Raw genomic sequence first — 114,311 nt, forward strand, 5'->3', positions numbered from 1 at the left:
AGGTAACATGTCATTCATCCATTTTGTCGTTAGTCACTATGCTGAGTGACGTCATCCCCACCATCACCTTCATTTGCGAATCAGCCTGCGCAGGGGACTTTTGCTCGGCGAGCGGCAACACGCCGCTGATTTGCTGAAACTCCGCCCCGACGACGACCCATCGCTCTTGCCCCGCCGGCACCTCGAAGCGATAACGCAACGTCTCCCTCGGTTGCAAAATGCTCTGGTGCCGGCTCAGCGCCCCTTCCGACGGCGCCGTCTCGCGGCAAGGGGCGCCGTCGCCAATTCCCTCAGGCATCCACCCCGAGCGATTGGTTTCTATCACGCACACCTTGACCGGCTGCGCCTCCCCGGCGGCATTCGGGTTCACGTTGTCGTTGGCGGTCACCTCGACGTCGATAAACCGCAACCGACGCCCCGCATCCGCAGCCTCATCGTGAGAAAACCAGCTGCATCCGCCGAGCATCCCCACCGCCAACAGTCCCCCTGTCGCAATCCCCCGGAGCGTTTTCACCATGCTGAACTCCTATGCATTAACGAAACATTTGGTCTGGCTCGGCGCGACCTGAGTGCAGACCATGTTGTTGTTGTTCGTCGTGCTGGAATCACCTAGCCGCGTGACCGGCATGCCGCCGGAGAAATACTTACCCGATCCCTGCACCGGCTGCGCCTGGGCCGAATGCGTCCCCGAGGCAGCGCCGATCACTCCGCCCGAATCGGCGGTGGCCACACGAGTGGTGCCGAGGTTTTGTTCATTGCCGCCGGAAATGAAAATGTTAGGCACGTTCGGTATGCCGGTGTTGTTGGGCGAGGTGTTCGGGCCCGGCGCCGGTATCATCGGGTCGCAGCCGGCAAAGCCGATCCCGCCCATGTTGGTATTGGCTGCAGTCATGGTGGTTTACCCCATATGTATCTGGCCACCGTCGATCTTCAGCACCGCCGAAGACTTCAGGGAACCAATTTCACTGTTGATGACGAGGGATTGCCGCGCATCCTGAATGATGTGCTTGGCCAGCACCTCGTCGGTTTCCTCCACCCGCCGGCTCGCGTGCTTGCTGCGCACAAACAGGCGTTGAGAGATTTGGTGCAGCGTTTCGGCAACCCAACGGCTGCTGCGCGTCAGCAGCGTGAAGTGCGGGCTGCGCAGCGTCAGCCGCTTGCCGCCCTGCAGCTCTATCTCGGGCGCCACGATGCGCAAGTTGGCGCAGCGGCTGTCCAGCGTCATGACGGCGTTCGCCTGTTGCCGCGACAGGATCTCGGTGATGACCAACTTGTCGCCGTCGGCGATGACGCAAACGCGATCGCCCGCCAGCGGCTGAACCAGGCAGCTGGTGGCGACCGCCAGACAATGCGCGCGCATGCCATCGACATACAGACCGCCGTTGGCGTCGGCCGCCAGCGTCACCACCTTGCGCCCCCCTTGTTCGGGAAGCGGAGCGCTGCGCACCAACTGCAAAGGCGTCACCCTGGCGTTGGCATAGACCTTCTGATGCTCTCTTCTGGATTTATACATATCTGCTTACTCCTGTTGGCCGTTGATACGACGGTTGCCGCGGCCCCGGTTGTTGATGCGCATACCAGGCGTCGATCGCGCTCAAGAACGGATCGGCGGTAAGCGGCACGTTTTCGGCGCGATGACGCTGCGCGCCATGCAGGCGAGCGCTCTGTTGCTGAGCGGCGGTCAACGGCTGTTCGATCAGGTTCGCTTCCCGCAGTTCGGCCTGCTCAAGATTGGCTAACGCCAGATCGCACGCCCTGAATTCCGCTTGCGGCAAGATGGCGCGCCCCCAGTTGGCGCCGCCCATCGCACATTCGCTGAACCGGGCCTTCTGCCCCTGCGCCAGGATCAGCGTCGCGCGCTCGAAATCGCAGCGCAGCGCCTGCGCTTCAGCGAAGATCGCCGAGGTCAGATCGCTGTCGGCGAACGAACACCCCTCCAGCTCGCTGCGGTGAAAACTGGCGCCCTGCAGCTGTAGCTGAGCCAAAGTGCAGCCCGACAGGCGGCAGGTGAACCAGATGCGCGCCTGCCCCGCGATCGTCTGCCAGCTGCACGTCTCCAGCCGGCAGCTCCCCATGATGTGGCGCTCGAGGGTCGACGCCTGCCACAGGCACTGCGTGAGCTGGCAGGCGTACCAGTTGGCGTCCTGTATCACGTCCTGGTGAAACATCAGGTTGGTCAGGGTGCTGGACTGCACGGCCAGATGCCCCAGGCTGCTGCGTTCAATTTCCGCGCCGTTGACCTCGCACCGGATCAAACCGCAGTCATCCAGCAGACAATCGCCGACGTAACACCCCTGCAGCGTGGTGTCGTTGCACGCCAAATTGCACAGCAGCCCCTGTTGCAGCGTCAGGTTCTCAAACCGGCATTCGTTGAACGACAGGCGCATCAGGCTGCCGCCGACCACGTTGACCTGCTGCAGGGTGCAGCCCTCAAAGCGCACCGCCCGCAAATCACAGCCTTCAAACGTGACGCGTTCGAAATGACAGTCGATGAAAAAGCAGTCGCTCAGCGTCAACCCTTTCAGCTCGCGATCGTGAAACCGGCGTTTCTTGAAGATCCGCGACATGGGCGGCGTCTGCGCCACCGCCTGGGCGACCTCCAGTTCGATCGCCTCTCGGTCAGGCAGCGCCTGTTGAATCACGCGGCTTTCAGTTTTCATGCGCATAGTCCCCATGAATGATTCTGCGCGGCACCCAACACGCGCGCTCCAGCAGACAACCGCTGAACCGCGTGCCGGCGTCCTGCCAGGTCATCGCCAGATGCGCCGCCGCCAGATTGCACTGGTCAAATTCCGCATCGCGCAGATCGGCGTTATAAAACAGGCCTTGCTGAGCGCTGCTGTTTTGCCAACGTGAGTGCGTCAACAGGCTGTCTTTAAACCGCACGCCGGCCAGATCGCAGCCGGCGATCGCGCAGGCCGTCAGATCGGCCTCGTCAAAGTTGCATTCAGTGAAAACGCTGTACAGCAGTTGGCACCTCTCCATGCGCGCCGCTTTCAATCCCACTTTGGTGAAACAGCTATCGCTGAACACGGCGTGGGAAAAGTTCGCCTGCATGCCCGCCGTCAGGCTCTCGACGCGGCAGCGTTCGAAGCGCACGCCGCGCCAGTTGCCGCCAAGGAACGAGTTTTTGGTGAGCGTCATCTCCAGCGCAACCGCCTCTTCGGCGAGGCAGCGGTTAAACACGCACGCGTCCAGCTCGCCTTGCAGAAACTGCGCGCGGATCAGCGTCGCGCCATTAAACATGCCGTTGCCGATCGCCGCGTGTTCAAAGCGGCTCGCGGTGAAATCGCCCCGCTCGAAAACGCAGTTATCCAGCTTCACGTGGTCGGCGCGCAGCCCTTGCCCCTGAGGCTCCGCCAGCGTCACCCGTTCGAAAACCGCCTCTTGCCACACGCTTTCCGCCAGCAACGGCTTTTGCAGCGTGCACGAGATCATGCGGATCTGGCGCAGCGCCGCCTGCGTCAAATTGACCGCATCAAAAACGCAGTTTTCGAAGGTGCAGCTGTCGAGGGAAGCCTGCGAGAAATCGCAGCGCTCAAAGCGGCACTGCAGAAAATGCCGGCCCGACAGCGCCTCGCAGCGCAAACCGGTGAAAGTCTTCCCTTCCACGGTCGCGCTATCGGGGAAAAACGCGTCATTGCCGTCTTCAGCGGGAAGATCCGGCAAGTCGGGCAACGTCACGGAAACAGGCTCCGCCGCCGCTTGTTGCTGGTGCAAGGCGATCGCCTCGCGGATACGTTGATAGAACACGGCGGAATCGCCCAGAGAGGTGGGCGACGGATCGTAACGCAAATCGCTGGGGTGATCCGACACCGCCTGGATGACGTTCAATCCCATCTCCGCCGGCATCAGATCCGGATCGAACAGAAACTCAAAGGGCGAGGCGTCATCGTCGCTGCGCTTGCGGAATACCTGTTGGAAATAGTCGAACGAGCGCGGCGCATCGCAGCGATCCAACGCCAGCATGACGGACTCGATGGACTCGTCCAGCAGATGCGTCAACGGCGCATTGCCGGTGAAGATAAGCAAAGCGATGTCGCTGTCGGGCAGGAACCACAGCGTTTTGCGCTGCAGCTCGATTTCCTCGAGGCTGTCGCTATCGTGACGGCGGATGAACGCCCGTCCGCGCACCGCCGGCAGCTCGCCGCGAATCGCCTCGCTTTGCGCGCCGACGCCCTGCAGCTCGAAGGGCACCCGATCCGGCCACGCCGCTTCCGGCAACCACTGCGCCGGCGGCGCCATCTGGAAATAACGCCGATCGATATTGGCCGGCAGCCCGGGGAATGCCGTCTCGAGATAGGCTTTGCCGGCGATCTGGCCCGCCACCTTATCGATGTGCGCCTTGCGCAGCGCAAACTCGTGCGGCACCGGCGCCGGCGCCGCCAGCGGAGAGCGCTCCTGCGCGGTCCCCTCGGCGGACAGCGTCATCAGCAGCGGCCGCAGCCCGTCATTGCAGCCGCGGCCAAACGGGTTCTCCTTGTTGTCTTTGCCGCCCCAGGCGGAGGTGTGATCCAGCGGCACGCTGAGGAAGGGTTCCACCTCCATCGCGCCGCGCCGTCCCTCGCCCTCGACCCGCCAACGGCGCTTCAGCCCGCCGATGTCGGCGCTGACATTCAGCGTTTTCACCGGCTGACCGATGCCGGCATGGCCGGCGATCAGGTATTCGGCGAACGGCTTCGGCTCGGCAACATCCAATATCGGCAGGCTGAGCGGCACGCGCTTCCACGCCTCCCAGATTTCGGCTTCGTTCACGAAGTGCTCAGGCCGGGACAGGTAGCATCCGGCCACGACGCTGATGCCGAGCCGGCTGTCTGTCCCGATCTGGTAACTTCCTTTAATCGCCACCAATTGCTGTGGCCGTATGATTCTCATTGCCGCGCCTCGTTAGTTTTTGCTTTGCATCCCGACTTTTTTCAAATCGACGCCGGTCTCGGACAGTGACGCGCCGGTATAGCTGATCGACACCCCTGTCGTGCTGGTGCTGCTGCCGGTATTGCTGACGCTGCTGCCGGTATTGCTGACGCTGCTGCCGGTGCTGCTGACGCTGCTGCCGGTGGTGCCGACGCTGCTGCCGGTGGTGCTCACGCTGCTGCCGGTGGTGCTGATACTGCAGCCGGTGGTGCTGGTCGACGATCCGGTGGTGCTGATGCTGCAGCCGGTGGTGCTGGTCGACGAGCCGGTGGTGCTGACGCTGACGCCGGTAAAGCTGGTGCTGCTGCCGGTCTGGCTGGTGCTGACCGTGGTGTAGCTGTTGCTTTCGCCGGTCATGCTGTTGCTGATGCTGGTGAAGGAGTTGCTTTCGCCGGTCATCGAGTTTGATACGCCGGTGCAGCTGGTGCTCTGCCCGGTGAACGAGGTGCTCAGCCCGGTGAACGAAGTGCTCACGCCGGTAAATGACGTGCTCACGCCGGTGAACGAGGTGCTGACGCCGGTAAACGAGGTGCTCACGCCGGTGGCGGTGAGGCTGACGCCGGTCATCGACGCGCTGACGCCTTTAATCGAGGCGTCAAACCCGGTAATGCTGAAGACGTAATCCTTGTAAGAGACGTGGTTGGTGAACCAGTCGGTAAAGGTGCGGCGGATGATGTCGAACTTGTCCATTCCCACCTCGGTGGCCTGGTTGCGCTCCACCGTGGTTTGCAGATCGCGTTCGGCATGCAGCATGACGCGTTCGTTGTTGCGGTTGTCATCGAAGGTCAACTGGCTGGCATGCTGCGGCTTGCCGAAGCGCAGCGAACGCGACACCATGCCCGAGTAGTTGATGTATTCAGGTAACTGATAAGGCGGCGGGTTGTCGCCGTTATACACAATCCCGGTCACCATCGGACGATCGAGATCGCCGTCGACATAGGTCACCAGCACTTCCTGACCGACGCGCGGCATGGCGATCACGCCCCAGCCTTTCCCGGCCCAGGCCTGCACCACGCGGATCCAGCAAGAGCTGTCTTCCTCGGTGGTTTTGTAGCGATCCCAGTGGAAATGCACGCGGATGCGCGCAAATTTGTCGGTATGCACTTCGGAGTTGGGCGCGCCGACCACGGTGGCGCTCTGGATGCCCGGCATCTGCGGCTTTGGCGTTTCGCGCAGCGGGCGGAACGGCACGTCGTCGTTCAACGCATTGAAACGGCAGGTGACGTTGCGGCCGTCGCTGCTGCTGTCCGGGCCGTCTTGCACGAACACATAGTCGCAGCGAGTCAGCTTGAAGCGGCGATTGCGGTTGGCGTCCGGGTGCAAAATCAAGGAGAAATCCTTGCCGGCCATCAACCCGACGGCGTTGCTCTCGCCAAACAGCAGATGGCCGTCGCTTTGCATTTCTTCAAGGCGCAGCCGCGCCAGGTTTTCACCGCGTTCGGTATCCACATAACCCGCCGCGTAGTCGTACCACTCCAACGGGGTGTTCTGCAGGCCGAGGCGGCTCTCTTCCACCTTGGTTTGCAGGTTTTTACGCGGGTTCTGGAAGTCGAAGTCGCGCAGCACGATTTCATTCGGGCGCACTTTGCGTGAACGCTGGATGCGCTGGATCCCTTCGCGGATGGCGCGGTTTTCTTCGCTGTCCGGCATGAACGGCAACACGGCGTAACCGAAATCCAGATCGTCGAAATTCTGCCGGTCGGTGATCACCAGCGTGTGTTTATCCTCGGCGTGATCGAAGTAATACCAGATGCCTTCGTCTTCAAGCAGGCGGCTGATAAACGCGAAATCCGTTTCGGAAAACTGCACGCAATATTCACGCGTCGGATAAGTGCCTTGAATATCCAGACGGTAGTCGGCAAAACCGTAGCGCGAAAAGATTTGCTCGATGATGTCGAGCACGTTCAAATCCTGGAAAATGCGGCTGTTGCGGTTCTGCATCAAAAACCACAGCCAGGTGCTCAGCTCCAGCTTATAAACGAACTTATCCTGATGCTGCCCCGAATCGGAGGCGCCGATCACGTAAGCGTAAAACGGCCGCGCGCCGAAATCCGGCCTTTCTATTTGAATGCTGATCCCTTGACCCAGCAGAGATTCATAATCAACGTCCGCCTGTTCACATTCGAATTCGAGCGTATATTGCGAGTTGCTCGACAACCCTTCTTTGGTGGTGAAGCTGAGTGGAAACGCATTTAATTCGGCTAACACCGGGTTATCAATTTCGATTAAAGGCATAACAACCTCTCTGATCCGATATCGAACCCCGCCCCGCGTTTGCGGGCCGGCGGCAAATTAAAAATCAGTCGAAATAAACACTTAAACTATCGTTCTCGACCATGAGTTGGATATTCTGCAGTTCCTGTCCCGTCCGTTTGCGCTGCAGCACTTCATTGCTGATGGGCGGCAAAATCACCTGCTGCAGCAGCGACTCGACCGCTCTGCCGCGCGAAGGATGGGCGCTGATGCGTTTGGCTATCCAGCCTGGAATGTCGCCTTCCAGCACCAGCGACACGCCCACTTCTTTGTGCAAACGCTGTTGTAAACGCGAAATCTGTTTGGTGGCGATATGGGTTATCGCTTCGGTAGAAAGCGGCACGTAGGGAATGACGTTCATGCGCGCCAACAGCGCCGCCGGGAAGAAGCGCGCCAGCACGTCGTGCAGCATCGGCCGCAGCGCTTCGGTTTTCAGATCCGGCGTTTCCGCCAGCGTCGCTTCTATTTCGCCGGCGCCGATATTGCTCGTCATTAAAATGAAACACTGGCGGAAGCTGATCATGCGGCCCTCACCGTCTTCCATCACGCCCTTGTCGAAGACTTGATAAAACGCCTCGTGGATATCGGGATGCGCCTTGTCGAATTCGTCGAGCAAGACGATGGAATAAGGTTTGCGGCGCACCGCCTCCGTCAACTTGCCGCCCTTGCCGTAGCCGACATAGCCCGGCGGCGCCCCTTTCAGGGTGGAAACGGTATGCGATTCCTGAAACTCGCTCATATTGAAGACGATCAGGTTATGCGCGCCGCCGTACATCGCCTCCGCCAGCGCAAACGCGGTCTCCGTTTTGCCGACGCCGCTCGGGCCGGACAGCATGAAAACGCCCAATGGCCGATCGTGCGCCTGAATGCCGGCGCGGGAGATGCGCACCGCCTGCGCGATTTCATCGATCGCCGTCTGCTGGCCGAATATCTGGCGGCTCAGCAGTTGGTTGAGATTGAGCGCATTGTCCAGATCGCTTTGCAGCATGCGGCCGGTGGGGATGCCGGTCCAATCCGACAACACCTCCGCCACAACGCGGTCGTCCACCCACGGATACACCAACGGCAGGCCGCCGTCTTGCAAGGCTCCCAGCTCGGAGGCCAACTGCGGCAAGCGCTCCGGCGACTGCCGCTCCGCGTCGAGCAAGGTGGTGACCGCCTGTTGCTCCTGCGCCTGCCGCTGACGCAGCGCATCCAGTTCACCTTCCATGTCGCTGAGGGTCTGCTGCAATTCAGTGATGCGGGTAAGCGCCAGATCGTCGAATTTGCTTTCCTCCTGCAGGCCGTTCATTTCGGTGCGCTTCACCGCCAACCCGGCCTCGAGTGACTCGATTTTTTCAGGCAGCGCATGCTGGCTCAGCGCCACCCGCGCGCAGGCGGTGTCCAGCAAGCTGATGGCTTTGTCCGGCAGTTGCCGCGACGGCAGATGGCGCAGCGACAAATGCACCGCCGCCTGCAGCGCCGACTCGCGGATCTTGACGCTGTGGTGCTGCGCAAAATGCGGGGCGATGGCGCGCATCATGTTCACCGCATTCTCTTCGTCGGGTTCAGAAACCAACACGTACTGGAAACGGCGCGTCAGCGCGGCATCCGGCTCGATGAACTGTTTGTATTCCGACCAGGTCGTCGCCGCCACCATGCGCAGCGCCCCCCTGGCCAACATCGGTTTCAACAGGTTGACGGCGTCGCCGGTGCCGGCCTGCCCGCCGGCGCCCACCAGCGTATGCGCCTCGTCGCAAAACAGGATCACCGGCACCGCCGAATGCGCGATGGCGTCGATCAGCGCTTTCAGGCGCGATTCGAATTCGCCCCTCATGCTCGCCCCGGCCTGCATGCGCCCCAGATCCAAAGACAGCAGCCGGGCGCCCTGCAGCAGCGGCGGCACCTGCCCCTGGGCTATCTTGCAGGCCAGCGCTTCTGCCACCGCCGTTTTGCCGACCCCGGCTTCGCCCACCAAAATCGGGTTGTTCTGCCGGCGACGCAGCAAGATGTCGATCACCTGGCGCAGCTCCGCTTCGCGGCCAATCACCGGGTCGATTTCACCGTCGCGCGCCTGGCGGGTCAGATCGGCGCACCATTTATCGAGAATATCGACCGTCTCGGACGCCTCCGGCGCATCGCCGTGGGCGCTGTAGACCTCTTCTTCCTCTTCCTCATGCTCGACGGACTCCGCCAGAATCGCCGGATAATCGTCGAACAGCTGCGGGATCGGCAGTTTTTTGAACTCGTCGCTCAGCCGGTACAGGCTGCGCTGCAACGTGGGATCCTGCAGAATGCCGACCAGGATATGAATGGTGCGCACCCCGCCGGACGGCGTTTCGGCGAGCTGGCTCATCAGCAGCCCTCTTTCCACCACCGTTTCCAGTTGCGTCGACAGATCCACCACCGCATTCGTCCGGTTAGGCAAGGTATGAAGAATGCGATCCAACGCATCGCTGATGCGCTGACTGTTGATGGCGTAGTGCGCCAGGATCATCGGCAAGTCGCCGCGTTCCTTGTCCACCAGGACTTTCAGCCAGTGTTCCAGCTCCACGTATTCGTGCCTGAAGGTTCGGCACAGCTTGGTCGCTTCGACGAACGACTGATAGGCAAAGTGGCCCAATCGCGAAAAAAGACGTTCTCGTTGATACACCTTAAATTTCCTTATATTAAGTTGTTGATTGATAAACCAGCTGCCTAAACGTCCCTGTCTTAGGTTTCAGCCAGCTGTCTTTACTCAGCGACTTGCCGCCCAGCTGCGCCGCCATGCCCGGCTCCGTGGCAATCAGCAGGCTGACATCCAGCATCAGCTGATGGCTCGTAAAGTCATGACAGATGCTCACCAGCGCCTGCAGCCGCCGGCTGCCGCGCTGATACTGCTGATACTGCGGGGCCCCCAGCGGGCCGATCTGAATATGCGCGCCGTACTGGGCATCGAAAAAGCGGCTGCCGATGCGCGTGCTGCCCAACTTGCCCAGCTTTTGGCTGCCGCTTTGCTTGCCGTCGTCGATCCACTTGGCGTAGCGCGGCGTAATCGTGATGGGAACGGCGAAATAGGCCGCCAACATCTTGTTGAGCTGCCGCAGCGAGCGGCGACCGGGCAGATAAGTGCCGGGGTACGCCTCGCGCAGGCGCTGGATATGCGGGTTCACCGTCAGCGCCGTATCGACGCCCACCGTCTGGCGCAAATGGCGCAAGAACGGGTTTTTATCATCGTCATGCTCATGGCCGATCATCGCCTTCAGCTGCGCCCAGGCCCGGTAGTGCAATACGGCGAAGCGCTGGCTGACGATGCCGACGAACTGCTGGAACGCCTGGTTGCGTCTGGCGATGACTTCGGTGCGCGCGTGCTCGGTCACATGGATCGGCAGCGGGCCGTAGGGGGCGAACATGCCGAAATGCCGCGCCTGAATCAGCACTTGCTTAGGGCGCTGCACGATAGAGGCGATTTCACGCGAAGCGAACGCCATATCCGCCGGCTGGGTAATGCAGAGCCTTTCGCGGCTGCGATCGTTGGAGACGCCGAGCCGCGGCGCATCCGGCTGCGCGCGTTCGATACGCCGCAGCAGCTCGAAAAAATCCTGTCGATTGGACAGCCCGCGTATTTCGGCCTGGCCCGCGCTTTCGCTTTGCGCCCCCGGCGTCGGCGCCGGCTCCAACGAGAGCGCCGTTTCACGCATCAACGACATATCAGCCATAGTAGAGCGCCCCCCAGTCGGCGTGGGTTTCCCCATCCAGCAACAGCTTCATGCTTAACGTTTGGTTCAGGTCGCCGTATTGGCTCAACGCGTGGTGCAATATTTTGCCGAACAGATAGGCGCCGTGGTCGGCATGATGGTTGGCGCTTAAGTTGACGGCGATCTCGGCTCCGCGGATCCAGGCCAGCGGCCCCGGCCCCTGATTGCGTTCGAAGTGGTGCTCCACCCAGGCGTTTTTGATGCTGGCGATGCGCTTGCGCTGGCTGGAGTCATCCTGATGGCAGAACAACGACAGCCAGTCGCGCAACAGCGCCGAACAATCCTGAACGTCGGGGCGCGCATGGCGCAAAGGATTGGAGGCCAGCATCTGGATCGCCTGCCACGCCTGGCTGATGTTCGGCACCGCGACCGGGTTGCTCGGGTAGCGGACGATCTCCACCTGGTGGATCGGCATCGCCGTTTCCAGCTGGAAATGCGGCTGCTGAAGGTGCGCCGGCACCAGATGCCGTTCGCATACCAGCGCCTCGACGCTGAGCGACGTGATGTCGTCGATGTCGATGCCGCTTTTGCCCGGCGAGATGGCGATGAAAGTATCTTCGTTGGGCAGGTGCGGATTGTTGTACTTGGAGGGCGACGGCTCCCGGCGACGGTGCAGCGTATAACCGGCCGGCTCCCGCTCGCAGTCGTACTGCACGTCGGCCTGCAGCGAAGAGAAAATCACCGGGTTGCCGTCGGGCAGCATGCCTTTCACTTGTTTTACGCTGTGTATCTCATACAGCGAGGTGTTCAAACGATCGACCACCAGTTGGTGCTCCGTGCGCTCATCCGTCAGCAACACCGGCGAGCAATGGCGGCGATACAGGTTGATGACCGGGGTCGCGAAAAGATGAAAATCCCTGGCGTTGACGCGACCGATCAGAGTGAGTGGGCGTTGCTCCAGCGCGAACAAGATCTCGAACTCGTGAACGCGTTCACATTGGCGCAGAAAATCCTGCACGCCATGCAGCTCCAGGCTGAAGAAGCGGCTTGGCGCGGCGAAGTATTCGCGCATCAGCCGGTTGCCGGGCAACTCTCCCACCACGGTGGGCAACAAGGCTTCTTCATCGCTGACGCCGCCCAGGCGCAAGCTGTCCGGCTGCAAGACTTTGACGATTGGCCGGTCGTCGCTTTTCGCCCATAACACGATGCGCAAGGTGCGATTAAGCAACGCGGCCAGCAGTTGATTGGCCCGCACCGTATCTTCCGCCAGCGTCAGGTGCAGCGGCTCGAGATCCAGCTCCGAGACGGGAAGCACGCCGTGCGTCGTCAGGCATATCCTGACGTAGGCCGAGCAATCCTGCATGTGTCTGGCGGCGCCGTCAGGCAAATGGTGCGGCGGCAAAATCTCGCATTCCGCCAGTGAAATCTCAACGGGCTGCACTTTAATATGCCGCGCCGTGGTGAACGTGGCGGGTTTGTTGTTCAGCGAGATATCGTTGAGGGTCATGCGGCTCCCGCGCGGCAGGTCAACCTGGCTGTGCCACTGGGGAAAAGAGAGATCGGGCTTAATCGCGACGGTGGCGATCGCGGGAACCGGCGTATACCACAGCGGCGCCAGGCGTGAGAGCATTTGCAGGGCAAATTCCGGCTGCTCATTGTTCAGCTTTTCCTGGATGCGGGTGCAAAGGAACGCGGAGCCCTCCAACAGACGCTCAACGAAAGGATCCAGCACGCCGTCGATATGCATGCCTAAATGCTGGGCGACCTGGGGATGAGAAGAGGCGAACTGACGACCGGCCTCGCGAAAATAACGCAGCTCATCATTATATAATTGGAGAAAGCGCTCACTGAACATAGTCACCCCTATTAATCAAATACGTGTACGGCGCCACAGGAATAATCAAGAGCGATGCGCAAATTAACCAGCATTTCGTCACCCGGTAATGAGCAGGTGCCATAAATATCGAATAAAATCGCCAGCACATACGATTGGCGTTCATTCACTACAGGCACCACACGAATCGTTTTCGGATCCAGACGCGGCTCAAACGAAGTAATGATTCTTTGTATATGTCTCGCCAGCGTTAACGGATCGGTATTAATCGGTATGCGTTGGCTCAGCGACGGCAGGCCATAATTCAATACCGAACTTTCGCTGTGCGCATAATCATGAAGTTTCAAATCAGCGCTGCGCGATGCGTCATTCAGTAAAAATTCGATATCACGCACCAAAACACGCCGCCAATTATCGGCGCTGGCGCTTTGATGTCTCACGCTGAGCTTATCGAATAGCATGGGCAATGACGCTTTCATTTAACACCTCGCGATAAGGCTTATGTCTGCCCGCAATCGCTGCGGGCAGACAGCCTGCAATTAGTGTTGTGACATCAATGATCAGATACGGGCATTAAGCTTGAGGTCATACCCCGTCTTAATTACCGCACCCATGGAGCCATCATTGTTTTGCTCTTTGTACTCAACTTCGATACGTGCGAAATTCAGCTTGATAACGTCGGTTGGCAGCACGGTATCGATTTCAGTACCGATGGTGGAATTCAGCGGCATATTACCCACGGTCTTGAATGAGGAAACCAGGCAGTTGCTGAAGGTCACGGCAATGAAGTCTTGCTGACCCTGGCCTGATTTACGGCAAACAAGTTTTGCCTGAGGAATATGCTCGCCGGTGGCGCACATCAGGAACAGTTTCGGCGAAGCCTTATTGCTCACCATGCGAAACTCAAAGTCTTTCATCTCGACTTTGCCTGAACCACCGCCGCTCCCGAACCCCCAACGGCCGGCGTTTTCTTCCGCCCATTGCCAGGCTTGCAGCTGAATCCAGCCAGGGTAGGTTTGGTCGGGTGATTCACCATCAACACCCTCAATTTTCAAAAAATAGTCTACTAAAGCTTTCGTGCTCATTTTTTGTCTCCTTGACTGATAGGTCTACTTCGTTAATTGAAAAGTCTATTCAGATAAGTCGTTATATTGCCTACGCGATCATTGAAATAGCGACAATGAGAACCCATTAGCCATTAATAAATAGCAATAGCGTAAAAAACAGCGCCACTAAATTTCAATGAAATATCAATTCCCACCAACGCCATTTAATAATTAACGTCGGCAATATCCAAACCAATGACCAGCCGTAACTTATCTGCTCCCATCTTTTTTGGCTGACGGAAGTTTTGATACAAGTCGCAAGGACACGGTCATGCCTTCCAACTGGTAATGCGGGCGCAAATAGAAATGTGCGCGGTAATAACCCGGATCGTCTTCCACATCCTCAACGCGCACCTCGGCGGCGGCTAATGGACGACGCGCCTTGGTCGCCTCGGTCGAGACGGAAGGATCGCCATCGACGTAGTTCATCAGCCAGTCATTCAGCCACAGCTGCATATCGTCCCTGGACCGAAAAGAACCGATTTTGTCGCGCACGATGCATTTCAAATAGTGCGCGAATCGGCACGTGGCGAAAATATAAGGCAAGCGCGAAGACAGCTTGGCGTTGGCCGTCGCGTCGGGATCCTCGTATTTCGCCGGCGCGTGCATGGTGCAAGAACCGATAAAAGCGGCGAAATCGGAATGCTTGCGATAGACCAGGGGCAAGAACCCGGCGTCGGAAAGCTCTTGCTCGCGCCGATCGGAAATGGCCACTTCCGTCGGGCACGTCAGTTCATATCCGCCCTCATCGGATGGAAACGCGTAGGCGGGCAGTTCTTCCACCGAGCCGCCGGATTCGATGCCGCGAATCTTCGAACACCAGCCGTACTCATGGAACGCGCGGTTGATGTTGACGCCCATCGCATACGCCGAGTTGGCCCAGGAAAAATCATCATCCACATCCGGCCTGACGGACTCCTCGAAAGCGAACTCTTCGATCGGGTTGGTTTTCGCCCCATAAGGCAAACGCGACAGGAAACGCGGCATCGTCAACACCAGGTAACGCGAGTCGTTGCTTTCGCGCAGGCGGCGCCAGGACGCATATTCCGGCGTGGTGAAAATCTTGCCGATATCCCGCGGGTTGCCCAGTTCGTTCCACTTGCTCATCTGCAGCAGCGACGGCGACGCGGCGGAAATGAACGGACAGTGCGACGCCGCGGAAATTTTCGCCAGCTCGGTCAGCAGCGTGACGCTCATCGGGCTGTGATCGAATTCAAAATCGCCGATGATGCAACCGAACGGCTCGCCGCCGAACTGACCATATTCCTGTTCGTAAATCTGTTTGAACACCGGGCTTTGATCCCAGGCGGAGCCCCGATAGCGGCGCAAATTGCGCGTCAGCTCATCCTGACTGATGTTCAACACCCGGATCTTGAGCGTTTCGCTGACGTTGGTGTTATCGACCAGATAACTCAGACCTTGCCAGGCGGACTCCAGCTTCTGGAACTCCTTGTGGTGCAAGATATTGTTCATCTGTTGCGAAAGCTGTTCGTCGATCTGGGCAATCAACGATTCAATGGTCAATACGACATCCTGGCTGACCTTGACCTTGCCTTTATTGGCATATTCGGACAGCGTGCCGATAGCCCGACGAACCGCTTCCGAAGCCTCGTTCGTTCTGGGCCGGAATGAACGCTTGAGCAAACCGTCAAGCTCATTTTCCGTTTCCTGCGTTTCAACTTCAGCGACTGCCGTAGCCTGCTGCTTAGCCGAATAGCGTCGTTGCCTCGCTCTCATTCCTCATCTCCTTTATTGCCGGAATCCTGCACATCCTGTTCCGCATCCGCGACCGTTTTACGCGCATCCGTCACCAAACGATGCAGAAAATCGGGTTTCTCCAGCAGATTCTTCACCACTTCTTCCGCGCTGGATTTACCATCCATATAGGTGATCAGCTCCGTGAGATGTTCCCGGGCTTCAAGCAGGCGTTGCATCTGCGGAACCCGTTTGGCGATGGCGCCAGGCGTGAAGTCATCCATCGATTCAAACTCCAATTCCACGTCCAGCAACGCATCGTCTTCGCTCAGGGTGTTCTCTACGTAAAATTGCAGACGAGGCTTGATGGCGCGCATACGATCGTTGAAGTTGTCCTGATCAAAGGTCAGGAATTTCCGCTCTTCGATCGGCAGCAAAGGCTTTTTCCGATGCCCAGAGAGATCGGACATGACCCCCGTAACAAAGGGCAACTCCACTTTCTTTTGTGAACCGTAAAGCTCTACGTCATATTCAATTTGCACGCGCGGCGCGTTATTTTTACCGATAAATTTCTGAGAGCTTGAGTCCTTAGCCATTGGAAAACTCCTTTGTGATAAAAATTACTTCCCGGACAATTGATTTAACGAGGCCAGAGATTCCGGCAAAAGCTCCTCAACAATCGTCGCGAAGTCCATACCGATCATTTTTTGTGAACGTCGAATAAGAATGGGGGCCGGATGGCTGGGCTCATAGTTTTGGAAATAGTCCAAAACCTGATCCAACAGCAAGATGACATCCTGCCGGGAACGGATATATTTGCCGGGCATGGCGACAGGCGCGTCAGCATCCGGCGAGTCAATCTCCGCGTCATCCCGTTCAGCCGGCAATTCCTGCTGTTCCAGTGAAGCCAGCTGGCGGTTGAACTGTTTCAAATAGTCGCGCACCTGCCGGCAGTCCAAACGATAATCTTCGGCCTGCAGATTGGCGTAATTCTCGACGCGCTCCAGCGCATCGATTTCCAGCGCCAATTGCTCTTTCAGCGAAGGCAGATTTCTGCCGGCAAAATAACTGTCGGCTTGCCCCAGCACCTTTACCACCTCCGAAAAATGCAGGCTTTTGCCTTCCTGCTCGTCAAGCCGCATATTCAGCAGCTCGTCGGTGGTTAACGGCGTGTCGGGAAAAATCTTGCTGTTCTTGATTTCGTGCAGACAGGACGATGTGGCGAGCCACCCTAATGCGGCCGCATGAAAGCTGTCCGATGAGGGTTCCATATCCGCCTGAGGGAAAATGGTGGCGCCCTCCTCGGCATATTTGGCGTCAATATCCTTAATGCCCTGGTAGAAGGCCGAAAAACCGTCGATATGAAGATTGGCGCGCATAAACCACAGCACGACATGTAAATCGAAGCACTGTTCCAGCAACGCGGCAGACTGCTCGCGAATGGCGTGCCAATTGATATCACGCGCATTGTCTACGGCATTAAGCGGATCGGTTTGGCTGTCATATTCTGAAAGCGTGAATTCAATTTCACTGTATCGTGGATCAAATTCGACGCCATTCACTTCCGTTGAGATGACTTCATTCATGGCCTGATATCCTTTTCAATCAGCACTAGAAACATAAAGCCTAATAAAGCGGGCTTTTACGTTCGCCAGTCTTTCCCAGAGTCCTTTTAGCGTAAGTTAGTCGTCACCAAGCTCGCAAATTGTTTAGATGTATTAATATTAACAACAATAATAGATTAAAACTATCAATAGAATCACAGTGATCGGTTTAAACTATTTTACATTTACATATTTATTTTTTCCTTTTAAAATCAATAAATTGCAAACAATAATTATGCAAGCTAAGAATAGGAAAAAAATCAAAAACTGCCCTAAAAACAACGTTTCATCCTTGGTAGGATAATTCCAGTAATACCACTGGATACAAATAATTTAATTAGCAAATGATAACCACAGTAAATAGTGAAATTTTTTCATAAAACCATGACAGCCAGTCGTTTCTTGCAAGCGGGTAGCACGCAATGATCAATAGAAGACGATGGCAGTGTGACTTTCATTTCCAGCACTCAGTACTTACACATGCGAAACCTGGTGTGAAAATAAACAATTTGGCGAGAGTTTTGATTATTAATTTTAAAGCTAAAGCACAGATTAACATTCCGCCGTGGTGCACCGAATACCTATTGATACACAAACAGCCTGGTGGATAAAGCATCGTTCTTTATATAGTTAACTCAGGGTAATGATCAGAATAATTTAAGATTCAATTCCCCTTCATGTGTGTTCTCATACGGCTTACCGCGGCAAAAGCACCACTGCGGTAAAGGGTCTCGCAGACTAAAGTGGCATTAGAGATATCATTTACTATAACCGCAAAATAACCACGTAAGCGCTGCAACGACAGTAACCGTGTTAAGACCAGCGATCTGTTCCATATACAAGAAATGTTTCCCTAACTGATAAGACCACTAATTTGATACTAGCAAAGGCAAACCCAATATCAAGAAAAAATATTATTTTTTTAATAAAAAAATAACAAATCAATATACATAAAACAAACAATTCAACAACTTAAAACAGCGCTGAATCGATTACTTTTACGCCAGGAAAAATAGTTCATGGAAATTTACACCCACTCATAACCCCCTCAGTCAATCTCACTCATTCTCTTCGGCATTGAATTGTCATCAAAAAATAAGAAAATCTATAAAAATAAAACCCGCCACTGGCCGTGCGTCCCACAGGATCAACTTTCGCAAGGCAAAATAAGCAAGATAATTCCCAATAAAAAGGCCGAAAAAAAGCGTTAATGATTTAGCGGTTCAAAATAAAAATAAAGGTAACTCTATTGGGTTATTAAAGCGAAAACGCGCACCTTTTCATTGCTGCAAAAAAACCTTATGAATCTTTACGTTGCCTGTCCTTTGACAATCATTGATGAAAAAGCAAATCAGGTAGCCAACACATACAGAAAAGAGATGGGCTACGCGATGGGCCAACCCTGCCGATGACTTTTCTCATCCCCGGTTCGGCCCGTGCGCACAGGTTATTCCGCCTAAAAATCAGGCCGCATCGCCGGCCTCGTCCGGCGATTTAACGCCGAGCCCGCCGTTTTCCTGATCCAGAACAGCTTTCGCATTCATCCGACTGATATATTGATTGAAAATCATTCCTATTCAGGAGAAAAAGCCATGGTTAAGTCACTCAATGCGGCATTCACTCGCTTTTTTGACCACCCGGACGCAGGCAAATTGGCGCTCAGGCTAACCTTCGGCGGGCTGATGCTGTTTCACGGCGTCGCGAAAGTTCAGCATGGCGTCGGCTGGATCGCCGATGCGTTACAACAACAAGGGCTGCCCGCCTTCATCGCCTATGGCGTATATATTGGGGAGATCCTGGCGCCGATACTGATCGTTTTGGGGCTGTTCACCCGCCCCGCCGCAGGGGTTTACGCCCTCACGCTGGTGGTGGCGTTTTTGATGGTGGGCACCGGCAAGGTCTTCACCGTCACCGACGTCGGCGCCTGGGGCATTGAAAACGAACTGGTGTTCTTTATGGGTGGGGTCGCCATACTGCTGCTGGGCAGCGGGAAGTATGCCATCGCGCGCAATGAAGCCTATCGATAAACCACGCTATCAACTATCAATAAGGAGGTTCCTGGTCTGAGCCTCCTCTTTATCTATAACGGCCATTAACGGTCGGCCAGCCGGTAAACCGGTACCTTGCGCGTCGTGCCGGTCAGGGTGTCGAAAATCTCCGTTTCCGCCGTCACGATCGTCATGCCGGTTTTTCTTAGCCTGCGCACTTCGGCGGCGATGCGCTGTATGCCGAACCAGAACAGTCCGTCCAGCGCCGTGACGCGCAGCCCCTGCTCCAGCGCCAGCTTAAGCCGCTCACGCGGCGCCTTGAGCGCCTTGGCAATTTCACGGTAGGGCAGCGCGTCCACGCCCGACGCCGAGGTTCGGTGAATGCGGGTCGACAGACCGTATTGGAAGGCCTCGGGCACGTCGCTTAAATCGCTCTTCAGGCTGTAAACGCAGCCAAAGCGCTTGCCGTTGAACACCACATTTTTTTGACTGATCGACAGCTCATCACGCAGGCCGGCAATCAGCTGCGGCGCCCGCACCAGCAATAAGCGAAACGGCAATTCGAAACTGCTCACATAGTCCACGTTGAGCAACGCAATGCGCAGGCGCTCTTCCGCGCCCGCCTGCGTCTGGCGACACTCGTTCAACACCTCGCTCCACTGGCGCGCAAGCCGCGGGGCTTCATCCAGCGGCGCGAAATGGTATTTCTCGATGTGGTAGTCGATTCTTTCGTTCATGTCCGTTGGCCCCCGCGTCAGTCATCATGCCCTCAGCAAATTACCTTACCCGCAGCCCACAATACAACACCGCATCGCGCCGCAAGATGCGGAAAAATCGGGCGCATACGCCCCCTGCGCGCTCGCTCAAGGTGAGTCGTGCAACAACAGCGATATCTCTTCGGCGGCCGAGCGCAACAAAGGCAGGTGGTGCTGGTGCAAACGCTCTGCGGAAACCTGACCGGCATGCACGCCGACGTTCAACGCCGCGGCGATGCGGCCGTCCGGCGTGGTGAGCGGCACCGCCAGTGAACGCAGGCCAATCTCCAGTTCCTGATCGTTGATGGCATATCCCTGCTGACGCACGCGCGCCAGCTCTTCCCGCAATGCGCTGACGCTCACCAGGGTATGGCTGGTGTAACGCAGTTGAGTCAATCGCGCCAAATAGTCATTCAACGTCTCACTGGCGAGCCCGCTGAGCAGCACCCGCCCCATCGACGTCGTGCTGGCGGGTAAGCGGCTGCCGACGTGCAAATCGATGGTCATGATCCGCGAAGTTGATGCGCGGGCGATATAAAGAATGTCATCGCCGTCCAATATGGCCATGGAACAGGACTCATTGAGCGTCTGGCTGAGTTGCCTCAACACCGGCTGCGCGGCGTTGGCCAACGGCGAAGCCCCCAGCCAGTTGTGACCCAGCGACAAGACGCGCGGGCGCAGCTCATAATTCTTGCCGTCTTCCGCGTACACAAAGCCCAGCTTACTCAGGGTGTAAAGGCAGCGGCGCACCGCCGCGCGCGGAATGCCGGTACGCTGGCTAATCTGCGACACCGACATCAGCCGCCGCTGCGGCGTAAAAGCCTGCAGGACCTCCAATCCTCGCGCCAAAGAGGCCATAAAGTCGGGATCCCCCTTCCAGGGATCGGTGCTGCTGCGCGTAATTTCCTGTTCTTTTTCCATTCTCGTTACCCCGCTGTCTGCCTGAAATATCGGTGTGCCGACGATCACAACCTGCGAATGCCTCTCAAAGAATAGCCGATAATCGCACACTTTTTCGATAATCGGTATTGTTTGCCTGAAAGGGACGATCTACTTTCCCATTGACGATAAACACTCCCCCGGCGGGCGCCGAATGAAAGGAACAAAAGATGATCGATAAAAGTGTGGCCACCCTGGAAGACGCCGTGTCCATCATTCCGGACGGCGCGAGCATCATGATTGGCGGCTTTGGCCCCGCGGGACAGCCGCTGGAACTGATCGATGCGCTGATTGAACGCGGTGCCCGCGAGCTGACGGTAATCAGCAATAACGCCGGCAACGGCGACAGCGGCCTCGCGGCGCTGCTCAAGACCGGCTGTGTGCGAAAGATGATTTGCTCCTTCCCGCGCCAGGCCGATTCGTGGGTCTTTGACGACCTCTATCGCCGCGGCGCGATCGAACTGGAACTGGTGCCTCAGGGCAACCTTGCCGCCCGCATGCAGGCCGCCGGCAGCGGGTTGGGCGGCATTTTCACCCCAACCGCCTTTGGCACGCCGCTGGCGCAAGGCAAAGAAACGCGTGAAATCGACGGACGGCATTACGTGTTTGAAACGCCCTTAAAGGCGGATTTCGCCTTGATAAAGGCCCATCGGGGTGACCGCTGGGGCAATCTGGTTTACCGCAAAGCGGCGCGTAATTTTGGCCCGGTGATGGCGATGGCCGCCGCCACGACGATAGCGCAGGTCGCTGAATTGGTGCCGCTTGGCGCACTGGATCCGGAAAACGTGATAACGCCGGGCATCTTCGTCCAGCGCCTGGTGGCGGTGGCGCACCCCGCGACCTTTTCCCTCTCTGCCTGAGGAGTCATAACATGCAAAAATTAACCCGCGACCAATTAGCCCAACGGGTAGCGCGCGATATTCCGGAAGGCGCCTACGTCAACCTCGGGATTGGGCTGCCGACCCGCATCGCTAACTACCTGCCCGCCGACAAAGAGGTGATTCTGCACAGCGAAAACGGCCTGCTCGGCATGGGGCCGTCACCCGCGCCGGGCGAAGAAGATCCGGAACTCATCAACGCCGGTAAAGAACGGGTGACCTTGCTGCCCGGCGGCAGTTATTTCCATCACGCCGACTCTTTTACCATGATGCGCGGCGGCCACCTCGATATCTGCGTGATGGGGGCGTATCAGGTCTCGGCTGCCGGCGATCTGGCCAACTGGAGCACCGGCGCCGAAGACGCGATCCCGGCGGTGGGCGGCGCCATGGATCTGGCCATCGGCGCGCGCAAAGTCTATGTGATGATGGACTATCTGACCAAGACCGGCGAATGCAAGCTGGTGGAACAGTGCAGCTACCCGCTGACCGGATTGGCCTGCGTCAGCCGCATTTATTCGGATATGGCAATCATTGATATCACCCCGGACGGCCCGCAGGTGCTGGAGCTGTGTCCGGGGCTCACCTTTGACGCGCTGCAAGCGTTAACCCCGATACGTTTACTGCAATCTGACTTGATCCCCGCTTGAGGAAATCGCCATGCAACAGGCTTTTATCTGCGATGCCGTTCGTACGCCATTCGGCCGTTACGGCGGCGCATTATCCGCGCTGCGCGCCGACGATTTGGCCGCTCTGCCCCTGAAGGCGCTGCTTGCCCGACTGCCGCAGTTGGATCCCCACGCCATTGATGACGTTATTCTGGGGTGCGCCAACCAGGCCGGTGAAGACAACCGCAACGTGGCGCGAATGGCGCTGCTGTTGGCCGGATTGCCCCACACCGTGCCGGGCACCACCCTCAATCGCCTGTGCGGTTCGGGATTGGACGCGGTAGGCATGGCGGCGCGCGCCATTAAATGCGGCGAAGCGGAGGTCATCATCGCGGGCGGCGTGGAAAGCATGTCGCGCGCGCCCTTTGTCACCGGCAAAGCGGACAGCGCCTTCAGCCGATCGCTGAAAATGGAAGATACGACGATGGGATGGCGCTTTATCAACCCGCAAATGCGCGCGCAGTTCGGTGTCGAAACCATGCCTGAAACCGCCGAAAATGTGGCTCGCGATTTCGCCGTCAGCCGCGCCGATCAAGACGCCTTTGCATTGCGCAGCCAACAGCGCACCGCCCGCGCTCAGGAGCTGGGCCTGTTTGATGAGGAACTGATCGCCGTCAGCATTCCGCAACGCAAAGGCGAGCCGCTCAGCCTGGTTCGCGACGAACATCCCCGCAGCACCTCTTTGGCCGCGCTGTCCGCCCTGAAAGGCGTCGTGCGCCCTGAGGGGAGCGTCACCGCCGGCAACGCCTCGGGCATCAACGACGGGGCCAGCGCCCTGCTCATTGCCAGCGAACGCGCGGCGGTGCAGTATGGACTCGCCCCGCTGGCGCGTGTGGTCGGCATGTCCGCCTGCGGCGTAGAGCCGCGCATCATGGGTTACGGGCCGGTTCCCGCAGTCCGCAAAGTGCTGGCGCAAACCGGTTTGAGCCTGGCGCAAATGGACGTCATCGAGTTGAATGAAGCCTTTGCCGCCCAGGCGCTGGCCGTGACGCGCGCCCTGGGACTGCCGGATGACGCGGAACAGGTCAACCCTAACGGCGGCGCTATCGCGCTGGGGCATCCCCTGGGGGCATCCGGCGGCAGGTTGGCCATGACCGCCGCTTATCAACTGCGGCGCACCGGCGGGCGTTTTGCCCTGTGCACCATGTGCGTCGGTGTCGGGCAAGGTGTCGCCTTGATTCTGGAACGGATATAACGAATGTCTCTCTATAGCGCAATGTTTATGGCTTCGCCATTAACGCCCTGCTTCAGCGACACGGCGCTGCTGCAGGGCATGCTTGATTTCGAAGCCGGTCTGGCGCAGGCCCTGGCGTCTGCAGGGATTATCGATGACGCGTCCGCGCGGATCATACGCAGCCACTGCCAGGCGGAAAAGCTCGACGCCGCCGCGCTGACGCAGTCCGCCGGATTGGCGGGCAATTTAGCCATTCCCCTCGTCAAACAATTGACGGCGTTGGTGGCGCAAACCTCACCGGAAGCGGCGCGTTTCGTTCACTGGGGGGCGACCAGTCAGGATGCGATTGACAGCGGGCTGATGCTGCAACTGCGCAGCGCGCTCGATAAAACCGACGCGCTGCTCAATCAGCTGATTGCGGCGCTGACGGCGCAATGCCGACGCCATAGCGCAACGTTAATGGTGGGCCGCACCTGGCTGCAACACGCTTTGCCAACGACGCTGGGGCTGAAGCTGGCCGGCACGCTGGACGCCTTGCTGCGCTATCGGGCTCGTCTGGCTGAAATGCGGCCACGCGTGCTCGCGTTGCAATTCGGCGGCGCGGCCGGCACGCTCGCCTCGCTCGGCGAACAGGGTGAGCGCGTTGAGCGGGCGCTGGCGCAAGCGCTGGCCCTGCCGCGCAGCGCCACGCCGTGGCATACCCAACGCGATCGGTTGTTGGAGCTGGCGAGTTGGTATGCCGGCCTGACGGGCTCGCTCGGCAAGCTGGCGCGCGACATGTCTTTGTTGATGCAGACCGAAGTCGCTGAAATCAGCGAGCCGTCGGCCCCCGGACGCGGCGGCTCTTCCACGATGCCGCATAAGCGCAATCCGGTACTCTGCGCCGCCATCCTCAGCGCGGCCAACCGTCTGCCTGCATTGATGTCGGGATTGTATGCTGGCCTGGTGCAGGAGCACGAACGCGCGCTGGGCGGCTGGCAGGCCGAGTGGCAAAGCCTGCCGCAGCTCCTGGTGCTGAGCGGGGCGGCATTGGCGCAAAGCCTGGATCTCATTAACGGTCTGGAGGTGCATGAAGCGGCGATGAGGCGCAATCTGGCGCTGACGCAGGGGCTGATCATGGCTGAATCGGTTACCCTGGCCTTAGCCCCCACCCTCGGCCGTCAACAGGCTCACCATCATATAGAACGGTGCTGCCGGCAAGCCCTGGCCACCCAGCAACCCCTGTTAACCCTTCTGTGCGCCGATGCGGAAGTCTCTTCCCGACTCAGCCGGGAAACCCTGGAAACCTTGCTCGATCCGGCCAATGCCACCGGCAGCACGCAGCGTTTCATTCAACAAGTCCTGGCGATGGCCGAGAGGGAGCAATCATGTTGAATTATGTCCTTGAGGGGCCTGAAAACGCCCCGGTTATTCTGTTTGGCAACTCGCTGGGCACCTCATTGGCAATGTGGCAGCCGCAGCGCGACGCGTTCATCGCCCACTATCGCATTCTGCGCTACGACGTTGCCGGCCACGGCGACTCTGCGCCCGATGAACAGCCCGGCTCGCTGGCGCGACTGGGCGAACAGGTGCTGTCCCTGCTGGACACTCTGGCGATTGATCGGGTGCATTTCTGCGGCATCTCCATGGGGGGGCTGACGGGGTTATGGCTGGCGCGCTTTCATGCCGATCGCTTGCTGACGCTGACGATCGCCAATAGCGCCGCGAAAATCGGGGTGACGGAGCATTGGCGAGAACGCGCCGCGCAGGTGCGCCAGTGCGGCATGTCCGCCGTCAGCGATGGCGCGGCAGCGCGCTGGTTCACCCCGGCATTTTGCCAATCCGCCCCCGTCAAGGTGCAAACCGTCGTGCAACAGCTCACCGCCTGCGATCCCGAGGGCTATGCCGCTTGCTGCGACGCGCTGGCGACCGCCGATTTACGCGCCGAGCTGGCAGGCATCCGCGTTCCGACGCTGGTTATCGCCGGACATGAGGATGCGGTAACGACCGTCGACGATGCAAAAGCCTTGGCGGCAGGTATTCCCGACGCGCAATGCGTCATCCTGCCCGCCGCCCACCTGTCCAGCATCGAAGCCTGGCGGGCATTTAACCGCGCGTTCCGGGCCTTTTTGGATGAGCAGCTCACGCAGCGGCAACGTTATCAGCAAGGTCTGACGGTGCGCAGAGCCGTGTTGGGCGATGAGCATGTCGATAATACCCTCGCGGCGCTTTCGCCGCTCAACGAGGAGTTTCAGCATTTCATCACTCGCTACGCCTGGGGGGAAATATGGACGCGTCCGGGCTTGTCGCGCCATACCCGCAGCCTGATCACCATCGCGATGCTGATCGCCTTGAATCGCGAAGCTGAGCTGAAAATGCATATCCGGGCCGCCTTCAATAACGGCGTCACGCGTGAAGAGATCAAAGAAGTTCTGATGCATGCGGCGCTTTACTGCGGCTTACCCGCCTCGAACGCCGCTTTTCATCTGGCGCAATCCGTCTTTGCCGAACACGACGCCGGGCGGCGATCGGACGACTAGAAGACGCGGTTATACCGGCACATCCAGCACCCTTTGGCGCAGCGCAGCAACCAGGCGCTGCTGCTCAGGGGACGAGAACGCCTCTTGCCGGGTAATGATGCCCAGCGGCTCGGCCATGCCCTGGGTAGGCAACGGCAGCGCACGCAGGTGATTGCTGAACAAGTCGTCACGCACCGCGCCGTAAGGCACCAGCCACACATAGCCATACTGTAGCGTCAGGCAGCGCGCCAGCGTGACCGACAACGTCTCGACGCACCCTTCCGGCACCGCCAGCCCGTGGCTGACAATGAGCGCCTCCGCATTCTGACGCGGCACCGTACCCCGCGGGGAGAGCACCAATGGCCAGCTCAACGCTTCCGCCAGCGAGACATCCGAATGCAACAGCGGATGATGAGGAGCAACCACCAGCCGGAGCGTTTCATGGTACAGCAGCTCGAAGTTGAGCCCCTCCATGCGGGAGGGGTCTGACATGCGCCCGATGCCTAACGTTAATTGTCCCGATCTCACCGCCATCATCAGCGCATCGTTGGCCAGCGTCGTAACCTGCATGCGCCAGCCGGGGGATTGCTGCTGCAACCCCACCACGACCGGCGCGACCAGACTCACCAGCGTGGTGGGCAGCGCGCCGATATGCAGCGGCGCCGGCAGCGCCTCGCTGTCCGAGGCAAGCGTGCGCCCCAACACATTCAGCGCATCCAAAACGCGGCTGGCATCCTGCAGGAAACGCGCCCCGGCGGCGGTCAGTTCCGCCCCTTGCCGATTGCGCGAAAAAAGGCGCTCGCCGGCCAGGCTTTCCAGTTCGTTGAGCGTTTTAGAGAGCGCGGGCTGCGTGATGCCCAATTGCTGTGCGGCGCGCACCAACGTCCCCTGTTGCGCGGTAGCGACAAAGGCGTGCAGATGACGAAGGCGGATGCGTTGGCTAAAGCGAGAAGTCATGTTCATGATTTATAGTATTAACTTGCCGCCGGCGCGGCAAGCTCATTGTCAGGGCGAACGGAGGATCAAATATCAAAAAAAACGGTTTCGTTCTCGCCCTGTAACCAGATGTCGAAATGGTACACCGTCTGATCCCCGCGCTGCCGCCTTTGCGCCAATAACGTGCTGCGCCGTTTTTCCCACTCGATGAGATTCAACACCGGATCTTCGGCATTGGCTGCCTGTTCGTCGGCAAAGTAGAGACGCGTGTTCAACCCGATGTTGATGCCGCGGGCCACTATCCACAGATTGAGATGGGGCGCCATCAACCGGCCGTCGCGCCCCGTCACGCGCCCCGGTTTAATCGTCTCGAATTGCCACAGGCCGCTGGTGAAATCCGAACAGGTTCGCCCCCAGCCGCGAAACGCCGGATCGTCGGGCTTATCCAACTGGCCGTCAGCGGGGTGCTGATATCGCCCGGCGGCATTGGCCTGCCAGACTTCGACCAGCGCGTCTCGAACCTGCGTGCCGGAGCCGTCATAGACATGCCCTTCCACCACGATGCGCTCCCCGCGCGTCTCCGGTTGCGTCAACACATGGGTGAAATTACGCTCGAAAATATCAAAGCCGGCGGCATGCGGCGCCAAACCGATGTGCACATAAGGCCCGGCGGTTTGCGAGGCCGTTTCAGACAAATACTTTTTCATCACGCGGCTCCCTGTGTACGGTTCTCAAACCACGTAGCTCGATGGCCCCGCAGCACCAGATCGAAGCGGTAAGCCAGGCTGTCCAGCGGCACGGCGGCGTGCATATCCAGCTCGGCAATCAGCGTGCGCATCGCATCGTCACTGCCTACCGACTGCAAGATGGGGCAGCGAACGAGCAACGGATCGCCTTCGAAATACATCTGCGTGATCAAGCGCTGCGCGAACGCCTCGCCGGAGAGCGAGAAGTGAATATGTGCCGGACGCCAGTCGCTGACCTGATTGCGCCAGGGATACGGACCCGGCTTGATCGTACGAAAACAATAATACCCGTTGTCGTCGGTCAGCATCCTGCCGCAGCCGCCAAAGTTGGGATCGATAGGCGCCAGATACTGATCTTTCTTGTGACGATAGCGCCCTCCCGCATTGGCCTGCCATACCTCGACCAGGGCGTTGCGCACCGGTGCCCCGAAGGCATCCCGCACAAATCCATGCACGATGATCCGCTCGCCGATCGGTAAGCCGTCTTTGGCGTAATTCAGAATCAGATCGTGATCCATCGGGCCGATATCCGTTGGCGTGAAGACGGGGGCGGTCAGTTCAGACAGCGAATTTTGCAATGAAATTAATGCATTGCGCGGCGACCGCAGCACGCTGGTTTTATACAGCGGCGCCAGCGCCGGCGGGTGATGACTGTAATCTCGATGCACCAGTTCTCGCGCCATCCAATCACTTTTCATCCCGGTATCCTTATTATTTGAGGGTACATGTCGTCAGAGTGTAGGAAGCGCAATATGTAAAAGTAAAGTGAGAAAACCGATCGCTTTATATAACCAAAAGTAATGGAATGTTCTGAATTGACGAAACATTTCATTTGGTCCATAACATGATTCAATTCCCGTCGGTGGTCCGCCTCGCTGCTGAATGGTCGCTTTCAGGTCATCCATGACCGCTTAACTGGAGGCAATGATGAAACGTTCTATCGCGACGGTCTCGGTATCGGGTTCGCTGCCGGAAAAACTGCGGGCTATCGCCGCCGCAGGCTTTGATGGCGTCGAAATTTTCGATAACGATCTGGTCTACTACCCCGGCTCACCGGCGGAAATCCGTGAGTTGTGCGCCGAACTGGGCCTGGAAATTTTACTGTTCCAACCGTTTCGGGACTTCGAAGGAGGCCCGCGCGAAACGCTGGCGCAGAACCTTTCCCGCGCGGCGCGCAAGTTCGAAGTCATGCAGCAACTGGGCTGTTCTCGCATGCTGCTCTGCAGCAATGTCTCGCCCGACAGCAGCGAAGACATGGCCACGCAAGTGAGCGATTTGCGCGCGTTGGCGGAGTTGGCCGCCGAGTATGATATTACTGTCGGTTATGAAGCGCTGGCCTGGGGACGTCACGTGAATATGTGGCGCGACGCCTGGGCGCGCGTGAAGGCCGTAGATCATCCGGCGTTGGGGATCATTCTCGATAGTTTTCATATCCTGTCGCGCGGCGATAACCTCGATGGCCTCGAGGAAGTGCCGCCCGAAAAAATCGTGTTTGTCCAACTGGCGGACGCCCCGCTGTTGAAGATGGATGTGCTCGCCTGGAGTCGCCATTTCCGCTGCTTCCCCGGCCAAGGGGAGCTGAATCTGACCCAGTTCATGACCCAACTTTCCGCGCATGGCTATCGCGGCGCCTGGTCGCTGGAGATATTTAACGATGGTTTCCGCGCCTCGCCGGTGCTCCCCACGGCCCAGGACGGTTTCCGATCGTTGTTGTGGCTGGAGGAGCAAACCTATGACTGGTTGGCCAAACAGCCTCTGCTGCCCAACGCCATGGCCTCGCTCATGGAACGTTCCTTATTTCATTCGCAGCCGCATCCGCCCTTGCTGGCGCTGGAGTTTATCGAATTTGCCGTCTCGCACAACGACGGGCTGGCGATGGGCCAATGGCTGACGCAGCTGGGATTGGTTCACGCCGGCGAGCACCGCTCCAAAAGCGTCTCCCTCTATCGCAACGGCAAAGTGAATGTCATTCTGAATGCCCAGCCGGAAAGCCAAGCGAGCGGCTATTATCACCTGCACGGCATTTCCCTGTGCGCCGTGGCGTGGCGGGTGCGCGGCGTAGCGCGTTTACTGCAACGGGCGCAAGACTACGGGTACGCCATCTGGCAAGGAGAAACCGGCCCCAACGAGCGGCAAATCCCCGCGCTGTGCGCACCGGACGGCAGCCTGATTTATCTGGTGGAAGCGGACGAAGATCCCAAGAACGATATTTATCACGCCGATTTTCATCTGACGCATCGCAGCGCGCCGCCGCCCGCGCTGCAGAGCATCGATCACCTGGCGATTGCGCTGGCGGATGAATCGAGCGGCAACTGGATCATGTTCCTGCGCAGCGTGCCGGGTTTTGTGCAGGACAACGAGTGGGAATTGCCCGATCCGCTGGGTTTGGTTCGCAGCCGCGTCCTGCGCAGCCCCAACGACGCCATCCGGCTGCCGCTGAATATGTCGGTGAGCCGGGAAACGCAAATCGCCCAGGCGCTAACCGCCTATCAGGGCGCAGGCTTGCAGCACGTCGCTTTTGGCTGCGAGGATCTGTTCAGCATGGTGAAAGCGGCGCAGGCGCGCGGATTAAAAACGCTGCGTATTCCCGATAACTACTATCACGATCTCAGAGCGCGTTTCGATCTGGACCCCGCTTTCCTCTCACAGCTGCAAGCGGGCAATGTGCTCTACGATCGAGACGATCAGGGCGGAGAATTGCTGCATGTCTACACCGTGCCCTATGAAAAAGGCCGCTTCTTCTTCGAACTTCTGGAGCGCCGAGGCGGCTACCGCGGCTTTGGGGCCGCCAACGCCCCGGTTCGGCTCACCGCCATGCGTTAATCGCGCGGGCCATCAAGGCCCGCCTGTTCTTCCATCTTACTGAAAAGGTTAATGATCGCGCTCACACTCTCAGTGGCCTCCGGCGCCGCCATTCTCACGGCAATCCCTTTTCATAACATAAAGTTAACACTGCCTCGTCATTCACCGCCGGCTCAATTGTCCGATAAACGCACATTTTTTCGATTATCGCCGTTTAACGTCCGCCCAGGGGCTGCTTATAGTGATGACACTCAACTACTGCACCGGGGGCACCTCCATGTCGGGAAACAACGCAATCAATGTTCGGGCGCTGATCGACGACCGCCCGTTAGGCAAATGGCAAAAGATGATCGTGCTGCTCGGCTTTTGCATCATTGCTCTGGATGGATTCGATATCGTTATCATGGGATTTATTGCGCCAGAGCTTAAGGCGGATTGGCAAATCACTAACCGCGAACTGGGGCTGGTGATCAGCGCGGCGCTGATTGGCCTGTCGCTGGGCGCGATGCTATCCGGGCCATTGTCAGACAGATTCGGCCGCAAAGTCGTCATCATCAACAGCGTGTTCTTTTTTGGCGTTTGGACGCTGGTGACGGCGTTTTCTCAAAATATGGAGCAGATGATGTTATTTCGCCTGCTCACCGGATTGGGGCTCGGCGCCGCCATGCCGAATGTCGGCACCCTGGTGGCGGAGTTCGCGCCCGCCCGACGCCGCGCTTTCTTGATTACCGTGGTTTTCTGCGGCTTCACCTTTGGCGCCGCCTTGGGCGGATTCGCCGCGTCCTGGCTGATGCCGCGCTTCGGCTGGCATGCCGTGCTGCTGCTCGGCGGGATCTTGCCCCTGCTGTTCGCGCCCGTGCTGATGGCGGCGTTACCCGAATCGGTGTGTTTCCTGGTGGCGAAACGGGCAGATCAGGGCGGCATTCAGCGCATTCTGGCGAAACTGGCGCCCGATCGCGATTTTCGACATTCTACCGTCGTTCTGCCCCCGCCGGGCCAGGTCTGCACTCATCCGGTTAAACTGGTGGTGAGCGCACGGTACCGCTTCGGCAGTTTAATGCTGTGGGGCGCGTATTTTAGCGCGCTGTTTCTGTACTACACCTTAGGCAGTTGGCTGCCGCTGCTGATTAAAGACAGCGGTTTCAACATCGCGCAAGCGGCGGTCATCACCGCGCTGTTTCAGGCGGGCGGGACATTAGGGTCGCTATTTTCCGGGTGGTTGATGGACAGATCCGAACCGCATCGCGCGTTGGCGTCGATTTATGGGTTGGGGGCGCTGTTCACTCTGCTGATGGGGATGGCGATGGGTTACCCCCTCCTGATGGGCGGCTGCGCGATGGCCATCGGGTTCTGCATCGGGGGCGCCAACACCGGCATGAACGCGTTGTCGGCCAGCTTTTACCCCACCGAAGCGCGAGCCACCGGCTCCAGCTGGATGCACGGCATCGGCCGTTTGGGCGCTATCTTAAGCGCGCTGGCCGGGGCTGAAATGCTGGCGCTCGGTTGGAGCTTCAGCACCATTTTCGCCGTCCTGGCGCTGCCCGCCCTGCTGACGGTGGCGATGATCGTCGCCAAGCGGCGTCATCAGGCGCGTCAAGCGACAGAGCATCAATATACCGCCTATCTGGATGCGCGTTCGAATGATGTTTGATTGCGTCGGGAAATAATCGAGAACAAAGGGGAAGGCGTGTCGGCCTGCAGGGCCGGGGCGCTTTAACTGTGATGGGGATCGTTGAAAGATTTTTTCGTAAGTGATTGAATAATGGCGGAGAGAGGGGGATTTGAACCCCCGGTAGAGTTGCCCCTACTCCAGTTTTCGAGACTGGTCCGTTCAGCCGCTCCGGCATCTCTCCTGACAACGCTTGCTATCATGCCCGCTTTTACGGCATTTTTACAGCATTAGCATACCGCTGAACGTTCAAGTGACGACTTTACGAGCAACCTGATGATTAAATGGCCGTGGAAAGCGACTCAACCTTCTCACCCCGAGGCGGACACCCAGGCACAGTGGCGGGACGCGCTGGCGATCCCGCTGCTCTCGCCGCTGAATGAGCAGGAGCAGCAGCGGCTGGTGGCCGTTGCCGGGCAGATCTTGCAGCAAAAGCGCATCGTGCCGCTGCAGGGGCTGCAGCTCACCTCGCAAATGCAGGCGCGCATCGCCCTGCTGTTCGCCTTACCGGTGCTGGAACTCGGCGCGGAGTGCCTCGACGGCTTCAACGAAATTCTGCTCTACCCCACCCCGTTCGTGGTGGAAGACGAATGGCAGGACGAAATTGGCCTGGTGCACTCGGGGCCGGTGGTGCAGTCCGGCCAAAGCTGGGAACAGGGGCCGATCGTGCTCAACTGGCAAGACGTGCAGGACTCTTTCGACCTTTCCGGTTTTAATCTGGTGATCCACGAAGCGGTACACAAGCTGGATATGCGCAACGGCGGCGTCGCCACCGGCGTGCCGCCGATCCCGCTGCGCGAGGTGGCCGCCTGGGAACATGATCTGCACGCCGCGATGGAAAGCCTGCAGGACGAGATCGACATGGTCGGCGAAGAGGCCGCCAGCATGGATGCCTACGCCGCCACCGATGCGGCCGAGTGCTTCGCCGTGCTGTCGGAGTACTTCTTCAGCGCCCCCGAGCTGCTGGCCGAACGCTTCCCGGCGCTGTATCAGCACTTTTGCCGCTTCTACCGCCAGGATCCGCTGGCGCGCCTGCTGCGCGCCCAGGCAGAAAACGACGCGCAATGGGCTGATTGACGGGCTTATTGCTCAGATACCGAGCAGTCGCACCGCCTGGGGCAATTTAGCGTTGACACACCTGGGGCCGCTGGATATCATGCGCCCCGTTCACACGATTCCTCTGTAGTTCAGTCGGTAGAACGGCGGACTGTTAATCCGTATGTCACTGGTTCGAGTCCAGTCAGAGGAGCCATATTTAGAGAAGCCCGCTTAAGGAAACTTAAGCGGGCTTTTTGCTATGGGGCGTTTACAGCCCGCGTTTTTCCATCAGCAGAGCCAGATCGACCAACCGATTGGAGAAGCCCCATTCGTTGTCATACCAGGCGAGCACTTTCACCAGGTTGCCGCCGATGACCAGCGTAGACAAACCGTCGATAATCGACGAACGCACATCGCCCCGGTAGTCGCTCGACACCAGCGGTTCATCGCTGTACCCCAGGACCCCTTTCAGCGGGCCGGACGCCGCCGCCGCGCGGAAAGCGGCGTTGATCTCTTCCACCGTCGCCGGGCGTTTCAGCGTCACCGTCAGATCGACAATGGAAACCACCGGCACCGGCACCCGCAGTGAATAACCGGTCAGGCGGCCGTCCAGTTCGGGGATCACCTTGCCGAGCGCCTTGGCCGCACCGCTGGAGTAAGGCACGATAGACTCCGCCGCCGCCCGCGCGCCACGCAGATCTTTTTCCGGCTGATCGTGCAGCGCCTGGCTGTTGGTATAGGCGTGAGTGGTGTTCATCAGCCCGTATTCGATGCCGAACGCCTGATGCAGCACCTGTGCGGCGGGCGCCAGCCCGTTGGTGGTGCAGCTGCCGTTGCTGACCACCTTATGCAGCGCCGGATCGTAGAGGTGATCGTTAACCCCCATCACCAGCGTGATGTCATCGTTCTTGGCCGGCGCCGAGATAATCACCCGCTTGGCGCCGCCGTGCGTGATGTGCACTTCCGCCTTGGCCTTGTCGGTAAAGAAGCCCGTCGCTTCGATCACCACTTCCACGCCCACGCTGTGCCAGGGGATCTCGGCGGGATCGCGCTGCGAAAACACCTGAATCGGCCGGCCGTCCAGCAGCAGCTGGTTGTCGCCGGCTTCGACCCTGGCCGCCAGGGTGCCGGAAAGCGTGTCGTATTTCAGCAGGTGCGCCAGCGTCTTGCTGTCGGTCAGATCGTTGATCGCCACCACTTCAAAATCGCTGCGCCCCAGCGCCGCGCGCAGCACGTTGCGTCCGATCCTGCCGAATCCATTAATGCCTACTCTCACCATGATGCACTCCTCGTTTTGGGCTTTGCCTCAACTCTAGCCCTGCCCCGAAGCGGCGTAAATGACGTTTACCGATCAATTTACGCCAAATTGCGCGCATGAAAGCGTTCGCGGTATTCACTCGGGGTCAGCTGCAGTTTTCGCTCAAACACCCGCCGCAGGTTAAGGCCGTTGCCAAAGCCGGTGGCCAGGGCGATCTGTTCGATGCCTTGCGCACTCTGCTCCAGGCGCTGTCTGGCGGTATGCAACCGCCCTTCTTCGACGAATTTGGCGGGAGAAATGCCCGTCTCGCGGGTGAACACGCGGGTAAAGTTGCGCGGGCTCATCGCCACGCGTTCGGCCAACCGTTCAACGCTGAGATCGTCGGCGAGATTCTCCAGGATCCAGGACTGCAGGTCGCGGATCGGGCCCGGCGATTTGGCCTGGTTGAGCGGGTAGCGGCTGAACTGCGCCTGCCCGCCGGGGCGGCGCAGAAACATCACCAGATCCTGCGCCACTTCACGCGCCTGCACGAAGCCGTAGTCGTCCTCCACCAGCGCCAGCGTCAGGTCGAAGCCGGAGCTGACGCCGCCGGAGGTCCAAATCGGCCCGTCCTGCACGTAGATCGGGCCGTTTTCGACCTGCACCTGCGGGAAACGCGCCTGCAGCGTTTCCGCCAGTCGCCAGTGGGTGGTCGCCCGCCGTCCGTCCAGCAACCCGGCTTCGGCCAGCAACAGTGCGCCGCCGCAAACGGAGGCGATACGGCGCGTCTGCGGCGCCGCGCGGCGCAGCCAATCCGCCACCAGGGCGCCCTCTTCTTCGCTCGCCCCTTTGCCGGCGACGATCACGGTATCGCGCGGCAGGCGCGGATCGAGATCCGCCAGGCGATGGTCGGCCAACAGGCTCAGCCCGGACAGGCCGTGCACCACCCGATGAGACTGCGTGGTGGCGACCGCGATCTGATACAGCGGCGTCTCGGCGGCACTCAGGCGATTAGCCTGCATCAGGATATCGGCGATGCCCGCCGCTTCGAACAGCATGCCCCCTTCAGGGACGATAATCAGGAATGTGTGCATGGCGATAATAGAGAGAACGGTCAAAACAGGTCAGGAAGCCACTGTATAAGAAAAGCGCCGTCGGTTCACCCTGCAGGCATAAAAAAGCCCGCCGGCAACCCGACGGGCCTGGAAGGAATAGCCATTTAAACCTGCGGCAAGCTCACCCCGCCGGCGCGCGCCAATTGCGCCAGCAGCGCCGTTTGAAACGCCTCGTCGTGTACCGCCGCGTGAGGCTCGAAGCGCTGCTGATGATGCCAATAGCCGCCGGAGGCCAGGGCCTGCGGTTCATCGCTGCTCACCAGCCATGCCTGCGTCACATGCCCCAGCGCCAGATCGTCGGGCGCGTCCGCGCCGCCCATTTTGGTCGGCACCCAGCCGGGATCGACCGCGCTGCTGATGACGTCGGGCCACAGGCACGCCACGGCGGCGGCCAGCGTGGTGACGAACAGCTTGCTGTCCGAATAAGAACCTGCGGCGCCGCCAAGCCAGTCTACGCCGTTCAGCTCCGCCACGCCGTCAAAGTGCATACTGCTGCTCAGGTAGACGATACGCGTGGGGCGTTCGATCAGGGCCGTCAGCAGGTAGGGCGCTATGACGTTCACCGGCATCACCTGCGGCCCGGTAAACATACCGGCATTGTGGATCACCGCGTCCGGACGGCCGAGGCGATTGACCTGCTCGGCAAGCTGCCGAGTCTGCTGCACATCGGACAAATCGCCGATCGCCGCCTGTGCACCGCGATCCAGCAGATCGCGCACCGCGTCCAGACGGCCGGGTGCGCGCGCATGCAGAATCACCTGATGCCCTTCGTCCAACAGCGTTTGCGCGGCGGCGCGGCCCAGCCCGTCCACCGAACCGGTAATGAAAATGCGTGACATGCCATCCTCCGTTTAGCGCCAGCCGAGCGCCGGCGCGACATGGGTTAAAATCGATTCGATCACGTGGGCGTTGTAATCCACGCCCAGCTGGTTAGGCACGGTCAGCAGCAGCGTATCCGCTTCGGCGATGGCCTCGTCCTGCGCCAGCTGCTCGATCAACACGTCCGGCTCGGCGGCATAGCTGCGGCCGAAGATCGCCCGGGTCTGCGCGTCGATATATCCGAGCTGATCGCCCTCCTTGCCACCGCCGCCGAAGTAGTTGCGATCCCGCTGATCCACCAGCGCGAAGATGCTGCGGCTCACGGAAACCCGCGGCTCATGCGCGTGGCCGGCCTCTTGCCAGGCGGCGCGGTAGGCGCGGATCTGCTTGGCCTGCTGGATGTGGAAGGGTTCGCCGGTCTCGTCGTTCTTGAGCGTCGAGCTTTGCAGGTTCATGCCCAGCTTCGCCGCCCAGACGGCGGTGGCGTTCGAACCGGCGCCCCACCAGATGCGGTCGCGCAGCCCGGCGGAAAACGGCTCCGGCCGCAGCAGCCCGGGCGGATTCGGGAACATCGGCTGCGGATTGGGTTCAGCGAACCCTTCGCCGCGCAGCGCTTCCAGGAACACTTCGGTATGGCGGCGGGCCATGTCCGCGTCGGTTTCGCCGTCGGCCGGGGCATAGCCGAAATAGCGCCAGCCGTCGATGACCTGCTCCGGCGAGCCGCGGCTGATGCCAAGCTGCAGCCGCCCGCCGGCGATCAGATCCGCCGCGCCGGCGTCTTCCACCATGTACAGCGGGTTTTCATAGCGCATGTCGATCACACCGGTGCCGATCTCGATGCGTTGGGTTTTGGCGCCGATGGCGGCCAGCAGCGGGAACGGCGATCCCAGCTGACGCGCGAAATGGTGCACGCGAAAATAGGCGCCGTCCGCGCCCAGATCTTCGGCGGCGACCGCCAGATCGATGGACTGCAGCAGTGCATCCGCCGCTGAACGGGTGCCGGACTGGGCGGAAGGCGTCCAGTGGCCAAACGAGAGAAAACCAATCTTTTTCATCGGGCATCATCCTCAAAGGCAAAACATGGGCCTACAGTGACAAAAATCGCGCGCCTTGCGCCAGCAAAATCGCCCCCGATCGCACTAAACGAACCGATTGCCGCCGCGCCGCCCGGCGATTGTAATCAAAAAACAAATGTCGTATAACAAGCAGCTCCGAGGGGTGTCCTGTTACGGGCTGAGATGGCGTAAGCCGAACCCTTTGAACCTGATCTGGGTCATGCCAGCGAAGGGACGGTTAGGCAACCGCGCGATCACCCGTTGCCTGTTCATACCTCAGCGTGCCCGGATCTCCACTGACTCAAGGAGGTCCCATGTCCATCACCACCCTGTTCGAAAGCGGCCTTTACGGCCGGCTGCGCCAACAGGCCGGCAGCCACTGGCAAAATTACGTCGATCACCCGTTTCTGCAGCAGTTGGCCGCCGGCACCTTGCCTGAACGCGCTTTTCGCCGTTACCTGACCCAAGACTACCTGTTCCTGTTGCACTTCGCCCGCGCCTACGCGCTGCTGGTCAGCAAGCTGCGCACCCTGCCGGAAATGCGCGCCGCCACCGCCTCGCTCAACGGCATCGTCGCCGAGCTGCCGCTGCACGTGGCCTACTGCGCCGAATGGGGGCTGAGCGAAGCGCAGATCGCCGCCCAGCCGGAGGCGGCGGAAACCATGAACTACACCCGCTACGTGCTGGACATCGGCCATGCCGGCGACGCCCTCGATCTGCTGGCCGGCCTGCTGCCCTGCGTGGCCGGCTATGCCGAAATCGGCCTGCGGCTGCTGCACGATCCCGCCACGCAAATGGAGGGCAATCCTTACGCCTCCTGGATCCGCAACTACGGCGACGAGGGCTATCTGGCCGGCGTGCGCGCCGCCATCGAACTGCTGGAAACCGTCGGCCACCAGCGCGGCGCACAAAGCCGCTTTACCGAGCTGGCGCAGATTTTCACCACCGCCACCCAGCTGGAAGCGGCATTTTGGCAAATGGGGCTGAACGCCTCATGACCTCCCCGCGCCTCCCGCCCGGCATCCAGGTGCGGGATCTCACTCTGCGCTTCGGTCAACAGACGATCTTTGAGCGGCTGAGCTTCGACATCGCCGGCGGCAGCTTCGTCTCCCTGCTCGGCGCCAGCGGCGCCGGCAAAACCAGCCTGCTGAAGATCATCGCCGGGCTGGCGCAGGCCAGCTCGGGCACGGTGAGCGGCAGCGACGGCCTGCCGATCGCCGGGCGCATCGCCTACATGGGGCAAAAAGACCTGCTCTACCCGTGGCTGACCGTCGAGGAGAACGTCGCCCTCGGCTCGCGGCTGCGCGGCGAAACGCCGGACCGGGCGTGGGTGGCGCACCTGCTGGAGCGCGTGGGCCTGGCCGCGCATGGCCGCAGCCTGCCCGCCGCGCTGTCCGGCGGCATGCGCCAGCGCGCCGCCATCGCCCGCACGCTCTACGAACGCCAGCCGATCGTGCTGATGGACGAACCCTTTTCCGCACTGGACGCCATTACCCGCGCCGAGATCCAGAGCCTGGCCGCCGAACTGCTGACGCAAAACACCGTGCTGCTGATCACCCACGATCCGATGGAGGCCTGCCGCCTGAGCCACCGGCTGCTGGTGCTGTCGCCCTGGCCGCTGGGCCTCGACGATAGCCACCGCATCAGCGGGCAGCCGCCGCGCGCACCGGATGACGCCGACCTGCTGAGAAGCCAGGCCGAACTGCTGCAGCAGCTGGTGAGGGCCGCGCAATGAATATTCCCAAAGAGCGTGGGCTTACCCGCCTGCGGCGTGGGCTGACGGTGTTTGCCGGCCTGCTGCTGCTGTGGTGGCTGGCAGCGCAAAGCGGCATTCCGGCCTTTCTGCTGCCCACGCCGGGCGCGGTGGCGCAGGCGCTGTGGGACGGGCGCGGCTATCTCGCCTGGCACACGCTGGTCACGGCTTCGGAGATCGTCAGCGGGCTGGTGCTGGGCGTGTTGCTCGGCGCGGCGCTGGCGCTGTGCATGATCTTCTCGCCGCGCCTGCAGCGCTGGCTGATGCCACTGGTGGTCACCAGCCAGGCGATACCGGTGTTCGCCCTGGCCCCATTGCTGGTGCTGTGGTTCGGCTTCGGCATGAGCGCCAAAGTGGCGATGGCGGTGCTGGTGATCTTCTTCCCGGTGGTGTCGGCCTTTTTCGACGGGCTGCGCCGGGTCAACAACGACTATCTCGATCTAGCGCGCACGATGCGCGCTTCGCGCTGGGCGCAGCTGCGGCACGTGCGGCTGATGGCGGCGCTGCCGGCCTTCGGCTCCGGCCTGCGCATGGCCGCCGCCGTCGCGCCGATCGGCGCCATCATCGGCGAATGGGTCGGCTCGGCCGAAGGGCTGGGCTACGTGATGCTGAACGCCAACGCGCGCATGCAGACCGACGTCTGCTTCGCCGCGCTGTTTATTTTGGTGCTGATGACCGTGCTGCTGTGGGCCGCGGTGGATGCGCTGCTGCGGCGCCTGATCGCCTGGGCGCCGGAAAACGACTGATGATTGCAACCATAACCAGGGATAAAGGAACGACCATGATCAAACAAACCCTCTGCGGGCTGCTGCTCGGCGCCGCCATCACCGGCCAGGCCGGCGCGGCCGAGAAGCTGACGCTGGTGCTCGACTGGTACATCAACCCCGATCACGCGCCGATTATGGTGGCCGAGCAGATCGGCGCCTTCAAGGCCGCAGGGCTGGACGTCAAGATCGTGCCGCCGTCCGATCCGGCGCTGCCGCCGCGGCTGGTGGCCGCCAAACAGGCCGACCTCGCCATCACCTATCAGCCGCAGCTGCATTTCTTCGCCGATCAGGGCCTGCCGCTGATGCGCGTCGGCACGCTGATTAACACGCCGCTGAATACGGTGATCGCGCTGGACAAAAACATCACGTCGCCGGCGGATCTCAAGGGCAAAACGGTGGGCTACTCGGTCAGCGGCATCGAACAAGCGACGCTGGCCACCATGGTCGAGCACGAGCACCTCAAGCCGCAGGACATCAAGCTCATCAACGTCAACTTCCAGCTGACCAGCGCCCTGCTGGCGGGCCAGGTCGATGCGGTGATCGGCGGCTATCGCAATATCGAAGCGCTGGAGCTGAAGCTGCAGGGCAAAAAGCCGGTGGTGTTCAACGTCGAAGATTACGGCGTGCCTGCCTACGACGAGCTGATCATCGTCGCCCACCGCGATGCGGTGAACGAGCCGAAAATTCGCAAGTTCCTCGCCGCGCTGAAGCAAGGCAGCGACTACCTGCATGCGCACCCGCAGGACACCTGGCTGGCGTTCGCCAAGGCGCACCCGGAGCTGAATACCGAGCTGAACAAACAGGCGTGGCAAGCCAGCCTGCCGCTGTTCGCACGCGATCCGGCCAAGTTGGATCGCGCACGCTACCAGGCTTACGAACAGTTCCTGTTCGACAACAAGCTGATCAAGAAAATCACCCCGGTGGAACAGTACGCGGTGGAGCTGGACTGATCACACCGAGGCGGCCGGCGGCGCCACCGTCACCTCGCCCTGGCCGCTGCGCTGCAAGGCCGCCTTCACCAGTCCGTTGGCCTTGCAGCGCTCGATAAACGCGTTCACGTAGGCGGCGCCCTGCGTTTTTTGCCTCGGCACCGCCATCGCCTGGCGGATAGCGGTGAAATGCCCCTCCAGCACCCGGTAGCCGGGCTGGGCGGCGGCGGCGGCCAGCAGCGGCTGACGCACGCCGGCCGCCGCCTCCAGCCCGCGTTCGAAAAACAGCGCGATCGCCTCGGCGGAAGTAGCCGCCCGCACCAGCTGCGCCTGCTGCAGCGTGCGCGACAAAAACAGATCGTACGCCGCCCCCTGGCCGACCGCGATGCGCACCTCCGGCCGATCGAGCTGCGCCGCCTCAAAGTAAGGCGCGTCGTTCGCCACCAGGTAAGTCCCCTCGATGATCACGTAGGGTTCGCTGAAAGCGATTTGCGCCGCACGCACCGGCTCGATAGCCATAAACGCCAGGTTCCAGGCGCCGCTGTCCAGGTCGGCGAACACCTTGCCCGCCGCGTCATAGGTGACCAGTTCGAGCGCCACGTCCAGTTCGCGAGCCAGCGCGGCGGCCAGCTCCACCGAAGCGCCTTGCGGTTTACCGCCGGGCCCGGCCTGCGCCAGCACCGGATTGCCGAGATTGATCGCCGCGCGCAACACGCCTTGCGGGGCCAGATCGTCGAGTACCGCGGCGGGAATCGTCTGCATACTTCCTCCTGAATGACTGATGGACGCGCCGTCGTGGCGCTCATTAAGCGTAGAGCGAAACCTCCGACCAGCAAGATTTCGCCGCCGCGGCCGCCGCCACGTGATTAACGTCACACTATTGTCATAAAAATGTACAATAGCCGCCGACCGTCGGCCGGAGCGGGACATCGCGCGTTGTTCCGCCGCCGACAATAGGCTATACCCTTCACTTTTCGCGCCGCGGCACGGTCGGCGGCGCAGACCAGGGCAGCAACGTTTTTTTCCAATCAGACAAGGTTTGGCGGATGGTTCTCGCAGTCGTTTCGTTTGTTCTTTTTTTGGCGTCGATCTTGATTTATCGCACCCGGGCCGCCGCCAACCGCTGGTGGTTCGCCATTCTGCTGACGCTGCTCGGCAGCTATCTGGTGCTGAACGTCATTCTGATCGCCAGCAACTACTTCACCGGCGACGGCATCACCGATGCGGTGATCTACACCGTCACCAGCAGCCTCAAAGGCGCGGGCATCAGCAAATACGTGCTGCCGTTCATCGGCCTGCTGGCGGCGCTGGGGCTTATCTTCGCGGTGCTGGCCCGCAGCCTGCTGCGCCGCAAGGCCAAAGGCAGCAGCGTGGCCTACAGCCTCGTCGCCGTGCTGCTGGCGCTGTTTTCGGTCGGCACCACCCCGGCGTTTCAGGACATCTCGCTGCTGGTCAAGAGCCAGATCGTCGGCGATACCGCCGATTTCACCACCTACTACAAGGCGCCGAAAAAGACCGTGCAGGGCAAACGGCCGAATCTGGTGTACATCTATGCCGAGAGCCTGGAGCGCACCTACTTCGATACCGAGCTGTTTCCCGGCCTGGCCGACGAGCTGAACGCCCTGCGCGCAGACAGCATCGATTTCAGCAACACCCAGCAATTGCCGGGCACCGGTTACACCATCGCCGGCATGGTCGCCTCACAGTGCGGCATTCCGCTGTTCGCGCCCTTCGACGGCAACGCCTCCAGCGCGGTCTCCACCTTCTACCCGGAGAACGTCTGCCTGGGCGACGTGCTGAAGGCCGCCGGCTACAGCAACTCTTTCTATCAGGGCGCCGAGTTGGCGTTCGCCGGCAAAGACACCTTCCTGAAATCCCACGGCTTCGACCACGTTTACGGTTTCAAAGAGCTGCGCGAACAGGTCGCCGATCCGAGCTACAAAAACGACTGGGGCTGGTACGACGACAGCGTGCTGGACGTGGTGTACGGCAAGTTCGTCGAGCTGTCCAAACAGCGCCAGCCGTTCTCGCTGTTTACCCTGACCGTCGATACCCATCACCCGGACGGTTTTATCTCCGCCGGCTGCAGCAAGAAAAGCTACGCCTGGCAGAACAAGGAAAACCGCTCGCTGAGCGCGGTGGCCTGCAGCCAGCAACACATCGCCGCGCTGATCGACAAAATCAAACGCTCGCCCTATTTCAGCAACACCGTGATCGTGGTGTCCTCCGATCATCTGGCGATGAACAACACCGCCTACGACATCCTGACCAAACAGAAGCGCCGCAACCTGTTCTTTATCATCGACGGCACCCGGCCGCAGGCGGAGCAGCGCAACGAGAAACGCAGCACGCTGGATAACGGCGCCACGGTGCTGGACGTGATGGGCGGTGACAACTATATCGGCCTCGGCCGCAGCAGCCTGTCGGCGCCGTCGCTGTCTACGGTGTTCCTGAATATCGAAGAGAAAATCAACGGCTGGAAACCGGCGGTGATCAATCAGTGGGGCCTGCCGAACCGCATCAGCGACTACAGCGTGGACACGCGCCAGCGCAGCTTCAGCTTCTCCGGCGTCACCTACAAGGTGCCGTTCATCCTGCGGGTGGGCGACAACCGCATCGAACCGATGTTCAACGTCTACCTCTCCACCCCGCTGCGCAAGCAGCTGGCCGGGCTGGGGGCGGGGGAGAAATTCGTCTGGGTCGATAAATGCTACGAGATCGGCCGGGTCTGGGCGCCGCAGCTGGCGCTGAGCACCGACATCTGCGTGGCCTCCGGCACCCTGGCCTCGCCGCCGCAGATCGTGCAGGCCAGCGGCGAGCGCTTCCGCGGCAAGGTGAACTTTACCGGCCCGGCGGCGGACAGCGTCGCCGATTACCAAAACGCCGTCGCCCGCCTGCAGGTGGACGACGCGGCGATGAAGTACCGGGCGGACGCCATCGAGTTCATGCTGCCCGGCATGCCGGAACAGGTGAAAGCCATTACCGGCGTCTCCGCCGTCGAGGAGTGGGGCCGCTGGTCCGACGCCAACCTGGCGCCGGCGGTCGACATCGATTATGTCGATCCGCTGCCGAAAACCTTCGATCTGGTGCTGCGCGCCCGCGCCTACGGCAACAACGTCGGCGAACCGATTTCGGTGCGCGTCGGCGACGAAGAGCGCTTCGTGTCGCTCGGCGAGCAGGACAGCACCGTCACCCTGCGTTTCGACAACCCGCGCGGCGCGCAGAAGATCAGCATTACCCCGCCGGCACCGACCGAGCCGAAAGAGAGCGCCAGCGGCGGCTTCACGCCGAAGAAGCTGGGCATCGGCCTGGTATCGCTGAAGGTCGAAGCGGCCGCTCCCGCCTCCTGATCCCCCCGCCTTCACGGGCGCGGTAATTTCTTTGCCGTGCCCGTCATTTCGACCAAGCTTTTACGCCCTGCTTCGGCTAACCTGTGACGGTGAAACGCCGCCAATCCCGCCCCAGAGCCGGGACATCGAAGGAGAAAGTATGAGCTATGCCCCACCTCGCAGCGGCCTCAGCGCCGATCAGGCACTCGATCAACTGGAAGCCCTGTATGACGCCGCGGTAGACACGCTGCGGCAGGCGGTCAGTGACTTTATCAGCCACGGCACCCTGCCGGACCCGCAGGCGCGCGCCGCCGGGCTGTTCGTGTATCCCGAGCTGCGCGTCAGCTGGGACGGGCAGCAGTCCGGCCCGAACAAAACCCGCGCCTTCGGCCGCTTTACCCATCCCGGCAGCTACAGCACCACCGTGACCCGGCCGCAGCTGTTCCGCCACTATCTGGCCGAACAGCTGGCGATGCTGGAACACGACTACGCCGCCCATATCGAAGTGGCGCCGTCGCAGCAGGAGATCCCGTTCCCTTATGTGATCGACGGCTCCAGCCTGGCGCTCGATCGCTCAATGAGCGCCGGTATCGCGCAGCATTTCCCCACCACCGAGCTGGCGCAGATCGGTGACGAGACCGCCGACGGCCTGTACCACACCACCGACAACCATTTCCCGCTGTCGCATTTCGATGCGCTGCGCGCGGATTTCTCGCTGGCGCGTCTGCGGCACTACACCGGCACCCCGGTGGAGCATTTCCAGCCGTTCGTGCTGTTCACCAACTACACCCGCTATGTGGACGAGTTCGTGCGCTGGGCCTGCGCGCAGATCGCCGATCCGGCCAGCCCGTACATCGCGCTCTCCAGCGCCGGCGGTACCTACATCACGCCGGAAACCAGCGCGCCCGAACAGGCGGTGTCCGATCTGGCGTGGAAAAACCACCAGATGCCGGCCTATCACCTGATCTCGCGCACCGGCCAGGGCATCACGCTGATCAACATCGGCGTCGGCCCGTCCAACGCCAAAACCATCTGCGATCACCTGGCGGTGCTGCGCCCGAGCGCCTGGCTGATGATCGGCCACTGCGGCGGCCTGCGCGAAAGCCAGAAGATCGGCGATTACGTGCTGGCCCACGCCTATCTGCGCGACGATCACGTGCTGGATGCGGTGCTGCCGCCGGATATCCCGATCCCGAGCATCGCCGAGGTGCAGCGCGCCCTGTACGACGCCACCAAGATGGTCAGCGGCATGCCCGGTGAAGAGGTCAAACAGCGTTTGCGCACCGGCACGGTGGTCACCACCGACGATCGCAACTGGGAGCTGCGTTACTCCGCTTCGGCGCGGCGCTTTAACCTCAGCCGCGCGGTGGCGGTCGACATGGAGAGCGCCACCATCGCCGCTCAGGGTTACCGCTTCCGGGTGCCGTACGGCACGCTGCTGTGCGTCTCCGACAAACCGCTGCACGGTGAAATAAAACTGCCGGGCCAGGCCAACCGCTTCTATGAAGGGGCAATCTCCGAACACCTGCAGATCGGCATCTGCGCCATCGATCTGCTGCGCGCCGAGGGCGATCGCCTGCACTCACGCAAGCTGCGCACCTTCAACGAACCGCCGTTCCGATAACGGTGCTCAGGCCCGCTGCGGCGGGCCGTTTTTTCCTCAACGCACCAGCGCCAGCGCGCGCTTCTCCTGGCTGCGGCCACCGGCGATCGACAGCAGCAGGTCTTTCACCAGCAGCGCCGGGGCGGACAGCGACTGTTGGCCCGACATGCACAGCGACAGCGGCACCGACATCGTCGGCGCATTGATGCGCGCCATCCAGGCCTTGGCCGGGCCGATCATCGCGCGCGCCACCGACTCCGGCAATACGGTCGCCCCCAACCCGCCGGCGATCGCGGCGCTCAGCGCACCCGAGGATTCAATCTCCCCCACCACGTTGACAGCCAGCTTGCGCAGCGCCATCGCCTCCTCCAGTTGGTTGCGCACCGCATCCCCCTCGCGCGGCAGGAACAGGTTCAGCCGCGCCACGTCCAGCAGCTCGACGCTGTTACCGGGATGCGGCACCGCGCGCGTCGCCACCAGATAGAGATCCTCCCGCATCAGCGCGACGGTGTGCAGACCGGCGGGCATTTTGGCGCCGTAGACCATCGCCATGTCCAGCGTCTGGTTGGCCACCTGTCCGGCCAGCGCCGCGCCGCTGTTTTCATGCAGGCTGAGCAAAATGCCCGGCTGCTGATCGCGCAGGGTTTGCAGCAGCGGCAGCGCCAGCTGCGCTGCGGTGCTCCCCGACGCCAACCCGAGAGACACCTGGCCGCTCATCGCCTGCCCGGCGCTGTTGACCGCGCTCTGCGCCTGCTCGCACTGGCGCAAAATGGTTTGCGCGTGGGCATACAGAATGTTGCCGGCCTCGGTCGGCTGCACTCCGCGCTTGGTGCGGATCAGCAGCTGTTGCTTCAGCTCCCCCTCCAGCGTCGCCAACTGCTGGCTGAGCGCCGGCTGGGCGATATGCAACACCTCCGCCGCCTGGGTCAGGCTGCCGACATCGACGATTTTCACGAAGTACTTCAGACGTCTGAGATTCATAGTGCCTCCAGCGAGCCGCTAAATTGAGAATGCCGAAATCCGGTCATGCAACCGCAGCAAGATCCAGGCCAGAGTCGTCAAAAGGCCAAAAACGGCGGCAAATGGCCGTTTATCGGGCGAGGCGCGCCACAACGCAGGGCACGCGTTGCACCACCGGCAGGCAACGGCGCCGCCTCAGCGGGCAATCCGGCGGCGCTGCGCGTGAGGTAAGCGATAAAAGCGAGAAAAAGCAGCAGGTTGGGTAATCTTGCAGCAAACGCGCGCGCCGGGCGTTTTCGCGCTTTACAAGCCGCAACCGCCCCGCTATTATTCGCCCCGTTCAAACGATTCCTCTGTAGTTCAGTCGGTAGAACGGCGGACTGTTAATCCGTATGTCACTGGTTCGAGTCCAGTCAGAGGAGCCAAATTTAGAGAAGCCCGCTCAGGGAAACCCGAGCGGGCTTTTTGCCTTTCAGCCGCCGTCAAAAGCTGCGTTTCGCCACCAGATAGGCGCCCGCCACCAGCAACAAGGCGCCGAACAGCGCCGGCAGATTCTCACGCAGCGCCGCCGGGCCGGCGCGGTAGACGTCCACCAGCAGCCCCATGCACAGCTGGCTGGCGACCAGGATCGAGATGGTGGCCGCCGCGCCCAGTTTTTGGTAGCCCAGGATACCGGCAAACACGAACAGCGATCCCAGCAGCCCCGGCAGCAGCATCCACCACCTGGCGGCACCGGTCACTTCCGCCACCGCGCCGAGGCCGTTTTTGGCCAGCAGCAGCCCCACCAGCAGCAGCAAACCGACGCTGGAGTTGATCACCAGCGTGATAAGGATGGTCGAGACGCTTTCGGTAATGCGCACCATCAGCAGATTCTGCACCACCAGCCCCATTCCCGCCGCGATCAGCAGCAATAGCATATTCATCGCCCTGTCTCCCGGGATCAGCGCGCGGGCGGCGTCGCCCGTTCGTCGAGCCTCAGTTGCAGGAACGTCAGATCCAGCCATTGGCCGAATTTGGCGCCCACCTGTTCCATGCGCCCCACGTCGCGGAATCCCAGCGCCAGATGCAGCTTAATCGAGGCCCGATTGCCGGATTCGATGCCGGCCACCATCACATGTTTGCCGATTTCCCGCGCCCGTACGATCAGCGCCAGCAGCAGCGCCTTGCCAATCCCTGCGCCGCGATGCGCCTGATGGACATACACCGAATGTTCCACGGTGTGGCGATAACCGTCCCAGGCGCGCCAGTCGCCGAACGACGCGTAGCCGATCGCCTCGTCCTCGGCGTTCACCGCCACCAGCACCGGGTAACCCGCCGCCTGCCGTTCGCCGATCCACGCCGCGCGGTTGGCCGCATCCACGGTTTGTTCATTCCAGATGGCGGTGCTGTTCAACACCGCGTCGTTATAGATAGCGGCAATCGCCGCGCTATCGTTGAACGTCGCATTTCGTATAATCATGGTTTACCCCGGCCAATTGTCCACTATAATACTACGATATGAATATTAAATTAGACAATCTAAATCAGCTGATCGGCGCACGCATTCGCATTGAACGCGAAGCGCGCCACTGGTCGCTGTCCGATTTGGCCGAACGGGCTGGCGTCTCACGGGCGATGGTTCATAAGATCGAACGCGGCGAGAGCAGCCCGACGGCGATGCTGTTGGGCAGACTGGCGGGCGCGTTCGGCCTCAGCATGTCCAAGCTGATCGCCCGAGCGGAAACGCAGGAAGGCCGGCTGCTGCGCCGGGAAGATCAGCCGGTCTGGGTCGATCCCGAGAGCGGTTACGTGCGGCGCCACGTGTCGCCCCGCACCGATTTGCCGCTCGATCTGGTGCGCATCGAACTGCCGGCCGGCGCGGCGATCCCGATGCCGGCTTCGGTGTACGCGTTCAAACGTCAGCTGATCTGGGTCTTATCCGGCGCACTGGTCTTTATCGAGGGTGACGCGCGCCATGAGATGGCCGAGGGAGACTGCCTGGAGCTCGGCCCGCCAGCGGACTGCCGATTTGAAAATCAGAGCGACCAACCGTGCGTGTATATGGTGGCAGTGCTGAGCGCCGCCTGACGGCCGTCTGCCCTAACCCTGCGCCGGGCGGTTATAGCCGGCGCGGAAAAACTTCTCCGCCAACCGGCTGTCGCCGCCGGAGAAGAACTCGCTCATCGGCTCGCTGCCAAGCCCATAGGCGCGGCTGAGCTGCCCGGCCTCGAACGCCGCCCGGTTCTCGTCGCCGCAGCGCTGCGCCAAATGGTGCGCATAGCCGAGCACGAAACCGCGCTTGTAGTCGGAGCAAAAGCGCGACAGCTCCGCCTCGGGTTTCAGGTTGTCCGCTTTTAATCCCGCCAACAGCCCTTTGCCAAAATGATCCCCCATCGGTTCCTCCTTATCACGCAATCGCTATATAACAAAATATACAGCGAATGAGCGAACGCGAACATACTCCCAAAGTTTTACTCGCCGCATAAAAAAGGCCCGCCAAGCGGGCCTCGGCGAGAACGCGCGGTCACAGCGTGAAATTCAGCCCTTCGCTGACGGTGTTGCCCAGCGGCAGGCGGCCCGACGGCGCCTCTTTTTCCTGCAGGAAATCCGGCAGGCGGGATTTGTCGCCCGGTTTGCCGATCGCCACCATGGCGTGCACCGCATAGTCGTCCGGCAGCTGCAGCGCCGCTTTGATCTTGTCGTGGTGAATGCCGCTCATGCAGTGGGTCAGCCAGCCTTTCAGGTGCGCCTGATGCGCCAGGTTGGCCCAGGCGGCGCCGGTGTCGAACGCGTGGGTCGGGTTGTCCACCAGCCGCTCGCCGTTCAGGCTGGTGGTTTTGGAGACGATCACCACCAGCGCCGAAGCGTGTTGCGCCCAGCCGCGGTTGAAGTCGATCAGGAACTCCAGGTAGTTCTCCCAGCTGTCGGAGCCGTGCTTGCTGTAGGCAAAGCGCCACGGCTGAATGTTGTAGGCCGAAGGCGACCAGCGCGCCGCTTCAAAGAAGCTCAGCAGCGTTTGATCGTCGATGGCGTCGTTGGTCATCGCGCGCGGCGACCAGCGCTCGATAAATTGCGCATCAATCGGGTAATCGGAGATTCTTGGCTGGCTCATGATAGGTTCTCGCAGTGAAGTAAAAACAAAAGTTCGCTGATATTCCCACAGCTTAGGACGGTAAAACTTTTATTTCGTGCCATTGTCCTGCGGCAATTCCTGCTGCAGCCAGGCCAGAAACGCCCTGACCGGCGGATGCCGCTCGCGCCCCGGCGCGCACAGCACGCTGTATGCGGCGCCCGGTACGCGCACCTCGGGCCGGTACGCCGCCAGCAGGCCGTTGTCCACCATCTCGGACACCATCACCGAACTGGCGAGCACCCACCCTTGCCCGGCCACCGCCGCCTGCAGGGCGTAATGCTCCTCGTGATAGCTGCGCATCGCCGCATGGCGCCGCCACCAATCGACCCCGGCGGCCCGGCACCAGTCATGCCAGCCGCTGTCGTACAGCGCCGAATCCCCCCACTTGACGGTGATCAGCACCGGATTTTCCGGCTCGGCGGCGGCCAGCCCCGGCGCGGCGTAGACGCCAAAGCTTTCCTCCAGCCGCGCCGCCTGATGCAGCGCGGGATAGTGCGCGCGGCTGTAGCGCACCGCCACGTCCACGCTGGCGTCTTGCTGCAGATCGATCACCTCGGCGCAGGCCTCCAGGCGCACCAGATAGTGCGGATACGCCTGATAGAAGCGCCCCAGGCGCGGCACCAGCCACAGCGCCGCGAACGAGTGCGTCACCGAAACGCACAGCGATCCTGCGCTGGGCTGCGGCCGCAGGCCTTCGAGCGTGGCGGCGACGTCCAGCAGCGCGCCGTGCACCCCGGCAAACAGCGTTTCCCCCTTCGGTGTCAGCCGCACGCCGCGCGGCACCCGCTCGAACAGCGCAAACCCCAACTGCTGCTCCAGCGCTTTGATCTGGTGTGATATCGCCGTCGGCGTCACCGCCAGTTCGGCCGCCGCCAGTTTGAAGCTGCGCAGGCGAGCGGCGGATTCGAAGGTGCGTAATGCGTTGACGGGCAGCGTAGCGAACATGGCGAAGCCTCTCCAGGTGAGTTGAATTCATCCTGGCAGAAAAGCCGTCATTTGTCGCCCGCCGGGGTTTGTTTCTAGAGTAAGGCTGAATTCATTTCACACAGAGGAATATGACATGAATGCAACTCATCAACCCAAGCGTTTGGCGGTGCTGGTCGGCAGCCCGCGCCGCGACGGCAACAGCGCCACGCTGGCACAGGCGATCATGGCGGGCGCCGCCGAAGCCGGCACCGTCGCCAGCCTGCATTTTCTCGACGATTACCTGAGCGGTTTTCTGAGCGATGAACGCCATACGCCGCCGCCGGCCGATCGCTACGCCGAGCTGTTCCTGGAGCACTTCCTGCCGGCCGACGGCGCGGTGTTTTGCACGCCGATTTACTGGTACGGCATGTCGGCGCAAACCAAGGCCTTTTTCGATCGCTCGTTCAGCTTCTATTCCAATGCCTACCCTCAGGCGGCGGACGTGCACCAACGCATGAGCGGCAAGCGCATCGGGCTGGCGGTGGCGTCGGAAGAGACCTACCCCGGCGCGGCGCTGGGCATCGTGCATCAGATCCAGGAGTTCAGCCGCTACACCCATTCCGCCTTCGTTGGGCTGGTGCACGGCGCCGGCAACCAACGCGGCGAGATCGCCCGCGATCCGCGCAACCCGCTGCGGGCCGCCCGCGAGTTGGGGCGCGAGTTCTTCACCCGCCCCTACTCGGATTATCAGATGGACAGCCCGCGCAGCACGCAGGTGTGGGCGGACTGACGCTTGAGTCTGCCGGTAAATCGCACTGTCACCCTCCGGCGGCGATCGCCGCCAGCAGATGACGCGCGACGCTTTCGGCGTGTTCCGCCACCTGCGGCAGCCCCATCAGTTCGCCGAAGCGGCCGCGCGCCGCCGGGCCGGCCACCAGCAGGCGCGGGTTGGCCAGGCCGTCGCCGCCGATCGCCTGGCTGTCAGCATTGACCCACAGCCCCAGCCCCAGCGGATCGGCGCGCAGCGCCCCCTGCTCCGCCAGTGAATGGAGCAAGGGGCTGGCGGCGATCAGCCCGGCATGGGCCGGGCCCGTGGTGATCAGCAGCCGCTGCGCCTGCAGCGCACGCTCTGCGCCTTGGCGCGGCAGAATCGTCAACCTTACGCCCTGCGGCGTTCGCTCCGCTCTACGCAAACGAGCGGCCAATACCTGCAGCGTGCCCGCCGCCTGTTGCTCCGCCAGCAGCGTGCTCACCTGCGGCGCAAGGCGATAGCGATGCACGTCCCAATAGGCGCGCAAATGCCGCAGAAAGCGCTGCTGTTCGGTCGGCGTCAACGCTTGCCACAGGCGCTGCCCCTGGGCGCGCACTGCGTCCAACACCGCCTGCCACGGCACCCGTTGCCGAGCGGCGCGCGCCACCTCAAGGCGCACCTGCCGCACCCCATCGCGCAGTCCGGCGGGCGGGGCAAACGACCATGTCGGATACTCCCCTTCGGCATTGGGGCGCGGCAGCAGGCCGTGACGAGAGAAGGCGGTAATCGGCCCGCGATGCCCGCGGCGGTGCAACGCCGCCACCGTATCGGCCATCGTTAACCCAGTGCCGACGATCGCCAACGCCTCACCGGGTTCAACTTCGTCCAGCGCCTCCGCCGCCCAGGGATTGGCGATCAGACGCGCATCGCGCGCCAGCTCCGGGGCGATCTGCCGCGGCAGCGCGGGCGGCGGATGGCTGGTCGCCAACACCACATAGTCGCCCCACAGCCGTTCGCCGCCCGCGGTGATGACGGTCGCGCCCTGCGCCTGTGGCTGCAGGTGCAGCGCCCGATCGCGCAGGTGCCGCAAGCGGGCCCGGCCCGACTGCGCCGCCTGATGGAAACGTTCCTCGACATAGCGGCCGAAGGCGCCGCGCTGCGGATAGGCTTTACCGTCGCGCCACAACGCCTGCGGATCGGCCACCAATCCGCCGCCCAGGCGATACCAGCGGTCAAAATCCCCCGCCGGCTCATCCGCCAGCTGCATCCGATCGGCCGGGACGTTGATGCGGTGGGTCGGTTCAGTGGTCGAGTAGGCCACGCCATAGCCCGGCGCCGCGCGCGGTTCGATCACCGTGACATCCACCGCTCCGCGCGCCAGCTGGATCGCCAGCGCCGCGCCGGTGAAACCGCCGCCGATAACGATAATATGGGCACGCTTCGCCATCAGCCCTCCCGCTGCGCCGGGCCGGGACGACGATCGCCGCCGATGGTTTCGCCGAACGGGCCGGTATTGATCGTGCGGGCCGTCTGATGGGCCGGCTGCGCCAGCGGCAACAGCGGCATCACCAGTTCGGCGAAGCGGTGGGCCTCTTCCAGATGCGGATAGCCGGAAAGGATGAAATTGTCGATGCCCAGCGCCTGATACTCGCGTATGCGCGCCGCCACCTGCTGCGGATTGCCCACCAACGCGGTGCCGGCGCCGCCGCGCACCAGGCCGACGCCGGCCCACAGGTTGGGGCCGATGCGCAGACTCTCGCGCGAGCCGCCATGCAGCTCGCTCATGCGGCGCTGGCCGGTGGAGTCCATGCGCGCAAAGATCTGCTGCGCCGCCGCGATGGTGTCGTCATCCAGATGCGCGATCAGGCGCTCAGCCGCCGCCCAGGCTTCGTCTTCGGTTTCGCGCACGATAACGTGCAGGCGAATGCCGTAGCTGAGTTTACGTCCCTGCCGCTCGGCGCGCTGGCGCACCGCCGCCAGCTTTTCCGCCACCTGAGCCAGCGGCTCGCCCCAGGTCAGGTAGGTGTCGATCTGCCCGGCGGCGATGTCGATCGCTTCCGGCGACGAGCCGCCGAAATAGAGCGGCGGGCCGTTTTCCTGCACCGGCGGGAACAGCAACTCGGCGCCTTCGACGCGAATATGCTTACCGCTGAAATCCACCTTCTCCCCTTGCAGCAGCCGTTGATACACCGTGAGAAATTCCTGTGTCACCTCGTAGCGTTCGGCATGGCTGAGGAAGATGCCATCCCCTTTGTTTTCCACCGGATCGCCGCCGGTCACCACGTTGATCAGCAGGCGCCCGTCCGACAACCGGTCCAGCGTCGCGGCCATGCGCGCCGCCAGGCTCGGCGGCTGCAGGCCGGGGCGCACCGCCACCAGATAGCGCAACCGACGGGTGATCGGTGCCAGCGCCGCCGCCACCAGCCAGGAATCCTCGCAGCTTTTACCGGTTGGGATCAGCACGCCGTAATAGCCAAGGTTATCGGCGGCCAGCGCCACTTGCTGCAAGTAAGGCAGGTCTACCGGGCGCCCGCCCTGCGCCGTGCCCAGATAGCGGCCATCACCGTGGGTCGGCAGAAACCAGAAAACGTTGATGCGTTCTTTCGCTGACTCAGTCATTTATGCTTTTCCTATATAACTATTCTCAATATTTATCGATAGAAAAATCTTGCTTGGTTATAAAACGAAAAGCAGGATGCATGCCACAGTGGCGGATTTTAAAAAGCAATGCATATCAATGTGTTGAAAAGACATCACCGCCCAAGCGCTGCTGCATTGGCAGCAGGCGGCGGCGAAAAGCTGTTGCCAATGCAGCACCGTGCGCCTTTTACCCTCTCGCGGCCGCTCATGGGCTGGGATAAGATTTTTTCCCCCTTCGCCGTCAGCCAGGAGACGCCCATGTACGATCCCCAACCGTTCGCCGCCGACAAACCGGTGCTGATCGATCCGGCGTCGCTCGCTCTGCAAAGCGTGCTCGATCGGCTGGCCCCCACCGATGCCACCGTACTGATCGTCGGCGAAACCGGCACAGGCAAAGAGGTGGTGGCGCGCTATCTGCACCACCACAGCGCGCGCCGCCATCGCCCTTTTTTGGCGGTCAACTGCGGCGCGCTGACGGAAAGCCTGGCGGAAGCCGAATTGTTCGGCCATGAGAAAGGCGCCTTCACCGGCGCCGTCGGCACCCATCAAGGCTGGTTCGAAGCAGCGGAAGGCGGCACCCTGCTGCTGGACGAGATCGGCGAACTCAACCTGTCGCTGCAGGTCAAGCTGCTGCGCGTGTTGCAGGAACGAGAAATCACCCGCGTCGGTTCGCGCAAACCGCTGAAGATCGATGTGCGGGTCATCGCCGCCACCCACGTCGATCTGGCCGGCGCAATCCGCCAACGACGCTTCCGCGAAGATCTCTATTACCGGCTGAACGTCGCGGCGGTGACCTTACCCCCGTTGCGCCAGCGGCCGGAGGACATTCCGGCGCTGACCAGACACTTTCTTGCGCTGTACGCCCGCCGGCTGGGACGGCCGCCGCTGCAGTTGACGGTGGAGGCGCAGCAGGCGCTGCTGGACTACCCCTGGCCCGGCAACGTGCGCGAGCTGGAGAACACGCTGCATAATGCGGTCTTGCTGAGCCAGGAGGGGCCGATCGCCCCGCAGCAACTGCGGCTCACGCAACGCCTGACGGATCACGGCGGCGGCGGTGACGACGCCATCGATCGCTTCGTGCAGCAGCAGTTGCAAGGCGACGGTACCCAGCTCTACCAACGGGTGCTGGATGCGCTGGTGCGCAACGCCTTCGAACGCAGCGGCGGCAACCAGCTGCAGGCGGCGGCCTTGCTCGGCGTCAGCCGCAATACCCTGCGCACCCATTTGGCGCATCTTGGCCTGATCAAACCGCGCCGCCGCAGCGCCCGCGCGCCCGCGCATTCGTCGGCCATCAGCGCAGCGCCGCTGCCCGAACGCGAACTGCGCATCGGCTATCAAAAATTTGGCAACCTCGGCGTGCTCAAGGCGCGGCAAAGCCTGGAACAGCACTTCGCCGCACAGCGCATCAGCGTACTGTGGAGCGAGTTTCCCGCCGGGCCGCAGCTGCTGCACGCGCTCGACGGCGATGAAATAGACTTCGGCACCACCGGCGAAGTGCCGCCAATCTTCGCGCAGGCGCAGGGCAATGCGCTGGTGTATGTCGGGTTTGAGCCGCCAGCCCCGCAAAGCGTGGCGATGGTGGTGCCGCAAGACAGCCCGATACGCAGCGCCGCCGATCTGCGCGGCAAACGCATCGCACTCAACAAAGGCTCCAACGTGCACTATTTATTGCTGCAGATGTTGGACGAACAGGGAATGACGTTGAACGATGTGCGCATCGTCTATGCGCCGCCGAAGTATCCGCTGTCGGCGACCGACCTGCAGGCGGTGGACGCCTGGATGATGTGGGATCCGCTGCTCAGCGACGCGCAGCGCAGCAGGGAACTGCGCGTGATCGCCGACGGCACCCAACGGGTGCTCAATCAGCAATTCTATCTGGCGCGCCGCGAGTTCGCCGAACGCTCGGGCGATCTGTTGCAGCCGCTGATGCAAGCATTGCAGCACACCGGCCGCTACATTGCCGCGCAGCCGAGAGAAGCCGCTCGTCACCTTTCCGACGAACTGGGGCTGGCGAGCGCCTCGCTGGAACTCGCGCTGTCGCGCCGCAGCCACGAGATCCGCGCCATGGATTTGCAGGTGATCCGCCAGCAGCAAAGCATCGCCGACCGCTTCTACGCCCTGGGGCTGTTGCCCAAAGCGATCGCCGTGCGCGAGGCGGTTTGGCCGCTGGGATCTTAGCCTGGCTTCGGAGGGCGCAGCATCGGCCGCCCTTTCTCCTCTGCGCACAAACTCATATCGCCGTCGGAGCCGGGCGGTAATGCCAATGCCGCAAAGACATTTTTAGGTAAAATATACCGCCGATGTCAGTGCTAGGATTAATTCGCTATCATTTTATGTGCACTTTCAATTAACGTTACCCTGTTATTTTCGCATTCGCCGGTCGTCACGACCGGCTTTTTTATTCCCCCACCTCCCCTGCCAAAAAATATCGCTTTTTGGTAAAAAAAAACGCGCCAGGTAGGATTACATAGCAACTGCATGGCCTTATTTCCCGTGTAGGGCCGTGCATCTCAGAGAGATTGTCGATGTTTCATTGGCCGGCGTTAATCGCCGGCTTTTTTTATCTTCATTTCATGACGCCTGCGCGTCGCAGGCCCCACGTCTTATTGCCAAAGAGGATGCGCGCATGCCGAGTCTATTGTTCCGTGGGATAACACTTTTCGGTAAAGACAAAACCTCAACGCGCGCTATTATTTAATTGTAGTGTTGTCATACCTATTGAATACCCCATGCTTACCGACCCTCGCGGTCGGTTTTTTTTCTCCCTCACCAACCGTTCCGTTGGCGGAAACAGGCTTATGGGGCGTTGACGGGAGGGCGCCATCAAAATATCGATGGCATAACCCAAGCTTTCCGTTGTGATCAGGCAACCTGCTGCCGCGCGCGATAAACAAAGCTCATTTTATCGGGATGAAATACCACATGCTGACGTTTTCCTTTTCACCTGGGCAGTGATCGTGAATTTTAAAGATTACGCTTTGCGTGATGAAGATATCCAGGGAAGCCAACACCCCCTCATAGAGCGATAGGATGAACTCATTTTCGCTCATCTTTTTTTCATTGCGTCTGATCGCAATGTACTTTGCCGATGCGTTGTACAGGCTACAGGTTATTGGATTCTTTACGTTTACCTTCATCTGCCCCCGGCTGATTACCGGCGAAAGCAGTTGCACGATCCTTTTATTCTCGTAATACTCATGCAAATTCAAGTACACGATGCTGCTGGGGAAAGGCTCTTTATCGAAGCCAATAATCGGTTGATAATTGAGAAAAGGCCAATCGCGCAGGGTTCTGAATGTTCTCGGCGGGCAACCGAATTGATTTGAAAACGCACGGCTAAATGATTGCTGAGAACTAAACCCGGAGAGCAACGCGATTTCATAGATCTTCATATCGGTACATTTCAGCAATAACGTCGCGCGGCTTAGTCTGCGCTTTCTGATATAGGTCCCTATCTTCATCCCTTCATACAAATAGAACATCCGCTGTAAATGCCCGATGGAATACCCTGACTTAATGGATAGCGCCCTTATTGATACATGGCTTTGTGTATCAATGGCTTTTTCAATGATAGCGATTATCTCATCTAAAATATTGCGTCTGAACTTGTTAGAACAATCCATAGTAAAGCCTGTCATCTTGCTATTTTTATTATTGAATGCATCTCTCTTCTTGCGGAACCAAAAGCTGTCCGGCTTGCTTTCTTTCGAAGAATGGCATTCCCATATCCGTTCAAATATATCCACGCATCACGTTGCACAAAAATCATTTCCAGGGCGAAAGATGCCGATTCACCTCTCGCACAAGATGAGATTCACAAAGAAGTCGTGTGGAAAAACGCTGATAAACCACGGACGCCAAGACAGAACAACGCTCAGCGTTTATTCTGCCTCAAAAAACGCAGGCCACAGCCAGAAGATAAATAGCAAACGCTATTTCTCGTGAAAATACCCCCCTCATACTCCTCCCTGAATGTCATTATCCTTGATACCCCCTTGGATTAACCATTATTTAATTGCGCAATCCCCTGCCTGGCCTATTTGCCGCTTAACCACCTACTCTTAAACATAGAATAGTTAATTATTTCGATTCGAAAAGATGTTACTGTCAATAAATTGACAGCCATATAGAGTTTTTATCTATCAATGAGCAAAAAATGTGCTCCAACCGCCTTGATTCATTCATACAAACTCATAAAAATCAATAAATTAATACACTTAAAATGTATCCCTGCACTTTCTCCTTCTTCGCCATACGCTGCTATTTGGTAAATGACACTTTTAAGTACATTTTTTTTAATTTACCGCGTTAATATTGCAAGCGTTCTATACTCAGGATATTTCCTAAAAGAACGGATAAATTGGGGGCTTATCGCTGAATACCGATAACGCGTTATTTTACCCAACGCAACCATTAGGCAGATAACTAAAAGGGAGCTCCTGCATGTTTATAACCAAAGTCATTGAGGAGCTGCTCGCCTGGGTGGAAGAAAGTGGGTTCAATGAGAAGCTCACCGTTGAGATGCTGTCAGAAAAAAGCGGATATTCACGCGGGCATATCCAAAAAGCGTTTAAAGATGAAACAGGGATGACTTTCGGGAGCTATGTGAGGGGCAGAAAACTCATTCGCGCCGCATTTATGTTGAAAGCGACGAATCTCTCTATTTCCGATATCGTTAAAGCGCTGAACTTTCAGTCATATCAATCCTTTGAACGGGCGTTTCGCAAGCAATTCAGAACCTCGCCGATGCAGTATCGCAAAAGTAAATCGTGGGACGTGTCCTCCGCCATCCCATTGCTGTTTCTCGACGGCATTCCCGAGCATCGCTATGTGCACCTGCCAAAATTTTTCGACGATTCAGGGGATGGCGTTGATGCAGAGATAGATCACTTCCATCCTGCGGTTTCCGCGCTGCGATTGGCGGCAATTGATAACATGAAAAAAACGGATAGCGGCGTGATTAACTTTTTCAATTTTGGCGCGAGCATCAAGAAAGAGAATTACGTCAGCATCTATTTGAAGACCCTCTATATTTCTGAAGAAGACTGTCTTGGCAGCGTGCTTGCCTCTCTGGCCGACGCCCAGGGAAAAAAAGACATGCAACTTTATGCAGAGTTCAGTTATGACGGCGCAAGCGATGAGGCGCAAAAATTCACGCAAAGTATCTACACCAAATCATTCCCGATAAATAAAGTTGGCATGATCGATCGCTTTCTCATTGAAATTATCACCCCCAAAGGCGGCGATAGAATAGAGATGAAGACCTATATCCCCATTGTCTTCCCTATCAAGCACAGAGAGAAAGAGGTAGCGCCAGGGCCAGCGCGGTAACCCTGTCACTATCGGCGTTGCCATTTATTAAAAAGAGTAATGATTTATATTAAACAATAAAGAGTTATGATGAATTTAGGCTCAAAACCACTCATTACCCACTCGCTGCAAAGCGCCAACTTTAAGACTTATCTAATTGGAAAACACGTCAATATCGCCATGAAGATCGCGCCAAGATGAGTTCTTCTCGCCCCCACAAGGAATTACCGCTTATCCGTTAAGCGTTGACTTCGATATGACTTACGTACCAAAACCTTAAATATCAATGTGTTACCCACATTTGCTTTTTGTGCGGCCGATTGGATAACTTATTGTTTTTATTATATTTGCACTAAATACCCCGCCTGAGCGCAACCGGCATTTTTCGCTTTATCCCGCCCGCACGCTTGTAGACATCCCCAGGTAGTGACGATATTTTATTTCTACGAGACTTATTTTTACGGGTGCTATCAATATGCCTTAAACAAGAATAAAGCGCATCAGGAAAATAGAATTATGAGTATTCAAGTATGGTCTAAAAACCTAAAAAAACACTATCCTAATGTTAATGTTGAAAAAGTCACCGTCGGCGAACGCGGGAAAGGTTATATTGTCTATGTCGATGGGGAAAGAATGGCATTAAATCATTTTTTTCGCCGTTTCTATCGACACCGGCTTGATAAAGAATGATGTTTCACCCTGAACTCAACGCAGGGTAAACCTCTACGCAACCTCGTGATTAAAAGCAATTTCGCATTCATCATCACTCTAAATAATTAGTCCAGAGAGGCTCTTTCATTCAATGCGCTTATCACTGCAATAAAATATCGGATTGCCCAGCGCACCCAAAACCGTATCTCTGCGAGACGGTTACAACCCGGTATTAAATAAAAATGTTGATGGTTATTTTTATCGCGCGCGTTCTGTCATCGCCCAATAAAAACCCCTTATCTTGGTCTGGCGACTGATCCAAGCCGCAATGGCCACTGTTGAAATGGATATCAAAACGACAACTCAATGCCCCTAAAGCGTTAAAGAATAAAAAGTCTCAAGGCGGGACATGCCTTGCCTTTCGCGCCGGCATTTTCAGGCGTTGGCAGCGATGGGATGGTGATCCAATGTGGATTTAAAAGTCAAAGGAAAACATATGATTAGAACATCGTTTGGTAAGAGAGCCGCAATAATCACGTTCTTTTGCTTGCTGGTTTTTTCTGGCGTCGCGTTAACCGTGGGGGGAATTTGGCTGATCGCCCTCGGCGGATCGTTCTACTATGCCATTACCGGGATAGGCTACATCGCCGCCGCAGTGCTGGTCCTCAAGCGCAGCAAATCGGCTTGTTACTTAACCGGCCTGCTGTTTTTGATGACGGTGCTGTGGGCGCTTTGGGAGTCGGGGCTTAACTACTGGGCATTGTTCCCTCGTCTGCTGGTGCCCGCCGGCCTCTCTATTATCGCCGCGTTTTTACTTCCCTCGTACCTGCACGGCGCCAAGAGTCGAAAGCAGGCTTACATCGCCGGTTCGGCATTATCCGTGGCCTTTGTCGCTTTCTTTATCGGCGCCTTCTTTCCCCATGGCGAAATTACCCCTGCTGGCGACGTGACGTTTATCGAGAGCAAAAGCGACAATGCGCCTGCCGATTGGAGCGCCTATGGCCGCACGACGGAAGGAACGCGCTACGCGCCGTTCAATCAGGTGAACCGTTTAACCGTCAAAGATCTGAAACTCGCCTGGGTTTATCGCACCGGCGATTTCCGGCCGGGCGTGGACCAAAATACCCCGCTCGCGATTGATGATGTGGTGTATAGCTGCACGCCCAACGGCCTTATCACCGCTATCGATGCCGATACGGGTAAAGCGCGCTGGAAATTTGACTCGCATTCCACCTCCCCCGTTTGGCAACGCTGCCGCGGGCTTGGCTACTACAAAAATGAGGAGGTTGCGCCAGGCGCTCTGTGCGAGAAAACGATCGTTCACACCACGATCGATGCCCGCCTCATTGCGCTGGATGCCAAAACGGGCCAGAAATGCCCCGCCTTCGGTCAAAACGGTGAGGTGAATCTCGGCCAGCATATGGGGGAAGTCAAACCGGGTTATTACTTCCAAACCTCGGCGCCGACCATCGCCAGAGGGAAGATTATCGTCGGCGGCTGGGTTATCGATAACGTAATGAAAGGCGAGCCTTCCGGCGTCATCAGGGCGTTCGACGCCAAAACCGGCGAGTTGGACTGGGCGTGGGACTTAGGCAATCCGGGCATCACCAAGGCGCCGCCGGCCGGAAGCACCTATACGCGCGGCACGCCGAATATGTGGACCACCGCCGCCTATGACGACAAATTAGGCTTGTTGTATGCGCCGCTTGGCAATGCAACGCCCGACTATTACGGCATGAATCGCCCGGAAAATTCGGATGAGTACAACTCTGCCCTGGTCGCCATTGATATTGAAACAGGCCGTGAGCGCTGGAAATTCCAAACCACGCATCACGACATTTGGGATTATGACCTCGCGTCCCAACCCGCGCTGGTAGACGGTTTTGATGAGCAACATCGCCCGGTGCCCGCCCTTTTGCTCGGCACCAAACGCGGGCAGATTTTCTACCTGAACCGGGAGACCGGCAAACCGCTGGCGCAGGTTGAAGAGAAAGCCGTGCCGACGCAAGGCGCCGCAGAGGAAGAGCGCCTCTCGCCAACCCAGCCGTTCTCCGTCGGCATGCCGACCATTGGTGCCGAACGCCTGACCGAAGAAAAAATGTGGGGCACCACCCTGTTTGACCAGATGGCCTGCCGCATCCTGTTCAAACAGATGAATTACCAGGGCGACATGACCCCGATCGGCACCCGCCCAACGCTCGAGCAGCCCGGCAATTTAGGCGGACTCAACTGGGGGAGCATGTCGATTGATCCTGTAAACCATATGGCTTACATGAACGATGTGCGCATCCCGAATGTGTTTTGGTTAGTGGCGCGCGACAGCTATGAACGCGTCGCGAAGCAGTACCCGCAAAAAGTGATCGATGGCCACGGGCCTTCTCCCATGATCGGCACGCCATACGGCATGATCACGTTGATGTGGATGTCGCCGCTCGAAGTGCCTTGCAACCAACCCCCTTACGGCACGATCACCGCCGTCGATTACAAAAACAAAAAGATCGCCTGGCAGATACCGGCCGGCACCGCCGAAAAAATGGGGCCGCTGGGCATCAGATCGCACCTGCCGATGCCGGTTGGCATGCCCACCTACGCGGGCACCATGACGACCGCCGGCGGCCTGGTCTTCTTCGCCGGCTTCCAGGACTATTATCTGCGCGCCTATAACAGCAGCACCGGCAAAGAAGTCTGGAAATATGCGCTGCCGGTCGGCGCGAGCGCGACGCCGATGAGCTACGTTTCGCCTAAAACCGGCAAGCAATACATCGTTATTGTGGTCGGCGGCGCCGCGCATTCGTCAGAAACCGGCGATTACGTGATGGCGTTTGCGCTGCCTTAACCCTTTGCCCCGTTTGCCTGCGCCATTCCACAGGCAAGCGGGGCGAAGACCGGCCTTGCTCAACTGCGCTTTCTTTATCGACAGCGGCCGCCGTGGCCGCTGTTCAGCCTTGGCCGACGAGCCCGCCTGAGGGGCGGCATGCAGAAAACCGTTTGATAACGGCGAGAAAAATTAAATCCACAAAAGGTTCACGATGGAAACATTCTTCACCATATTGATCTTATTGCTCACCGTCTCGTTGTCCGGCGTCGTGACGCGCATATTGCCCTTCCAAATCCCGCTTCCGCTGATGCAAATCATCGTTGGCGCCGTGTTGGCCTGGCCGCAGTTTGGGTTGCATATCGACTTCAATCCCGAGCTTTTCTTGATGCTGTTTATTCCCCCGCTGCTGTTCGCCGACGGTTGGAAAACGCCGGCGCAAGAGTTCATCCATTACGGCAGAGAAATCCTTTGTCTGGCCCTGGTGCTGGTGATCATCACGGTCGTCGGGGTGGGTTATCTGATTCACTTCCTGCTCCCGTCAATCCCCCTCGCCGCCGCGTTTGCCCTGGCCGCCGTTCTGTCGCCAACGGACGCCGTGGCGCTGTCCGGCATCGTCGGTAAAGGACGCATGCCCAAACCCGTGATGAGCGTAATTGAAGGGGAGGCGCTGATGAACGACGCCTCCGGGTTGGTTTCCCTCAACTTCTCCATCGCTGTCGCGCTCGGCGCGATGGCGTTTACCCTGGAGAGCGCCTTTCTGACCTTTCTTCAGGTATCGATTGGCGGGGTGCTGTGCGGCATCATTATTGTCTTTCTCTATAATCAAATGGTTAAGTTCATCCATAAATGGATGTATAACGATTCCGCCACCCAGATTATTTTCTCGCTGTTACTGCCCTTTTCCTGCTATCTGATTGCGGAAAGAATTGGCGTATCCGGCATCCTGGCCGCCGTTAGCGCCGGCATGATGATTGGCCAATCCAAAGTGAATCGCAGCATGCCGCTGGTGCGTTTACGCACCAATAATATTTGGGAAATGCTCGAGTTCGTGTTTAACGGCATGGTGTTTATTCTGCTTGGGCTGCAGCTGCCGGGCATCTTGAACTTCACCGTGGCGCAAACCGGTATCGATCATTCCATCAGCCTGGAGACACTGCTGGCTTACGTGGTGATCATCTATTTTAGTTTGATCGCCGTGCGTTTGATTTGGCTGTGGCTGATGAAGGTCGGCAGCGCGACCCTGATGCGCAAAGATCCGCTGTTATTTTCGAAATTCAGCACGCGCGATCTGTTCGTCGCCGCCTTTGCCGGGGTGCGAGGGGCGGTGACCCTGGCGGGCGTGCTGTCAATTCCGCTGTTTCTATTGGATGGCTCGCCATTCCCGGGGCGGTATCAGCTGGTGTTTATCGCCTCGGGAGTCATCTTGCTGTCGATCGTCGTCGGCATCGTCACGCTGCCCTTCCTGTTGCGCGGCAATCTGCCGCCGGAAGAAGATCAGGAAGAGGCTTTCTCCGTTTCAGAAGCCTTGGCGAGCGCGGCGACCAAGGCCGTCAACGAAACCAAGGAAAAGCTGCTCGTCGCCCCGCCGGACGACGCCACGCCGGAACTGATTGAAGAAACGACGCGGCGGATGCTGGACGTGCTGCAACGTAAAATTCTGACCAAAGAAGACGTTAAGAATATCGTGGCGCTGAAGCGGCTGGAAAAGCAGCTGTACTTAGCCTCGTTGCACGCGGAAAGAGAAGAGCTGTATCGGCTGCGCCGCATGAAGAAAATCAGCCATGAGAAACAGAGAAAGCTGCTGCATCGCATTGATATTACTGAGGTGCTGATCGCTGAAGACAGCGTTTAAACGAGGAGATGAAGGCGGTTCGCCCCCCGCCTTCGGCGCGCGATTGCCGGCCCAACGCCGTAATCGCGCGCCGCAATCGAACGGGAGCTCACGCCACGCCCGCCGTTCGGCTATCTGTGGTACCACGCCTTGAAATACTTCAAAAAGCTGTAGGACACCGCGTAAACGCCGGTCACGGCCCCGACCCGGCCCGCTTTCCAGGCGCCGCTGAAAATGTACCACTTGAAAAATGCGCCGATGGCGCTAATCACCCCTCGGAGAATCGATGGCCTTATCGCCTTGTATTTCACCACGCGCGCCGTATAGCTGTTCAGCTTGGCAAACACTTCCTCGATTGAGAAAAAAGTGTCGTGTTTAACGTGCCCGGCCAGTATCAAGGTGGATGTCCCCCCTTCCGCCGCATCATCTACCGGCGCATCATTGAACTTCACCACCTGGCGATGAAAAAAGCGAATGGGGTAATCCGGTGACGAGACGGGATAAAGCGTTCTGACCGCCTGTCCCAACACAAACCAATCGCGACGAATGCGATAGGCGTTATTTTTGTCGGGGCCTGGGGTGCGCTTGAAAAGCCGCATCGCGTCGACCGCTTCATCATCCATGATCTCATCGCTGTCCAGGCACAAAACCCAGTCATGTCGCGCGCGGGATATGGCGTAATTCATTTGCCGGCCATGGGTTTCAAACGGGTGATAAAGAGGCTTGATATTGAAGTCGTCGCAAATGGCCAACGTGCCGTCAGTACTGCCCGAATCCACCACGATGATTTCATCGGCGAACGCCGCCACAGGTTGCAACACGTCACGCAGCAGGCGCGATGAATTAAACGTCAATAAACACACGGAAATCCGGTTACAAAAATCCATTTTACAATCCACGACACTGAGAAAATGCAGTCCATGCCAAAAACGGCGGGCGCGCCGTGCAAAAACGCACACCCAAAGCGCTTCTCCTGCCCCGAGCGCCTCTTCAATTAAGTATTTAGAATATTGGCTGCCCTGTCATGCCCTGGATGATGGCATCTGACTATTTCATCAATTTCAATAAAATCAATGAGTAAAATGAATTAAGCTTGGGTGTTCACCGCACCGGCTCACGCGCCGGCGGGCGCCGAGCGCGAGAGCGGCGCTTGGCGGCGCTTTGGTTTTGTTATAACGTATCAAAAAAAGCAAAGGGAAGACGACGATGAAAATCCAGCTGTCGCTGCTGTTTCTCAGCCTGTTGGCCGGCAAGGCTGCGGCGTTTCAGTCAAAAGTGCCCGAGCCGCGCACCGAACAGGCGCGTGCGGCGGAACAGAACATCGAAAATCTGTTTTACGGCTTTCACGCTATGGACGCCCAGCCGGTGAATATCGGCCGCTGTGAGGCGGTGCCGGTGGCGGGATGCCAGTGCGCCTTCTGCACCCAGCTGCGGCAGGCCGGGCGCTGACGCTTTTATTCCAGCGCATACTGCACGATCAGCTGCCCTTTCTTCATCTTTACGCCGGTAATCGCGATCGCGCCCACCTCGCCCAACGTGGCGACATGCGTGCCGCCGCAACCGTAGGCGGGCAGATCGCCGAAACCGATCTGGCGCATCCCGTCCACCGCCTGTTGGCGACGCGGCAAATCGGCGGCGATCAGGCGCGCCAGCTCCGCGTGTAAAAACGCCGCCTCCAGCGTCTGTACGTCCGGCCCCGGCGTGAACGTGATGCGCCCTTCTCCCGGCCAATGATGCGCTTTCACCGGCTGCCAACCGCGGGTTTCCCCCAGCCAGCCGATCAGATGGCCGCCGGAGTGCCAGCGGGCGTGCAGCCGGCGTTGCGCTTCGTCGACCTGCATATTGACCGGCCCGATCGGCAGCGGCGCCGCCGTATAGTGCAACACCCTATCCCCCTGCTGCTGCACCCGCAACACGGCGACGCCATTCAACGCTCCCACGTCGGCCGGCTGCCCGCCGCCCTGCGGGTGAAACAGCGTGGCGTCCAGTTCCACGGCGTAAGCGCCCGCCTCGGCCGGCTCACAGCTCAATACCTGCGCCTGGCCCTGTAAATCGTCGCTGTAGTAATAACGTCGCTCGGTCATCATTTTTCTCCTCGGTTCGAAGAGCCATTATATTCATGTCATAATCGGAGCATAATCCGTCGCCATCACAATGGACCTTTGCGTCATGAGCACAAATCTTTCTTACGCGCTGTTGGCCGAAATGGCCGTTTTCGTCCAGGTCGTGGAGAGCGGCAGCTTTTCCGCCGCCGCCCGCAAACTGGGCGCTTCACCTTCCGCCGTCAGCCGCAGCGTGGCGAAGCTCGAACAGGCGCTGGCGCTGCAGCTGCTGCATCGCACCACCCGTAAACTGCGGCTGAGCGAAAGCGGCGAAGAGGCGTTTGCGCACTGCCGCACCCTGCTGGCGGCGGCCGACGCGGTGATGGCGATCGGCGGGCGCGGCGCCGCAGAGCCCGAAGGGCTGGTCAGCGTCAGCGTGCCCAAGGCGGTAGGCCGTTTCGTGCTGCATCCGCACATGCCGGAGTTCCTGCGACGTTATCCGAAGGTGGACGTGAGGCTGCGGCTGGAAGATCGTTATATGGATCTGATCGACGACCGCGTCGATCTGGCGCTACGCATTACCGATCGCCCGTCGCCGGGCTTGATCGGCCGTCAGCTGATGCGAATAGACCACCTGCTGTGCGCCACGCCGCACTATCTGGCGCAGCACGGCGCGCCGCAGCACCCGCACGATCTGGCGGCGCACAGCTGCATCTATCTGGGAGAAACGCCGAGCGACGCGCAATGGAAGTTCCGCCGCAGCGGCAAAACGGTGACGGTCAACGTGCGCGGCCGCTACGCCGCCAACCACACCGGCGTGCGGCTGGACGCGGTGAAACGGCATATCGGCATCGGCAGCCTGCCGTACTTTACCGCCCGCCAGGCGCTCGACGAGGGCGAGATCGTGCAGGTACTGCCGGAATGGGATTTCCTCAGCAGCTATCACGGCGGCCTGTGGTTGCTTTACGCGCCCAACCAGTATCTGCCGCCCAAACTGCGGGTGTTTATCGACTATCTCGTCGCCTGCCTGGCGCAGGAGCCGCAGCTAAAGCGCCTTGCGTAGCGTGATGTTGATGCGGTGCGGCCCCACCAGCGAGTGGTAGCCTTCCTTGACCGGCAGGATGCCGTGGAAACAGAGCCGCGACGGGCCGCCCCACACCACCACGTCGCCGTGCGCCAATGGGATGCGCCGCGCCCGGTCGCTGCGTTGCAGCCCGCCGAACTGAAAGACTGCCGGCAACCCGAGCGACACCGAGACGATCGGCGCGCCGAAGTCGTGCTCGTCTTTATCCTGATGCAGCGACAGCTTGCTGCCCGGATCGTAACGGTTCATCAAACAGGAATCCGGCACGAAGGGGCCAAAGCCCGCCTGCTGCGCGGCTTCGTCCGCCAACGCCATCAGAATAGGCGGGATCGGCGGCCAGCGTTTGCCGCTGCGCGCGTCGCGTTCCGAGTAACGGTAGCCGCGGCTGTCGCTGGTCCAGCCGTTGCCGCACCAGCTCATCGCCACCGACATCACGTGCCCGCCGGGGGTGGTCAAATGCTGCCACGGCACCTGCGCCACCACGCCCTGCACCGCCGCCAGCAGTGCCGGCCCGTGATCGCGCACAAAGCCGTGCATCACCACCGCGCCGGGGGCGATCTCTTCACGCCACGGCGGCGGCAGCGCGTCTTCAAAAAGATCGATTGTCATCGCCAAAACCTGTATGAATACACAGTATCCATTGTAACCCGCCGCCGCCGATTGTCCAGCGCCCGGCTGCGCCATTGTCGTTGGCGGCAAATTTCTCTACAGTAGCCGCCATAAAATCAATCACTCACCAGGAATGCGTGTGATTAAGGGCATCACTCTTTCGGTCGTCGCCTCCATCTTGTTCGGCGCGATGTATTACTTCACCTCTACCCTCACCCCGCTGAACGGCGAACAGGTCTACGGCTGGCGCACGCTGCTGACGCTGCCGTTCCTGACGCTGTTCATGGCGCTGTCCGGCGATTGGCGCAAGGTGAGCGACACGCTGGTCGGGATAGGCCAACGGCCGCCGCGTCTGCTGGGCCTGCTGCTCACCTCGGCGCTGCTGGGGGTGCAGCTGTGGCTGTTCCTGTGGGCGCCGCTGCACGGCAAGGCGCTCGACGTGTCGCTCGGCTATTTTCTGCTGCCGCTGACCATGGTGCTGGCGGGCCGTTTGATCTACCGCGATCGGCTGTCGCTGCTGCAAAAACTGGCGGTGGCGTGCGCCGTGGCGGGGGTGGGCAATGAGCTGTATCAGGCGGGCGGCGTATCGTGGCCGACGCTGGTGGTAGCGCTAGGGTATCCGCTCTACTTTATTTTGCGGCGGCGTTTCGGCACCGACAATCTCGGCGGCCTGTGGTGCGAGCTGACGCTGATGCTGCCGGCGGCGGCCTGGTTCGCCTTCGGCGACGGCGGCGCGGCGGCGCTGCAGATCAATGCCGAGCTGTATTGGCGCATTCCGCTGCTCGGCGTCATCAGCGCCGTGGCACTGGTGTGTTACATCCTCGCAAGCCGCATGCTGCCGTTCAGCCTGTTCGGCCTGCTGAGCTATGTGGAACCGGTGCTGCTGGTGCTCGTCGCGCTGCTGCTCGGCGAGAGCATCAGCCAAAGCGAATGGCCAACCTATCTGGCGATCTGGCTGGCGGTGCTGCTGCTGGCGGCGGAGGGCGCGCGGCACCTGCTGCGCCGCCAGCGGGTCTGACTCAGGCGGCCAGCGTGGCGCCGCCGTCGATCACGATGTCCTGCATGGTGATGTGGCTGGCCAAATCCGAGGCCAGGAACAGCACCGCGTTGGCGATCTCGTCCGGACGCGCGATTTTACCCAGCGGGATCCCCAGCTTGAACATCTCGGGGAAGCCGGCGATGGTGCGTTGCTGCGCATCGTCGGTCTGCCACATGCCGCGCTGCATCGGCGTGTCGGTCGAGCCCGGCGACACCAGATTGCACCGCACGCCGAACGGCGCCATCTCCAACCCCACGCAGTGGTTCAGGCTGGTCAGCGCCGCCTTGGAGGCGCAGTAGGCCGCCATCTGCGCGCGCGGCACGTGCGCGGCGTTGGAGCCGATGCTGACGATCGCCCCGCTGCGCTGCGCCTTGAAGTGCGGCAGCACGGCGCGAAACAGGTAAAACGCCCCCGAGGCGTTGACGTTGATGCACTGGTGCCAGTCATCCACGCTCAGATCTTCGGTATTGCCCATGCGCAGAATACCGGCGGCGTTGACCAACACGTCCAGTCGCGGGTTCTCCGCCAGCTGTTGGCGGCACACCGCCTCCACCAGCTCCGGCCGGCTGATGTCCAACGTCACGCAGGGGTAAGGCAGATCCGGATTGGCGAATTCTCGGTCAAACCCCACCACCTCGGCGCCCTGGGTCAAAAAGTGGCGGGCGATCTGCTCGCCGATGCCGCGCGCCGCGCCGGTCACCCACACGCGTTTGCCGGTGAAATCCATCTGAATGCTCATGCGCGCACCGCCATCCGGGCGCACCGCCGGGTCATGTTGTTGTTCATCGTTGTCTCCTGCGAAAGGCTATGACGCGGCGCGGACTGCGCCGCAAAGAGGCCTACAGCGCGCCGCTGTTCAGGCCGAAAGCGTTGAGCATGGTGCCCAGTTTGGCGGTGGTTTCCATCCACTCGGACTGCGGCGTCGAGGCGGCGACGATGCCCGCGCCGGCGAACAGCCGCACCCGGTTGCCGCGCAGCAGCCCGCTGCGGATGACGATCGCCCACTCGCCGTCGCCGTTGGCATCGCACCAGCCGACAATGCCGCTGAACAAGCCGCGATCGTGCGGTTCCAGAGCGGCGATCAGCTGGCGGGCGCTTTCGGTCGGGAAGCCGCACAGCGCCGGCGTCGGATGCAGCAGGCAGGCCAGCTGCATCACGTTGAGATTCGGGTTCAGCAGCTCGCCGCGAATGCGGGTGGACAGGTGCCACATGGTGCCGGTGCTGAGCAGCGACGGGCCGCTGGGTACGCTCAGGGTGGCGCACAATGGCGCCAGGTGGCGGCGAATGTCGTCGATCACCAGCTTGTGTTCGTATTTGTCTTTGGTCGAGCGCATCAGGCGCTCGCTGCCGAGGCGATCCTGCTGCGGATCGTCCTGTCGGCGCGCCGAGCCCGCCAGCGGATTGGTGTGGATCTCGCCGCCCTGCTTGCGGATCAGCAGTTCAGGGCTGGCGCCGATCAACACGCTGCCATCGGCCAGCGGCAGGGAGAAGTGGTAACCGGTCGGGTTCTGCACCATCAGGTTATTGAGGATCCGGTGGCCGGCCACCGGATCCTCCAGCTCGATATCGAGGATGCGCGACAGCACCGCCTTGTCCAGCTTGCCTTGTTTAAAGCGGCTGACCGCTTCCGCGACCGCGTGTTTGAATCGCGGTTCATCTGGAATACTGGTGCAGGCGACCAGGCGATGCGGCTGTTGCAGCATCGGGCGCGCGGCGCGGATAAAGCTGTCGTTGGCGACGAATCGGCTTTCTTCAGGGATATACAGGCAGGAAGGCCGGCGCGTGTCGAACGGAATGGCGCCCACCACCACCGGGGCCGCCTGGCCGGCGGCTTTGGCGCGCGCCAGCGCCTGGCGAATATGCTGCGCCAGCGCGCTGCCTTCCTGCTCGCCGCCGAACGCCGGCGTCTCGATACGCTCAAACACGCCATCGGCGGAGAGGGAACGGAATTCTGACCGGTACAAAAAGGTCGATTGTTCGGCGTACTCAAACCCGGAGAAGGTTTGGTTTTCTGTCGTCAGTGTCGCCACAAGACCACTCCTTTGTTGCGCCTCACCAATGATAATGTTTATGCGAATAATTATCATTAGCTGTAAAGGGTGGGTAAATTACACCGGATCCCCACCGTCGGTCAATCTCCGATGAATGAATCTTTCCGCACGCCGCGGCAAATTCGCGTTACGCCACAACAAGAAATAACACACTGTTATTATTGTGTTTTAGCAAAAAATAAAAGTCGTGACATCGTCACCTTCACGCCAAAACCGCCCGGCGAAACGCCGTCCGGCGCAGCAATGCGGCGTCAACGTGGTGAGCAGCGCCAATTCGAACGTCTGCCGCTGCGCATCCACCGCCACCATCCGCGCATCAAGAAAATCGAAATATCGGCGCACCTGCGGGTACAGCGCTTTGAACAGGCTCTCTTTGGCGGAAAACGTCAGCGTCAGCAGCTCGTTGAACGGCAGCGTTTCGCCCAGCAACGTCTCGCGCTCCACCGGTGAAACGATCGCGCTCCACAGCTCCTCCGCTCGCGCCACGGACAGCAGCGTCTCCACATCCAGCCCAACGCCGCCCAGCCCGCTCTCTCGGTGTACGGCGCACAGCGCGGTATGCGAATTATGGCTCAGCGCCCCGGCGATGCCCGGCGGCCACTGCGGCGCGCGATCTTCGCCGCGCGCCAGGGTGAAGTCGGCGAAACCGAGCGGCGCCAGCAGCTGTCGCGCCAGCACACGCCCGGCCAGATACTCCGCACGGCGTTTCGGCACCGCGCGCGCCAGGTGGTCCGGCAGCGTAAAGCCCGCCTCGGGAAAACTGTCGTCGCGATACTCCGCCAGCGCAAACTGGCAGCGCGCCACCTGGCCCGGATAGCCGTCCGGCGTGAAAAATTCGATATTGCGGATAAAAGTGGGCAACGGCGGTATCCATGATAAGCAGGCTGGCTGATGATGTTAGCCCCCGAAACGGCCTGCAACAATGACCCTGGGCAAAATAAATGGCGTTAAGTCCCGCGCGGAGGCGCGTTGGGCGAAATGGGAAAAGGCCTCTCCCCCGCATTCGGGAGAGAGGCCGGGCATTACAAGATGCCTTTCATGGTCTTCTCGAAATCGCTCCAGGCGCAGAAGCCGTCTTTATCGATCGGGCAGCCTTTCAGCGCCAGCGTCACGCGCTGCGGCGGGGTTTGCAGCGTCAGCGGTGTCGCCTTGCGCAACTGCTCGGTGGACTGATAGACGTACTCGATCTTCAGCAATTCCCGGTCGTTCTGCGCGTCGCGCCAGCGCTGGAACACCAGTTTGCCGCCGATCGGCGTTTTCTCGTACTGCTGCGGCAGCTGATACGGCTGGAACTGCATGGCCGACAGCAGCGAGGCGATATTGGAGTCGTGGCCCACCAGCACCGTCAGCTTCGGCGCGTCCGGTTTACGCTCGCCCAGCAGCGCGTTGTTGATGTAGGTCAGCAGCGGCTTGGCGACGTTCTGCGCCACCACCGGCGAGGTGAACAGCGAATCCTGATAGCCGTCTTTCAACTGCGCCAGCTGCTGCCACTGGTGCGGCGTGGCGATTTTGCCCCAGGCCACCTCTTTCATCGGGAAACCTTCGTAGTACTGCAGCATAAAGGCGTCCACCAGCGAGTTGCCCACCCGCAGCGGGCCGGAGACGCCCGGCTCTTTGCCCGGCACCGCGCTCATCACGCTGGCTTCTTTGGTCAGGTCGCAGTGTTTGTCGGTCTTGCAGGCGGCGGAATCCTTGTAGTCGATGATCTTCGCCAACTGCTGATAAGAGGCGTCCAGCTTCAGCGATCCCAGCGCGGCGTTCATCGCGGCCAGCGCCTGCTGGTTGAAGGCTTCGCTGGTGTCGGTGATGATCGGGTTGAAGGTCGGATCCATCTCGCCCATCTTGTCCTGATGGTGCACGCTGACGTCGCAGCCCGGGAACGCGCCATTGCTGAAGAACTGCGCGGTGGCCACCGTGCGCTGCAGGCTGTTGGCGTAGACGTACACGCTGCCGGCGGTCGGGCAGCCCTCTTGCGGCAACAGGCCGGTCTGCTTCAGCCAGGCGTTGAAATAGTGCCCCATATACACTTCCAGCACCCCGCCCTTGGTGGTCAGCTGGCCGCCCGGCGTTTCCCAGGCCGGCCAGGCCTTCGGCGTGGACTGCGCCAGCACGCTGCCGTTGTTGGCCAGCGGCGCGCGCAGGTTATGGCGGCTCATCACCAGCACCTGTTCCAGTTGATAACCACCGGCGTCCGCCAGCGCGTTCCCGGTGAATAACAAAGGCAGGCACAGCAATAACGTTTTTTTTCTCATCCGCAGAGGCTCCCGGAAAATGATTATTTTTAAGGTGTTAGCGTTTGCCTGCGTATGATGGCGGGGTTAGTGTGACAAGTGTGTGACAGGGTTCACGGGAAAAGATCGTACCAGCGGCCACCGGGCGGCGGCCGCTGTGCGTCAACTCAGTACCACAGGCTCATGATTGGCCAGCCGATCAGCAGCAGCGCGGCGATGTACACCACGCCGAGAATGCCGCCCAGGCGCCAGTAGTCTTTCGACTTCACATAGCCGCAGCCGTAGATAATCACCCCCGGCCCGGTGGCGTACGGCGTCAGCACGCCCATGATGCCGATCGACAGCACCAGCAGCATCGACAGCTGCTCCATCGGCACGCCCGGCAACCCTTTGCCGACCGCCAGGATCACCGGCAGCATGGTGGCGGTGTGCGCCGACAGGCTGGCGAACAGGTAGTGGGCGAAGTAGAACACCAGCACCAGCGCCACTACCGTCATGTTCGGCGAGAAGCCGTCCAGGTGGGTGCTCATGGTCTGGGCGAACCAGTCGATAAAGCCGGAGCGCGTCAGGCCGTTGGCCATCACCACCAGCGTCGCCAGGTTAACCAGCGTATTCCAGGCGCTGGAGTATTTGGTAATGTCTTTCCACGACACCACGTGCAGCGCCAGCATCAGCGACACCGCCAACAGGCACACCGCAGTGGCGTCCAGCACCTTGCCGCCGAACACCCACAGGCATAGGCTGAGCAGCACCAGGCCGATCAGGGTGTACTCCTTGCGCGTCAGCTTGCCCATTTCCCCCAGCGCGGTATTCGCCCAGGCGGCCACTTCGCTGCTGTGGGTCACGCCCGGCTTGTAGAGGTAGTAGGAGATCAGCGGCGCGATGATCAGCAGCAGCAGGCCGACCGGCAGGAACGCCAGGAACCACTGCATCCAGCTGATGTGCACCCCGGCTATCTTGCCGACGAACTCGATGCCCAGCACGTTCGGCGCGGCGCCGGTGACGAACATCGAGGAGCTGATGCTGGTGCCGACCACCATCATCCACATCAGGTAGCCGCCGATGCGGCGCGAAGAGGGATCGTTAGGGAAGGAATCGAACAACGGCGGCAGGTTTTTCACCACCGGGAACACCGTGCCGCCGGTGCGCGCGGTGTTGGACGGCGTGAACGGCGCAAGCAGGATATCGATGATCACCACCGCATAGCCCAGCGTCAGCGTGCGCTTGCCCATGAATTTCACCAGGAACAGCGCGATGCGCCGCCCCAGCCCGGTGGCCTCGTAGCCCAGCGCGAAGATAAAAGCACCGAACACCAGCCAGACGGTGGTGCTGGAGAAGCCCGCCAGCCCCCATTTCAGCGCCTCTTTACCGGCCTTGAAGCCCGGCTCCGCCAGTTCCTGCGCGCCGAACAGCACCCAGTTGGCGCTCAGCACGCTGACGGTCACCGCGATAAAACTGATGGCGGTGGCCGGGATCGGCTCCAGAATCATGCCGACGATCATCGCCACAAAGATGGCGAAATAGTGCCACGCCTGCGGCGGCATGCCGTCGGGCACCGGTATCAATAACAGGATCGCGAGCACCGCCAGCGGCGCTATCGCTTTCCAGATCTTTTCCTGGGTTTGGGACATAGGGACTCTCCTGAAGGCTTGGTTATTATTCTTGGGCACCCAGCTGCGCCAGCAGCCAGGTCACTATCAACAAGTCGGCGCTGCCGCCGGGGCTGAGGTTGCGGGCAATGCAATCGGCATCGAAGCGCCGCAGGCGCGCCAGGCCCGCCTCCCCCGCCGAGCCGCCCTGCGCCAGCAGCAAAGCCGCCCGGCGCCGCAGCCAGCGCAGCCCGCGCAGGCCGCCGCGCGAGGCGACGTTGGTGTCATCGTTGTGGGCCATCAGCCACAGCAGGCTGTCCAGCAGCGCCCGCTGTTCGTCGCCACCGGCGGCCAGCCGTTGCCGATACAGCGGCAGCGCGCCGTCAAGCACCAACCGAAAACCGGATTCCGCCTCGCCGCGCGCGCCGCTGAGGCCATACGCAGCGAACAAGCGCTGGCCGGCGGTCTGCCCGGCGTTGTTGCATCGCAGCTCGCTGTCCACCAGCCCTCGGCACATCGCCGCCACTTCGGCGCATAACGATGCGGCACTGATGGCCCGGCCCTGCTGCTGCAGGCGGCCGAAGGCGGCGCACAGCAACCCGAGTGAGAACACGCTGCCCTTATGGGTGTTAATGCCGCCGGTGGCGCGAAACATCTGGTTTTCGCAGGCCAGGCCGAGCGGCCGCAGCCGCGCCAACTGCCGCTCCGCCGGCCGGCAGGCGTCTTCGCGGCCGCGCTGGATAAAACGCGGCAGCCACACGCCGATGGCGCGGGCGCTGCGGTAGAAATGCCCAAGATCCATGTCGCGATGGGCGCCGGTGTTATGGCGATCCACCAGCCCCGGTTTGGGCGTGAGGTTGACCTCCACCAACAGCGCGCGAAAGGCGGCGCGGGCGAAGTCGCAGGCCGGCTCGGCTCGGCGGGCGGGTGGATTAATCGGCAGAGATCGCATCGTTGAACATCCTTTCCATTTCTTGCAGCAGCTGCTCGCTGCCATGCCGCCGCTGGCGGGCGCAGATCTTGGCCGGTTGGCCGCACAGCAGGCAGCGCCGCGCCGATAGGCCGATGTCGCGGCGCGACAAAATGCGCCCCTGCGTATCCAGCACGTCGATATCCCACAGCCGGCCGATCGGGCGGCTCACCTCCAGCTGCATGGCGCAGTCCTTCACCCGCTGGGCATCGGCGCGCAGCGCCACAAACCCTTCGCAACCGGTGGCGAGCGCCAGCGCCTCGGCCTGCGGGCTGGGCCAACCCTGTTCGGCGCACAGTCGCAGCAGCGCCGCCCACCCCAGGTTGAAGATGCCGCGCGTCAGCGCGCTGTCCTTCACCGGGCCGGGCACCACCAGCGTCAGCACCAGCAGCGTGCACTCGTGCTGCGCCAGCCACGCCTGCTGCCGCGCCTGGCGGCATTCGCGGCTGGTGAGCAACTCCGGCAGGCTGACCGCGCGTTCGGCGGCCAGTTGGGGATCGACGGCGGCCATCGCTTACTCCGCCACCTGATGCACCACGTCGATCACCGAGCCGTCGCGGTAGCGCACCACCGCCACCACCTTGTCGGTAAAGGCGATCGGCTGCGGTTCGCCGGTCAGCTGCAGCGCGCGGGCGCGCAGCCAGTCGATGCTCACCACCTCGAGCCCGGCCTCCCGCAGGCGCTGCGCCAGCTCCGGCCGCGCCGGGTTGACGGCGATGCCGTGGTCGGTCACCAGAATGTCGATGCTGGAGCCCGGCGTGACGCAGGTGGTCACCTGCTCCACCAGCGTCGGGATGCGCCCACGCACCAGCGGCGCGACGATGATCGCCAGCCGCGCAGCGGCGGCGGTGTCGCAGTGGCCGCCGGACGCGCCGCGCAGCACGCCGTCGGAGCCGGTCAGCACGTTAACGTTGAAGCCGGTGTCGATTTCCAGCGCGCTCAGCACCACCACGTCGAGCCGATCGACCGACGCGCCCTTGGAGCTGAAGTTGGCGTACTGGTTGGCGCTGATTTCGATATGGCGCGGGTTGCGCGCCAGCGAGGTCGCCGCCGCCCGATCGAAGCTCTGCACGTCCAGCAGCTTGCCGATCAACCCTTTCTCGTGCAGATCCACCATGGTCGAGGTGATGCCGCCGAGGGCGAACGCGGCGCGAATGCCGCGGGCGCGCATCTTGTCCTCCAGGAAACGGGTCACCGCCAGCGAGGCGCCGCCGGTGCCGGTTTGCAGTGAAAACCCTTCGGTGAAGTAGCCTGAACCGGCGATCACCTCGGCGGCGCGGCGGGCGATCAGCAGCTCGCGCGGGTTCGAGGTCATGCGCGTGGCGTCAGCGCCGATCTTGTCGGCGTCGCCCACCCGCTCCAGCTGCACGATCAGATCCACCCGATCCTGCGCCAGGCTGGCGGGATGATGCGGATACGGCACCAGCTGCTCGGTCAGCAGCACCACGGTGCCCGCCGCCTCGGCGTCCACCCGCGCATAGCCGAGCGAGCCGCAGCAGGCTTCACCGCTGTAGCCGTTGGCGTTGCCGAACTCATCGCAGGCCGGCACGCCGAGGAAGGCCACGTCTATCTTCAGCTCGCCGGATTCGATCAGATTGACCCGGCCGCCGTGCGAGTGAATTTGCACCGGCTCCGCCAGCAGGCCGCGCGATACGGCGTCCGCCAGCGGGCCGCGCAGCCCGGAGGTGTAAATGCGGCTCACCACGCCGTGGCGGATATGCTCAACCAACGGCGCATGGCAGTCGGTCAGCGAGCTGGAGGCCAGCGTCAGGTTGCGGAACCCCATCGCCGCCAGCGTCTCCATCACCTGATTGAGCGCCAGATCGCCGCCGCGAAATGCATGGTGGAAGGAGATGGTCATGCCGTCCTGCAGCCCGCTGCGGCGCACCGCTTCCTGCAAGGAGTCGCACAGCTTGAGATCGCGCGGTTTACGCGCCTGCAGGTTGGCTTTGGACACGTCCTGATAACCCGGCAGATCCGCCGGGTTGGCGAAGGTCATCAATCGTTGTTGGCGGTTCATCATGCTTCCTCCCCGTGCTGCGCCGGTTCTTCCCGTAAGCCGGACAGCGCGGCGCGCTCCAGCACCAGCCGGGCGCGTTCAATCACCGGGCTGTCGACCATTTTTCCGTTGAGCGACACCACGCCGCGCCCTTCCCGCTCCGCCGCTTCGGCGGCGTCCACCACCCGCTGCGCGTGCGCCACCTCTTTGGCGGTCGGCGCATACAGGTTGTGCAGCAGCTCAATCTGGCGCGGGTTGATCAGCGATTTGCCGTCGAAGCCGAGCTGTTTGATCAGCGCCGCTTCCTGCAGGAAGCCGGCCTCGTTGTTGGCGTCGGAGTAGACGGTGTCGAACGCCTGAATGCCGGCGGCGCGCGCCGCCTGCAGCAGCGAGCAGCGGGCGAACAGCAGCTCAATGCCCTCCGGCGAGCGTTCGGTGCGCAGGTTGCGCACGTAGTCTTCCGCCCCCAGCGCGATGCCGATAAGACGCGGCGAAGCGTGCGCGATCGCCACCGCGTTGGTGATGCCCTGCGCCGATTCGATCGCCGCCAGCAGCCCGGTGCTGCCTACCGGCCGGCCGCAGGCCGCCTCGATGGCGGCGATCTCGCGCTCCATGTCGACAACGTCCTGCGCGCTGTCGGTCTTCGGCAGGCGCACGATGTCCGCGCCGCCGCGCACCACCGCCTGCAGGTCCGCCAGGCCGTAGGCGGAGTCGAGCGCATTGACGCGCACGATGGTTTCCACCTCCTGGTACAGCGGGTGCTGCAGCGCGTGGTACACCAGCCGGCGCGCCGCGTCTTTTTCACGCAGGATCACCGAGTCTTCCAGATCGAACATCAGCGCATCAGCCTGATAGATAAAGGCGTTGCTGACCATCGCCGCGTTGGCGCCGGGAACGAACAGCATGCTGCGGCGCAGCCGGGTTTTATTCAGCGTTTTCATCTTTCGCCTCCCACGGCAGTTGGCCGCTCTCGCAGGCGCGCATCAGCGCGGTTTCCAGCCGGGCGCGCAGCACGCAGTCCAGCGCCCCTTTGTCGTCGACGATCACCTGCACCGGCTCCACCTCATAACGCTGCAGCACCTCCAGCAGGGTGCGGCGGATCGCCGCGCCGAACTGTTTTTCCACGCTGCTGGCGATCAACAGATCGTGCTGCGGCCCCTCGGCGGGCGCGATGCGCACCATGACATCGCTGGATTCCAGCGTGCCGGCCATTGCTTCTCGGATAATTTTCATCATTCACCTGATTGTGCGGACTCAAAAGGATGCGGGGCCGCCTTGGCCCGGCGCTGCGTTTGCAGATCCTGCAGGTAGTACAGGGTGTCCGGCGGCACCAGCGGCGCGGCGGCGTGGAAGTCCCCCGCCGCCAGCAGCTTGCGCACCCAGGAGGCGGAGATCGCCGTGCCCTGATATTGCAAACGCTCGATTTCCACCAGCGCGATCGGCGGGCTGGGCAGCGCCGGCGTTTCCAGCCAGTAGCGCATGTCGCGGTTGTATTTCGCGGTCACCGCGCAGAACGGCTCGTTGCCGACGAAGCGGTGGGTGATGCCCAGCGCGGGCGCCAGATACTGGCGGAAGATCTTCAGATCGATTTCGGTGTAACAGTCGTCGGCCACGCCCTGGTCCTTGATGAAGTAACAGGGGAAAGTGGCGCGCGAGATCACGTACTGCGAGCCTTCGTGTACCGTGAGGTTGGGGATATCGGCGGTGCCGGCCAGCACCAGCCGGCGCCGGTCTTCATAGCTGAAGCGCGAGGTGTTTTCCTTCACCAGAAACAGGTGCAGCCAGTCGCAGCGCTTGGCCGCCTGACGCACCAGATACTGGTGCCCGCGGGTAAAGGGGTTGGCGTTCATCACGATACTGCCGATGGTGTCGCCCGGCCGGCGCTGGCTCGCCAGCTGGGCGGCGTAGCGCTTCAGGCGGCACGGGCTGTTTTCCATCAGCACCACGATGCCCGGCACGGTGGCGATCGGGTAGAAACCGCACTGGCGGAACAGCGGCTCGTTCTGCACCTTGGTGTAGATAAACAGCTGGGTGTGGTGGCGCTCGTAGGCCAGGTTCACCAGCTCGGTCGCCAGCGCCAGCGCCAACCCTTCGCCGCGCATCAGCGGGCTGATGGCGACGCATTTGATAATATTGTCGGCGATGCCGCCGCAGGCGACCAATTTGTCGTGCTGGGTAACGGTAATAAATATTTCAACCGTGGTATCGATATTCAGATCGTTACTGCGCAAGAAGGCGCTTATTTCCGAAATCGCTTTATGATCCGATCGCTTTACCCTATTAAATACGGCATCGCCTAACATAACACGCTCTCTGGGTTAACTGGCAAACAACAAATGAAATACAAAAAGGCATTTTAATTAACATCAGGAATGACAATTAAAACCTTAAAAACCATGAAGATAAAATCACCCTCTCGTTCGATAAACCCATGGTAAGCAGAAAAAAAACGCGGATTATTGACCTATTTCACAAACCGATCCCGGTTAATAAGTTATTTAATGTTCTTTATTTGCTTAATTAATCTTATGGTGTTTATTATTGAGATAATCTTTATTTGGCGCCGCAATTCACTTACATTCACTTAGCATTTTTATTGCAATTACGGGTCGCACTATGGAATGGCTGAACATCCTGATCGTTGAAGACGAAACGCCGCTGGCGGAGATGCACGCGGAGTTTATCCGCCAGAACGGCGGCTGCCGCCAGATTTGGCTGGCCGGCACGCTGGCGCAGGCGCGCGCCATGACCGAACGCTTCAAGCCGGATCTGATCCTGCTGGACAACTTTCTGCCGGACGGCCAGGGCATCACCCTGCTGCGCGAACTGACGCTGAGCGGTTATCGCGGCGGCATCGTGTTCATCACCGCCGCCAGCGACATGGCCACCGTGGCCGAGGCGTTGCGCTACGGCGTGTTCGACTACCTGATCAAACCGCTGGCCTATGACCGGCTGAGCCAGACGCTGCTGCGCTTCAGCCAGCGCCGCGAAGCGTTGAAGGACAAAGCGCGCCTCAACCAGCGCCGCATCGACGAGATGTTCAATACCTACGCCCGCGGCGAGCAGCAGGCGGCGCTGCCCGCCGGCATCGACGAGCTGACGCTGGGCAAGGTCCGCGCGCTGTTCGCCGAACCCGCCGCGCGGCACACCGCTGAAAGCGTTGCGCAAAAAATGGGGCTCAGCCGCACCACCGCGCGCCGTTATCTGGAGTTTTGCACCGCCGCGCAGCAGCTGCGCGCCGAGATCATTTACGGCAAGGTAGGCCGCCCACAGCGGATCTATCGCGCCGGCGAACCGCATTAACGGTTATTTGATCGCCCTTGCAAGGTTGCGTGTAACCGCTTTACTTTTTATGCGCCGGTCAGCATCTTGGTGAGCATCACCTAGCCGACTGGACGATCGCCGATGCCTGCTGCGCCCCTAGCTTCCCTGACCGAGATCCTTGCCCGCCGTGACTGGCAAAACCCCGCCTGCACCCACTACCGCCGGCTGGAGGCCCACCCGCCGTTCGCCAGCTGGCGCACGGTGGAAGACGCGCGCGACGACGCCCCCAGCGCCAGCCGCCGATCGCTGAACGGCGAGTGGCGCTTCAGCTATTTCCCGCGCCCAGAGGCCGCGCCGGAGAGCTGGTTGCAGCAGGATCTGCCGGACGCCGCCCCGCTGGCGGTGCCGGGCAACTGGCAGCTCGCCGGCTACGACGCGCCGATCTACACCAACGTGCGCTACCCGTTCCCGGTCGATCCGCCGCGCGTACCGGAAGACAACCCGACCGGCTGCTACTCGCGCGCCTTCAGCGTCGATCCGGCCTGGCTGGCCGCCGGTCAGACGCGCGTCATCTTCGACGGCGTCAACTCGGCGTTCTATTTATGGTGCAACGGCCACTGGGTCGGCTATTCGCAGGACAGCCGCCTGCCGGCGGAGTTCGATCTCAGCCCGTGGCTGCGGCCGGGTGAAAACCGGCTGGCGGTGATGGTGCTGCGCTGGTGCGACGGCAGCTACCTGGAAGATCAGGATATGTGGCGCATGAGCGGCATCTTCCGCGACGTCAGCCTGCTGCACAAACCCGCCGCGCACCTGAGCGATGTGCGCATCACCACGCCGCTGCATGACAGCTTTACCCGCGGCGAACTGGTGGTGACGGCGCGCGCCAGCCGGCCCGGCCCGCTGCAGGTGCAGATTCAGCTGTGGCGCGACGGCGCGCGAGTGGCCGAACGCACCCAACCGCTCGGCAGCGAGATCGTGGACGAACGCGGCGCCTATGACGATCGCGTCACGCTGCGCCTGCCGGTGGAACGCCCGGCGCTGTGGAGCGCCGAAACGCCCGCGCTGTATCGCGCTACCGTCGCCCTGCTCTCGCCCGAAGGGGAGATTATCGAGGTGGAGGCCTATGACGTCGGCTTCCGCCAGGTAGAGATCAGCGGCGGGCTGTTGAAGCTCAACGGGCAGCCGCTGCTGATCCGCGGCGTTAACCGCCACGAGCATCATCCGCGCCACGGCCAGGTGATGGACGAGGCGACGATGCGCCACGACATCCTGCTGATGAAGCAGCACAACTTCAACGCAGTGCGCTGTTCCCATTACCCCAACCACCCGCTGTGGTACCGGTTGTGCGACCGCTACGGGCTGTACGTGGTGGACGAAGCCAATATCGAGACCCACGGCATGCAGCCGATGAACCGCCTGGCTGACGATCCGCTGTGGCTGCCGGCGATGAGCGAGCGCGTCACGCGCATGGTGCAACGCGATCGCAACCACCCTTGCATCATTATCTGGTCGCTGGGCAACGAGTCCGGCCACGGCGCGAACCACGACGCGCTGTACCGCTGGGTGAAAAGCCAGGATCCGACCCGCCCGGTGCAATATGAAGGCGGCGGCGCCGACACCGCCGCCACCGACATCATCTGCCCGATGTATGCGCGAGTGGATCAGGATCAGCCGTTCCCGGCAGTGCCCAAATGGGCGATCGGCAAGTGGATCGGCCTGCCGGAGGAGCCGCGCCCGCTGATCCTGTGCGAATACGCCCACGCGATGGGCAACAGTTTCGGCGGTTTCGAGCGCTACTGGCGCGCGTTCCACGCACATCCGCGCCTGCAGGGCGGCTTTGTCTGGGACTGGGTCGATCAGGCGCTGATCAAACGCGACGATCGCGGCGAAGAGTTCTGGGCCTACGGCGGCGACTTCGGCGACACCCCCAACGATCGCCAGTTCTGCCTGAACGGGCTGGTGTTCGCGGATCGCACCCCGCATCCGGCGCTGTTCGAAGCGCAGCGGGCGCAGCAGCTGTTCCGCTTCGCCTTCGATGCCGCCTCGCTGACGCTGACCGTCACCAGCGATTACCTGTTCCGCCACACCGACAACGAACAGCTCAACTGGCGGCTGGAGCTGGACGGCGTGGAGCGCGCCAGCGGCAGCCTCGATCTGGCGCTGCCGCCGCAGGGCAGCACTCGCTTCACCCTGCTCGACCGGCTGCCGATGCTGCATCAGCCCGGCGAGCTGTGGCTGAACGTGGAGGTGGTGCAGCCGCAGGCCACCGACTGGTCCGAAGCGCACCACCGCTGCGCCTGGGATCAGTGGCGGGTGCCGCGCGCGCTGCATCCCGCGCCGCCGCCGGCGCAGGGCGTGCCGCCAATGCTGATTGAAGACGATCAGGGGCTGACGCTCACCCACGGCGACCAGCGTTGGCGCTTCGAGCGCAGCAGCGGCCACCTGACGCAGTGGTGGCAGAATGAGCAGCCGCAGCTGCTGACGCCGCTGCGCGACGGTTTTGCGCGCGCGCCGATCGATAACGACATCGGCGTCAGCGAAGCGGACCATATCGATCCCAACGCCTGGATCGAACGCTGGAAGCTGGCGGGCCTGTACCGGCTGGAAGAGCGCTGCACGCAGTTGCAGGCCGATGCGCTGCAAAACGGCGTGCGGGTGGTGAGCGAACACCAGTTCGGCGTGGACGGGCAGATTTTGCTGATTAGCCGCAAGCAGTGGCTGTTCGACGCGCTGGGCGCGGTGAGCGTGAACGTGGAGGTCGAGGTGGCCGACGCCCTGCCGCCGCCGGCGCGCATCGGCCTGCACTGCCAACTGGCGACGGTGCAGCCGCAGGCGGAATGGCTGGGTCTGGGCCCGCACGAGAACTACCCGGATCGCCGCCTGGCCGCGCAATACGGGCGCTGGCGCCTGCCGCTGGCAGCTCTGCACACGCCGTATATTTTCCCCGGCGAGAACGGCCTGCGCTGCGACACCCGCAGCCTGCGCTACGGCGGCTGGCGCATCGACGGCCGCTTCCACTTCTCGCTCAGCCGCTACGGCCTGCAACAGCTGATGGCCTGCAGCCACCAGCACCTGCTGCAGCCGGAAGCAGGCACCTGGCTGCATCTGGACGGCTTCCACATGGGGGTGGGCGGCGACGATTCCTGGAGCCCGAGCGTGCACCGGGATTACCTGCTCACCGCCGGCGTTTACCGCTATCAGCTGCGCCTGCAGCGAGCGCCAGAGGGCTAAATCTGCCAAAAAACTCAACGGGTTGCGCATTCTGTAAGCAAACAGTCACAGAATGTGTAATCCGCCTTTGACATGCCGACGGCGCCTCGCTATTATTCGCCCCGTTCACACGATTCCTCTGTAGTTCAGTCGGTAGAACGGCGGACTGTTAATCCGTATGTCACTGGTTCGAGTCCAGTCAGAGGAGCCATATTTAGAGAAGCCCGCTTAAGGAAACTTAAGCGGGCTTTTTGCTGTTGGCGGGTTTGGGCTGCGGCAGGCAACCGGCTGTCTGAATGCCAACCGTACTGACAGCGAAAATACCCTTGCCCGACGAACGCCTGCGCCGCCGGCTATCACCCCGGCCCTTCACTGCCCGCGGCCAGCAGCGGCACCAGGATATCGCTAATCGGCGTAGGGATGCCCTGCAAGCGCCCATAACGCTGCACGACACCATTGCGTATGTCCCACTCCAGTGGCCGGTTGGCCTGCCGGTCGGCAAGAATAGAGGTGCCCAAATCCGCGGGCGCACGCTGAAAGCCGTCCACGATCGCCTCCGGCACGTTATCGTGAAGCACCGCACCCTGCGCGCGCGCGACGGCCAGGCATTCACGCAGATAAGCCAGGGCCAGTTGCGTTATGTCGGCGCGCGAAAACATGCCTGCGCGGCGATTGGCCAGCACCATCAGCCCCGCAGCCGCATTCTGCAACAGCTTACGCCAGGCAATCGAGAGAAAATCCGATGACAGCTCAACCGCACAGCGTGAACCGCTGAGCGCGTCGGCGATCGCTTGCGCCTGTGGCGCATCCGGCAGTGTCAGGCGCGGCGTGGCGCGTAGCCTGACGGACGCATCTTGCTCGCGCTGCGCCGGAAACCACACCACGGAGGGCAGCACCGTCGCCCCATTGACGTAAGGCGCCAGCAGAGATTGCTGCTCGACGCCGTTTTGCAGCGCACACACGACGGTGTTTTTATTGCACAACGCCGCCAGCCAGCCCGTGCTGTCGGTTACCTGCGTGGTTTTTACGGCGACAAAAACCAGATCGTAGGGATGGGCGACGGTACGCGGATCGCTTAAAACCGGCCCCGGCACCACCACTTCTCCCTCATCGTGGCGCAGAATTAATTGCGGATGGGCCGTACGCCCGCAAAGCAGCGGCGTGCGGCCCACTTCATGAAGCGCCGCGGCGATGGCGGTGCCGATGGCGCCGGGGCCAATAAGCGCAATAGTAGGGCGATCGGACATAGCGAGTCCTCCAGGTTGGATTAACCGTTCATCAGCCCGCGGTTTCTTTTACGCGCTAATGCTGATGCAGGATAAGCGGGCGCCAAGGTAAATGATACGGCGGCAAGGAGATAAACGCAGCTGTCGGAAACTATCCGGCCCCTTCCCCCAGCGAAACCCACTCTTTTACCTAAGAAGATTCCTAACCGAGCTGACGGAAATGCCTTCCTGACGCCAATACGCGGATTTACCCGCCGATTTACAGCAATAATCCTGAAAAAACAATCGATAAGCCAAACTCTCTCGCTCAGCAAGTTGCGTCTATCCTTTCGCTATGGGCGCCTGCCGCCCATCGTTCGCTGCAGATCGCGGCATGCGCGTTTCTGGCTGTTCGGGTTTCGGTTTATTCCATCGCGCGCTTCCATTCATCATGTTGAATTTCACAGCAATCTCTCAGCAACAAGGAGTGTTTATATGGCTTACGTCATTACCGACCGAGAAAAACTGCAAGCGATTTGGGAGGCCGCCAAAGCCGGCGACTGGCCAGCGGTATATGCCGCATCCGTCGATGCGCTCACCGATCCCAACCATGCAAACCAACCCATTGAGGGCGTGGATATCGCGGTGTATACCTGGATCAAAGGCGCCTATGGCGTGAACTCGAATCAGGGGGCGTTTGCCCATTACATTCGCGACCAAACCAAGCTGCAGTATGAGCTGCGCACCGGGCATGTGCCCGATGACTGGGAGGCGCGCATTCAGAATGCCTCCGACAACATCGCCAAAAACTTCGCCAAAACGCTGTTTGGCGTCGATCTGAGCAGCGATCCCAACGCGCCGCTGCCGGATGCCCCGCCCAGCAGCGCCAAAGTGCCGGACATTCACGAGGTCGGCCTGATCGACGCCGGCGCGGCGGCGTCCGAAGTGTTCACCGACGCCTCCTCGACCGGCGCCCCCAACTATTCCCCCTGGGCCGGCACCACGCTGTTCTCTTATTTAGGCGATACCTCGTTCTTTACCGAATGGGTGGCCACCAACGACACCTCGCCTTTTAAGGTCGAAAGCGGCACCTACGATTTGATTGCGGCGGCGCAGGTCTCCATGCAGATGAAAAACCTCAGTTACGTGGTTGAAACGCTACTGGCAGGCGAAGTGCCCACCTATTTGACCACCCTCGGCATTGGCCACGAGACCATCCGCCTCGCCGCCGAAGCGGCGCGTGATTTCTACACCGAATCCTACGGCAGCAGCGTGACCGGCGGCGGCAGCCTCATTCCCGGCAAGCTGGATATCGGCTCGGCGATTTTCAACGACATTGCCGACGTGCTGTCCACGCCGAATCTGTACCGCGTCGGTACGCTGCATGACGATGATTTCACGCTGGCGTTCGGCAATATCGCCGTTAACACCGGCAGCGGCGACGACACCATCAGCGTGCCGCGCGGCTGGCAAAACAACGCCGGCAACTACGGCTGGACGGTGATCGACGGCGGCAGCGGCCATGATACGGTCGATTATTCCAGCCTGTCGCACGGGGTAAACCTGAAGTTTGACGCCCAGGGCAGCTACGGCGGACGCGGGGTGATCGAGAAAAACGGCATCGGGCTGTATGGCTTTAAGGACGGGCTGTACAACATCGAAGCGGTGAAACTGACCGACTTTAAGGACAACGTCACCTTTAACGATCGGGTGCTGACGCCGGCCAACGGCCTGGAGGTCAGCCTGGGTAAAGGCTCCAGCGAGATTCGTTTCGAGCACGGTTATACCACTGCGCCGGGAGGGAGCGCGCCGCAGGATTATCTCGGCGTGAACCTGAGCATGCTGTCCAACGATGTGCCCTTCCCCAACAGCCTGCTGAATATTCCCGTGAAGCAGACCCACAATATCTACATCGACGACAGCTTCGAGCTGGGTTTTTTACAGGCCTCCTCTCTGTCTATCGACAACCACCTGCTGGCCTTCGGCGCCGAAGGATCAAACAGCAGCTTCTCACTGAACTACAACGCGCAAACCCATACGCAGGATCTGTCGATATTCATGCAGGGCGAAAGCGCACTCAATCAGCACGTCGTCAATATCTACAATTGGGATCAAGGATACTTTGGCATCAATCTGGAGCAGCCGGCCATTCAGCTTGTCGGTTTGCAAACCGTTACGCCGCAAGAACTGGCGGCCGCCTAAGCGAAGCCCGCCGGTTTACCGGCGGGTTGTTTACCTGCAGCGCGACGGCTCATGCCCCATCCCGCTCCGCCACCCGCGCCAGCAACGCCCCCAGCAACGCCAGATCGACCAGCAACGCCAGCGCGAAACAGCTTCCCCTCACGCCCGGCGCGGCGTAGGTTTGCACCAGCGAAGCGGCAATCACTACGGCCACGATAGTCACCACCGTCGTCAGCCTGCACGCCACGGTGAACGCCGCTTTCTCCTCCACCGCCGTGCGGTAGGCAACGCCCTGCCCCAGGCCGCCGAGGGCGATGCCCGCCAGCAGAGCCGGCCAGTCATGGCCGCCGAACAGCATCAGCAGCGTCAATAGCCATCCCGCCGCCGCCAGCAAAAAGCCGTGGCGGAGCATAGCCAGCGCAGGCCGGTTCCGCAGCGGCTGCCAGCGGGCCAGTGCGGCGCCGCCGAGAAACGCCAGCGCCAATGCCGTCAGCAGCATCAGGGTCGCGCCGATGCCCTGCAGGCTCTCCGCCTCCAGCAGCAAAGCGCCCGCCGCGACCGGCACGCTGAGCGCCAGGGCGCTCGCTGCCGTTCCCGTGTGTGTCATGGCGCCCAGGGCGCCGTTGTTGATAGAAAGGCTCATCGCTCACTCCCGATAGGGTGGAAATGATGAAATAAATTCATTTCCCTGTTCACATGTCAGTAGCCTATCTCTTGTATAATCGGTCAGACAAACTCATAGTTTTCAGCCTTAGATGAGAATAACTCAGCCATGAGAAAACCCCGTTTGCCGCCGCTGGGCGCGCTGCGCGCTTTCCACGCCGTGGCCGGCTGCCGCAGCTTCAAACTGGCCGCCGAGGCGCTGGGCGTCAGCGCGACGGCGGTCAGCCATCAGATCAAGCTGCTGGAATCGGTGCTGGAATGCCGGGTGTGCGAGCGCAGCGCGCAGGGCGTCAGCCTGACCGAGACCGGCGAGATCCTGTATGCCGGCACCCAGCGCGCCTTTGCCGCGCTGGAACAGTCCGTCGCCCAAATCACCCGCGCCCGGCAGCCGCCGGCGCTGACCGTCACCACCACCTCCAATTTTCTCACCCACTGGCTGGTGCCGCGCCTGGCGGATTTCAAGGCGGAGTTTCCCGCCATCGATCTGCGCCTGCACACCAGCGTCGAGCGGGTGGATCTCAGCCAGCGCACCGTGGACGTCGCCATCCGCTACCGTGAAACGCCGGAAAGCGATCTGTACTGCACCCTGCTGCATGAGGATCGCTTTATCGTGGTCGCCAGCCCGGCGCTGGCGCTGGCGCGCATCGAGGATTTGCAGCGGGTGACGCTGTTTCACGTGGCGCATCGGCAGGTGCCCGCCGACTCGCCGACCTGGGAGAACTGGCGACGGCGCTACGGGCCGGAAGGGTTGAACGTGGAAGCCGGGCTGACCTTCAGCGACGAAACCCATGCGCTGCAGGCGGCGGTGGCCGGCCAGGGAGTGGTGATCGCCAGCCGGCTGCTGGCGCGCGATTTGTTGCAGCGCGGCGTGCTGGCCGCGCCGTTCGAGATGGCGTTACCCGGCGCCAACTACTATCTGATGACCACCGAAGAGACCGCGCAGCGCCCCGATATCATTGCGCTGCGCGAGTGGCTGCTGCGGCAAATGGCGGCAGGCTAACGGCTCTCGGGGGCAATTTCGCCCAGGCGGATCGCCACGCTGATCGCCTGCGCGGTGGTGGCGGCGCCAAGGCGCCGGCGAATGCGGCGCAGGTGGTTTTCCACCGTGCGTTCAGACAGGCCGAGCATCGCGGCGATATCCGCCTGTCGTCGGCCGATGGCGGTCCAGCTCAGCACCTCACGCTCGCGCGCCGACAGCCGGCCTTCTTCTTTGCCGGCCGCCGGTTCAAACAGCCGCCGCGCCGCCAAAAAGGCCGCCGTGCCCACCAGCGACAGCGCCAACCGCACCGGCAGCGAGGCGTCGATGCGCTCGCCTCCCAGGCTGACGGCACCCTCCAGGCCGGCGGGGCCGAACACCGGGATTTGCACGCCGTGCAGGCCCGCGCCGCGCGGCGTGTGCACAATCCGGTAGCGCTCTCCCTGCTGCGCCCGGGTCTTGGTCCAGAAGAACGGCTCGCTGGCCCGCAGCATGTGGCGAGTCACCGGGCAGTGCCGCACGTAGGTCAGCGCATCGACCGCCTCCCCCTCGCCGAACCAGTCGCCTTCGACCCAATAGATATGCTCGATCCCCGCCTCCGCCGTGGCGGAAGCGGAAAACAGCACAAAGCGATCGAAGCCGAACGGCGCGGCGAAGGCGCGAACCCGCCCCTGAATGGCGGACAGGGTTCGCTCGTGGTCCATCGCCAACGCCGTCTGGAAAGCGCGCTGCGCGATCTCATCGCTCATCGCGCGGCGACGTCGGCCAGCAGCGTCTCCGCCGCCAGTTTGCCGAGGTTGTTGGAAGCCAGCGGGCTGTCGCCGGTCAGCAGGCGCCGATCTTTATGCACCTTGCCGGTGATGTCGGCATTGACGATCTTCACGCCCAGCTCACGCAGGCGTTCGCCCACCAGCCAGGGCATCGGGCCGGGGATATAGCCGATGTCGATGTTGGCGCCGGTATCGAGAGCATCCGGGAACACGCACATCTCATAGCCGCGATAGAGGAAATCGTCTTTGCTCTCGCCAATGCCCGCCGCCAGCAAACCGGCGGGCCCGTGGCACAGCGAGATCACGTAGCGATCGTTGTCATGGGCCCAGTGCAGCGTCTTTTTCACCTCTTCACTGAACGGGATATCATTGAGCACGCCGTGGCCGCCGGGAATGAAAACGCCGAGATAGTTGCCGCCATCCAGATCCTTCACGACTTCCGTCAGCTTTTTCGGCTGCTTGAGTTGGCTGCGGTACTTCTCATAGGTGGCCTTGACCGCTGGGTCTTCATGCGGGAACGCCCACATCTCCAGCTTCACCGGATCGCCGGACGGCGTGGCGATGTCGATCTCGAAACCGGCCAGATCCAGGTGATACATCGGCAGCAGCATCTCGACCGGATGGTTGCCGGTGGAGAAGAACTTGCCGTTTTGCATCAGCAGGTAGCGCTCCTGCGAGGCGATCATCAGCACCTTCCACTTGCCGCCGCGATAGGCGTTCGGGTAGCTGGCGCCCGTGAAGTCGGTTTTGGACGAGGTGTACTGGCTGAGGGAGTAAGGTGATGGGAAGAACGCGTTGTCTTCCGCCACATCCGGGGTGGGATTACGATCGTTGGATACTGAATCAGTCATGATTATCTCCATATTCACCGTTGCATTTCTCTTTCAGCTTAAATAACCGCCGGCGGGGCCGCAATGAGGGATATCCCTCAATCGCCCTCGCACTGGCGGCGCTCAAGCGGGGTGCCGTAGCGCGACAATGAACGTTTCTTCGCTGACGCCGGCATATTCGTACCGGCACTTTCTCACCGGCACCTGGAAGTAGCGCTCCAGGATATCCTCTTGCAGCAAGGCGTTTTTATCGCCAAACATGCACTGTCGCTTATTCATCAGCAGGCACTTGTCGGAGATGCGATCGGCGTAATGCAGAAAATGCGTATTCAGCACGATCGTCATCTGCCGCTCTTTGGCGAGGCGCCAGAGCATCTCGATCATTTTAGCCTGATTGTAAAAATCCAGGTTCGACTCCGGTTCGTCGAGGATCATGACGTCGGGGTCCGCCGCCAGCGCCTTGGCGAAATAACACATCTGCAGTTCCCCGCCGCTGATCTGATTGATGTTTTTCTGCGCCAGCGGCGCGATCTCCAGCGCGTGCAACACCGCCTGCGCCTTGGCGAAATCTTGCCGCCGCGGCCCGGCGAACCACCCCGCCTGGCGAGCGCAGCCGAAAGTGACAAAATCGAGCACGCCATACGCGAAATGCGGCGTTTTCGCCTGCGGCACATAGGCCAGTCGGGCGGGCCGATTGTCGATGCGGCCGATCTGGCACACGCCTGACAGGGGCCGGCACAGGCCCGCGATATGTCTCAGCAGCGTGGTTTTACCGGCGCCGTTCGGCCCGAGCACGCTGAGGATCTCACCGCGTTTCAGATGAAAACTGACGTTGTCGAGAATGGGCTCGCACCCTTTGAACCCCAGGGTCAACTGGCTAACGGTGATCATGTTTGCTGCTCATAATAAAAAGGAGGGCGAAAAGCGGCGCGCCGATCAGCGCGGTCAGGATGCCGATCGGGATTTCAGCATAGGTGGCACCTCTGGCGATATTGTCGATCACCAGCAAAAACAGCGCCCCGCTCAGCGCCGAAGCCGGGATCAGGCGACCGTGGTTATACCCCAATACGCTTCGCACCAAATGCGGGATCACCAAGCCGACCCACCCCACCACGCCGGCCAAGCTCACCGAGGCGGAAACCAGCAGAGAGGCGGCGATCAGCAACAGGATCTTCAGCCGAGGCGGATTCAGACCGGCGATGCGCGCCTCGTCGTCCCCAAGAGAGAGAATGTTCATATTCCACCTGAGCCGGTAGATAGTCAGGTAACACGCCGCAAACAGCGGGATCAGCCAATAAACCTGCGCTTTCGCTACCGAAGCGAAGCTGCCCATCAGCCAGAAGACGATCGCCGGCAAGGTATCCTGCGGATCGGCGACATATTTTATGACCGAGACAAACGCGATAAACAGCGACGCGATAATCATGCCGGACAAAAGCGTGGTGAGCGCATCCTGCCGGCGTTTGAGGCGGCAGATGCCGAGCACCAGCAACAGGCTCACCACGCCGAAAAGAAACGACAGCAGCGAACTCAGGGCAAAAGGCAAACTCAATAGAATGCCCAGCGCAGCGCCAAAGGCGGAGGCGGAAGACGTGCCCAGCACGTCCGGGCTGGCCAATGCGTTTTTCAGCACCGCCTGAAAGGTCGCGCCGGCGACCGCCAACCCGCCGCCCACCAGCATCACCGCCACTACCCGCGGCGCGCGCAGGTTAAAAATCACCGAATAGCGGGCCTGGTTTTCCCCCGGCATGTTCCCCTGCCATAAAATCTGCGCCACATCATGGGCCGACAAGGCGTAGCGGCCGGCAAACAGCGATGCGAAGGCGACTGCACACAGCGAAATGAACAATCCCGCCATGATCGCCGCATATTTTCCTCTGCCCGGCATCCCCAAGCTCCTCCAATGGATTAACGCTATTCAACCGTGGCGCTAGCGTTGCGCCAGCACCTCATCCAGCAACCGGTCCGGGATCGCGTAGGAGAACATCGTCTGATAATAACGACGCGTCTCCTGCCGCAGCGTCTTGTCGCTAATGTCTTCGGGCGCGTATCGGTTGATCATGAACAGCGGCAACAGTGACGTTTCCGCCGACAGGCCCCCCCAGTTGTGAATGCCCACCGGCGTCGAGAAAACCTTGCCGTTTTTCACCGCCCTGAGCGTCTCCCACGCCTGGCCGGGGATCCCCCCGTGCAGCAGCGCTTTTGCGCTGCCGAACACCACGAAAATCACATCCGGATCCCAGGCCATGATCTGCTCCATCGACACGTTGATGTATCTGCCGGCATCGCCCTTCACCGGCAAATCCCCGGCGACGTTATCCATGCCGGCCATTTTCAGATAGGTGTCGCCGTAGGTGTGCGGGCCGCTCACCTTCAACTGCCTGCCGTCGCTTTCTTCCAGATATAACGCCCTGACGTGCTGCGCGCGGATGGCTGCGGCATAGGGGCGGATCTGCTTCAGGGTCCTTTCCCAGGCGTCTTTGAATTTATGCGTGCGCGGCAGGCCGAGGGTGTCGGCGAAGGTATTTTCCCAATACACCTGGGTGACCATCGGCTGGTATTTGGTCTTCCCGCCGGCGTCCAGATCGACCGTCATCACGCCCGCCCTTTCCAGCCGATCGTCCTGGCTTTTGCCGTAGTAATAAATGATGTCGGGCCGCAGATTCATTAACGACTCCATGTTGACCCGATAGTCCTTATTGATGAAATCGGACGTGATCCTGCCGATGTCAGGCTTCATGTCCTTCAACACATGCCTATCGGCATGCATGAATGCCCAGGGGCCGACGCCGACGACGTGCCGATAGGCCGCCTCGTTGGCCAGGATCACGCCGAAGGGGCAGTTGCCGGTGATGACGATCCGCGGGTAGCTGCCGGGCAGCGTTTGCGCCGCCGCGCTCTGCGGCAGCGCAAACGCTACCGGCTGGCTGGCGCCGGCGCAAGGCATCATCGACAAAGCGGCTATCGCCAGCAAAGCGGTGGCGATGAATGTCAGTTTTACGGCCATGAGGCCTCCTGCGCGCACGCGCAATGGCGCGCGTCGATGAGCGGTGTCAGGCCGAGGCGGCGATGCCGGCGGCCATGATGGTGATCCCGGCAACGAAAACGATCGCCGCGGTGGCGACCGCGCCGCCGCCGACCAACGCGGCGGTTTTTCCTTCGGAAATGTCTTTTCGCTGCAGGAAAGAGAGTTGCGACAGGGGAATGATTTTTCCGCTGTCGGCAACGATGTCTTTCGGTTCAACCTTCGCTACCGTCAGCTCGCCGCCGCTGCCGTCCTTCAGGCCGTATTTCAGCCGATCGCCGACATACACCGGCGGCTGCAACAGATAATACGGGCTATTGAGCCCCGCCTCTTTTTGTTGCAGCGCCACGTCGTGGTAGGTCGAGCAGCCGCTGAGGGAAAACGCCGCCATCCCGATAATGAGCGGCACCAGGTGGATGAATCGCATGGGAAACCTCGAACGTGCTTATTTGCTGGTTTTTAACGTAACGGCGGACTTGAAGCGCATATAGCTCACGGCCAGAGAGAGAAACGAGAACGCCGCCCCCGCCATTAAGCTGATAGTCGTCGCTTGCGCGCCGCGCATATTGAAGAAAATCGCCACTAACGCCGAACCGACGATTTGCCCGATCAACCGGGAACTGCCCAACAGACCGCTGGCGATGCTGCTGTTTTCATGAGAGACCGAAGTCATGATCAGCAGGTTGTTCGGTGATTGAAACAGGCCGAAACCGATGCCGCACAGCGCCACACGCCATACGATCGCCCCATTCGACGGATCGCCCGGCAGGTTGGCCATCAGCAGCATGCCAGCCAACAAGCAGGCGAGGCCTGACAGGGCGACGAGATTGGGATCGTATTTCTTGGTCAAATCGCCGGAAATCAACGACGACACCATGGTGGCCAGCGGCCAGGCGGTCAGCAGCAGACCGATTTCCACCACGTTTCTTTGCAGGACATTGTGGAAATAAAAAGGCAGCGATACAAAAGCCAAAAGCTGGGTGCTGTAAGACAGCATCGACATCAGCAAAGACAATGACAGCGTCGGGTTATGCAGCATCGCGACCGGGATCAGCGCGGCGTTGGCCTTTCTTTTCTGATTGATGTACAGCCACCCGGCCAGTCCGGCGAATACCGCAAAGCTCAGCGCCGCCGCCGGCAGATGGCGGGTGGTCATGCTCATCGTGCTGAGCGAGAAAGCGATAAACAGCACAAACACCAACAGGGCGCCCCCGCTGTCGAAGCCAACGCTGCGCCGCTCGCGGGAGCCCAGAAATATCATGCTCAGCAGCAGCGACAGGCAGGCGATGGGAACATTGATGGTGAACAACCAGTTCCAGCTCGTTTGAGAAAGTATCGCCGAGGCGATGGACGGCCCGGCGGCGGCGGAAACCGACACCACCATCACGTTAATCCCCAGGCCGCGCCCCAGCAGCCTTGCCGGGTAGATCTCCTTGATCAGCGCCGCATTGACGCTGAGCACCGCCGCCGCGCCGAAGCCCTGTATCACTCGGAACGCCGTCAGCATCGCCAGCGTGTCGGAAAGCGCGCAGCCCAACGAGGAGAAAGCAAACAGCACCACCCCGGCCATAAAGATTTTTTTATTGCCCACCGCTCTGCCCAGCGCCGCAAAGGGCATCAACGACGCGACGACGGCAAACTGGTAGGCATTGATAATCATGATGGAAGCCGATTCGGAAACGGCGAAATCTTTCGCGATCACCGGCAGCGCTACGTTAGCGATGGTGCTGTCGAGCATGGCGATGACCGTGCTTAACGAGACGGCGAGAACCGCGAATAGATTTAGCGTCTCTTTTTCCTGGTGTTTAAAAGTCATGTTAACGCTCCAAAAACGTGGGTGTCTTTATGCCGGCATGCCGGCGGCAAAGACGCCGTTTTTATCAATTTTTGTAATTACGTTATAACATATCATTATTGGATGGTAATAAATCTCATTTGAAATATTGGATTGCATAGTGTTTCAAAATAAGAATTAACAAATGAAATACAAATAAGTCACAATATAAACACCCAATCAAATAAATATACTCAGTATAAAAAACCTGTTGATTTATAGAATGACATTAAAAGTAACAGGCGCTAACAGACGACGATGATGTCAGCATGATTTGTTATGTTATAACACAACAACCTTCCCTTTATGCGGGTTAACCTTATGGCTAAGAAGGACCTTTTGAACACGCGCTTGTCCCGCCGCAGAATGATGCTGGCCGGGCTGGCGGCTCTGGCGCTCAATAGCGCCGTTTCTCCGCTGGCTAGCGCCCACGGCTTGCCACGCCCCAAAAAACAGGCGGGCCCTCAGGGTGCGCGGAAACGATTCCTGGTCATGTTGGATCCCGGCCATGGCGGCATCGACTCCGGCGCCATTGGCCACACCGGTTCGCTGGAAAAACATGTCGTTCTGGCGATCGCCAGAAACGTGCGGGCGCAGCTCGATCGACACGGCATCGATGCCCGCCTGACGCGAGACAGCGACGTTTTTATTCCGCTGTACGATCGGGTGGAGATCGCGCACCGGCATGGCGCGGATCTTTTTATGTCGATTCACGCCGACGGCTTTACCTGCCCCAGCGCCTGCGGCGCTTCGGTCTTTGCGCTTTCCACTAAGGGCGCCAGCAGCGCTATGGCGAAATACTTATCGAACAGTGAAAACGCGGCGGACGATCTCGCCGGCCCCCACGTCATCAAGAAAGATCGCTATTTGCAGAAGATACTGTTTGATTTGGAACAAACGGAAACCATCAAAGAAAGCCTGACGCTGGGCTCGCACCTGATCCAACATATTGCGCCTATCCATCATTTGCATGCCAAAAATACCGAACAGGCGGCCTTCGTGGTGTTGAAATCCCCGTACATTCCTTCGGTATTGGTGGAAACCTCGTTCATCACCAACCCCGAGGAAGAAAGGCTGCTGGGCACCCCTGCATTCCGAAATAAAATCGCCACCGCCATCACGCAGGGGATCGTCAGCTACTTTAAACACGTCACGCACGCTTAAGCTTCACCAGGACGGCAAGCCGGCCGGCTTGCCGCGCACAGGGACGGCGTCATCATGATAAAATGCAATCCTCGCGCTTTTTCGGCGAGCCTGTGGCTCCCGCTGCTGGCCCTGTTGCCGCGCAGCGCCTTCGCCGTGCCGCTGACGGTATCGCAACACAGCAGCCTGAATTTCTACGGCACGATTATCGCCAGACGCTACAGCGGCCAAAGCGAACGCGACGACGGCGACCGCAGCTATCTCTATTTCGGCCTGATCGGCAAAAAAAAGATCGCGCCGCGCTGGCGGGCCTACGCCCATTGGGAATATACCGTCAGCTTCGCCGACGCCACCCGAAACAGCACCCGGCTCGCCTACCTCGGCGTGCAGAACGCCGCCCTGGGCAGCCTCGATATCGGCCGCAACTGGGGCGTGCTCTATGATGTGACCGCCCTGACCGATCGCTCCCCGCTGTTCAGAGAAATGGCCTACAACTACATCGACAACTTTATGCGCGGCCGGGCGCACAACCTGCTCACTTACCGCAAACCTTTCAGCCTGTTTCAGCGGCACGCCGCCCTCGCGCTGCAGTATCAGTTCAAAGACGGCGACGATCGACAGGCGCTGGGCAAACAAAACGGCAACGGGTTCGGCGCCTCCTTCCGCTATGCGCTGACGCCGACGCTCAGCCTCATCGCCGCCGCTTCGGCGTCTCAAACCACGCAGCGGCAGCAACGCGCCGCCGGCTATCGTCGGCGCATCGATACGCTGGCCGAGGGGGTTCTCTATGCGTCGAAAAAAATCTATCTCGCGGCCGTGTTCACCCAAAGCGACAACGCCATCAGCCCGCAACAAACCGCTAACCGCGGCTCGGCGTCCAGTTATGAAGCGCTCGCCAAATACCGGCTGACGGACCACATCCAACCCAACATCGGCTATACCCGTTTGATACAGGCCCGGGCAGGCCGCAACACCGACTTATTGAACTACGAGGAGTTGGGCGTGACCTGGTTGCTCAATAGCAACATGCAGGTGTTTATTAACTATGAATTCAATAACCTTTCTCGGCACGCTCCCGGCGTCGATGCGTCGGACAAACTCGATATGGGCATCAGCTATCACTGGTGACGCGCTGCCGCAGCCAATAAAAAGCCCCGCCCGGTGAAGGGCGAGGCTCGCTCGCGCCGATCGAGACGGTGCGAGAGGATCATGAGGGCAGAGTGATGACAAAGTGCCGAATGCGCCTGCTCATGGCGTGACGGACGCCTCAGCGCGGCGCTTGCGCGTTTTTCCACTCCCGCCAAATCGTTTCCAGCCCGGCGTGATACGTCGTGACGGCGAAGTCGGGAAAACGCTGTTTGAACTTGGTCGAGTCGAACAGGTTATCGTGCTCGTAGCGCGGCAGCAGCTCGCGCATCTCTCGCGCCCCGGACGAAACCAACCCCGCGGCGATCAACGCCCATTTGCCGATAACGGAATATGAAATGTCCTTCCCAAACACCTCGCAGGCCAACGCGGCGAACTGCGCATAGGTGAGCCGCTCGTCGCAGCACGGGAGATGCCACGTCTGGCCGAACGCGTCGGGCGTATTACCGAGCCGGGCTAACCCACGGCTGGCGTCGGGCGTCCAGATCAGCGTGCGCAGCCTGTCGTCGCGAACCGGCACGCGCGGTTTTTCCCCCGCTTTCAGCCTGTCGACGATCAGCGCATTGGTGAAGCTCTGCGTTTTTCCCGGCCCATAAAACTCGGGCGCACGACCGATCAGCACGGGGATCTGCTTGCGCTCCATCTCGTCGAGCACCTTCTCGGTCATCAGAGCGCGCACCCGTCCCTTGCGCCCCCGAGGCGCGAACGGCGTCGATTCCGTCTGCGGCTCGCCGTTCTGCGGATACATATAGGTATTGTCGAAATAAACAAAGGGCACGCCCGCGGTACGGCTGGCGTCCAACGCATTCTGCAGCATGGTCGGAAATTGCCGCTCCCACAGCGCCGAATCCGGCGGCAGGCCGGCGGCGAAATACACCACGTCGCTGCCCTTCACCGCCGCCAGGGTCTGCTGTGCATCGAGCAGGTCGGCCGCGACCAGCGTATCGCTGTCGTTGACCTTCCTCGGGTTGCGGCTGACCAATCTTAAATCATCGGTGTACGCGCGCTTCAGTTCACGCGCCAGCTCTTGGGCGATCTGGCCACTGGCGCCCAGGATCGTTTGCATTGGCGTTCCTCATCGCAATGAAAAAAACTCCGCCCACTCAGGGCGGAGCAAAAGTGCTTGTTCGCGCTTAACTGTTCACGAACGCCAGCAGATCGGCGTTGACCTGATCGGCATGGGTAGTCGGTATGCCGTGCGGCGCGCCCTTATAGGTATGGAGCGTGCCGTTTTGCACCAGCTTGGCCGACAGCGCGCCGGAATCCTGATAAGGCACCACCTGGTCGTCGTCGCCGTGGATCACCAGCACCGGAATGGCAATCTTCTTGAGATCTTCGGTGAAATCGGTCTGCGAGAAGGCGACGATGCCGTCATAGTGCGCCTTGGCGCCGCCCATCATGCCCTGCCGCCACCAGTTCCAGATAATGGCCTCCGACGGTTTGGCGCCCGGACGGTTATAGCCGTAGAACGGGCCGGCGGGCACGTCGTAATAGAATTGCGCCCGGTTGGCGGCCAGCTGCGCCTGGAAATCATCGAATACCGATTTTGGGGTGCCCTGCGGGTTACTGTCCGTTTTCACCATCAGCGGCGGCACCGCGCTGATCAGCACCGCTTTGGACACCTTGTCCTCGCCGTGGCGCACGATGTAGCGCACCACCTCGCCGCCGCCGGTCGAGTGGCCCACGTGCATGGCGCCCTGTACGCCGAGGTGTTTTACCACCGCGGCGACATCATCGGCGTAGTGATCCATGTCGTGCCCTTCCCACACCTGGCTGGAGCGGCCGTGGCCGCGGCGATCGTGCGCAACCACGCGGAACCCTTTGTTCACGAAGAACAGCATCTGGGCATCCCAGTCATCGCTGGACAGCGGCCAGCCGTGGTGGAAGTAGATAACCTTGCCGTTTTTTGGGCCCCAATCCTTGTAGAAAATCTCGACGCCATCGCTGGTCGTTACATAACCCATGTCGTTTCTCCCATTTACACTATGGTTAAAAAAGAAGGTTTATACTGCGCACGGCGCCGGGATCTCTGGCTCCCTCATCCCGGTTGGCCGACGATCTTGCGTTGATCGTTTAACGAGTATAGGTTTAAAGTTCACTTTAAGGTCAAACACAATTCGGCAAACCGCATTCCCGCTTTCACTCGGCATCAGGAGAATTCAAGTGCAGGGAGATGACATCCTCATGACGATGGAGCCGCGGCTTGCCGCCCAGCGCCACGCCTTCCTGCGCGACGGCGCGCCGACGATGCAACAGCGCAAGGCCGCCCTGCGCCGCTTGCGGAGCGCCATTCTGGCCCAGCGCGCCGCGCTGGCGGCGGCCGTCAGCGCGGACTTCGGCCACCGTTCGCCTTACGAAACCGACATTCTGGAGATTCTGGTCACCGTTCAGGCGATCGATTACCTGCTGCGCAACCTGAAACGCTTCATGAAGCCGGAGCGCCGCCACGTCGCCCTGCCGTATCAGGCCGCACGCGCCTATGTGCAATATCAGCCCAAGGGCGTGATTGGCATCATGGCGCCGTGGAACTATCCCTTCTCGTTGACCTTCATCCCGCTGGCCACCGCCCTGGCCGCCGGCAACCGCGTGATGCTGAAACCTTCGGAGCTCACGCCGCATACCAGCCGCCTGATCGAAACGATGCTGGCGGCGCTGTTTCCCGCCGATGAGGTCGCCGTCGTGACCGGCGGGCCGGACGTCGGGGCCAGATTCAGCGAGCTGGCGTTCGACCATCTGGTGTTCACCGGCAGCACGGCGATCGGCCGTCAGGTCATGCAGGCGGCCGGCAAACATCTGGTGCCGTTAACGCTCGAACTGGGCGGCAAAAGCCCTGCCGTTATGGCGCGCGGCGCGGTTAACGCCAGAAACGTCAAGAGCGTGGCGTTCGGCAAGCTGTCGAACGCGGGCCAAACCTGTATCGCGCCCGATTACCTGCTGGTTCATCAGGACGATCTGGCAAGCTTCATGGCGCTCTATGACGCGGCGGTTAAAAGCTTTTATCCCGACGGGCCAACCGGCGACGACTACGGCGCCATCATCAACGACAGGCACTATCGCCGCTTGCAAGCGCTGCTTGCCGACGCACAGGCGCGCGGCGCGCAACTCCATCCGGTCGGCCACCGCCCGGACTCGGCGTCTGAACGGCCGAACACGCTGGCCCCTACGCTTATCGTCGGCGCCCCCGATGACAGCGCGATCATGCAAGAAGAGATCTTCGGGCCGCTGCTGCCGGTGCGCACCTACGCCGCCTTTGATGAAACGTTCGACGTTATCAACGCCGCGCCCCGCCCGCTCGCGCTCTACTACTTCGGCCCGCCGGGCGAGGATCGGGACCGGCTGCTGGCGCGCACTACCTCCGGCAACGTCAGCATCAACGCCACCCTGCTGCACTTCGCCCAGGACGACCTGCCGTTCGGCGGCATCGGCCCCAGCGGCATGGGAGCCTGTCACGGCATCGAAGGATTTCGGGCGCTGAGCCACGCCAAAGGCGTTTTCATCCAGAGCCGCTGGCGCTTTACCGACCTGCTGCGCGCGCCGTTCGGCAAGCTGGCGGACGCGGTGCTCGCGGTCATGTTGCGGCGCCGATAACGCGGCGTGTTGACTATCAATAGCACACCCATAAATCGCCGCAAGCTATCACAATATTCACTCATTCCTATTTTATCTCTCCGCCGCCGCTGACTAAGCTTAGCCCTATGTCCCCCTTTGCCCGTTGGCGGCGAGGGTGACGTCAATCGATTGAGTTCAGTTATTTAGCGCAACACCCGACGCAAGCCTTACCCGCATGCCTTGTTAACCGCTCCACGCCCGGCGGCTGGAGCATCTTTACGGAAGCAGAGAGCGCATTATGACAACTGAAAGCAAATGCCCGTTTTCGGGCGGCAAGCAGCCCGCACCGCAGAACGGCCCCACCAATCAGGATTGGTGGCCTAATCAGCTCAGCCTGAAACCGCTGCACCAGCACTCCCCCCTGTCCGATCCGATGGATAAAGACTTCAACTACGCCGATGCCTTCAACAGCCTCGATCTGGCGGCGGTCAAACAGGATCTGCACGCCCTGATGACCGACTCGCAGGTATGGTGGCCGGCGGACTTCGGCCACTACGGCGGCCTGTTCATCCGCATGGCCTGGCACAGCGCCGGCACCTACCGCATCGGCGACGGCCGCGGCGGCGCAGGCGAAGGCCAGCAGCGCTTCGCCCCGCTCAACAGCTGGCCGGACAACGTCAGCCTCGACAAGGCGCGCCGTTTGCTGTGGCCTATCAAGCAGAAATACGGCCGCAACATCTCCTGGGCCGACCTGATTATCCTGACCGGCAACGTGGCGCTGGAATCGATGGGCTTCAAAACCTTCGGCTACGCCGGCGGCCGCGCCGACACCTGGGAGCCGGACGACGTCTACTGGGGCTCTGAGAAGATCTGGCTGGAACTGAGCGGCGGGCCGAATAGCCGCTACTCGGGCGACCGCGATCTGGAAAACCCGCTGGCGGCGGTGCAGATGGGCCTGATTTACGTCAACCCGGAAGGCCCGGACGGCAATCCCGATCCGGTGGCCGCCGCACGCGACATCCGTGAAACCTTCGCCCGCATGGCGATGAACGACGAAGAAACCGTGGCGCTGATCGCCGGCGGCCACACCTTCGGCAAGACCCACGGCGCCGGCCCGGCGTCTCACGTCGGCGCCGATCCGGAAGCCGCCGGACTGGAAGCGCAGGGCCTCGGCTGGCACAGCACCTTCGGCACCGGCGTCGGCAAAGACGCCATCACCAGCGGCCTGGAAGTCACCTGGACCACCACCCCGACCCAGTGGAACCACGACTTCTTCCGCCACCTGTTCGAATACGAATGGGAGCTGAGCCAAAGCCCGGCCGGCGCGCACCAGTGGGTGGCGAAAGACATCGGTGAAACCATTCCCGACGCCTTCGATCCCAACAAAAAACGCCGCCCAACCATGCTGACCACCGACCTGTCGCTGCGCTTCGATCCGGCCTACGAGAAGATTTCGCGCCGCTTCTATGAGCACCCGGAGGAGCTGGCCGACGCCTTCGCCCGCGCCTGGTTCAAGCTGACCCACCGCGACATGGGGCCGCGCGCGCGCTACCTCGGCCCGGAAGTGCCGCAGGAAGCGTTGATTTGGCAGGATCCGATCCCGGCGGTCGATCATCCGCTGATCGATGAGCAGGACATCGCCGCGCTGAAAAACGCCGTGCTGGCTTCCGGCCTGGCGGTGTCGGCGCTGGTCTCCACCGCCTGGGCTTCCGCTTCCAGCTTCCGCGGCTCAGACAAGCGCGGCGGCGCCAACGGCGCGCGCATTCGCCTGGCGCCGCAAAAGGACTGGGCGGTCAACCAACCTGCGCAGCTCGCCGCGACGCTGGCCAAGCTGGAGAGCATCCAACGCGCCTTCAACGATGCACAGACCGGCGGCAAGCGCGTCTCGCTGGCGGACCTGATCGTGCTGGCCGGCGCGGCGGGCGTGGAACAGGCGGCGAAGAACGCCGGTTTCACCCTGACGGTGCCGTTCGCCCCGGGCCGCATGGACGCCTCGCAGGAACAGACCGACGTGGACTCCTTCGAGGCGATGGAGCCGCTCGCCGACGGTTTCCGCAACTTCCTGAAGGGCAAATACCGCGTGCCGGCCGAAACGCTGCTGGTCGACAAGGCGCAGCTGTTGACCCTGACCGCGCCGGAAATGACGGTGCTGGTCGGCGGGCTGCGCGTGCTCGGCGCCAACGTCGGCGGCACGCAGCACGGCGTGTTCACCCATCGCCCGCAGGCGCTGACCAACGACTTCTTCGTCAACCTGCTCGACATGGGCACCACCTGGCACCCGGTCGGTGAAGACGGCCTGTTCGAAGGCCGCGATCGCCGCAGCGGCGCGGTTAAATGGACCGGCACCCGCGTCGATCTGGTGTTCGGTTCGCACGCGCAGCTGCGCGCGCTGGCCGAAGTCTACGGCAGCGCCGACGGGCAAGAGAAGTTCGCCCACGACTTCGTCGCCGCCTGGAACAAAGTGATGAACCTCGATCGTTTCGATCTGGCGTAACTTAGCGACAGCACAAAGCCCGCCACGGTAAGTCGGCGGGCTTTTTTATTGGAGGGTAAAAACCGACGACGCAACACATAAAAATGACTAACTGATTGATAAAATTTATAACCCCATGATAGGTTGGGCGATTAAATGTATACGAAGACAATTTAAAAATATTAAAAATCAATAAAATAGGAGTAATCATGGACGATATTAATGTTTACGGAGAAACAGGAATATTTATCATTAAAGAACAAATTTTCAGCAAAAATGGGCTCCCGTCCATAGGACACTTCTCTCCTTCTGCTGTACAAATCCAGCGCTACGTCTACCAATTGCGTAAGGAACAAGAGGTTTTTTGGGAGGGGCGAAAGATCGACTATACACAGCTCGGCATTTGGGAAAAATTTAAGATACTGATGGGCAACGACTTGGTCAGTAGAGACAAACAAGGGGGCAGCACGCTCTATTCACTGGAGTTCGCCGGATTTGAAACAAGAATAACACCTCTGGATGGAGCAAAAGCCCCCCTCCCCGAATTTTTAGGAAAATCCTATAAGATTAACGTACCCACACCTTACATTTATGGCCAAGATCCTATCCCAGAGATGAAGCTCTATGGCAGGAAAGACGTCTCATTCATTATGAGCAACGGTGGACAATCAGCCCCTACTGCAATGGCAAAATACAACAAGACGACCAAGAATCTGATAATGATTCGTACTGAACTAGAAATGAAAAATTTGATGTTATCCTTGAGCAGCGCCAAGGAGCTAAAAAAATGAAGAAAACGATGCTGTTCATTAGTCTGATAGTCATTTATGGTTTTATTGGTTATTTTCTGCACCTCCCAATGGCAAAGCTCTACTTTGCCGGGAAAACATTGTTTGTTTCTGACGTTGCAGCAACGGTCGTTACCCAGTTTAAGGCCGCCGGGATTTTCATTTTGTGCGGTGTCATCATCCTGACGCAGATCGTACTGACAAAAAAATCAAAATCCGTTAGACGATATGCCGTTATCTATAGCACTTGGGTGGGTATCCACTTCGTCTACCTTCTCGTCATCTTGATACTTAAGAGCAAGTTCCTAGAACCTCTCAACAAAATCCCGATGGATGCAATTGCTGTTGAACAGTTTAACCTTGCTGGCCCAGCGCTTATTTCTCTGGTTTTAACCTGTTCGTCGCTATGGCTCGTCAACAAGTCAGGACAATCAGCACGCAATGTCTAAACAACCGAGAATCCTGAATAGTCTACTCAACTGTTACAAAAAGACCTTCACCTACTCAGGTCGCGAAAGCCGTGGGCCTTATTCAATGCTGCTTTTGTGCCAGCACGTTTGGTTTCTGCTTTATCTCGCTGTTATCGCCAGCAAGATGAATGAGATTTCCATTTTCGTGCTTGCAGCGTTTTTGCTGCCTATGCTAGCGGCCAATGTGCGCCGTTTGCACGATGCGGGTTACTCCGGTGGTTGGTGCCTGACCTGGTTCTGCTTCACACCCTATGTGATGCTGATCTTCGCGCTGTTCCTTCCCGCAAAGAACCTCAACAACCCTTACGACGATCGCCCAAACCTGGCGTAAGCCCCCTCAACGGCCTGCTTCGGCGAGCCCTGTCAGGCGCCGCGATATTCTCTTTTCCCGCTTATTCGTATTTACTCAACAAGTCATATAAAAATTTGATGGGCGGCAATTCTTTTAATGCTGTATTTATATTTAGAGGGCAATGAAGAGCGTAAACTCACATCGTTAATGCGATATATCCCATCAAGGAGATGACCGTTATGGATTATCCTCGATACACCTCAACACGCGACGAGGCGGATCTCATCATCGCCGTCCCTTAGCGTCAGTGGGTTTGGCCGGCAAAGGCGCCCCATCGTTTTACGCCATAAAAATAGATGTTCTGCACCTGCGCGATATTCGCCTGGGCGCCTGACGTTTGCCCTTCGTTAATGTTTCACGGCGCGCATTGCGCTTTTGGTTTTTATTTTTCAGCCGACGGGAAAGCTCATGGAAAATTACGCTTCACTCAGGAATATAACCGCTACCTGGAGGTCAACATGCAACATATTATCGGCATTTCTTCTCGTCGGCTGAGAATATCGGCCCTTGCGCTGCTGCTCCCGGCGATGTCATGGGCGGCCGATACGGCGTCTGTCGCCGTAGGGCCGCAGTATGACACCACCCATGTCTACGTCGAACGCGGCAAGATGGATGCCTTTGTCGACAGCATCCTGAAAACCTTCGGCGGCACCAGCACCGAACGCGTGCTGGTCAACGTCACGCCCACGCCCAGCGAAACCTACTCACAGCTGATACTGACGCCGGCCGGCAGCTTCTCGGTGTTCGATTTCAAAACGCCGATCCCGCATCCGTTTGGCGCTGAGCGCAACGGTTTTCTGGTCAGGGATATGGACGCCGCCATTCAGCAAGCCAAGGCCGCCGGCGCCGATGTGCAGGTCGAACCCTTCGACGATCCGATTGGCCGCGACGCGGTGATCCAGTGGCCCGGCGGCGTCAACATGCAGCTTTATTGGCACACCAAAGCGCCCAACTACAAGCCGCTGCTGAGCGTGCCGGAAAACCGCCTGTACCTCTCCGCCTATCGCGTCGACGACTTCCTTAACAGCTATCGGGCATTCTCGCACGCCAAGGTGGCGAGCGACGCGCAAGTCAGCGATGCGGCGATCGGCCGTAACGGCAACGGCAAGATCCGCCAGATCGAACTGGACTCCCGCTTCGGCAAAACGCGCATTTTCGTCACCGACGGACATCTGCCTTATCCGTTCGGCCATGAGCGCACCGGCTATGGCGTCGACGATCTGTCGGCCACGCTGGCCAAAGCGACGGCCAGCGGCGCGCAGGTGCTGTGGCATTCGACGGCGGCGGAACGCCGCGCCTCGGCGCTGGTGAGCTTCCCCGGCGGCTATATCGCCGAAATTCACCAGACGGCTAAATAAACCCAAGGCGCGCTGCGGCGCGCTTTTTTCTTCGGATATCCATGATGAAACGCACGCTACCCGCACTGTTGCTGTTCTCCACGCTCCCCGCGCTGGCGGCGGAGCCCGCCGCTTCCCCCTGGAAAAACATCCCGTTGGGCGATGCGGCCACGTTGTCTTTCGACGGTTCACTGCGCGAGCGCTATGAATGGACGGATCAGCGGGATCTGAACGGCGGACGCGACGACACCTTCATGCAGCGCTTGCTGGTTGGCGCGCGCCTCGACTACGGCGACTATGTCGGCGCCTATGTGCAGGTGGGATCGTCGCTGGCCACGCCGCGCGACCGCGGGCGCAAGCCGACCGACGAAGATCATGCCTACCTCGGCCAGGGCTATGTGGATATGAAACTGCCCACCGCCTACGGCCTCGGCACCCTGCGGATCGGCCGCCAGGAGATTGCGCTGGGCTCGCTGCACCTGCTGGGCACCCGCGACGGCCCCAACGTGCGCCGCTCCTTCGACGCTATCCGCGCCAGTTGGGTCAAGGACAAAAACCGCCTCGACGCCTTTATCGGCCACCCCATTACGCTCAAAACCGGCAGTTTCGACGACGATACCGACAACAGCCAAAAGGTATGGGGGCTGTACGGCACCACACCGCTGACGCCGCTGGCTTCCTCGCTCGATCTTTATACCTTCGGCTTTGAAGATAACGACGCCCACTACGCGCAGCTCAGCGGGCAAGAGCGGCGCTACACCGTCGGCGCGCGCATTTTCGGCGCGGCGCAGGGCTTCGACTGGGACAATGAGGCCGCCTGGCAGTTCGGCAGCGCGGAACAGCGCGACATCCGCGCCTGGTCGGCGTCGGCGCACGCCGGCTATACGGCGAACGACTGGCGCTGGCGGCCGCGCTTTGGCGGCAAAATCGGTATCGCCAGCGGCGACAAAAACGGTCACGACGGGCAGCTCAATACCTTTAACGCCATGTACCCCAAGCTGCCCTACCTGACCGAGAACGGGCTGGTGGCGCCGGCGAACCTGATCGCCATCCATCCTTCGGTCACGATCACGCCGTGGCAAACCCTGTCCATCGACTTCAGCTGGGACGCGTTATGGCGGCAACGCCGCGAGGATGCCTTCTACCTCGGCCCGATGCGCCCGGTGAAAGGCAGCGAACAGGGCTCGCGCTTTATCGGCAACCAGTATCAGGTCGAAACCACCTGGACACCGCGCAGCGATCTTCAGTTCAAGGTGGCCTATGTCTACTTCGACGTCAGCAACAGCCTGCAGCACCATGCCGGGCTGAAAAACATGAACTTCGTCCTGGCGCAGGGCACCTACAGTTTTTAAGTATCAGGCAAGTTAATCGGTGTACGCGGGCGCCCTCAATAATCCCGTATCCGATTAATGCCGACAGCCGGCGTGCGGCCGCCTCTATGCGTTACGGCAATGGCGGCTACTCACCGCATTTCACAGATAAAGAGCTGGAAAAGCAGAAAGATAAATCAGCGACGCAAACGCCGCGCGCCGATTACAGAGAAATATTAAATAAAGATTTAATTCCAACGAGTTATTTAAACACGTCTTTTACTCATATCTTATGTAAAAGATTCATATAAGAATAACTCATTAATAAAATAATTGTGTTTATACTGCTTTAACTCAATCACAGTGCACAATTAATTCCTCACCGTGATTAATGATAAGGATATATTCCGCTTGAACGCAATATTCAAGCCAGACCAAGGAGGCAAGCCAATGATATCACTTTAATTACCCCTGATTTTCAAACCTGTGTACGAGCATATAGAGCGTTAGGTGCAATATTGTCAACGTCCAAAGGAGTTTGATATGTCATTAGCGACCGATAAGATTTCCGATTATTTAACCCGTTATGAAAGAGGCGATCACGCGGGGAGCAGTAAACCGTCATATACCACGCAAGAGGTTTCAGATCTGCTGCTGAGGAGCCATTATTCCGCCAATGGCAAAGGCGTGACCGACCATGCGGCTACCTTGACCTACTCTTTCCCCGTCTATACGGGCAGCGACAAGACGGGCGCCGCGCAGCTTACCGCCGCCCAGCAAGCCCAAACCAAGCTTTCATTGCAATCCTGGTCGGATGTGGCCAACATCACGTTCACCGAGGTTAAAGGCAACGACGCGAAAAATGCAGATATAAAGTTTGGTTTTTATAAGGCGGCCAGCGGGGGCAATTACACCTCGTATGAAAGTACGCAGAGCAATCTAAAAAGCACCATTTGGATCAGCGGCAATAACGGCTACGACGCCTCCAATCCGCAAACCAATAATTACGCCAGGGATACACTCACCCATGAAATAGGGCATGCGTTGGGGCTTTCTCATCCCGGCAATTATGATGCGTCAAATGCCACCTACCCCACCTACGCCAACTCGGCGAAGTATTATGAAGACGACCATCAATATTCTTTGATGAGCTATTTTAACGAACAATACACCAGCGCTGACTATAAAGGCGTTTGGCCATCAGGGCCGCAGCTGGATGATATTACCGCCATACAGAAGCTTTACGGCGCGAATACCACCACGCGCACCGGCGATACCACCTATGGTTTCAACTCGAATACGGACCGAGACTTTTTGAGCGTTAAGGCGTCCACGGACAAAATCGTGGCGGCTATCTGGGATGCCGGCGGCAATGACACGCTGGATTTTTCAGGCTACAGCCAGGATCAGCGCATCAACATTAACGAAGGCGCATTCTCTGATGTCGGCGGCTTGAAGGCGAATATCGCCATCGCCTACGGCGCGCAGATTGAAAATATCATCGGCGGCAGCGGCGCCGACATTCTTGTGGGCAACGCGCTGAACAATACGTTAAAAGGCGGTGCAGGCAACGACATCATTTACGGTGCCGGCGGCGCCGATCAGCTCTGGGGCAATGCAGGCGCGGACACCTTCGTCTTCCGCGAAGCCGGCGACAGCCAAGCCGCCGCGCCGGATTGGATCCGCGATTTCCAGACCGCGGAGGATAAAATCGACCTGTCGTGGCTCAACCAGACGGCTAAGGCCGAGGGGGGCGAGTTGCACTTCGTGGATAATTTAAGCGGCTCGTTATATGAAGCGGCGCTGAATTATGACGCGCAGCAGAATGTCACCGATCTGGCCATCAATCTCTCCGGCAATCAATTGCCTGATTTTCTGGTTAAAATCGTTGGGCATGTCGACGCTTCCGCCGATATTCTCGTCTAGCCAAGAAACCAACAGTCCGGCGCGAACGCCGGACTGTTCATCTCTTATCAGACCTCACCCGGCGTCTTTTTACATTGCCACAGCAATAAATCGCGCAGACGAGGTCACACCGCTTCCAGCTCCGCCGCCAGGGTGGCGACCAGCTCCGCCGCCGGCATCGGCCGCGCCAGGCCGACACCCTGCCCGGCCCACAGCGACATAAACTCCCCGCGCCCGGCCTTGGCCGCCGCCTGGCGGATATCGCCGGTGAGCGCGTTCTGCACCGGATAAGGCAGGATCTGCTCCTCTTCCGCGCGCATCTGCCGCATGAAATCATTGACGATGCCGCGCGCCGGGCGGCCGCTGAAGGCGCGCGTCAGGCGCGTGCTGTCATCGCCAGCGTTGCGCAGCGCCGCCCGCCAGGCTTCGGCGATGCCCGACTCCGGGCTGCACAGGAATGCGGTGCCCAGCTGCGCCGCCTGCGCGCCCAGCAATTGTGCCGCCGCGATGCCGCGCCCGTTCATGATGCCGCCTGCGGCAATCGCCGGGATCTTCACCGCCGCCACCACCTGCGGCAGCAGGGCCATCAGGCCGACGCAGGACTGTTCGATATCGCCAAGGAAGGTCGGGCGGTGGCCGCCCGCCTCCGCGCCCGAGACGCAGACGAAGTCGGCGCCCGCCTCTTCCCAGGCGCGGGCTTCCGCCACCGTGGTGGCGGTGCCGATCACCCGCGAACCGGCCTTCTTGAACTGCGTGACCGTCGCGCGCGGCAGCACGCCGAAGGTGAAGCTGACCACCGGCGGTGCAGCCTCCAGCAGGGCCGCGATCTGGTCGCGGTTGTTTTCGGCGAATTGGGTCGGCATGGGCGGTTCACTCAGCCCCAGCGCTTCGCGGAACGGCCGCAGCAGGTGCTGGGCGCGCTTGAGCTCGGCGAGATCCGGGTGCTGCTCATCGAGCAGAAACAGATTGATGTTGAACGGCGCGGCGGTCTGCGCGCGGATCTGCTGCACGCGCTCGAGGATCACCGCCGGGGAAAACAGCGCCGCCGCGCACGATCCCAGCGCCCCGGCGTTGCTCACCGCCACCGCCAGCGCCGGCGGCGACGCGCCGTTCATCGGCCCCTGAACGATCGGATAGCGCAGCCCAAGCTCGCGGGCAAAAGCAGAAGGTGCCGTCATCAATATGTCTCCCTGTGCTGACTACATTCGTCTTACGGCGGCCGCGCCGCCGAACCGACCAAAAGCATAGCACCTTCTCACCGCCTGGCCGTGCAGTTAATGCTTCACCTGACGCCGGTCGAGCGACAGGAAGTGATGCACCACCGGTTTCTCAGGGCCGATATGGAAGCGCAGCGCCTCCTGCTGCAGATCGGCGTCGGCGTGCGATACCCGCTGGTGCTGCCGCAGATGCTCCGCCCAGGATTCCACCAGGAACCACTCCATGATGCATTCCGGATCGCCGGTGTGCTCGGTGATGCCCCAGGCGTAAGCGCCATCGCGGCGACGCGCCCGCTCCAGCATCAGCAGCGTGCGCAAGAACTGCGGCCGATCCTGCTCGCGAATGCGGTACTCCACCTGAATCATCACCGGGCCGCGATCGTTCTCGACCGGCGTGTTAACCAACGGCTCCGGCCAATGGTTCGACGGCTGCAGATCGGCCTCGCCGGTCGGCAGACGCAGGCGGTGGAACAGCAGCCCCGCCGCCAACAGGCCGACGCCGCCGACCAGCAGCGTGGCGGCCACGCCCAGCTCCTGCGCCACCAGCCCCCACAACAGGCTGCCCGCCGCCATCGCGCCGTTGAACACCATCAGATAGATGGCCAGGCCGCGGCCGCGCACCCAGTTAGGCAGCACGCCCTGCGCCGCGCCGTTGAGCGTGGTCAGCGCAATGATCCAGCCGGCGCCCAGCACCAACAGCAGCACCACCGCCAGCCACTGCGGCGGCGCCAGCGACAGGGCCGCCATTACCGCCGCCGTCAGCACCGCCGCCAGCAACACCAGCCCGTCGGCGTTCAGCCGCTGGCGCAGGCGCGGCAGCACGATCGCCCCGAGGATCGCCCCGGCGCCCACCGCCCCCAGCAGGACGCCGTAAAAACCGGCGCTGCCGCCCAGCATGCGGCGCGCCACCAGCGGCAGCAGCGCCCAAACCGAGCTGGAGAAGGCGAAGAACACCGCCGCCCGCAGCAGCACCACGTGCAGCTCGCGGCTGGAACGGGCATAGCGCAGCCCGGCGCGGAAGGCGCCGAAGAAGTGTTCCGACAGGCCGCTGTCCTCAACCTTCGGCCGCTTCCACCACAGCAGCGCCGCGATCACCAGCACATAGCTCATCACGTCCGCGCCGTAGGCCGCGCCGGCGCCGAAGCTGGCCAGCAGCAAACCGCCGGCCGCCGGGCCGATGGAGCGGGCGATGTTGATGCCCAGCGAGTTCAGCGCCACGGCGTTTTTCAGCTCGCCGCGCGGCACCAGCTCCGGCACGATCGCCTGCCAGGTCGGCCCCATCAGCGCCGCGCCGATGCCGCCGACGAAGGTCAGCGCCAGCAGGTATTCCACCGTCAGCGCGCCGGTCTGCGACAGCAGCAACAGGCTGCCGCTGACGCAGGCCAGCAGAATTTGCACGAAGATCAGAAAGCGTCGCCGATCGAGAATGTCCGACAGCACCCCGGCCGGGATGGCCAGCAGGAACACCGGCAGCGTGGCGGCGGTTTGCATCAGCGCCACCGCCGAAGGGTTGCTCGACAGGTCGGTGATCAGCCACGAGCTGGCGACGTCGCGCATAAAACTGCCGACGTTGCCGAGCACCGTGGCGCCCCACAGCACCGCAAATAATGGAATTTTCAGCGGCGCGAAGCCGCCCGCCGTCGCCTTGTTTTCCGTCTGTTCAGCCATCCGTTCGCTCCTTCAAATCGTTAAATGCCACCAGCAACAGCGCGCCGGCCAGCCCGAGGTGTTCAAAAAATCCGTTCATCATCTGGCCGCGCTCCGCCCCGTCGAACTGCCAGAACGGATTGGCCATCAGCGTCGCCATCAGGGTAAAACCGGCCAGCGCCAACGCGCCGAGCCAGCGATAAAAACCGCTCAGGATCAGCGCCGACGCCGCCAGTTCCAGCAGCGTCACCAGCACGGCGAACAGCGCCGCCGGCTGCAGGCCGAAGTGGGTCATCTCGGCGATGGCGCCCTCAACGTTCAGCGCCTTGACCAGCCCGCCCTGAATATAGGCGGCGCAGATCGCGAGCAGCAGCACCCAGCGCACCGCAGGCGCGTGCAGCCGCTGCGCGCAGCGGGCGGCGATAACAGTCAGGTTCATCGCGCCCCCTTAAAACGGCGAATTCTGGATGAAGGCCAGCAGATCGGCGTTGAAGCGATCGGGATCGGCCTGCGCCAAACCGTGAGAGCCGCCGGCGTAAACATTCAGCTCCGCCTGTTGCATAAGCTTAGCGGCTTTCAGCGCCGAGGCGCCGATCGGCACGATCTGATCGGCGTCGCCGTGCACCAGCAGCGTCGGCTTGTCGATCGCCAGCAGATCGGCGGTGT

General features: G+C 60.7%; 102 protein-coding genes, 4 tRNA genes and 1 riboswitch (2 of these 107 cut by a window edge). Of the genes, 42 read left to right on the forward strand and 64 right to left on the reverse strand.

Annotated features, from left to right (window positions below; translation table 11 throughout):
- From tssK to HWW83_RS05340, 15 genes are all read right to left on the reverse strand, one after another.
- Window positions 1–9 carry the 5' end (the start) of a type VI secretion system baseplate subunit TssK gene (gene tssK / locus HWW83_RS05270; RefSeq protein ID WP_021505816.1) on the reverse strand. The gene continues 1,350 nt to the left of window position 1, outside the view, so 9 of the gene's 1,359 nt are visible here — the first part of the coding sequence; its start codon is at window positions 7–9; its stop codon lies beyond the left edge, outside the window.
- A 1-nt stretch (window position 10) separates the two neighbouring features.
- The gene (locus tag HWW83_RS05275) at window positions 11–517 is read right to left on the reverse strand and encodes a type VI secretion lipoprotein TssJ (protein WP_033643655.1); all 507 of its coding nucleotides are present in this window, start codon (window positions 515–517) and stop codon (window positions 11–13) included.
- 9 nt (window positions 518–526) lie between these two features.
- Window positions 527–892 (reverse strand): PAAR-like domain-containing protein, encoded by a 366-nt coding sequence (locus HWW83_RS05280; protein WP_033643656.1) that lies wholly within the window; start codon window positions 890–892, stop codon window positions 527–529.
- Window positions 893–898: 6 nt separating this feature from the next.
- Complete coding sequence (locus HWW83_RS05285; protein WP_033643657.1) at window positions 899–1,513, reverse strand: DUF3540 domain-containing protein; 615 nt, start codon at window positions 1,511–1,513, stop codon at window positions 899–901.
- Window positions 1,506–2,660: a pentapeptide repeat-containing protein gene (locus tag HWW83_RS05290; protein ID WP_232093834.1), complete on the reverse strand. Its 1,155-nt coding sequence runs from the start codon at window positions 2,658–2,660 to the stop codon at window positions 1,506–1,508. Before HWW83_RS05290 ends, HWW83_RS05285 begins: the two co-directional genes overlap by 8 nt.
- A complete protein-coding gene (locus HWW83_RS05295; RefSeq protein ID WP_176589054.1) occupies window positions 2,650–4,875 on the reverse strand; it encodes a DUF2169 family type VI secretion system accessory protein in 2,226 nt (741 codons plus the stop codon). The genes HWW83_RS05290 and HWW83_RS05295 overlap by 11 nt, the downstream gene beginning before the upstream one ends.
- A gap of 12 nt (window positions 4,876–4,887) precedes the next feature.
- Window positions 4,888–7,149 (reverse strand): type VI secretion system tip protein VgrG, encoded by a 2,262-nt coding sequence (vgrG, locus tag HWW83_RS05300; protein WP_004935351.1) that lies wholly within the window; start codon window positions 7,147–7,149, stop codon window positions 4,888–4,890.
- Window positions 7,150–7,213: 64 nt separating this feature from the next.
- Entirely contained in the window at window positions 7,214–9,799 is a 2,586-nt protein-coding gene (gene tssH / locus HWW83_RS05305; RefSeq protein ID WP_176589055.1) for a type VI secretion system ATPase TssH, read from the reverse strand.
- Between the two features lie 16 nt (window positions 9,800–9,815).
- Window positions 9,816–10,844: a type VI secretion system baseplate subunit TssG gene (tssG, locus tag HWW83_RS05310; RefSeq protein WP_046687388.1), complete on the reverse strand. Its 1,029-nt coding sequence runs from the start codon at window positions 10,842–10,844 to the stop codon at window positions 9,816–9,818.
- A complete protein-coding gene (tssF, locus tag HWW83_RS05315; protein ID WP_033643661.1) occupies window positions 10,837–12,678 on the reverse strand; it encodes a type VI secretion system baseplate subunit TssF in 1,842 nt (613 codons plus the stop codon). The genes tssG and tssF overlap by 8 nt, the downstream gene beginning before the upstream one ends.
- A gap of 11 nt (window positions 12,679–12,689) precedes the next feature.
- Window positions 12,690–13,136 carry a type VI secretion system baseplate subunit TssE gene (locus HWW83_RS05320; RefSeq protein ID WP_015378391.1) on the reverse strand — a complete coding sequence of 149 codons (447 nt, stop codon included), beginning with the start codon at window positions 13,134–13,136 and terminating at the stop codon, window positions 12,690–12,692.
- Between the two features lie 81 nt (window positions 13,137–13,217).
- Window positions 13,218–13,742: an Hcp family type VI secretion system effector gene (locus tag HWW83_RS05325; protein WP_004935369.1), complete on the reverse strand. Its 525-nt coding sequence runs from the start codon at window positions 13,740–13,742 to the stop codon at window positions 13,218–13,220.
- 231 nt (window positions 13,743–13,973) lie between these two features.
- The gene (gene tssC / locus HWW83_RS05330; RefSeq protein WP_033643662.1) at window positions 13,974–15,500 is read right to left on the reverse strand and encodes a type VI secretion system contractile sheath large subunit; all 1,527 of its coding nucleotides are present in this window, start codon (window positions 15,498–15,500) and stop codon (window positions 13,974–13,976) included.
- Window positions 15,497–16,054, reverse strand: coding sequence for a type VI secretion system contractile sheath small subunit (tssB, locus tag HWW83_RS05335; RefSeq protein WP_033643663.1), 558 nt, complete (start codon window positions 16,052–16,054; stop codon window positions 15,497–15,499). Before tssB ends, tssC begins: the two co-directional genes overlap by 4 nt.
- Before the next feature lie 24 nt (window positions 16,055–16,078).
- Complete coding sequence (locus HWW83_RS05340) at window positions 16,079–17,044, reverse strand: type VI secretion system protein TssA (RefSeq protein ID WP_033643664.1); 966 nt, start codon at window positions 17,042–17,044, stop codon at window positions 16,079–16,081.
- A gap of 1,610 nt (window positions 17,045–18,654) precedes the next feature.
- On the opposite strand from HWW83_RS05340, the gene HWW83_RS05345 reads away from it, so the two are divergent.
- The gene (locus HWW83_RS05345) at window positions 18,655–19,089 is read left to right on the forward strand and encodes a DoxX family protein (RefSeq protein WP_033651807.1); all 435 of its coding nucleotides are present in this window, start codon (window positions 18,655–18,657) and stop codon (window positions 19,087–19,089) included.
- Window positions 19,090–19,154: 65 nt separating this feature from the next.
- Here HWW83_RS05345 and HWW83_RS05350 read toward each other — a convergent pair whose 3' ends face one another.
- On the reverse strand, window positions 19,155–19,787 hold the full coding sequence (locus HWW83_RS05350) for an ECs1377 family protein (protein WP_176589056.1): 633 nt from the start codon (window positions 19,785–19,787) through the stop codon (window positions 19,155–19,157).
- Window positions 19,788–19,913: 126 nt separating this feature from the next.
- Window positions 19,914–20,726 (reverse strand): IclR family transcriptional regulator domain-containing protein, encoded by an 813-nt coding sequence (locus HWW83_RS05355; protein WP_033643667.1) that lies wholly within the window; start codon window positions 20,724–20,726, stop codon window positions 19,914–19,916.
- Between the two features lie 188 nt (window positions 20,727–20,914).
- Between HWW83_RS05355 and HWW83_RS05360 the strand changes: the two genes are divergently transcribed.
- The 5 genes from HWW83_RS05360 to pcaDC are packed head-to-tail and all read left to right on the forward strand — an operon-like array spanning window position 20,915 to window position 25,980.
- Window positions 20,915–21,604: a 3-oxoacid CoA-transferase subunit A gene (locus tag HWW83_RS05360; protein ID WP_016927165.1), complete on the forward strand. Its 690-nt coding sequence runs from the start codon at window positions 20,915–20,917 to the stop codon at window positions 21,602–21,604.
- A gap of 11 nt (window positions 21,605–21,615) precedes the next feature.
- A complete protein-coding gene (locus HWW83_RS05365; RefSeq protein WP_046687390.1) occupies window positions 21,616–22,269 on the forward strand; it encodes a 3-oxoacid CoA-transferase subunit B in 654 nt (217 codons plus the stop codon).
- Between the two features lie 10 nt (window positions 22,270–22,279).
- The gene (gene pcaF / locus HWW83_RS05370; protein ID WP_016927163.1) at window positions 22,280–23,482 is read left to right on the forward strand and encodes a 3-oxoadipyl-CoA thiolase; all 1,203 of its coding nucleotides are present in this window, start codon (window positions 22,280–22,282) and stop codon (window positions 23,480–23,482) included.
- Between the two features lie 3 nt (window positions 23,483–23,485).
- Window positions 23,486–24,835, forward strand: coding sequence for a 3-carboxy-cis,cis-muconate cycloisomerase (locus HWW83_RS05375; RefSeq protein ID WP_033651812.1), 1,350 nt, complete (start codon window positions 23,486–23,488; stop codon window positions 24,833–24,835).
- Window positions 24,826–25,980 (forward strand): bifunctional 3-oxoadipate enol-lactonase/4-carboxymuconolactone decarboxylase PcaDC, encoded by a 1,155-nt coding sequence (gene pcaDC, locus HWW83_RS25840; protein WP_060660887.1) that lies wholly within the window; start codon window positions 24,826–24,828, stop codon window positions 25,978–25,980. Before HWW83_RS05375 ends, pcaDC begins: the two co-directional genes overlap by 10 nt.
- A gap of 9 nt (window positions 25,981–25,989) precedes the next feature.
- Here pcaDC and HWW83_RS05385 read toward each other — a convergent pair whose 3' ends face one another.
- From HWW83_RS05385 to pcaH, 3 genes are read right to left on the reverse strand one after another with little or no spacing between them, the layout of a single operon-like run.
- Window positions 25,990–26,922, reverse strand: a complete 933-nt coding sequence (locus HWW83_RS05385; protein ID WP_060660529.1) for a LysR substrate-binding domain-containing protein — start codon at window positions 26,920–26,922, stop codon at window positions 25,990–25,992.
- Window positions 26,923–26,981: 59 nt separating this feature from the next.
- Complete coding sequence (gene pcaG, locus HWW83_RS05390; protein ID WP_079451544.1) at window positions 26,982–27,602, reverse strand: protocatechuate 3,4-dioxygenase subunit alpha; 621 nt, start codon at window positions 27,600–27,602, stop codon at window positions 26,982–26,984.
- Window positions 27,602–28,339 (reverse strand): protocatechuate 3,4-dioxygenase subunit beta, encoded by a 738-nt coding sequence (pcaH, locus tag HWW83_RS05395; RefSeq protein ID WP_047025389.1) that lies wholly within the window; start codon window positions 28,337–28,339, stop codon window positions 27,602–27,604. Before pcaH ends, pcaG begins: the two co-directional genes overlap by 1 nt.
- 229 nt (window positions 28,340–28,568) lie before the next feature.
- Here pcaH and HWW83_RS05400 point away from each other — a divergent pair, with 229 nt between their 5' ends.
- Both HWW83_RS05400 and HWW83_RS05405 read left to right on the forward strand, forming a co-directional pair.
- Complete coding sequence (locus HWW83_RS05400; RefSeq protein ID WP_176589057.1) at window positions 28,569–30,464, forward strand: bifunctional sugar phosphate isomerase/epimerase/4-hydroxyphenylpyruvate dioxygenase family protein; 1,896 nt, start codon at window positions 28,569–28,571, stop codon at window positions 30,462–30,464.
- 256 nt (window positions 30,465–30,720) lie between these two features.
- Window positions 30,721–32,094, forward strand: coding sequence for an MFS transporter (locus tag HWW83_RS05405; RefSeq protein WP_176589058.1), 1,374 nt, complete (start codon window positions 30,721–30,723; stop codon window positions 32,092–32,094).
- Window positions 32,095–32,206: 112 nt separating this feature from the next.
- Here HWW83_RS05405 and HWW83_RS05410 read toward each other — a convergent pair.
- Window positions 32,207–32,296 (reverse strand) — tRNA-Ser (locus tag HWW83_RS05410).
- A gap of 92 nt (window positions 32,297–32,388) precedes the next feature.
- Between HWW83_RS05410 and mtfA the strand changes: the two genes are divergently transcribed.
- The gene (gene mtfA, locus HWW83_RS05415; protein ID WP_060660527.1) at window positions 32,389–33,189 is read left to right on the forward strand and encodes a DgsA anti-repressor MtfA; all 801 of its coding nucleotides are present in this window, start codon (window positions 32,389–32,391) and stop codon (window positions 33,187–33,189) included.
- A 99-nt stretch (window positions 33,190–33,288) separates the two neighbouring features.
- Window positions 33,289–33,364 (forward strand) — tRNA-Asn (locus HWW83_RS05420).
- Between the two features lie 54 nt (window positions 33,365–33,418).
- Here HWW83_RS05420 and gap read toward each other — a convergent pair.
- The 4 genes from gap to HWW83_RS05440 all read right to left on the reverse strand — a co-directional run bounded on the left by gap (window position 33,419) and on the right by HWW83_RS05440 (window position 37,376).
- Window positions 33,419–34,429, reverse strand: a complete 1,011-nt coding sequence (gene gap, locus HWW83_RS05425) for a type I glyceraldehyde-3-phosphate dehydrogenase (protein ID WP_176589059.1) — start codon at window positions 34,427–34,429, stop codon at window positions 33,419–33,421.
- A gap of 77 nt (window positions 34,430–34,506) precedes the next feature.
- Entirely contained in the window at window positions 34,507–35,481 is a 975-nt protein-coding gene (locus tag HWW83_RS05430) for a GlxA family transcriptional regulator (protein ID WP_033644315.1), read from the reverse strand.
- 125 nt (window positions 35,482–35,606) lie between these two features.
- Window positions 35,607–36,341, reverse strand: a complete 735-nt coding sequence (locus HWW83_RS05435; RefSeq protein ID WP_176589060.1) for an SDR family NAD(P)-dependent oxidoreductase — start codon at window positions 36,339–36,341, stop codon at window positions 35,607–35,609.
- Between the two features lie 12 nt (window positions 36,342–36,353).
- On the reverse strand, window positions 36,354–37,376 hold the full coding sequence (locus HWW83_RS05440) for an LLM class flavin-dependent oxidoreductase (protein ID WP_129992874.1): 1,023 nt from the start codon (window positions 37,374–37,376) through the stop codon (window positions 36,354–36,356).
- 149 nt (window positions 37,377–37,525) lie between these two features.
- A riboswitch (TPP riboswitch) is annotated at window positions 37,526–37,628 on the forward strand.
- A 62-nt stretch (window positions 37,629–37,690) separates the two neighbouring features.
- Here HWW83_RS05440 and HWW83_RS05445 point away from each other — a divergent pair.
- The 4 genes from HWW83_RS05445 to HWW83_RS05460 are packed head-to-tail and all read left to right on the forward strand — an operon-like array spanning window position 37,691 to window position 40,846.
- Window positions 37,691–38,374, forward strand: a complete 684-nt coding sequence (locus HWW83_RS05445; RefSeq protein ID WP_099782194.1) for a TenA family protein — start codon at window positions 37,691–37,693, stop codon at window positions 38,372–38,374.
- Complete coding sequence (locus HWW83_RS05450; RefSeq protein WP_129992873.1) at window positions 38,371–39,111, forward strand: ABC transporter ATP-binding protein; 741 nt, start codon at window positions 38,371–38,373, stop codon at window positions 39,109–39,111. Before HWW83_RS05445 ends, HWW83_RS05450 begins: the two co-directional genes overlap by 4 nt.
- Window positions 39,108–39,875: an ABC transporter permease gene (locus tag HWW83_RS05455; RefSeq protein WP_129992872.1), complete on the forward strand. Its 768-nt coding sequence runs from the start codon at window positions 39,108–39,110 to the stop codon at window positions 39,873–39,875. The genes HWW83_RS05450 and HWW83_RS05455 overlap by 4 nt, the downstream gene beginning before the upstream one ends.
- 35 nt (window positions 39,876–39,910) lie before the next feature.
- Window positions 39,911–40,846 carry an ABC transporter substrate-binding protein gene (locus HWW83_RS05460; protein WP_176589061.1) on the forward strand — a complete coding sequence of 312 codons (936 nt, stop codon included), beginning with the start codon at window positions 39,911–39,913 and terminating at the stop codon, window positions 40,844–40,846.
- Here the strand turns inward: HWW83_RS05460 and HWW83_RS05465 are convergent, their stop codons facing one another.
- Complete coding sequence (locus HWW83_RS05465; protein WP_176589062.1) at window positions 40,847–41,587, reverse strand: transporter substrate-binding domain-containing protein; 741 nt, start codon at window positions 41,585–41,587, stop codon at window positions 40,847–40,849.
- A 284-nt stretch (window positions 41,588–41,871) separates the two neighbouring features.
- Between HWW83_RS05465 and opgB the strand changes: the two genes are divergently transcribed.
- Both opgB and HWW83_RS05475 read left to right on the forward strand, forming a co-directional pair.
- Window positions 41,872–44,175, forward strand: a complete 2,304-nt coding sequence (gene opgB / locus HWW83_RS05470; RefSeq protein WP_046687404.1) for a phosphatidylglycerol--membrane-oligosaccharide glycerophosphotransferase — start codon at window positions 41,872–41,874, stop codon at window positions 44,173–44,175.
- Between the two features lie 139 nt (window positions 44,176–44,314).
- A complete protein-coding gene (locus tag HWW83_RS05475) occupies window positions 44,315–45,778 on the forward strand; it encodes an AMP nucleosidase (RefSeq protein WP_176589063.1) in 1,464 nt (487 codons plus the stop codon).
- A 36-nt stretch (window positions 45,779–45,814) separates the two neighbouring features.
- Here the strand turns inward: HWW83_RS05475 and nac are convergent, their stop codons facing one another.
- The gene (gene nac / locus HWW83_RS05480) at window positions 45,815–46,738 is read right to left on the reverse strand and encodes a nitrogen assimilation transcriptional regulator NAC (RefSeq protein ID WP_033643686.1); all 924 of its coding nucleotides are present in this window, start codon (window positions 46,736–46,738) and stop codon (window positions 45,815–45,817) included.
- Between the two features lie 328 nt (window positions 46,739–47,066).
- Here nac and HWW83_RS05485 point away from each other — a divergent pair.
- Window positions 47,067–47,142, forward strand: a tRNA-Asn gene (locus HWW83_RS05485).
- Between the two features lie 57 nt (window positions 47,143–47,199).
- Here the strand turns inward: HWW83_RS05485 and HWW83_RS05490 are convergent.
- Both HWW83_RS05490 and HWW83_RS05495 read right to left on the reverse strand, forming a co-directional pair.
- A complete protein-coding gene (locus HWW83_RS05490; protein WP_043143187.1) occupies window positions 47,200–47,640 on the reverse strand; it encodes a DMT family transporter in 441 nt (146 codons plus the stop codon).
- Window positions 47,641–47,657: 17 nt separating this feature from the next.
- A complete protein-coding gene (locus HWW83_RS05495) occupies window positions 47,658–48,176 on the reverse strand; it encodes a GNAT family N-acetyltransferase (protein ID WP_176589064.1) in 519 nt (172 codons plus the stop codon).
- Between the two features lie 38 nt (window positions 48,177–48,214).
- Between HWW83_RS05495 and HWW83_RS05500 the strand changes: the two genes are divergently transcribed.
- Window positions 48,215–48,784 (forward strand): helix-turn-helix domain-containing protein, encoded by a 570-nt coding sequence (locus HWW83_RS05500; RefSeq protein ID WP_033643689.1) that lies wholly within the window; start codon window positions 48,215–48,217, stop codon window positions 48,782–48,784.
- Window positions 48,785–48,796: 12 nt separating this feature from the next.
- Here HWW83_RS05500 and HWW83_RS05505 read toward each other — a convergent pair whose 3' ends face one another.
- The 3 genes from HWW83_RS05505 to HWW83_RS05515 all read right to left on the reverse strand — a co-directional run bounded on the left by HWW83_RS05505 (window position 48,797) and on the right by HWW83_RS05515 (window position 50,774).
- Window positions 48,797–49,090, reverse strand: a complete 294-nt coding sequence (locus HWW83_RS05505) for a DUF2623 family protein (protein WP_033643690.1) — start codon at window positions 49,088–49,090, stop codon at window positions 48,797–48,799.
- 130 nt (window positions 49,091–49,220) lie between these two features.
- On the reverse strand, window positions 49,221–49,808 hold the full coding sequence (locus tag HWW83_RS05510; RefSeq protein ID WP_033643691.1) for a nitroreductase family protein: 588 nt from the start codon (window positions 49,806–49,808) through the stop codon (window positions 49,221–49,223).
- A gap of 69 nt (window positions 49,809–49,877) precedes the next feature.
- Window positions 49,878–50,774, reverse strand: a complete 897-nt coding sequence (locus HWW83_RS05515; RefSeq protein WP_033643692.1) for a LysR substrate-binding domain-containing protein — start codon at window positions 50,772–50,774, stop codon at window positions 49,878–49,880.
- Window positions 50,775–50,889: 115 nt separating this feature from the next.
- Here HWW83_RS05515 and HWW83_RS05520 point away from each other — a divergent pair, with 115 nt between their 5' ends.
- On the forward strand, window positions 50,890–51,525 hold the full coding sequence (locus HWW83_RS05520) for a flavodoxin family protein (protein WP_042784975.1): 636 nt from the start codon (window positions 50,890–50,892) through the stop codon (window positions 51,523–51,525).
- A 28-nt stretch (window positions 51,526–51,553) separates the two neighbouring features.
- On the opposite strand, the gene HWW83_RS05525 is transcribed toward HWW83_RS05520, so the two are convergent.
- Window positions 51,554–52,933, reverse strand: coding sequence for an FAD/NAD(P)-binding protein (locus tag HWW83_RS05525; RefSeq protein WP_047574564.1), 1,380 nt, complete (start codon window positions 52,931–52,933; stop codon window positions 51,554–51,556).
- Complete coding sequence (gene ssuD / locus HWW83_RS05530) at window positions 52,933–54,105, reverse strand: FMNH2-dependent alkanesulfonate monooxygenase (protein WP_047025380.1); 1,173 nt, start codon at window positions 54,103–54,105, stop codon at window positions 52,933–52,935. Before ssuD ends, HWW83_RS05525 begins: the two co-directional genes overlap by 1 nt.
- Before the next feature lie 279 nt (window positions 54,106–54,384).
- Here ssuD and HWW83_RS05535 point away from each other — a divergent pair, with 279 nt between their 5' ends.
- Window positions 54,385–56,304 (forward strand): sigma-54-dependent Fis family transcriptional regulator, encoded by a 1,920-nt coding sequence (locus HWW83_RS05535; protein WP_046687409.1) that lies wholly within the window; start codon window positions 54,385–54,387, stop codon window positions 56,302–56,304.
- Between the two features lie 719 nt (window positions 56,305–57,023).
- On the opposite strand, the gene HWW83_RS05540 is transcribed toward HWW83_RS05535, so the two are convergent.
- On the reverse strand, window positions 57,024–57,872 hold the full coding sequence (locus tag HWW83_RS05540; RefSeq protein ID WP_223524802.1) for a helix-turn-helix domain-containing protein: 849 nt from the start codon (window positions 57,870–57,872) through the stop codon (window positions 57,024–57,026).
- Window positions 57,873–58,569: 697 nt separating this feature from the next.
- On the opposite strand from HWW83_RS05540, the gene HWW83_RS05545 reads away from it, so the two are divergent.
- The 4 genes from HWW83_RS05545 (at window position 58,570) to HWW83_RS05560 (ending at window position 64,757) form a co-directional block, all read left to right on the forward strand.
- Complete coding sequence (locus HWW83_RS05545) at window positions 58,570–59,457, forward strand: helix-turn-helix domain-containing protein (protein ID WP_033643699.1); 888 nt, start codon at window positions 58,570–58,572, stop codon at window positions 59,455–59,457.
- Between the two features lie 495 nt (window positions 59,458–59,952).
- The gene (locus HWW83_RS05550) at window positions 59,953–60,126 is read left to right on the forward strand and encodes a hypothetical protein (protein ID WP_154219870.1); all 174 of its coding nucleotides are present in this window, start codon (window positions 59,953–59,955) and stop codon (window positions 60,124–60,126) included.
- Between the two features lie 457 nt (window positions 60,127–60,583).
- The gene (locus tag HWW83_RS05555; protein WP_122016250.1) at window positions 60,584–62,923 is read left to right on the forward strand and encodes a membrane-bound PQQ-dependent dehydrogenase, glucose/quinate/shikimate family; all 2,340 of its coding nucleotides are present in this window, start codon (window positions 60,584–60,586) and stop codon (window positions 62,921–62,923) included.
- Between the two features lie 193 nt (window positions 62,924–63,116).
- The gene (locus HWW83_RS05560) at window positions 63,117–64,757 is read left to right on the forward strand and encodes a Na+/H+ antiporter (protein WP_016927100.1); all 1,641 of its coding nucleotides are present in this window, start codon (window positions 63,117–63,119) and stop codon (window positions 64,755–64,757) included.
- A gap of 110 nt (window positions 64,758–64,867) precedes the next feature.
- On the opposite strand, the gene HWW83_RS05565 is transcribed toward HWW83_RS05560, so the two are convergent.
- On the reverse strand, window positions 64,868–65,623 hold the full coding sequence (locus tag HWW83_RS05565; RefSeq protein WP_122003978.1) for a glycosyltransferase family 2 protein: 756 nt from the start codon (window positions 65,621–65,623) through the stop codon (window positions 64,868–64,870).
- 319 nt (window positions 65,624–65,942) lie between these two features.
- On the opposite strand from HWW83_RS05565, the gene HWW83_RS05570 reads away from it, so the two are divergent.
- The gene (locus tag HWW83_RS05570) at window positions 65,943–66,185 is read left to right on the forward strand and encodes a hypothetical protein (protein ID WP_015378427.1); all 243 of its coding nucleotides are present in this window, start codon (window positions 65,943–65,945) and stop codon (window positions 66,183–66,185) included.
- 5 nt (window positions 66,186–66,190) lie between these two features.
- Here the strand turns inward: HWW83_RS05570 and HWW83_RS05575 are convergent, their stop codons facing one another.
- Window positions 66,191–66,820: an alanyl-tRNA editing protein gene (locus tag HWW83_RS05575; RefSeq protein WP_176589133.1), complete on the reverse strand. Its 630-nt coding sequence runs from the start codon at window positions 66,818–66,820 to the stop codon at window positions 66,191–66,193.
- Window positions 66,821–66,905: 85 nt separating this feature from the next.
- Here HWW83_RS05575 and HWW83_RS05580 point away from each other — a divergent pair, with 85 nt between their 5' ends.
- Window positions 66,906–67,841: a LysR family transcriptional regulator gene (locus HWW83_RS05580; protein WP_033651839.1), complete on the forward strand. Its 936-nt coding sequence runs from the start codon at window positions 66,906–66,908 to the stop codon at window positions 67,839–67,841.
- Here the strand turns inward: HWW83_RS05580 and alkB are convergent.
- Window positions 67,824–68,471, reverse strand: a complete 648-nt coding sequence (gene alkB / locus HWW83_RS05585) for a DNA oxidative demethylase AlkB (RefSeq protein WP_033643703.1) — start codon at window positions 68,469–68,471, stop codon at window positions 67,824–67,826. The two genes, HWW83_RS05580 and alkB, sit on opposite strands and share 18 nt — an antisense overlap.
- A gap of 139 nt (window positions 68,472–68,610) precedes the next feature.
- Between alkB and rarD the strand changes: the two genes are divergently transcribed.
- Window positions 68,611–69,489 carry an EamA family transporter RarD gene (gene rarD, locus HWW83_RS05590; protein ID WP_033643705.1) on the forward strand — a complete coding sequence of 293 codons (879 nt, stop codon included), beginning with the start codon at window positions 68,611–68,613 and terminating at the stop codon, window positions 69,487–69,489.
- A gap of 1 nt (window position 69,490) precedes the next feature.
- On the opposite strand, the gene dhbA is transcribed toward rarD, so the two are convergent.
- From dhbA to citC, 11 genes are all read right to left on the reverse strand, one after another.
- Window positions 69,491–70,249 carry a 2,3-dihydro-2,3-dihydroxybenzoate dehydrogenase gene (gene dhbA, locus HWW83_RS05595; protein WP_033643707.1) on the reverse strand — a complete coding sequence of 253 codons (759 nt, stop codon included), beginning with the start codon at window positions 70,247–70,249 and terminating at the stop codon, window positions 69,491–69,493.
- A gap of 100 nt (window positions 70,250–70,349) precedes the next feature.
- Window positions 70,350–71,540 (reverse strand): isochorismate synthase, encoded by a 1,191-nt coding sequence (locus tag HWW83_RS05600; RefSeq protein ID WP_176589065.1) that lies wholly within the window; start codon window positions 71,538–71,540, stop codon window positions 70,350–70,352.
- Window positions 71,541–71,729: 189 nt separating this feature from the next.
- Window positions 71,730–72,422 carry a 4'-phosphopantetheinyl transferase family protein gene (locus HWW83_RS05605; protein WP_042785751.1) on the reverse strand — a complete coding sequence of 231 codons (693 nt, stop codon included), beginning with the start codon at window positions 72,420–72,422 and terminating at the stop codon, window positions 71,730–71,732.
- A 161-nt stretch (window positions 72,423–72,583) separates the two neighbouring features.
- On the reverse strand, window positions 72,584–73,813 hold the full coding sequence (agp, locus tag HWW83_RS05610; protein WP_043143150.1) for a bifunctional glucose-1-phosphatase/inositol phosphatase: 1,230 nt from the start codon (window positions 73,811–73,813) through the stop codon (window positions 72,584–72,586).
- A 146-nt stretch (window positions 73,814–73,959) separates the two neighbouring features.
- The gene (locus HWW83_RS05615; protein WP_033643712.1) at window positions 73,960–75,423 is read right to left on the reverse strand and encodes an anion permease; all 1,464 of its coding nucleotides are present in this window, start codon (window positions 75,421–75,423) and stop codon (window positions 73,960–73,962) included.
- A gap of 25 nt (window positions 75,424–75,448) precedes the next feature.
- Entirely contained in the window at window positions 75,449–76,333 is an 885-nt protein-coding gene (gene citG / locus HWW83_RS05620; RefSeq protein ID WP_033651844.1) for a triphosphoribosyl-dephospho-CoA synthase CitG, read from the reverse strand.
- Window positions 76,314–76,862, reverse strand: coding sequence for a citrate lyase holo-[acyl-carrier protein] synthase (gene citX / locus HWW83_RS05625; protein WP_176589066.1), 549 nt, complete (start codon window positions 76,860–76,862; stop codon window positions 76,314–76,316). The genes citG and citX overlap by 20 nt, the downstream gene beginning before the upstream one ends.
- Before the next feature lie 3 nt (window positions 76,863–76,865).
- Window positions 76,866–78,371, reverse strand: a complete 1,506-nt coding sequence (citF, locus tag HWW83_RS05630; RefSeq protein WP_028130661.1) for a citrate lyase subunit alpha — start codon at window positions 78,369–78,371, stop codon at window positions 76,866–76,868.
- Window positions 78,371–79,291 carry a citrate (pro-3S)-lyase subunit beta gene (citE, locus tag HWW83_RS05635; protein ID WP_016927085.1) on the reverse strand — a complete coding sequence of 307 codons (921 nt, stop codon included), beginning with the start codon at window positions 79,289–79,291 and terminating at the stop codon, window positions 78,371–78,373. The genes citF and citE overlap by 1 nt, the downstream gene beginning before the upstream one ends.
- A complete protein-coding gene (gene citD / locus HWW83_RS05640) occupies window positions 79,275–79,583 on the reverse strand; it encodes a citrate lyase acyl carrier protein (RefSeq protein WP_046687418.1) in 309 nt (102 codons plus the stop codon). The genes citE and citD overlap by 17 nt, the downstream gene beginning before the upstream one ends.
- Entirely contained in the window at window positions 79,583–80,653 is a 1,071-nt protein-coding gene (citC, locus tag HWW83_RS05645) for a [citrate (pro-3S)-lyase] ligase (protein ID WP_004940809.1), read from the reverse strand. The genes citD and citC overlap by 1 nt, the downstream gene beginning before the upstream one ends.
- Window positions 80,654–80,966: 313 nt before the next feature.
- Here citC and dpiA point away from each other — a divergent pair, with 313 nt between their 5' ends.
- From dpiA to HWW83_RS05660, 3 genes are all read left to right on the forward strand, one after another.
- Window positions 80,967–81,653: a two-component response regulator DpiA gene (gene dpiA / locus HWW83_RS05650; protein WP_033654924.1), complete on the forward strand. Its 687-nt coding sequence runs from the start codon at window positions 80,967–80,969 to the stop codon at window positions 81,651–81,653.
- A 102-nt stretch (window positions 81,654–81,755) separates the two neighbouring features.
- Entirely contained in the window at window positions 81,756–84,845 is a 3,090-nt protein-coding gene (locus HWW83_RS05655; RefSeq protein WP_176589067.1) for a beta-galactosidase, read from the forward strand.
- 114 nt (window positions 84,846–84,959) lie between these two features.
- Window positions 84,960–85,035: transfer RNA gene (locus HWW83_RS05660), tRNA-Asn, on the forward strand.
- Window positions 85,036–85,180: 145 nt separating this feature from the next.
- Here the strand turns inward: HWW83_RS05660 and HWW83_RS05665 are convergent.
- Entirely contained in the window at window positions 85,181–86,071 is an 891-nt protein-coding gene (locus HWW83_RS05665) for an oxidoreductase (RefSeq protein ID WP_101452830.1), read from the reverse strand.
- Between the two features lie 453 nt (window positions 86,072–86,524).
- Here HWW83_RS05665 and HWW83_RS05670 point away from each other — a divergent pair, with 453 nt between their 5' ends.
- A complete protein-coding gene (locus HWW83_RS05670) occupies window positions 86,525–88,231 on the forward strand; it encodes a hemolysin (protein ID WP_142075756.1) in 1,707 nt (568 codons plus the stop codon).
- Window positions 88,232–88,280: 49 nt separating this feature from the next.
- On the opposite strand, the gene HWW83_RS05675 is transcribed toward HWW83_RS05670, so the two are convergent.
- Complete coding sequence (locus tag HWW83_RS05675; protein ID WP_176589068.1) at window positions 88,281–88,853, reverse strand: hypothetical protein; 573 nt, start codon at window positions 88,851–88,853, stop codon at window positions 88,281–88,283.
- A gap of 129 nt (window positions 88,854–88,982) precedes the next feature.
- On the opposite strand from HWW83_RS05675, the gene HWW83_RS05680 reads away from it, so the two are divergent.
- Window positions 88,983–89,873 (forward strand): LysR substrate-binding domain-containing protein, encoded by an 891-nt coding sequence (locus HWW83_RS05680; protein ID WP_142075761.1) that lies wholly within the window; start codon window positions 88,983–88,985, stop codon window positions 89,871–89,873.
- Here HWW83_RS05680 and HWW83_RS05685 read toward each other — a convergent pair.
- The 7 genes from HWW83_RS05685 to HWW83_RS05715 form a co-directional block, all read right to left on the reverse strand.
- The gene (locus HWW83_RS05685) at window positions 89,870–90,598 is read right to left on the reverse strand and encodes a PA1136 family autoinducer-binding transcriptional regulator (RefSeq protein ID WP_101452826.1); all 729 of its coding nucleotides are present in this window, start codon (window positions 90,596–90,598) and stop codon (window positions 89,870–89,872) included. The genes HWW83_RS05680 and HWW83_RS05685 overlap by 4 nt on opposite strands.
- Window positions 90,595–91,470, reverse strand: a complete 876-nt coding sequence (gene hchA / locus HWW83_RS05690) for a glyoxalase III HchA (protein WP_033643728.1) — start codon at window positions 91,468–91,470, stop codon at window positions 90,595–90,597. The genes HWW83_RS05685 and hchA overlap by 4 nt, the downstream gene beginning before the upstream one ends.
- Before the next feature lie 102 nt (window positions 91,471–91,572).
- Window positions 91,573–92,340: an ABC transporter ATP-binding protein gene (locus tag HWW83_RS05695; protein WP_033643729.1), complete on the reverse strand. Its 768-nt coding sequence runs from the start codon at window positions 92,338–92,340 to the stop codon at window positions 91,573–91,575.
- The gene (locus HWW83_RS05700; protein ID WP_033643730.1) at window positions 92,327–93,337 is read right to left on the reverse strand and encodes a FecCD family ABC transporter permease; all 1,011 of its coding nucleotides are present in this window, start codon (window positions 93,335–93,337) and stop codon (window positions 92,327–92,329) included. The genes HWW83_RS05695 and HWW83_RS05700 overlap by 14 nt, the downstream gene beginning before the upstream one ends.
- Before the next feature lie 42 nt (window positions 93,338–93,379).
- Window positions 93,380–94,456, reverse strand: coding sequence for an ABC transporter substrate-binding protein (locus HWW83_RS05705; RefSeq protein ID WP_232095440.1), 1,077 nt, complete (start codon window positions 94,454–94,456; stop codon window positions 93,380–93,382).
- A 46-nt stretch (window positions 94,457–94,502) separates the two neighbouring features.
- Window positions 94,503–94,901, reverse strand: a complete 399-nt coding sequence (locus HWW83_RS05710; protein WP_226886098.1) for a hypothetical protein — start codon at window positions 94,899–94,901, stop codon at window positions 94,503–94,505.
- Window positions 94,902–94,919: 18 nt separating this feature from the next.
- Entirely contained in the window at window positions 94,920–96,290 is a 1,371-nt protein-coding gene (locus HWW83_RS05715) for an MFS transporter (protein WP_033643731.1), read from the reverse strand.
- 339 nt (window positions 96,291–96,629) lie between these two features.
- Here HWW83_RS05715 and amiA point away from each other — a divergent pair, with 339 nt between their 5' ends.
- Together amiA and HWW83_RS05725 are read left to right on the forward strand one after the other, a co-directional pair.
- Window positions 96,630–97,472 carry an N-acetylmuramoyl-L-alanine amidase AmiA gene (gene amiA, locus HWW83_RS05720; protein ID WP_033643732.1) on the forward strand — a complete coding sequence of 281 codons (843 nt, stop codon included), beginning with the start codon at window positions 96,630–96,632 and terminating at the stop codon, window positions 97,470–97,472.
- A gap of 54 nt (window positions 97,473–97,526) precedes the next feature.
- On the forward strand, window positions 97,527–98,579 hold the full coding sequence (locus tag HWW83_RS05725) for a porin (RefSeq protein WP_033651859.1): 1,053 nt from the start codon (window positions 97,527–97,529) through the stop codon (window positions 98,577–98,579).
- Between the two features lie 139 nt (window positions 98,580–98,718).
- Here HWW83_RS05725 and HWW83_RS05730 read toward each other — a convergent pair whose 3' ends face one another.
- Together HWW83_RS05730 and HWW83_RS05735 are read right to left on the reverse strand one after the other, a co-directional pair.
- Window positions 98,719–99,663, reverse strand: a complete 945-nt coding sequence (locus HWW83_RS05730; RefSeq protein WP_176589069.1) for an NAD-dependent epimerase/dehydratase family protein — start codon at window positions 99,661–99,663, stop codon at window positions 98,719–98,721.
- 67 nt (window positions 99,664–99,730) lie between these two features.
- Window positions 99,731–100,561: an alpha/beta fold hydrolase gene (locus HWW83_RS05735; RefSeq protein WP_033643735.1), complete on the reverse strand. Its 831-nt coding sequence runs from the start codon at window positions 100,559–100,561 to the stop codon at window positions 99,731–99,733.
- Window positions 100,562–100,781: 220 nt separating this feature from the next.
- On the opposite strand from HWW83_RS05735, the gene HWW83_RS05740 reads away from it, so the two are divergent.
- The 8 genes from HWW83_RS05740 to HWW83_RS05775 all read left to right on the forward strand — a co-directional run bounded on the left by HWW83_RS05740 (window position 100,782) and on the right by HWW83_RS05775 (window position 110,802).
- Window positions 100,782–102,185, forward strand: a complete 1,404-nt coding sequence (locus tag HWW83_RS05740; RefSeq protein ID WP_176589070.1) for a coniferyl aldehyde dehydrogenase — start codon at window positions 100,782–100,784, stop codon at window positions 102,183–102,185.
- Between the two features lie 259 nt (window positions 102,186–102,444).
- On the forward strand, window positions 102,445–104,640 hold the full coding sequence (katG, locus tag HWW83_RS05745; RefSeq protein ID WP_176589071.1) for a catalase/peroxidase HPI: 2,196 nt from the start codon (window positions 102,445–102,447) through the stop codon (window positions 104,638–104,640).
- A 188-nt stretch (window positions 104,641–104,828) separates the two neighbouring features.
- Window positions 104,829–105,410, forward strand: a complete 582-nt coding sequence (locus HWW83_RS05750) for a hypothetical protein (protein WP_055312014.1) — start codon at window positions 104,829–104,831, stop codon at window positions 105,408–105,410.
- Entirely contained in the window at window positions 105,407–105,856 is a 450-nt protein-coding gene (locus tag HWW83_RS05755; RefSeq protein WP_089192004.1) for a hypothetical protein, read from the forward strand. Before HWW83_RS05750 ends, HWW83_RS05755 begins: the two co-directional genes overlap by 4 nt.
- The gene (locus HWW83_RS05760; protein WP_103100971.1) at window positions 105,849–106,208 is read left to right on the forward strand and encodes a DUF805 domain-containing protein; all 360 of its coding nucleotides are present in this window, start codon (window positions 105,849–105,851) and stop codon (window positions 106,206–106,208) included. The genes HWW83_RS05755 and HWW83_RS05760 overlap by 8 nt, the downstream gene beginning before the upstream one ends.
- Window positions 106,209–106,687: 479 nt before the next feature.
- Complete coding sequence (locus tag HWW83_RS05765; RefSeq protein WP_046688515.1) at window positions 106,688–107,587, forward strand: VOC family protein; 900 nt, start codon at window positions 106,688–106,690, stop codon at window positions 107,585–107,587.
- Between the two features lie 41 nt (window positions 107,588–107,628).
- Window positions 107,629–108,918 carry an alginate export family protein gene (locus HWW83_RS05770; RefSeq protein ID WP_096242407.1) on the forward strand — a complete coding sequence of 430 codons (1,290 nt, stop codon included), beginning with the start codon at window positions 107,629–107,631 and terminating at the stop codon, window positions 108,916–108,918.
- Between the two features lie 501 nt (window positions 108,919–109,419).
- Window positions 109,420–110,802: a serralysin family metalloprotease gene (locus HWW83_RS05775; protein ID WP_096242408.1), complete on the forward strand. Its 1,383-nt coding sequence runs from the start codon at window positions 109,420–109,422 to the stop codon at window positions 110,800–110,802.
- 104 nt (window positions 110,803–110,906) lie between these two features.
- On the opposite strand, the gene HWW83_RS05780 is transcribed toward HWW83_RS05775, so the two are convergent.
- From HWW83_RS05780 to HWW83_RS05795, 4 genes are all read right to left on the reverse strand, one after another.
- Window positions 110,907–111,959, reverse strand: a complete 1,053-nt coding sequence (locus tag HWW83_RS05780) for an NAD(P)H-dependent flavin oxidoreductase (RefSeq protein ID WP_129992859.1) — start codon at window positions 111,957–111,959, stop codon at window positions 110,907–110,909.
- Window positions 111,960–112,055: 96 nt separating this feature from the next.
- On the reverse strand, window positions 112,056–113,666 hold the full coding sequence (locus HWW83_RS05785) for an MFS transporter (protein WP_101452822.1): 1,611 nt from the start codon (window positions 113,664–113,666) through the stop codon (window positions 112,056–112,058).
- The gene (locus HWW83_RS05790; protein ID WP_033651867.1) at window positions 113,659–114,084 is read right to left on the reverse strand and encodes a DoxX family protein; all 426 of its coding nucleotides are present in this window, start codon (window positions 114,082–114,084) and stop codon (window positions 113,659–113,661) included. The genes HWW83_RS05785 and HWW83_RS05790 overlap by 8 nt, the downstream gene beginning before the upstream one ends.
- 9 nt (window positions 114,085–114,093) lie before the next feature.
- A protein-coding gene (locus HWW83_RS05795; protein WP_033651868.1) for an alpha/beta fold hydrolase crosses the window boundary here: on the reverse strand, window positions 114,094–114,311 show its end. 613 nt of this gene lie beyond the right edge of the window; 218 of the gene's 831 nt are visible here — the last part of the coding sequence; its start codon lies beyond the right edge, outside the window; the stop codon is at window positions 114,094–114,096.

This window comes from Serratia ureilytica (assembly GCF_013375155.1).
In the GTDB taxonomy this organism is placed as follows: Bacteria; Pseudomonadota; Gammaproteobacteria; order Enterobacterales; family Enterobacteriaceae; genus Serratia; species Serratia ureilytica.

Bases quoted from the DNA above. Each gene is read 5' to 3' on its own strand.
- HWW83_RS05515 (WP_033643692.1), bottom strand. From the start codon at position 50,774: ATGTTCGCTACGCTGCCCGTCAACGCATTACGCACCTTCGAATCCGCC.
- HWW83_RS05535 (WP_046687409.1), top strand. From the start codon at position 54,385: ATGTACGATCCCCAACCGTTCGCCGCCGACAAACCGGTGCTGATCGAT.
- HWW83_RS05320 (WP_015378391.1), bottom strand. From the start codon at position 13,136: ATGAAAGCGTCATTGCCCATGCTATTCGATAAGCTCAGCGTGAGACAT.
- HWW83_RS05665 (WP_101452830.1), bottom strand. From the start codon at position 86,071: ATGTCCGATCGCCCTACTATTGCGCTTATTGGCCCCGGCGCCATCGGC.
- nac (WP_033643686.1), bottom strand. From the start codon at position 46,738: ATGAATCTCAGACGTCTGAAGTACTTCGTGAAAATCGTCGATGTCGGC.
- alkB (WP_033643703.1), bottom strand. From the start codon at position 68,471: ATGACAATCGATCTTTTTGAAGACGCGCTGCCGCCGCCGTGGCGTGAA.
- HWW83_RS05290 (WP_232093834.1), bottom strand. From the start codon at position 2,660: ATGAAAACTGAAAGCCGCGTGATTCAACAGGCGCTGCCTGACCGAGAG.
- tssB (WP_033643663.1), bottom strand. From the start codon at position 16,054: ATGGCTAAGGACTCAAGCTCTCAGAAATTTATCGGTAAAAATAACGCG.
- HWW83_RS05505 (WP_033643690.1), bottom strand. From the start codon at position 49,090: ATGGGGGATCATTTTGGCAAAGGGCTGTTGGCGGGATTAAAAGCGGAC.
- HWW83_RS05465 (WP_176589062.1), bottom strand. From the start codon at position 41,587: ATGCAGACGATTCCCGCCGCGGTACTCGACGATCTGGCCCCGCAAGGC.
- citG (WP_033651844.1), bottom strand. From the start codon at position 76,333: ATGCGATCTCTGCCGATTAATCCACCCGCCCGCCGAGCCGAGCCGGCC.
- HWW83_RS05355 (WP_033643667.1), bottom strand. From the start codon at position 20,726: ATGGAAAAAGAACAGGAAATTACGCGCAGCAGCACCGATCCCTGGAAG.
- HWW83_RS05700 (WP_033643730.1), bottom strand. From the start codon at position 93,337: ATGCCGGGCAGAGGAAAATATGCGGCGATCATGGCGGGATTGTTCATT.
- HWW83_RS05735 (WP_033643735.1), bottom strand. From the start codon at position 100,561: ATGGGTTATGTAACGACCAGCGATGGCGTCGAGATTTTCTACAAGGAT.
- HWW83_RS05340 (WP_033643664.1), bottom strand. From the start codon at position 17,044: ATGAATGAAGTCATCTCAACGGAAGTGAATGGCGTCGAATTTGATCCA.
- HWW83_RS05675 (WP_176589068.1), bottom strand. From the start codon at position 88,853: ATGAGCCTTTCTATCAACAACGGCGCCCTGGGCGCCATGACACACACG.
- HWW83_RS05500 (WP_033643689.1), top strand. From the start codon at position 48,215: ATGAATATTAAATTAGACAATCTAAATCAGCTGATCGGCGCACGCATT.
- HWW83_RS05280 (WP_033643656.1), bottom strand. From the start codon at position 892: ATGACTGCAGCCAATACCAACATGGGCGGGATCGGCTTTGCCGGCTGC.
- HWW83_RS05440 (WP_129992874.1), bottom strand. From the start codon at position 37,376: ATGAAAAAGATTGGTTTTCTCTCGTTTGGCCACTGGACGCCTTCCGCC.
- HWW83_RS05670 (WP_142075756.1), top strand. From the start codon at position 86,525: ATGGCTTACGTCATTACCGACCGAGAAAAACTGCAAGCGATTTGGGAG.
- HWW83_RS05285 (WP_033643657.1), bottom strand. From the start codon at position 1,513: ATGTATAAATCCAGAAGAGAGCATCAGAAGGTCTATGCCAACGCCAGG.
- HWW83_RS05525 (WP_047574564.1), bottom strand. From the start codon at position 52,933: ATGGCGAAGCGTGCCCATATTATCGTTATCGGCGGCGGTTTCACCGGC.
- HWW83_RS05400 (WP_176589057.1), top strand. From the start codon at position 28,569: ATGAAACGTTCTATCGCGACGGTCTCGGTATCGGGTTCGCTGCCGGAA.
- HWW83_RS05790 (WP_033651867.1), bottom strand. From the start codon at position 114,084: ATGAACCTGACTGTTATCGCCGCCCGCTGCGCGCAGCGGCTGCACGCG.
- HWW83_RS05325 (WP_004935369.1), bottom strand. From the start codon at position 13,742: ATGAGCACGAAAGCTTTAGTAGACTATTTTTTGAAAATTGAGGGTGTT.
- HWW83_RS05680 (WP_142075761.1), top strand. From the start codon at position 88,983: ATGAGAAAACCCCGTTTGCCGCCGCTGGGCGCGCTGCGCGCTTTCCAC.
- HWW83_RS05435 (WP_176589060.1), bottom strand. From the start codon at position 36,341: ATGTCACGCATTTTCATTACCGGTTCGGTGGACGGGCTGGGCCGCGCC.
- HWW83_RS05550 (WP_154219870.1), top strand. From the start codon at position 59,953: ATGAGTATTCAAGTATGGTCTAAAAACCTAAAAAAACACTATCCTAAT.
- HWW83_RS05730 (WP_176589069.1), bottom strand. From the start codon at position 99,663: ATGCAAACGATCCTGGGCGCCAGTGGCCAGATCGCCCAAGAGCTGGCG.
- HWW83_RS05750 (WP_055312014.1), top strand. From the start codon at position 104,829: ATGGACGATATTAATGTTTACGGAGAAACAGGAATATTTATCATTAAA.
- HWW83_RS05695 (WP_033643729.1), bottom strand. From the start codon at position 92,340: ATGATCACCGTTAGCCAGTTGACCCTGGGGTTCAAAGGGTGCGAGCCC.
- HWW83_RS05375 (WP_033651812.1), top strand. From the start codon at position 23,486: ATGTCTCTCTATAGCGCAATGTTTATGGCTTCGCCATTAACGCCCTGC.
- HWW83_RS05350 (WP_176589056.1), bottom strand. From the start codon at position 19,787: ATGAACGAAAGAATCGACTACCACATCGAGAAATACCATTTCGCGCCG.
- dhbA (WP_033643707.1), bottom strand. From the start codon at position 70,249: ATGAGCATTCAGATGGATTTCACCGGCAAACGCGTGTGGGTGACCGGC.
- HWW83_RS05275 (WP_033643655.1), bottom strand. From the start codon at position 517: ATGGTGAAAACGCTCCGGGGGATTGCGACAGGGGGACTGTTGGCGGTG.
- HWW83_RS05770 (WP_096242407.1), top strand. From the start codon at position 107,629: ATGATGAAACGCACGCTACCCGCACTGTTGCTGTTCTCCACGCTCCCC.
- HWW83_RS05710 (WP_226886098.1), bottom strand. From the start codon at position 94,901: ATGCGATTCATCCACCTGGTGCCGCTCATTATCGGGATGGCGGCGTTT.
- HWW83_RS05445 (WP_099782194.1), top strand. From the start codon at position 37,691: ATGTCCATCACCACCCTGTTCGAAAGCGGCCTTTACGGCCGGCTGCGC.
- ssuD (WP_047025380.1), bottom strand. From the start codon at position 54,105: ATGACTGAGTCAGCGAAAGAACGCATCAACGTTTTCTGGTTTCTGCCG.
- opgB (WP_046687404.1), top strand. From the start codon at position 41,872: ATGGTTCTCGCAGTCGTTTCGTTTGTTCTTTTTTTGGCGTCGATCTTG.
- HWW83_RS05460 (WP_176589061.1), top strand. From the start codon at position 39,911: ATGATCAAACAAACCCTCTGCGGGCTGCTGCTCGGCGCCGCCATCACC.
- HWW83_RS05450 (WP_129992873.1), top strand. From the start codon at position 38,371: ATGACCTCCCCGCGCCTCCCGCCCGGCATCCAGGTGCGGGATCTCACT.
- HWW83_RS05555 (WP_122016250.1), top strand. From the start codon at position 60,584: ATGATTAGAACATCGTTTGGTAAGAGAGCCGCAATAATCACGTTCTTT.
- HWW83_RS05615 (WP_033643712.1), bottom strand. From the start codon at position 75,423: ATGTCCCAAACCCAGGAAAAGATCTGGAAAGCGATAGCGCCGCTGGCG.
- amiA (WP_033643732.1), top strand. From the start codon at position 96,630: ATGGCTAAGAAGGACCTTTTGAACACGCGCTTGTCCCGCCGCAGAATG.
- HWW83_RS05715 (WP_033643731.1), bottom strand. From the start codon at position 96,290: ATGACTTTTAAACACCAGGAAAAAGAGACGCTAAATCTATTCGCGGTT.
- HWW83_RS05575 (WP_176589133.1), bottom strand. From the start codon at position 66,820: ATGACCGAGCGACGTTATTACTACAGCGACGATTTACAGGGCCAGGCG.
- hchA (WP_033643728.1), bottom strand. From the start codon at position 91,470: ATGACTGATTCAGTATCCAACGATCGTAATCCCACCCCGGATGTGGCG.
- HWW83_RS05685 (WP_101452826.1), bottom strand. From the start codon at position 90,598: ATGAGCGATGAGATCGCGCAGCGCGCTTTCCAGACGGCGTTGGCGATG.
- HWW83_RS05780 (WP_129992859.1), bottom strand. From the start codon at position 111,959: ATGACGGCACCTTCTGCTTTTGCCCGCGAGCTTGGGCTGCGCTATCCG.
- citX (WP_176589066.1), bottom strand. From the start codon at position 76,862: ATGGCCGCCGTCGATCCCCAACTGGCCGCCGAACGCGCGGTCAGCCTG.
- HWW83_RS05520 (WP_042784975.1), top strand. From the start codon at position 50,890: ATGAATGCAACTCATCAACCCAAGCGTTTGGCGGTGCTGGTCGGCAGC.
- tssC (WP_033643662.1), bottom strand. From the start codon at position 15,500: ATGAGAGCGAGGCAACGACGCTATTCGGCTAAGCAGCAGGCTACGGCA.
- HWW83_RS05430 (WP_033644315.1), bottom strand. From the start codon at position 35,481: ATGCACACATTCCTGATTATCGTCCCTGAAGGGGGCATGCTGTTCGAA.
- HWW83_RS05775 (WP_096242408.1), top strand. From the start codon at position 109,420: ATGTCATTAGCGACCGATAAGATTTCCGATTATTTAACCCGTTATGAA.
- HWW83_RS05570 (WP_015378427.1), top strand. From the start codon at position 65,943: ATGAAAATCCAGCTGTCGCTGCTGTTTCTCAGCCTGTTGGCCGGCAAG.
- HWW83_RS05760 (WP_103100971.1), top strand. From the start codon at position 105,849: ATGTCTAAACAACCGAGAATCCTGAATAGTCTACTCAACTGTTACAAA.
- HWW83_RS05360 (WP_016927165.1), top strand. From the start codon at position 20,915: ATGATCGATAAAAGTGTGGCCACCCTGGAAGACGCCGTGTCCATCATT.
- citD (WP_046687418.1), bottom strand. From the start codon at position 79,583: ATGAAAATTATCCGAGAAGCAATGGCCGGCACGCTGGAATCCAGCGAT.
- HWW83_RS05765 (WP_046688515.1), top strand. From the start codon at position 106,688: ATGCAACATATTATCGGCATTTCTTCTCGTCGGCTGAGAATATCGGCC.
- dpiA (WP_033654924.1), top strand. From the start codon at position 80,967: ATGGAATGGCTGAACATCCTGATCGTTGAAGACGAAACGCCGCTGGCG.
- HWW83_RS05755 (WP_089192004.1), top strand. From the start codon at position 105,407: ATGAAGAAAACGATGCTGTTCATTAGTCTGATAGTCATTTATGGTTTT.
- HWW83_RS05490 (WP_043143187.1), bottom strand. From the start codon at position 47,640: ATGAATATGCTATTGCTGCTGATCGCGGCGGGAATGGGGCTGGTGGTG.
- HWW83_RS05405 (WP_176589058.1), top strand. From the start codon at position 30,721: ATGTCGGGAAACAACGCAATCAATGTTCGGGCGCTGATCGACGACCGC.
- HWW83_RS05295 (WP_176589054.1), bottom strand. From the start codon at position 4,875: ATGAGAATCATACGGCCACAGCAATTGGTGGCGATTAAAGGAAGTTAC.
- HWW83_RS05785 (WP_101452822.1), bottom strand. From the start codon at position 113,666: ATGGCTGAACAGACGGAAAACAAGGCGACGGCGGGCGGCTTCGCGCCG.
- HWW83_RS05740 (WP_176589070.1), top strand. From the start codon at position 100,782: ATGACGATGGAGCCGCGGCTTGCCGCCCAGCGCCACGCCTTCCTGCGC.
- tssF (WP_033643661.1), bottom strand. From the start codon at position 12,678: ATGTTCAGTGAGCGCTTTCTCCAATTATATAATGATGAGCTGCGTTAT.
- HWW83_RS05365 (WP_046687390.1), top strand. From the start codon at position 21,616: ATGCAAAAATTAACCCGCGACCAATTAGCCCAACGGGTAGCGCGCGAT.
- HWW83_RS05725 (WP_033651859.1), top strand. From the start codon at position 97,527: ATGATAAAATGCAATCCTCGCGCTTTTTCGGCGAGCCTGTGGCTCCCG.
- katG (WP_176589071.1), top strand. From the start codon at position 102,445: ATGACAACTGAAAGCAAATGCCCGTTTTCGGGCGGCAAGCAGCCCGCA.
- HWW83_RS05455 (WP_129992872.1), top strand. From the start codon at position 39,108: ATGAATATTCCCAAAGAGCGTGGGCTTACCCGCCTGCGGCGTGGGCTG.
- citE (WP_016927085.1), bottom strand. From the start codon at position 79,291: ATGAAAACGCTGAATAAAACCCGGCTGCGCCGCAGCATGCTGTTCGTT.
- pcaF (WP_016927163.1), top strand. From the start codon at position 22,280: ATGCAACAGGCTTTTATCTGCGATGCCGTTCGTACGCCATTCGGCCGT.
- pcaH (WP_047025389.1), bottom strand. From the start codon at position 28,339: ATGAAAAGTGATTGGATGGCGCGAGAACTGGTGCATCGAGATTACAGT.
- HWW83_RS05385 (WP_060660529.1), bottom strand. From the start codon at position 26,922: ATGAACATGACTTCTCGCTTTAGCCAACGCATCCGCCTTCGTCATCTG.
- HWW83_RS05545 (WP_033643699.1), top strand. From the start codon at position 58,570: ATGTTTATAACCAAAGTCATTGAGGAGCTGCTCGCCTGGGTGGAAGAA.
- pcaG (WP_079451544.1), bottom strand. From the start codon at position 27,602: ATGAAAAAGTATTTGTCTGAAACGGCCTCGCAAACCGCCGGGCCTTAT.
- HWW83_RS05580 (WP_033651839.1), top strand. From the start codon at position 66,906: ATGAGCACAAATCTTTCTTACGCGCTGTTGGCCGAAATGGCCGTTTTC.
- HWW83_RS05655 (WP_176589067.1), top strand. From the start codon at position 81,756: ATGCCTGCTGCGCCCCTAGCTTCCCTGACCGAGATCCTTGCCCGCCGT.
- HWW83_RS05565 (WP_122003978.1), bottom strand. From the start codon at position 65,623: ATGGATTTTTGTAACCGGATTTCCGTGTGTTTATTGACGTTTAATTCA.
- HWW83_RS05510 (WP_033643691.1), bottom strand. From the start codon at position 49,808: ATGAGCCAGCCAAGAATCTCCGATTACCCGATTGATGCGCAATTTATC.
- mtfA (WP_060660527.1), top strand. From the start codon at position 32,389: ATGATTAAATGGCCGTGGAAAGCGACTCAACCTTCTCACCCCGAGGCG.
- citC (WP_004940809.1), bottom strand. From the start codon at position 80,653: ATGTTAGGCGATGCCGTATTTAATAGGGTAAAGCGATCGGATCATAAA.
- HWW83_RS05705 (WP_232095440.1), bottom strand. From the start codon at position 94,456: ATGGCCGTAAAACTGACATTCATCGCCACCGCTTTGCTGGCGATAGCC.
- HWW83_RS05345 (WP_033651807.1), top strand. From the start codon at position 18,655: ATGGTTAAGTCACTCAATGCGGCATTCACTCGCTTTTTTGACCACCCG.
- tssG (WP_046687388.1), bottom strand. From the start codon at position 10,844: ATGGCTGATATGTCGTTGATGCGTGAAACGGCGCTCTCGTTGGAGCCG.
- agp (WP_043143150.1), bottom strand. From the start codon at position 73,813: ATGAGAAAAAAAACGTTATTGCTGTGCCTGCCTTTGTTATTCACCGGG.
- HWW83_RS05475 (WP_176589063.1), top strand. From the start codon at position 44,315: ATGAGCTATGCCCCACCTCGCAGCGGCCTCAGCGCCGATCAGGCACTC.
- citF (WP_028130661.1), bottom strand. From the start codon at position 78,371: ATGAACCGCCAACAACGATTGATGACCTTCGCCAACCCGGCGGATCTG.
- HWW83_RS05495 (WP_176589064.1), bottom strand. From the start codon at position 48,176: ATGATTATACGAAATGCGACGTTCAACGATAGCGCGGCGATTGCCGCT.
- vgrG (WP_004935351.1), bottom strand. From the start codon at position 7,149: ATGCCTTTAATCGAAATTGATAACCCGGTGTTAGCCGAATTAAATGCG.
- gap (WP_176589059.1), bottom strand. From the start codon at position 34,429: ATGGTGAGAGTAGGCATTAATGGATTCGGCAGGATCGGACGCAACGTG.
- HWW83_RS05560 (WP_016927100.1), top strand. From the start codon at position 63,117: ATGGAAACATTCTTCACCATATTGATCTTATTGCTCACCGTCTCGTTG.